Raw genomic sequence first — 115343 nt, 5'->3', positions numbered from 1 at the left:
CCTTCAGCCGCCAGAATATGCGTAGCAATGCGGTCAAGAAACCAGCGGTCGTGTGATACCACCAGTACACTGCCTGCAAATTCCAGTAATGCATCTTCCAGTGCGCGCAGGGTTTCCACGTCAAGATCATTGGAAGGTTCATCCAGTAATAATACATTACCACCAGAAATCAGGGTTTTAGCCAGATGCAACCGGCCACGTTCGCCACCAGAAAGTTTACCGACAATTTTGCTCTGGTCACTGCCTTTGAAATTGAATCTCCCCAGATAGGCACGTGCCGGAATTTCAAATTGCCCCACCTGTAAAATATCACGCCCCTCTGCAATCTCATCAAACACGTTCTTATCTTCATGCAGGCCGTGACGACTCTGGTCTACTACTGACATTTTAACAGTCTGCCCAATCTTCACCTGCCCCTGATCCGGCTGTTCCTGCCCGGTAATCAGCTTAAACAATGTGGATTTACCTGCGCCATTGGGACCGATAATGCCAACAATGGCACCCGGCGGAATTTTGAAACTCAAATCATCAATCAGTAATTTGTCGCCAAAACTTTTGCTGACATGCTCAAATTCGATCACTTCATTGCCCAGACGCTCAGCCACCGGTATGAAAATTTCCTGTGTTTCGTTGCGTTTCTGGTATTCATAATTACTCATTTCCTCAAAGCGAGCCAGACGGGCTTTTGATTTGGCCTGACGTCCGCGTGCATTCTGGCGTACCCACTCAAGCTCTTGTTTCATGGCTTTGATACGTGCAGCTTCTGCTTTTGCTTCATGTTCCAGCCGCGCTTCTTTCTGTTCCAGCCAGGAACTATAATTGCCTTTCCACGGAATACCATGGCCACGGTCTAATTCCAGAATCCATTCAGCGGCGTTATCCAGAAAATAGCGGTCGTGTGTTACGGCAACTACCGTACCGGGGAAACGAACCAGAAACTGCTCCAGCCATTCTACTGATTCAGCATCCAGATGGTTGGTAGGTTCGTCCAGCAGTAGCATGTCCGGTTTGCTTAATAACAGTTTGCATAAGGCCACACGGCGTTTTTCACCACCAGACAAATTACCGATTCGCGCATCCCAGTCTGGCAGACGTAAAGCATCAGCAGCAATTTCAAGCTGATGTTCGATATTATCGCCGGCACCAGCGGTAATGATGGCTTCCAGACGTGCCTGTTCTTCGGCCAGTGCATCAAAATCAGCATCTGGTTCGGCATAAGCGGCATAAACTTCTTCCAGTTTCTTCTGCGCACCGGCTATATCACCCAGTCCAGATTCCACTTCTTCGCGTACAGTTTTATCAGCATCTAATTGTGGTTCCTGTGGTAAGTAGCCGATTTTGATGCCACTCATTGCAATGGCTTCACCTTCAAACTCGGTATCCACCCCAGCCATGATTTTCAGTACAGTAGATTTGCCTGCACCGTTTAGTCCCAACAGACCAATTTTGGCGCCCGGAAAAAAGGATAGGGAAATATCTTTGATAATCTGTTTTTGTGGCGGCACGGTTTTACTTACGCGCAGCATTGAGTACACATATTGGCTCATAATATCTTCAGTAGATTAAATTTAGTCTATATCAGCCTTAATTGTGGCTGAAGGTTATAAATTTGATTTTAACATGCATATAACTGCTGTCACGGAATGCTTTGCGTTAAAATGCTTCCTTTTGTCTCTCTCGCCATGGCCTATGAACATCATCTCCACTCTGATAGATTTTATTTTACATATTGACCAGCACCTGCAATTTATTGTTACTCAATATGGTGTATGGATTTATGTTATTCTATTCGTTTTGATTTTTTGCGAAACTGGGTTGGTGGTTACGCCTTTTCTGCCGGGTGATTCCTTGTTATTTGCGGCTGGCGGAATAGCGGCCGTTGGCGAGATGAATGTCCATTTGATGGTGGTACTGTTGCTAGCAGCAGCAATTATTGGTGATGCGGTAAATTTCTCAGTTGGAAAGAAATTCGGTGCGCTTCTGTTTGCCAATCCACAATCTCGGCTATTCAGGCAGGTTTATCTACACAAAACGCAGGCATTTTATGCAAAACATGGTGGAAAAACCATTATTATTGCGCGTTTTGTACCAATTGTACGAACATTTGCGCCCTTTGTGGCCGGTATGAGCCATATGCATTATGGTCATTTTCTGCGTTACAACTGTATTGGTGCTATTCTCTGGGTAGTGCTGTTTTCCTATGCCGGCTATTTTTTTGGTAATCTGCCATTTATTAAGCAGAATCTTTCTCTGGCACTGGTTATAATTATTGCCATTTCTTTTTTACCGGCCATTATTGAGATTCTGCGACACAGGCAGACAGCATACAAAAACAATTAGATATTTAATTTTATTCTGCTGCTGATTTCAAAACTTACAGGCAAGATATGAGCCAGATACATCTGTTACCCGATCATTTAATTAATCAAATAGCAGCCGGAGAGGTGATTGAGCGTCCGGCCAATGCGCTTAAAGAAATTATTGAAAACAGTCTCGATGCCAGAGCCAGCCGTATTGATATTCAACTGGAAGCCGGTGGCATTAAACGCTTGTCTGTAACTGATGACGGACAGGGCATGAGCGAGACAGACATACCACTTGCCTTGCATCGCCATGCCACCAGCAAAATCAGCACACTGGAAGATCTGGAAAAGGTAGTAAGCATGGGGTTTCGCGGTGAAGGGCTGGCCAGTATTGCTTCAGTAAGCCGCTTAACTTTAACCAGCCGCACTGCTACTGCTACCCACGCTACCCAGATTTATGCAGAAGATGGTAAGCTGAGTTCCGTCAAGCCGGCAGCACACGCTTCAGGCACCACGGTAGAAGTTGTTGAACTTTTTTTCAATACACCGGCCAGACGCCAGTTTCTTAAATCACCAAGCACCGAGTTTGCTCACTGCCGTACCATGGTAGAACGTCTGGCTCTGGCACATCCTGATGTAGCTTTTGAATTACAGCACAACGGCAAGAATATATTCACGCTACCGGCACAATCCCTTTCGGAACGCTGCACCGCCATTATGGGAGCAGATTTTATCGCAGCCAGCCTAAATGTGGATGAAGCAATAAATGGCATGCGTTTACATGGTCTGATTGGCAAACCGACTTTTGCGCAAGGAAAAACCAGCCAGCAATACATTTTTGTCAATCAGCGCTTTGTACGTGACAAAATCATTTTACATGCAGTAAAACAGGCTTATAACGATGTTTTGCATCAAGCATTAACACCGGCATTTGCGCTTTTTCTTACGCTGCCGCCTACGGATGTCGATGCGAATGTGCATCCTACCAAAACCGAAGTGCGTTTCCGGCAGAGTCAGGCTGTGCACCAGTTGATTTTTCATGCTTTGAATAAATGTCTGGCCGCCACCAATGCTACTCAAACTGAATCCATTTCTCAGCCAGCCGCAGTGCTGGCAGATATCATGCACAAACAGCCAGCCAGTGTACAACAACTGTTTCCAGCACAAGAAAAGACTGGCTCAAAACAGGCACCGGCACCCTATCACCGTAGCCATACACCAGTACAGCGCAGCTTAAGTTTAAAAGAATCCCAAGCTGCCCTGAATACTTATGCCGAACTGTACAGGCCAGAAACAACATCAGCGGCAGACAAGGTTGCTACAGCTGATGCTGAAAAAATTGATAGTGAACTGGCTAACTGGGAACAGGTGCGGGGTATTTCTGCTGCGCAAGTACCGGTACAGATATCGGCAAATGAGACAAATGCGCCCCCGCTAGGCTACGCCATTGCACAGCTACTGGATATTTATATTCTGGCACAGGCTGAAGAAGCATTGATTCTGGTAGACATGCATGCCACTGCCGAGCGTGTAAATTATGAAAAGATGAAGCAACAACGCGATGCTAATGGCAAGGTGAGCAGTCAGACATTGCTGATTCCTGTTCGCTTTACTGCCAGCCATGAGGAAATTGCTTCGGTAACCGAATATGCTACCACCCTGCATGATTATGGTCTGGATATTACCATTGAAAATAATCAGCAACTGGTGGTTCATACGGTACCGGCAATGCTGGTTAAAAGTGACATTCAGCAACTGGTACAGCAGGTACTGGCTGATTTGATGACCATTGGCAGTAGTGATGTGATACGGGAACGTGAAAATCGTATTCTGTCTACTTTAGCCTGCCATGGTTCAGTACGTGCCGGGCGTAAACTGACACTACCGGAAATGAATGCTTTGCTGCGGGATATGGAACAGACTGAACGGGCAAATCAATGTAATCATGGCCGTCCTACGTGGGTAAAATTGCGTTTGCAGGATTTGGATGCACTCTTTTTACGCGGACAGTAATATTTTGCCAGTGCTTAGTGACGCTATGCTGACCAGCAGTATTTACTGACTTAACATTTATTATAAAACCCTCTTAATCAATTGATTAAGAGGGTTTTGTGATTTCATTACTGCTTAGTGAGTATTGGCAGCTTCTGGTGCTGAGGCTGCCGGCAATTCGGCATAATCAGGTTCATTCTCTGGTTCAGGTTCAATATTCCATATTTTGCCATTCAGATAAACTTTACCATTGATTAATTTAAGATGTGTTTTCACAATACCATTGGTTACCTGTATGTAACCACGTGCCTGCATGGATTTAATCGCACTATCAATCATCAGGCGGATTGTCTGATCAATATCTTCCAGAGCTTCAGCACCGCCGGCACTGGCATCCACCGTAAACAGCGCCCGTGCCTGACTGATGGCAAAATTTTCCATAATGGCCTGAGGAATAGCGAAATCCATTTCCGCTTCGGTTTTATTCAGCATCAGTCCCAGTTGCTGCATATCGGAAGCAAGCAGGCTTTTGAAACCCAAACTACCATGGATATCAATCAGTCCCTGCGGCATTTGCAGTTTAAAACTGTTGAGTTTGAGAAGTGGGTCGTGAGTAAATAAACCCAGTCCTTCATTGCGCACTGCCGCTACTATTGCTGCGCGTAGCTGCTCATTACTCAGATTCTGGCTTGATAGCTGGGTAATTTTATTATTGATTGCTACCAGACTGGCCGCATCCAGATGTTCAGCCGAGGCATCAATATCCAGCGGGCCATAAATATCATTACCATACTGCAATTTGGCAAAGCCAAATTTACCATTACTGTTAATCCATTGATCTTTTTCTTCAGTAGAGGTAGCCAGTTTCAAATCCTGAATGATAATTTTGGTAGGCATACTGTTGCCAGCCGGACTGATGAAGGCACCAATCTGTAAGTTGGTTACCAAATTAACCAGTTGATCCAGACGGATAGTATTGTCTGTGGTATCGTTCCAGGTAAAGGTAATGGCCTTGATACGCAAATCGCTGTTACCTAAAGCGAGTGAGGTTTTGCCGTGTTCAGTATGGCTATTAAGCTGCAAATCCTGATAGGAAGCACGTCCTTTGCTGGCAAGAACCATATCCAGCCCGGGGCTGACGGTATGGCTGTCATAACTGTTAAAGTCTTCAGCATAATCAATCGTTGATTCCAGCCCCTGCCAGTTGATTTTGATACCAGACAATTCTTCGTAATTGAATTTTGGTATCACAACGTGCATTTGGCCGCTGCCGCCCAGATTAATCGTATTTTCCAGTCTGACTGGTGCTTCCTGCCCGAAAAAACGCGCCAGAATCTGCTGAGCTTGCGGAGTGAAACGCAATTCGGTTTCTACATGCGCGCGTACTGGACGAATACTGCCTGCAAATAAACCATGCTGTACATGATTAACCAGCGTAATTGGCTGTTGCAGTACTGTACGCACATTATCGGGTAACTGCTGCTGCACTCCGGCAAAGAAACTTGGCTTAAAGCGTATCTGCATGGTTTCTGTAGAAGTAAACCAGCCACGTTGATAGCTTTGTTTATCAATCACTAGAAAAGGACTTTTGGCCAGTAAAGCGCGTTGCTGATCCAGACTTTGCTGAGCTTTAGCTCCTAAATAATAAGGCAAAGCCAGTGCAATAAGCAGTATAACTGCCAAAATGGCAGCGATGATTGTTACAATTCGTTTATTCATGCTCGAAATGTCTTATATATCCACATTCTGGAAGATTTGCAGGATAACACCAAACTGGCCGTTTGTCCGCCGTGTTTGCCTGTGATAACACCTTATTTCAGGGTTAAAGACAATCAGAACAGCCAGCTTAATAAAAAATATTAATTATTTAGCATCCTGCCTGTAGCCGCTGTCGCTGTTGTTCAAACAAACAGACAGTTGCAGCCATGGCTACGTTGAGTGATTCTGTTTGCCCGCTCATCGGAATAATCACGTGTCTGGATGCAGTTTGTAGTATTTTTGCACTCAAACCACTGCCTTCATTACCAAACAGCCAGCCGGCAGGCTGAGTCAGATTCAATGTATAGATACTTTTGGCCGATGTGCTTAATGCAGTAGCATACAATGGCCAGGTGTAATCTGCACACCAGGCAGCCAAATCTGTAACAGTTTGAATATTCAGATAAGCATGCGCACCCATTGCTGCACGCAATACTTTGGGTGACCAGACATCAACACTGTCTTTGCTCAGGACAATATTATCAATACCGGCAGCCAGTGCACTGCGTAAAATTGTACCCACATTGCCGGGGTCTTGCACTCGCTCTAACAGCACGACATCCTGAATCTCTGTTGCAGCGGTATTTTCTGGTAACTGTACTATTGCAACTGGCTCTCTTGAACTGACTAAATCGCTGATTTTGTCCAATAGATTATCAGCAACCAGTACCACTTTCTGCAACGGCATTTTTGCTATTAAGGCAGCTATTTCATGGTTATGTTCGCGCAGTTGCGGTACATACAGCGTTTGAATTGAATGCCCTGCCTGCATAAATGTCTGAATAAGGTGTATTCCCTCCAGAACGGCGAGCTGATGCTGACGGCGGTAATTTGATTGAGCAATTAAACGGGCTAAATGTTTAAGTTCACTATTGCTGGCAGATTGAATAATTTTATGCTTCATCCAGTAATCTGGCTTTCTGTTTGCTGTTGACTAAGAATCTGGCTGATATCTGCGATGGTAGTCAGAGTACGTAACTGAGTAAATAACTGCCCGGCTTCTGGATAGGTTAATTTTAGCATTGCCAGCCACTGCTTTAACCTTGCTACCGGATAGTTAGCATTGGCGGCAGCTTTACTGCAACAGCAGTCAAAAAAATCATTAATCCACGGCAGAATTTCTGGCCATGACAAAGAAGGAATTATTTTTCCCTGATTATAAGCGGCAATTTGTCGGGCTAAATCAGGCCGCTGAACGGCACCACGCCCCAGCATCACATCCGTACAGCCGCTGACAGAACGAATTTGCTGATAATCGGCCAGCGTGAATACATCGCCATTTGCAATAACAGGAATGCTAACAGCCTGTCTGATACGGGCAATCCATTCCCAGTGTGCAGGCGGCCGGTATCCTTCGGTTTTGGTACGCGCATGAACGGTAAGCTCTCCTGCCCCACCCTGTTCTATGGCTTGAGCACAGGCCAGTGCCAAATCTTTATTCTCATAACCCAGACGCATTTTCGCACTGAGCATGATTTCAGCAGGCAAATTCCGGCGCACAGTAGCCACTATCTGCTCTATTTTTTCAGGATACTGTAAAAGGATTGCCCCACCCTGATGCTGGTTAACAGTGGGTGCCGGACAGCCAAAATTTAAATCAATGTGCGTAGCACCCAGCTCAACCACTTTTCGGGCGTTCTGCGCCATGTTTTCAGCATGGCTGCCCAATATTTGTACTACTACGGCAGTACCAGCATGAGTCTGATTAGCATGTGCCAGTTCTGGCATGTATTTTAGCCATATGGAACGCCCATGTACGGTATGAGTAATACGGACAAATTCAGTGACACAAATATCAAAGCCGCCGATACGGGTTAACAAATCGCGCATGGGTGCATCAATCAACCCCTGCATGGGTGCCAAAAATAATCTGGGCGAATTCATTTTTGCTTGCAAACTAGCGTGACTCACACGAATAACCATTACTCAACTATAAAAAATAACGCAACCTGTTTTCATCAACAAGTTGCGTTTTCAATTATAAAATAAAAATGGTTGCGACAGGTTTAATCGCGTAATGTTTCAATCAGGTCAATCAGCAATTCAGCTTCTTCTTTCTTCAATACGGCAAATCCGTCATTCAGGCCTAAATCTTCCAGTAACATTGCGCCAGCAGGCGTTTCATGCATGGAACTGAATGCATGCTGTAATGTTTCCAGCATACCGGCATTACGGGGATGCAATAAAATCATGTGATATAAATCATTGATTTTACTTTCAATTAATAGATTCAAACGGCTCAAGGTAATTGGAGTTAGTTTATGGTAGGCAGATGACATAAACAAACCAATATCACCCTCATGCTGAATGAGTCCGCGTGCCACTGCTGGGAATGATTCACTTTTAATCCATGTAAGGTCATGTTCTTCTATGTCGACGGCTTCCATTAAGCGCAAGGCAATGAGCTTAACATCATAATTTTCCGTACACAGAATCGACATGCCTGGCTTAATGTCTTGTATTGATTTAATTTCACTTTCTGCAGCGCTGGCAATTACCATTTCATCGAAACGGTTTACTGGACGTACTACAGGCAAATAGCCTAACTCACGAATCAGTTTGGAAGCATTAAATGGATTGGCATAAATGATATCAACATTATTGTTGTCAATTTCCTGCTGTTCTTCTTCAGTGTTACTGGGCATAAACAAATGCACAGGCGCATCTATCAACCGTTGCAGACGGGTATTGAGAAAATGCCAGCCTGCATAATATTTTGGGGGAAAATCAGGTGCAATCAGAAAATTAATAGTCATGAATTACCCCGTTCCTCTTTCATTAATCCCTCATAGAGACTCTGCATTTCCAATACCTTGCTACGTGATGGCTTACGTCGCACTGAAGTATAACCCTGAACGACACCATCACGAATATTGGGAACAATAGTGGCATATACCCAATAAAAGCCACCATCCTTGCGCAGATTTTTGACATAGCCGTGCCATTTTTTACCCTGTTGCACGGTATCCCACAAATCCTTGTAAGCCACTTTCGGCATATCAGGATGACGAAGAATATAATGCTCCGCACCCATTAATTCATTACGTGACCACCCGCTCATCTGCACAAATGCATCATTAGCATGTGTAATAATACCCTTCAGATCTGTCGTTGAGGTAATCAGACAGCCATCAGGGAACTCTGTTTCTATATCAGTACAATATACGGTGCGTGTTACCCCATCGTAATGTGTCAATTCAAATGTACGATGCTCAATTTCAGGCACCTGCATTGGTGAAATCATTATGACTCCATTCTCTTGAATGTGGACAACTAGGCAAACAATACAAAAGTCGATTTTAAGTATATATTGCGCCGATTAGCAAAAGAATACAAAGTATTTAATTAATTTGTGCATAAAACTACACTTTTTGTTGATATAAATCAACAAAACCAAAATTTAATGTAAAAAATTTACTACATTAATTAATCAGATATAACATATACTGGGGTAGCTATTTAATTAAATTGTAGGCTATCTGCTTACCTTTTTTCTTGCAGAATCAGATTGATACAGACCAGCCCATTTCATGATATTGGCCACCTCAAACTCATTAAATTCATAGTACTGGCCACGTTTCAGCCTTTTAGGTAGTGCAATCGGCCCGAAGCGCACCCTAACCAAACGGCTCACAGTCAGCCCCTGACTTTCAAACAGACGTCTTACTTCACGGTTGCGGCCTTCTTTAATGATAATGTTGTACCATCTGTTGGCACCCTCGCCACCTTGTTCCCACAAATGTTGTGCTTTGGCGATACCATCCTCCAGTTCAACCCCGTTGAGCAGGCTTTGTTTTTGTTCATCACTCAGCTCACCGAGAACGCGTACAGCATATTCTCTTTCTACTTCGAAACTAGGATGCGCGAAACGGTTTACCAGTTCGCCGGAGGTGGTCAGTATCAACAAGCCACATGTATTGATATCCAGACGACCAATCGCTACCCAGCGGCTGCTGGCAGTTTGTGGCAGCCGGTCAAAGATACTGACGCGGCCCTGAGGGTCATCGCGGCTGACAATTTCACCTTCCTGTTTGTAATACACCATAATACGTGGCAAGCGATCAGGCCATTTGATGTTAATGGCCGAACCGCGCACACTAACTTCATCGTCTGGGGTAATTCTGTCTCCTAATTGAGCCACTTTACCATTAACCCGCACCATTCCCTGGCTAATCCACTGTTCCATTTCACGCCGGGAGCCCACACCTGAAGCAGCAAGTGCTTTTTGTAGGCGCACTGGTTCCATTTTTTCCAGATTGATACGCTGTTCTTTCAGTACCCGGGCACGCTGTAAAATTTCCTGATTTGGGGTACGCTGAACCAGTTTTCTGGCGCGCTGAACTTTTACTTTGGCGCCGCCCTGTACCTCAGGCTGTGAGGATGCAGAGCGTACAGTGGATTCATTTTGGCGTTTAAAAGCAAATTTAGCTTTACCGGCAGTATGTCTGCTGGCAGTAGGCTTACTGCTTTTATTGGTCACACCATCACGTATCTGGCGCTTGGTTAATTTTTTGTTGGCTTGACTCATAGTTATACTCCTAATCCGTCATCAGACGGTTCTTCTGCGGTGGTTTGAGCCACGGCAGGTTCATTTAAATCGGGTAAAACCAATTCACCCAATTCTGTTAAAGGCGGTAGCTGGCTTAAATTTTCCAGCTGTAAATCACTTAAAAAAGTAGCTGTAGTGGCCCACAAATTTGGCCGCCCCACGCTATCCCGCTGCCCGATAATCTCTATCCAGCCTCGGTCCTGTAAGGTCTGTAAAACATTGCTGGAAACTGTAACACCGCGAATAGCTTCGATATCACTGCGTGCTACCGGTTGCTGATAGGCAATTATAGCCAATGTTTCCAGTACCGCGCGCGAATAACGTGGTGTGCGCTGCACATCCAGACTGGCCAACTGCGGATAAGCTGCACTGATTACCTGAAAACGCCAACCCTCTGCACTATGTACCAGATTCAGCGCCCGTTCCTGCCAGCGCTCACGCAGTGCTGACAGTATGTCACCTAATTCTTCTGCTGATAACGGCGGCTCCCTCAAGCTTGCTAATACCTGCTCGCTTAACGCCTCACTTTGGGTCAGTAATGCAGCTTCAATCAATGCTTCGATGGAAACAGAATGATTCATGGTTATGTGTTTCAACGCTTTAAATGCTGTTTTCAATGGACTATGTAAGATTAACCTTTACGAGCTGCTTTTTTGGCTGCCCGTTCAGCTTTAAGCTGCGCTTCGTGCTGCTGTCCCTTTTTCAGCCACACTGCCCATTGATTGGGTGTTTCCAGCGTGATACGGCCAATCAGCCCGTCACGGAAATCAGTAAGCAGGCGTTCAGCAGCTTTCTGGTAATCAATGCGTCCGCCGCTTAACAGGGCACCACGTTTTCTACCAATCCAGTCCAGCCAGTTGTCATCACGCCAGTGCGGACTTTCACTCAGGTCAGCCTGATAGCGCTGCTGAAGTAAAGGCAGATAATGCCGGCGCAGATAATCCAGTAATTCCAATGCTACAATTTCTTCATCCAACGCATTACGTCCGACAGCGCCACTGGCGGCCAGATTATAACCAGCCTCCTCTACAATAATTTTTGGCCACAACATCCCGGGGGTGTCGTATAACCAGAAGTCATCGGCCAGTATCAGCCGCTGCTCAGCTTTGGTAATACCTGGCTCATTGCCTGTTTTGGCACTGCGTTTACCCAGCATACCATTAATCAGAGTAGATTTACCTACATTGGGAATGCCACAGATAAGCACTCTTAATGGGCGGTCCAAACCATGACGGTTTGGCACCAGAGTGCGGCAGGCTGCAATAATCTTACTGGCTGCCTGTTTTTCTGATGCGTCCAGTGCCAGCACGTTGGTATTGGGCTGGGAACGGTAATCGGCCAGCCATAACTCAGTACGTTCAGGATCAGCCAAATCCTGTTTATTCAGAATTTTCAGTTTGGGTTTGTCACCAGACAGTTTTGCCAGTAATGGGTTGGCACTGGAAGCCGGTAAACGGGCATCCAGTACCTCAATGACCATATCCACGCTTTTAATCCGTTCGGCAATGGCTTTTTTGGCTTTGTTCATATGCCCGGGATACCATTGAATAGCCATAAACTGTCCTTGTCTGATACACAAAACTCTTATACAAAAAACACACAGGCAGCCTAATTTCAGGCTGCCTGAATAACTCACCGTTCTTATTATACCGTTTTTTCAGAATTATTAGTTAACTCTAACTGCCGGTGCCGCACCAGTACGCAATAGGCCTTTAATTGCTGCGCTAAAGCTTCCACGATATAAACTGAACGATGCTGACCACCAGTACAGCCAATACCGATATTAACATAGCTGCGGCTTTCTTTTTCCATCTGCGGTAACCAGCGCAGCAGAAAATCGGCTAACTCTGCAATCATTTCTGCCATCACTGGCTGCTGGGAAAAAAATGTCCTGACGGGTTCATCCAGACCGCTAAAGGGACGTAAGTGAAAATCATAATAGGGATTAGGCAGAAAGCGAACATCAAAGACAAAATCCAGTCCGGCGGGCACGCCATATTTATACCCAAAAGATTCCAGCACTACGCGCATCGGAGCCACGGGCAGATGCAGCCATTGCTGAATCTGCCGGCGCAATTGCGGCACATTCAGCAAAGAGGTATCAATAACATAAGCATATCTTTGTAAAGTGGACATATATTGCTGTTCAGCAGCAACGCTTTCACTTAAGGTTTTGTGTTCCTGTGCCAGAGGATGGCTGCGGCGTGTTTCAGAAAAACGGCGAAGCAATACCGCCGCGGAAGAAGTTAAAAACAGCAAATCAACCTGATGTTTTTGAGCACGCAAGCGGGTTACCAACTCCAGCACTTCAACCGGATTAAAGCGAGAGCGTATATCCACACTGACACCTAGCTGTGCCACATCGCTGGCAGCATAGTGTTCAATCAAATCAGGTAAAAGCTTTACCGGCAGATTATCCACGCAGACAAAACCAACATCTTCCAGTAAACGCAAAGCAATAGATTTTCCGGAACCGGATAATCCACTAATCAATACTATCCTCATGATTCACAGCATCCTCTTGCAGCATGGAATTATGACGATCCAGAAATTGCTTGGTACTGTCTTTTCCCCGCATCTGTAAAATGAAATTACTGACAGCAGCTTCTACCAGTACGGCCAGATTGCGCCCAACTGCTACCGGCAAGGTAACACTGCGAATAGATACGTTCAGAATACTTTCTGTTTCACTTTTGATACTCAGGCGGTCTATTCGCTGCATATGGCTGTCATCTGCCAGTACCAGATTGATTATCAGCTGTAACTGCTTTTTTGGTCGTACGGCAGTTTCACCAAAAATTGCCCGAATATTCAACACCCCCAAGCCGCGTACTTCAAGAAAGTCTTTCAACAAGGCCGGGCAGCGCCCTTCAAGCGTTTCTGGGCCGATACGATACAGTTCCACTGCATCATCCGCCACCAGGCCATGTCCGCGCGATATCAGTTCCAGCGCCAGCTCGCTTTTTCCCAGTCCGGACTGGCCGATAATCAATACCCCGACTTCAAAAACATCCAGAAATACACCGTATTTGACTGTAGATGCAGCCAGTACCCGTTGCAGATAAATGCGTAATACATCCATCAGAAAAGGACTTTCCGTCTTGGATGTCAGCAATGGTACATTATGCGTATGGCAATAATCACGCAACATGTATGGTACAGGCAAATCATTGGCAACAATAATCAGCGACATGGTTAAATCGAATAATTCATTGAGTGTGGTTTTAATTTCACCAGCCTCAATTTTATTCAGATATTCTACTTCAGCAATCCCGATTACCTGTACCTGATTGGGATGAATGAAATTCAGGTGACCAACCAGCGCCAGCACCGGCTTATCAGCATCAATACTGATACGATTATCCGCACCAGCCGTACCAGCAGACCACGCAAGTTTCAATTTGGTCTGATTGTCATGATATAAGCGCCGTACCGATATACTGGGCATGATAATTCGTCCTTATATCTGTTCTGCTACCAGTATTTCGCGCACACTTTCGGCACTGGTTGCGGATAACAGGGCATTGCGTACTGATTTCTGTGAAAATTTTCCAGCCAGTTCTGATAACACATTCAGATGTCTGGTTGAAGCATTTTCCGGCACCAGCAACACAAATACCATACTAACCGGCTGTTCATCCGGTGCATCAAAGGAGATGGGTGTTTGCAGCCGAAAAAAAGCGCCTACGGTATCTGTCACTGCGCCAGTACGACCATGAGGAATAGCCACGCCCTTACCTAATGCTGTAGAGCCCAGCTTTTCGCGCGCAAACAGACAATTAAACACATCTTCCTGAGAAAGACCTGCCTGTTGAGACAACAAGTGGCCGGCTTCTTCGAACAGGCGTTTCTTGCTGCTTACGTTCAAATCCAGAACCACATGTGAAACCGGTAAAATATCCCCAATTAAACTCATGCTCATTTTCAATTCCTATCAAATTGCACCATTGGCTGTAACAATCCGGCTAAGGATATATTTACTGCACCGAATAATGTGCAATTTATTCAAATACAATCAAATTACAAAAAATTTTGTTACTTGCCTGCTCAATACTGCTCTCAATCTTTACGCTTTACCCAGTAAGTAATGCAGTAATAGCCCAGTAAACCAGATGAGACCGATCCGGTTATTACGTACAAACATAGTAAAGCATACTTTACGGTCACGGGTACGGATTTTCAGCCACTGCCAATACTGCAAACTGAGTACCAGCGGCAAAGCCAGCCAGTACCAGAAACTGGCATGAATCAGCCAGCCAGCCAGAATCATCAGTACATCAAAGCCTGCATGGCACAGCATAGCCGCAGTAATATCATGTTCACCGAAAGTAATCGCAGAAGTATGAATGCCAATTTTCAGATCATCTTCTTTATCTGCCATGGCATAAATGGTGTCATAAGCCAAAGTCCATAACGTATTGGCCGCCAGTAAAATCCATGCAATCAGCGGCACATGATTGCTAACAGCGGCAAACGCCATCGGAATGCCAAACGAAAATGCCAGACCAAGATATAGCTGTGGTAAGGGAAAAAAACGCTTGGTAAACGGATACGTTATGGCAAGACACAGCGCCGGAATACTCATCATCCAGGTCAGCCGGTTCATAGGTAGCAAACATAGCGCCGCCAGAGCACACAACACCACAGTTAATGTAATTGCTTCTTTTTTTGTAACTTTTTTTAACGCAAACGGTCGCTGATTGGTGCGTTCAACGGCACCATCAAAATTGCGGTCTGCATAATCATTAATCACACAACCAGCACTGCGCATTAAAAATGTACCAATAGTAAACAACAATACGAGAAGTCCGTCCGGATGGCCATCTGCGGCAATCCATAATGCCCACCAAGTTGGCCACAATAGCAGTAATGTGCCAATTGGGCGGTCTATACGCATTAGTTGCATATAAATATAGAGGCGTTCCACAAGCCGCGAGCACTTTTTGTGCTCCAATTCCCCTTCAACAGAAAATCGATTCACACCAGTCTTTCAATGTTAATGCTTGATTAAAAAACACAAAGATAGTCTGTATAACATTGCCAGAACCATCAAGATGCCACTACTATCATATAGCTGTCTGCAAACCAAACAATTGTAACATAAGCATAACAGCTCACTGTATTTTGATGCCATTATCCGAAAGAGTAAGATATGGATTTAATTTTATGGCGCCACGCCGAAGCTGAAGACAACTGCGATGATCTGGCGCGCAGATTAACAAACAAAGGCCAGCAACAGGCTAAACTCAGCGCCCAGTGGCTACAGCAACATTTGCCTGCCAACTTTCAGGTTTATTGCTCTGAAGCAGTACGGACACAGCAAACTGCAAATTATCTTAACCAGCCTTTATCTGTACATAAATTACTTAATCCAGACAACCATCCGCTCAATCTGGCTACATTTCTGCAACAGCAGCCACCAACTGCTACCCAGATATGGGTTGGTCATCAGCCGTGGATTGGCCAGTTTTGTGCCTATCTGCTCAATGGTGTGTGGTTACCACAACAATTCTGGGCGGTAAAAAAATCGGCTTTCTGGTGGTTTGATATCCGTTTTTACCAGCAGCACCATCAGGCTCGTTTAAAAGTAGCCTTGTGTCCCACTGCTTTGAAGTAAACAGCATACAAATAAGCAATTAACACGAAAGCACAGATGCTATGAATTTCTTACCAAAAAGAGTGAATGTTCGCCATTCCTGGTTTAATGAGCAGGGCTTTTTAGCCAAGCTGGCCAAAAACGCCCTGCGTCTGGGCAAACCGGTTGCCGTACAGCTATATACCTTATATCTGCTGTTTAAATCACCTGAGACACCATTACGCAGCAAAATGTTGATTCTGGGTGCATTAGTCTACTTTCTTAGCCCGATAGACCTGATTCCCGATTTTCTTGGGCCATTCGGATTCACTGATGACATAGCAGTGATTACCATGGTGTGCAGGCAATTACAGACAGTCATTACACCTGCCCTGAAAGAGCAGGCTCTGGCGGCCATTGCACGATTCTTTCCTAAATAAAACACAATAAAATATTAAGCAGAATTTGTTTTTACACCAGATAATTTTCAGCTATCTTCATTGCTGCGTCTGGTATCGCTGCATAAATTTATCGAGAAAAACAAATAGCTGCTGATTCATTGCCGTGTAATCAAACAATTGTATTTCCCGTTCAGATTGTATAAAAGGGTATGTACCTGCATGATGTAAATCAGCTCTGGAATGTGCAATCAGTGCATTGATTGCTGCTGTATTCAGCTCCAAATGACATTGAAACCCATATACCAAAGGTGCATAACGCACAATCTGCCGCGGACAACCGGCACTGTAAGCCAGAATTTGTGCCTGTGGTGTTAAGCCCGGCATATCTCCATGCCAGTGCCCTACAGTTAACTCCTTACCAAAATGCGCAATAAGTTCATCAGTTAAACCTGCTGAGGTCAGATGTATCGGGAAATAACCTATTTCCTTATTGGGACTGGTTTCTACCATTCCACCCAGCGCCTGCCCTATTAACTGCGCACCCAGACAGATACCCAATACAGCTTTACCTTTGTCAACAGCATCAGTAATCAGTTTTTGTTCTGCATTACTATCAAAATAGCTGCATTCCTTAGTTGAGGTTAAAGGTGATTGCGGGCCACCCATAATAATCAGCATATCCAGATTCACGGCAGAATCTGGCAGTTGTTCGCCAAGATACAGGCGTGAATACGAAATGTGATGCCTTCTGCTTTTTGCCCACTCTTCGCAAGCTGCCGGGGCTTCAAAATCTTCGTGAATAATAAAATGTACATGCATTCCTACTCTCCTCCGTGGATTCGAATCAGCTTTGACAAGGCAAAACTATACCGTTTTAACGACCAGATATCGAACCTAAACAGGATTTTTATTTGCACATAAGAGCAGGCAAACACAATAGCACCGTACTTTGAAAAGTACGGTGCTGCTATTTAAGCTACAGTAAAATTAATTACTTGCTAGCTTTAAATTCTTCATGATATTCACCAGCCAGTTTGTGCAGTGAAGCACCGATAGCTTTGTACTGGTATTCATTCAGATTGGCTAAAGATACACGGCCAGATGGGTGGCGAACGGCAAAACCTTTACCCGGCAACAATACTACACCAGATTCATCCGCAATTCTGAACAGTAGTTCATTCGGATTTTTGGTTTTAACAACCCACTCGGCAAATTCATCACCATATAACTGGCGAGCAGTATCTTCCATATCCACCAGAGTATAGTAATCCACGCTGTTTTCATTAAACTCGTGTTTAATACCCAATTGTTTATACATGGCAGCACTGCGATTGCGAATCAACGCCATCAGAGCATCTTTATACTGTTTCTTGGTATCCATCATTTCAGCCAGAGAAAACAGTACCATCTGTACCTGTTGTGGTGTAGACAAACCAGCGGTGTGGTTCAGCGCCACGGCACGGCTGTCTGCAACCATACGGTCGATCAGTTTCAGTTTTTCCGGTTCAGGAGTAATAGACAGATAGCGTTTGTGCAATACCTGACGTTCTTCTTCAGGCAGTTCTGCAATTTTCTTGTCCAGTACATTTTCTTTGGCCATGGCAATTACGCCCAAGCGCCAGCCAGTAGCACCGAAGTATTTGGAGAAAGAATAAACCAGAATAGTGTTGTATGGACACAGCGTGAACAGAGATTCAAAGTTCTCAGCAAATGTACCATATACGTCGTCGGTCAGAATGATCAGGTCTGGACGTTTTTTCACGATATCAGCAATAATTTGCAGACTGCGATCATCCATTTTCACTGAAGGCGGATTGGATGGGTTAACCAGATAGAATGCTTTGATTGAAGGGTCTTCCAATTTGCGCAATTCGCTTTCAGGGTACTGCCAGTCCAGTTTCGGATCAGCATTGATCAGCACTTCTTCCAGTTCATAATCGTTCAGTTCAGGGATTTCCAGATAAGGCGTGAAAATCGGTGCACCCAGAGCAATCTTGTCACCGTGACGAATCAAACCATTCTGTTTTAGTGAGCTGAAAATGTATGCCATCGCAGCAGTACCACCTTCTGTTGCAAACAGGTCGATGTCGTCATTACTCATCGTTTTGGCACCCATTTCTTCCAGAATATAGGTCTTAACGATTTCTTCAGACAGACGCAACATACGGTCTGGTACTGGATAATTACAGCCCAGGATACCTTCAGTCATTTCCAGCAGAAACTGATGCTGGTTGTAACCAAGCTGGTCACGTACATAAGACATGGCTTTGCTCAGGAAATCCACACCCGGATTGTGGCGGTTGCGACGGATAAAATCGTCAAAGCGCGCCATCAAATCATCTTTGAAAGGCATACCACCGATATTCTGATCCAGGAAAGAGAAAGAAATTTCAGACTCTTCAGTGGCAAACAGACCTAATTCAAAAAAAGCATTGCGGGGCAAAGTAGCCAGAAAATTAGGATTGCCACGACCAGCATTCAGCATCATGCGATCATTGCGGCTCTGTGCCAAGTCAATCAAATGGTTTTTCAACTCAAATGGACTTAAATTAGCATATTTTTCAAAATCATGTTTTGAAGTCATAACGGTTTCCTCAAGAAATTAAAAGCACATATCAGACAAGAGCCACAATCAATGGTCCTAACAATGTCAGGAACACATTGGCTAATGCATATGTAACGGCAAATGGAGTAGTCGGAATAGCATTACCTGCTTTATCCAGAACTTCACCAAATGCAGGATTGGCACTACGTGAACCTGATAAAGCACCAGCAAACACTGCTGCATTATCATAACGGAGCACATAGCGACCAAAGAAAATAGCCAGAATCATCGGAACCAGAGTAACCACGACACCGATTAAAAACAGAGTCAACCCATGTTCTTTAATAGTCGTAATTGCCTGTAATCCAGACTGCAAACCTACTACAGACACGAAACCAGCCAAACCAAAATCTTTCATAAACTGGGAAGCGGCAACCGGCATATTGCCAAAGGTCTGTTTGCGGGCACGTAGCCAGCCGAAGAACAAACCAGACAACAGCGCACCACCACCAGCACCCAAAGTAATCGGGATATTGCCAACACGAACCACTACCCAACCGATAATCAGGCCAAGCACAACACCCAGACCGTGATAAGCCCAGTCAGTTTTACTGTTAACAGTAATCGGCGCGCCAATAATATGAACGACACGATTAATATCACTGGTAGAACCGTAAATGGTCATCACATCGCCCAGCTTGAATTCTGTATCAGGAGTGATATCCAGCTTTTGACCGTTGCGATGCAACGCAACCAGATAGATACCGTGCTGAATTTCAAAGTCATTGTCACTCAGATGTACTTTAGAACGGATTTCAGCCATGGTTTTATTGGCATACTCAGGATTGCGGAATACCACATCCTTGGTATCAACAATCACTTCCAGACCAGGTTCTGAATCCAGCTCACGGCCAAATAAAGTGCTGACAGAAGTAACAGCTTCACGACGACCAACAATCAGAATAATGTCATCCGCTTTCAGCACAGTAGACGGCGTGCAATCGATCAGATTGCCATGACGTTTAATGCGTTCGATGGTAATACCCAGATTTTCAAGCTCTATATCCTTAATGGTTTTATGAATATCACGTTCAACCACATAGATACGGCCAACCATCTGCGTAATTGCCATCCCCTGATTGCCTTCCAGTGCCATGGCACCTTTCAGTTGCTCAGCTTCGGCAGCTACCGCATCATCGCGAATATCGCGTCCCATGACTTTTGGCAGCACATTCATACAGATAATGATTGCACCCAGTGAACCAAAGATATAAGTTACCGCATAACCAATGGCCACATTAGCCTGCAATTGCTGCAATTGGTCTGCTGGCAGCCCCATGTGTGTCAAGGCATCAGCAGCAGTACCCAGAATGGCTGACTGAGTTAAGCCACCAGCAGCCAGACCGGCAGCCAGACCTTTATCGAGATGGAACAGACGTGCCATAATCATCACCGTGATAAAACCGGTAATGGCAATGAACAGCGCCAGAAAGATTTCACGCAGGGTTTTTACGCCCAGTGAACGGAAAAACTGGGGACCACTTTCATAACCCACAGCATAAATAAATAAAGTAAACAGCAATGCTTTAAGACCAGAATCAATGTGAACATTGAGCAGACTTAAAACTACTGCCACCAACAGAGAGCCAGCAACCCCGCCGAGCTGAAACTTACCAAAGCGAAAACTGCCCAGTAAATAGCCCAGACTTAACGACAGAAACAGCAGAATAACCGGCGATTCCTGAATATTAGTCAATACCCAATTCAACATATGTCTACCTTCTCCTGAAAGAACGAAGATTAGTGTGCGCTTGTGCGATTTTAATTTTTGTCTTTATTTTCATGGGTATGAAAATAAATGATAACTTTGGTATTTTGTTAACACCAAAAGCATATAATTAAATTAAATAATCACGTTTAAGTCATATGTAAGAACAATTTCACACTTACCGCAAAAGGAGACATAAGTAACTTTTTGATTGATTTAAAAGAAAAAAGTTAAGAATGTGTTTAGAAAAATTCATTAATATACTAATGAAATTAAAAAGTAAATTATGCTATAACTATAATAATTATGAAATAACCCAATAATGTTATATTTAGCATACAAATAAAATAATCCATTTTATTTTAAATATATTTATATAGATTGCATATATTATTATTAAACTATATAAATGCATTTCGCAACATGAGCAACAACTCATAACATATTGAAATAGTAACAAGAATCTAAATTAAAAAACCGGCTATGTCTGCCTGATTCCGTGGCTATTTTACAACAGAATCCATTTTTTCCTAAAAAAAATGAAAATAAAATTAACATAAATTGCAAATTAAAAAATTTACTTCAGCATGTGGTTAACTGATTCCATTCTGCTACACAAAATTTACACAAAAATAATTGCAAACCTGCCAGCCACACCCCCACCCACAGATAACAGCCATGCAGAGAGTCGGAGCGGCAAGTGGGCGATTACCAGCAAAGAAAGCAAAAAAGCCTGAAAAAAGCTTTCAGGCTATATAAATAATGATTTTTATATAAAACTCATTGAGTAATGGCAAAAGGGTAACCACAACAGATGCACACTTATTCGGTAACCCACTTTATTTGTTTAGTCAGGCCAGATAAATCAGCGCAGCAACGGTAGCGATTCAGTATTGATAAAATTGACTACATTATTTAAATCATTTTGTGGATTATCAACCATATCAGAATTTTTGGTATCCGCTGCTGTATCAGAATCTGCATCAGATGCTTCATCATCATACAGAGTAAATGATTCCGTCTTAGGTGCTGAAGATGGCACACCAATATCTTTAATCAGCCGCTGATACTCGGGAGATTGTGTCAACAACTGTTTAGCAGCCTTGCGCAAATTATTGACCTCACTATGAGCCAAATAAAATGTAGTCGGAATATGAATTACTTTTTCTCTCAAAGGTGAAGGCGGTAAATCCAGCAAATTCACACTAATATAATAGACACGTGGCGTACTCTCACCACGGTTCTCGTTCCACCATTCAGTATATTTTTGAAACTGACGCTGCGTATCTTCCGAATACTTCTCAATCGGAATACTGGTCAACGCCCTGACTACATCTGCCGTACCCGGGACACTGGCACTACTGTCAATTTCATTTTTTCGCTGCGACTGTGCATTGACATTAATAATAATGATTTTATGAATGTTCGCCGATTCCAAACGGTCGTACAGGGTTTTATTACTATATAGTTCTGTCGTATCCAGCAGGCTGCGCAAGCCAAGATTATCAGTCAGTCCGCCATCCAGCAAGTGAATATAAGGTCGTTTCTGGCTATCCTGATACTGTTTCAGATTGGCACGGTAAACTGCGCGCGTCTGGGCACGAAACGCTGTGGTACCAGTGGCATCCGCAGTATTGGTGTCCACCATATCATTTGGCAGCTGATAGTGGCAGTTGCCGCCATTGTTATTCAGTGTTACCGGAGCAAATACCAACGGTACCGCGCTGGAAGCAGCCACTGCCCGTGCAATAGATACCTTGGTTAAATCCAGACAGAGCACATCAAAATATTCCTGAGTAAAATCCAGCCGGCTGCCCAGACTCATATCCGTGGCACTAATCACAACAAACGGCCCCTGACGTTTATTATTTAAATCGGCATAGGTAGCACCATGATATAAATGTAAATCTAGCTGCTCCTGCAACAAATCCCCGCGACCAAACTCAGGTGAAGCCAGCCGCGACCAGTTTGCCATCGAAAAAACCTGCCCGATAAGCATTTTCTGTAAATTCTGATTGAGAAAATTATGCTCAAATCTGGGAATCGTTTCTGCACCATGCAGGCCAAAATAAGTAGCCAGTACAGAACCACCAGAAATGCCATAGGCCACATCCACTGTATCCAGCAAGCTGGTTTGCCGGCCGCCTATTTTCACCTGCTGCTGTTTCAGCGTTTCAAGAACGCCATAGCCAAAGGCCGCTGCACGTGTGCCGCCACCAGAGAACATAACAATACCGATTACATCGTCACTTTTATGTGCATTATTGTTTAATAAAGCATTTTGCAGACGATAGCCCTTATTTTCATTAATATGATCAATCGTTGCCACCGGCTGATATTGCAAAGTAGCACAGGCATTCAATCCGAATACAATAATCAAAGTTAGCATCAGCCATATTGTGGATCGAGTAATACACAGCGGCATATATGGCTCCCAGATCAAAAAAAGCGTATTAAAATATTCCGTTCAATAATCAATAGTACTATTGATTATTGATTAAAGTGCCAGTGTAACATTGTCACCACTATTCAACCTTATCAGCCCTGCTTTGTAATTATATTATCAAACTATTAAATTACCGATGCAGTCCGGAAACCAAATCCGGTTGCGCGTATTGGCTATTCTGCTTCACTACCCTGCCAGCCGCCGCCAAGTGTCTTATACAGATTCACCAGATTACGCGCTTCTTCCAGCCTGCCCTGAATCTGTTTGTCAGCCAAATCCTCCGCATTCAAACGTGCACGTAAACTGCGATCCAAAGTCATATTGCCAAAGCGAAACAGTTTCTCGGCTGCACTGGCCTGACTGGCTGCCTGCGCTTGCGCCTGATGCATTAACTGGGTTTGCTGGTACAGGCTGAACTGCATCTGATAGGCATTATCTACTTCGGCCAGCGCCTGCAAAATCATATTATCATACTCGGCAATGGCTGCCTGTAGCTGTGCATCTGCTCTTTCGATATTGTGTTTAATCCGGCCGGCGGTGAATACCGGAATTGTCATACCGGCATCAAGCAAGCCACCAACATTTTTTAAATATGATGTGTTGTTATTTAAATGTATCTGGCCAGTTTGCCACAAAAAATTAAGTGAAAAGCGCGGTAGTCGATCTGCTTTAGCACTGGCCAGCCCAGCACTCATCGCTTTCACCACATTTTCCTGAGTACGGATATCCGGCCGCCGGGTAATGACATCTAATGGCAACTGCCCAGCAGGTGCAGAAGGCAAATGCTGAAAAATGTCCAGAGACGCAGGAGCAATAGTAAAGCCCTGCGGTGGCTGGCCGGTTAATACCGCGATATTGCGCTGATACACATCTGCCTGAGCCTGATAAGTGGCAATCTGTGCCTGCATACCGGCCAGTTTGGCGGCAATTTCCCTTACATCATAAGCCGTAGTCTGGCCAGCACGAAAACGGCCAACTGTATAGCGCTGCAATTCTTTGAGCGTAGCCACACTGTGTTCACCTACTTTCACACGCTGCTGCATGGCACGCATTTTCAGATAATTATCAGCAATCTCACTACTGAGCAGCATCTGAGCACCATGCCAGCGTTCTGTTTCGCTCAGACTCAGATAATGCATTTCATCAGCATCACTGCGCTTCTGGCCGAATACATCCGGTTCCCAGCTGGCAATAAAACCCGCCTGCACTGTATTGCCATGCAAGCGACTGCGATTGGCACCCAAAGGTGAACCAGTCGCCTGTAAATAATCCTTGGTATTACCGATTCCCGGCAGATCAAGGTCTTTAAGCGCATTGGCACCGTTGTAGCGGTGCAAGCCGCCACTGCTTTCTACCTCAGCCTGCGGGCTAAGATCAGACTCCGCTATAGCTGCACTGGCACGAGCTGAAAGCATATTCTCTTTCATCTTGGCCAGATTACGGTTATTTTTTAAACCCGTATTAATCAGATCATTCAATACCGGGTCTGGCCAGCTCTGCCACCAGCGGCTGATGTCTGCCGTACCGCGGGCAGTAGCATTTTGGTCAAACTGCTGTGGTACACCCACGGTGGATTTCACCTGAATATCAGTTCTGCCACAGCCTGCCATTAACCCCATAGCCAGTAATACCGGCAACCATGTTTTATTCATCACCTTACTTCCCGAAAAGCTAGTGCAACCATTATGAATGCTGCGCCAGCATGCCACGAAAGCGCGACAGAGCCAAAGCCAGAAACAGCGCACCCATGATTGTCATCATCATTATTTTCGGCCAGACAATATCCAGCCCGGCATTGCGAAACAGCACATCCTGACTAAACTGAGTAAACTGAGTTTCTGGCGAAAACCAGGTTATATACTGAAAAAAAGCCGGCATGCTCTCCAGCGGCGATTCCGAGCCTGAAAGCAAACGCATCACCACATATATCGGCAAACACAGCAAACCGAATTGCGGCATGGTTGGCGCCAGCGTTGCAAACCAGATACCCAGCGAAGCCACAGAAAACAGATAAATCAACATACCCAGACTAAACAAAAACACCGAACCATTAATCGGAATACCCAGCCAGCCCTCAATCACCAGCCAAAGCGACAGCAGAGAGGCCACCGAAATCACCGCACCATTGGCAAAAATCTTGGCCATGACAATTTCACTGGGGTGTACCGGCATTACCAGCAACTGCTCAATCGTCCCGTGCTCACGCTCACGAATTACCGCTGCACCAACCAGAATAATTGCCAGTAAAGTCAGATTCGATATCACATTCATCGTAGCGATAAACCATGAAGATTCACCATTGGGATTAAACTGGATATTCAGCACCGGAGTCACCGGCGAATATTCAGTCGCCACCGGCTGGCGCAAAAACGAGCGTGTCTGGGCATCAATTATCTGGCTTAAATAATTAAAGCCAATCCCGGCCTGAGTTACCGAAGTGGCATCAGCCAGTACCTGAATGGTAGGCGAACGCCCTGCCACCACATCACGTTCAAAATTAGCCGGAATATCCAGCACAAACACATAATCGCCCTTGTCCATAGCCGCCTCAATTTCCTCACGCTTTACCTCCACCGGCGGCTTGAAGTATGGTTCCAGCAAAGAATCACGAATCCGGTAAGACAGCACACTGTGGTCGGCATCCATTACCGCCACAGAAGCATGTCGCACTTCCGTAGAAATACTGGTGGCCACAGAATATATGGCTACAGACAATACCACCACCATCAAAGCAATCAATACCACATCGCTCAGCAGACTTTTCAGTTCTTTAATACTCAGTACCCACACATTCTTAAACCATTGCAGCATCTATACCTCCTGCTTTTTTAACAAGCAGCCGGCCAAAAATACATACACCAGACAGAATGCCAGCAATACCAGATAATAGTTAACGAAATCCAGAAAGCCCAAACCTTTAGTAAAACCGCCCAGACTGATTAACTGATACCATGCAGTGGGAAAACTCCAGCCAAACCAGTAATTCACACCAGTTAGCGTGGATAAGGGATAAAGCAGACCAGAAAAATTCAGCGCCGGAATCAGTGATAAGATAGCAGAACCAAAAATCGCGGCCACCTGTGACTTAACAAAACTGGAAATAAGTAAGCCAAAAGCAGTGGCGGCACAAATCAGCGCCAGCGCCCCCAGACTCATGGCAAAGAAACTGCCACGTACCGGTACACTCAGTACTACTACCGCCAGCCACACCAGAATCAGATAGCTGATAAAGGAAACAAACACATAGGGTATCTGCTTGCCAATCAGAAACTGCCTTACCGAAGCCGGAGAAGTATACAGATTGGTAATTGAGCCAATTTCCCGCTCGCGCACCACACCCAGCGCCGTCATCATAACCGGTATCAGCATCATTGCCATCATAATCATGCCAGGTGTTATCGCAAAAATACTTTTAAAATCCTGATTGTATACATAGCGCGGCGCAATCTGCGCATTAGGCTTGAGTGATACCGGCAAACCTTTCTGAGCCCATTCAGCCGTAGCATAGCGGTTCAATATCACCAGAATAAAACTTTTAATATTTTCCGCCATAAACGGCATGGTACCATCTACATAAAACCCCACTTCCGGCTTATCACCACGCAGCAAATCGCGACCAAAATGCGGGGGAATATCAATAACCAGTCTGGCTCGCGAAATTTTCAGCGTTTGGTCAACTTCACTGGCATCATGCAGATTACCGGTAAAGGTAAAATAGCGCGAACCGCGAAAATGTTCGATTAACGCACGGCTTTCCACCGTCTGATCACGATCCAATACCGCAAACTTTACATGCTCTACATCAAAAGACACCGACCACGCAGCCATCATCATTAAAACAACCGGCCCGAACAAAGCAAAAAACAGGCGAATTTTATCGCGCAGCAACTCCTTGCCTTCACGTACAGCAAACGTCCATACCGTCCGTAGCCAGTAAGTAAGACTATCAACATTCATTGTCTTGCCAGCAGTTTGCGCCAGTTTGGTTTCCTGAGGCGGATTCTGCTCGGCAGTTGCTGGCTGGTTATTCTGATTTTTGTCTACCGCTTCCTGCAAATAATCAATAAATGCTGTTTCCAGATCATCTGTATTCTTATTGGCACACAACTCAGCAGGCGTACCAATAGCCAGTACCCGCCCCTGATGCATAAACGATATTCGGTCGCATCGTTCTGCCTCATTCATAAAATGTGTCGATACAAAAATAGTGGTGCGATTATGCCTTGATAAATCAAGCAGATGATGCCAGAACATATCTCTGGCCACCGGGTCAACCCCTGATGTTGGTTCGTCCAGAATCAATACCTGCGGATGGTGCAGACAGGCCGCAGCCAGTTGCAAACGCTGCCGGATGCCCAAAGGCAGCTGACTGGGCTGGATATCAGCAAATTCAACCAGATCAAACTGCTGTAAAGACTGCTGAACCGAAGAGCCAATCTGCGCCGTATCCATACGATATAGCCGAGCAGACAAAACCAGATTCTGCCGTACCGTTAATTCCTCATATAAAGAAAACGACTGCGACATATATCCAATTTTCATGCGCGTCGTCATATCATCGGCATCAACTGTGTGCCCAAGCAACTGGGCAGAACCCGAGCTGGCGTCCAGCAAGCCTGTGAGCATTTTCATGGTTGTTGATTTACCGCAACCATTCGACCCCAGAAAACCGAAAATCTCACCACGCTCAATCGTAAAGCTTACATTATTTACTGCAACAAAATCCCCGAAACGCTTGGTTAAATCTTTCGCCTCAATAGCCGGTGGTGAATCCTTATCGGGTACAAACGGCGTTAGCTGTAAACTGCCGGCCTTATCCTGCTTCGACTCAGGCAGCATTTTCACATAAGCCTGTTCCAGCGTATCCGTATGCGTCTCTTCCAGAACCTGCTGCGTCGGTGCATTAACAATCAGGCGGCCATCATCCATTGCCAGCAGATATTCAAAGCGCTTGGCTTCATCAAAATAGGCAGTGGCCACAATCACCGTCATATCCGGATTTTCCTGCCGCAATTGATCAATCAACTGCCAGAACTGCCGTCGTGATAACGGATCAACCCCCGTAGTTGGCTCATCCAGAATCAGCAACTCAGGATTATGTACCAGCGCACAGCACAGGCTTAACTTCTGCTTCATCCCGCCAGACAGCTTACCAGCCGGCCGGTCGGCAAAAGGTGTCAGCCCCGTAGCCTGCAACAAACGCGCAATACGCTCATGCCGCATCGCGCCACGCAAACCAAATAAGCGCGCATGGAAATCAACATTTTCATTAACTGATAAAGTCGGATACAGATTCTGACCAAGCCCCTGTGGCATAAATGCAATACGATGACTTAGCAACTGACGGCTGTGCTTATCCGTCATGCTGTCACCAAATACCAGCACCTCGCCCTGCTGAATAATCTTTACACCAGCAATCAACGACAGCAAAGTCGATTTACCTACCCCGTCCGGTCCAATCAGACCTACCGTGGCACAGCGCCGGATTTGCAGTGACACATCGCGCAACGCCACCGTCTGCCGGTATTGATGGGACACATGGCGTAAATCAACAGCCCAGTTTTCTCCTGTCGCAGCCTGCTCTTTGGCAGTACTCTCCATCTCAGGCACCTTTGGCTGATTGTTTCATACTGGGTAGATTAACCTGCCACTGCTGCGGCCATGCCTTACTGTTATCTAAACGGATATAGCCGTTACCCGTTAAGCCGCCTTTGAGCAAACCACTGTATTGCAACGCAATCTGTGGCGGAATTTTTAGCTTGACCTTATACATCAGCTTTTGCCGCTCGTTCAGCGTTTCCACAAACTTGGGCGTAAATTGTGCATTGGAATCAATAAAATCCACTTTTGCCGGCCAGACTGCATTCATCCCGTCCAGAATAATCCGTGCTTCATCCCCAAGCTTCAGCTTACCAATAGTATCCGTGGGCAAATATACCGACAACGTCACATCAGTTGGGTCTAGCAGCGACACAACCTTATAGCCTTCGCCCAGCACATTACCGGCTTCAGCAATACGATACTCAACCCGACCGGCTTTAGGCGCCCGAATCAGCATATCGTTGTTTGCAGAAGAAGTAGCATCAATTTGCGCCTGCGCCTGTTTCACCGCAGCCTGTGCCTCAGCGCGTGCTGCCTGCGCCGCTTTAACTTTAGCAATAGCCGCATCGCGGTCAGCCAGACGCCGGCGTAATTCCGGCGAAGATACCAGCTCATCAGATCTGAGCTGGCGCGTATTATCCAGATCCATCTGCGCAACTTTATGTGCCTGTTGCTGGGCAGCAATTTCCGCTTCTGCTTTAGCCACATTTTCCTGCGCGCGCAGCTTATCCGCACGCGCAGCCGCCAGCTTGCTACTGGTCTGATCAGATGAAAGCTCAGCCAAAACCTGATTTTTGGCTACAATATCACCCTCATCCACTTTCATTTCCACTACCCGGCCAGCATATAAAGTAGCCACATCCAGCCGTTTTAACTCCATGCGACCATTGCCACCAGCAAAACCATCCGGTAAAGCAGTATGACTGCGCATATTAATCCATACCGCCAGCCCCACCAACACCAGTACCACCAACACAAACAACAGTCTTCTTATTTTCATTTATCTATTCCTGATTATTGAACTGTTTTACTGGTTTCGCATCACGAAACTCGCCGAATTTTACTCACGCAAGTTAACACATAAAATAAAGTCACATTTCATCAATAACAATAGTTTACTATCACTGTTGCACTCTTACCATAATAGCTGACACCCTAAACAGACAGGCTTAATTCTGATTCCTACCAATCGCCACTTGTCAGCATCCTGATTTTTTCTGACAATCAGAACACTGCTCTCAAGGACTTCCGACATGATTATCGTAATGCAGCGTCAGGCAACAGCAACCCAGATCAACAACGTCATCACCTTTATCCGCCAGCGCGGATTGCATGAACACATATCGCACGGCGAAGAACGTACCATTATTGGCGCAGTTGGCGACGAAAGAGTATTTGAACCACGCGAGCTTGAAGCACTCGCCGGCGTTGAAAAAGCATTGCGCATACTACAGGACTGGCGCATCATCAGCCGCGAAACTCAGCCGCAGGACACCATCATCACCGTACGCGGCCAACAATTCGGCGGCCAGCACTGTCATCGGGTAGCCAGCACCACCGGCTTACAACTTCCAGAAAACAACAACATATTTATCGACCCTTTCTACCAGACTGCCTCACCCTATACACCACCACAGCAAACAGGCACTAACGTGCTGCAACAGATTACACAGGCACATCAGGCCAATAAATCCGTCTGGTTACGTATCAGAGATGTGCGCCAGCTCGAACCTGCCTTACAGGCAGAAGCAGATATTATTTATCTGGGCGGAGAACTGATGTCCAACCGTACCCTGCTCAATGAAGTAGGTTGTCTAAATATCCCGGTAGTATTGTGCAAAGACAAACATCATCAGGTTGACGACTGGCTGATTGCTGCCGAACACATCGCCCTCAAAGGCAACCATCACCTGATGCTGGGTGAAGCCGGAACATTAAGCCTTGAACGCAATGCACCATACAGGCTCGATGTAGAAGCCATTGTTAAGGCCAGACAAATTACCCATCTACCGATTGTTGCCAACATTTCCCATCTTGCCCATGCCTATATGAACAGCGCAACACTTATGCAACTGGCGCAGGCAGCAGGCGCCCATATCATCATCTACTAACTGGACAATAAGTCTAAAATTTAATAATTAACAAAAACCTATAATTTATTCAAATTTGGACAAATTAATCAAAATAAACAGTTTAATTTGTCCAAATTAAGCATTATATTGCTCATAAATAAAAAAATTCAGCATAAAATAGATTAAAAACCCCATAAAAACAGCAATTTTCATAAAATTAGCGCTTGCTTAACATCAGCACCTGATTTATCGTAAACACTCATTTAGCTAACCCAAACCTGCTAATCCGACTATCTGACGCAGAGCCAACAGTCCATCACAATAGGTGTATTCGCGTACCCAAAATCGCTGTTTACATCTATTAAATCTTACCGGATGAAGATGCATTGGCAACGTGTCAGTCGGACTACTAGAACATAAGAGGTTGATATGCAACTTTCAGGTGCACAAATACTCGTGCAGAGTCTCAAAGCCGAGAATGTAGAATATGTTTTCGGATATCCCGGCGGAGCAGTTCTCGAAATTTACGACGCCATCTTTCAGTTAAAAAAATTTCGCCACATACTGGTCAGACACGAACAGGCCGCAGTTCACGCTGCCGATGCCTATTCACGTGCCAGTAATGGTGAAAAAATCGGCGTAGCACTGGTCACATCCGGCCCGGGTGCCACCAATGCCATTACCGGTATTGCCACCGCCAATTCCGACTCAGTACCCCTCGTGGTTATTTCCGGTCAGGTTGGCACACCCGCCATTGGTTCCGATGCGTTTCAGGAAGTAGATACCGTTGGCATTTCCCGCCCCTGCGTGAAACATAATTTTCTGGTAACACACGTCAGCGAACTGGCCGAGACCGTAAAAAAAGCATTCCAGCTTGCCCGTACCGGCCGGCCCGGAGTAGTGGTTATCGATGTGCCTAAAGATGTCACACAGGCAATGGCAAAATTCAGCTATCCACAGGAAGACATCAATATCCGCTCCTATCAGCCCGTTACCCACGGGCACACCGGCCAGATAAAAAAAGCAGCACAGGTAATGGCTGCGGCCAAACGCCCGATTATTCTGTTTGGTGGCGGCGTGATACTGGGCAATGCCAGCAATGTCCTCACTGACTTCATCCAGTCTACCGGCACACCCTGTGTATCCACCCTGATGGGATTGGGCGCATTCCCCAGCACCAATCGTCAGTTTCTGGGCATGGTAGGCATGCATGGCTGCTATGAAGGTAATCTGGCCTTGCAGAACGCAGATGTCGTACTGGCCGTGGGCGCACGCTTTGATGACCGCGTTGTCTCTGTACCAGACAAATTTACCGATGATGGCAAAAAAATCATCCATATCGATATCGACCCCTCCAGCATTGCCAAACGCGTTAAAGTAGATGTGCCGATTGTTGGCGATGTAAAAAACGTCCTTGCTGATTTACTCGCCCTGTGGCAGAAGCAGAATCTGGCTTTCAACAGCAATGCACTGGAAAGATGGTGGAAAACCATCGAAAACTGGCGCAGCTACAACAGCCTGTGGTTTGACAGCACAGGCGAATCCATCACGCCGCAACAGGTAATCCAGACATTAGCCAGACTTACCGGCAACAATGCCCTCATTACCTCAGATGTCGGCCAGCACCAGATGTTCACTGCGCAGTACTACCCGTTTCAGCGGCCGCGCCAATGGCTCAATTCCGGCGGACTGGGCACCATGGGCGTAGGCCTGCCTTATGCCATGGGTGCCAAACTGGCCAAACCAGAGGAAGACGTATTCTGTATCACCGGTGAAGGTTCCATTCAAATGAACATTCAGGAACTGTCTACCTGTTACCAGTATCGCCTGCCCATCAAAGTAATCAACCTGAATAACGGCTTTCTCGGCATGGTTCGCCAGTGGCAGGAGCTGTACTACGAAAACCGCTACTCCGAAACCTATATGGAATCACTGCCCGACTTTGTCAAACTGGCCGAAGCCTACGGCCATATCGGTATCCGGGTTGAAAAAGCAGCCGACATAGAAGGTGCCCTGAAAGAAGCCATTGCCCTGAAAGACCGGCTGGTATTCATGGACTTCATTACCGACCGTACCCAGAATGTCTACCCGATGGTAGGCAATGGCAAAGGACTGGACGAAATGGTATTACCACCGCATATGAGTGAACCCCCGACTGCCGCAGGCAGTGACCGCGAACAGAATAGCCGGAGTGCATCATGAGACACATTTTATCTATTCTGATGGAAAACCAATCTGGTGCCATGAGCCGCATCGTCGGCCTGTTTTCAGCCCGTGCCTACAACATCGATTCTCTGTCGGTATCGCCCACAGAAGACAAAACCCTGTCACGCATGACAATCGTCACCAGCGGTAACGATCTGGTCATGGAGCAGATAACCAAACAGCTAAACAAACTGATTGAAGTCATCAAGGTAATCGACCTCAATGACAGCCAATACGTCGAACGCGAATTAATGCTGGTCAAGCTGCGCGCCACCGGTAAAGACCGCGATGAAGTACTGCGTCTGGCTGATATTTTCCGCGGCCACATCATCGATGTTACTGATAAAACCTATACCGTAGAAATCACCGGCACCAGCAACAAACTTGATGCCTTTCTGGATACCGTGGGCAAAACACTGATTCTGGAAACAGTTCGCACCGGTGCAGCCGGCATAGGCCGCGGTGAGCGCATGTTACGTATTTAATCAGACACGCTGACAAAATTACCGGCTTAAAGCCATACCCGAACACCAATTATAGAATCACAGCATTAAACCAAAGGAATAACCATGCAAGTTTATTATGATAAAGACGCCGACCTGTCATTAATCAAAGGCAAAACCGTAGCCATTATTGGTTATGGCTCACAAGGTCATGCCCATGCTGCCAACCTCAAAGACTCAGGTGTAAACGTAATCGTAGGCTTACGCAAAAACGGTAACTCATGGCACAAAGCAGAAAATGCCGGCCATGACGTACGTGAAGTGGCCGAAGCCACCAAAGCGGCGGATGTAGTCATGATTCTTACCCCGGATGAATTTCAACCGGCAGTATATGTAAATGAAATTGCCCCCAACCTGAAAGACAATGCCACCCTAGCCTTTGCCCATGGCTTCAATATCCATTACAACCAGATTATTCCGGCTAAAAATCTCGACGTAGTCATGATTGCCCCCAAAGGCCCCGGTCACACCGTGCGCAGCGAATTTCTCAAAGGTGGCGGCGTACCCAGCCTGATTGCCGTACATCAGGATGCAACCGGCCGTGCCCGTGACATTGCCTTGTCCTATGCAGCAGCCAACGGCGGTACCAAAGGCGGCGTTATCCAGACTACCTTCAAAGAAGAAACCGAAACCGACCTCTTCGGCGAACAGGCCGTATTGTGCGGCGGGCTAGTTGAATTAATCAAAACCGGTTTTGAAACACTGGTAGAAGCCGGCTATGCCCCCGAAATGGCTTACTTTGAATGTCTGCACGAAATGAAATTAATCGTAGACTTAATCTACGAAGGCGGCATTGCCAACATGAACTACTCCATTTCCAACAATGCAGAATACGGTGAATACTTCACCGGCCCGCAAGTAGTAAATGAACATTCACGTCAGGCAATGCGTGAAGCATTAAAACGCATTCAAAACGGCGACTATGCCAAATCCTTTATCGTGGAAGGTGCTACCAACTACCCGTCCATGACTGCCCGTCGCCGTCAGAATGCCGAGCATCCGATTGAAGTTGTCGGTAACCAGCTACGCAGCATGATGCCATGGATTGCCAAAAACAAACTGGTTGATCAGGACAAAAACTAATTTAGCTGCCTAAGACAGCTTGTACCCAAACAAAAAGCTTGTGTATGCATTTTCATATACAAGCTTTTTTCAACCCTGAATCCAAGAAAAATTATGACTAACACACCCGCATCGCAGCCCGAATCTGCACCTCAAATCACCCAAAATTCCCCTACTAAAGTTGCCGTTGCCAGTCTGGTAGGGACAGCCGTAGAATTTTACGACTTCTACATATACGGTCTGGCCGCCGCACTGGTACTGGATACCCTGTTTTTTGCAAACAAGGATCCGGCACTTGCCGTCATGCACTCATTTCTGACCTTCGGCATCGCCTTTATCGCCCGCCCCATTGGTGCAGCACTGTTCGGCCATTTCGGCGACAAAGTCGGCCGCAAAACCACCCTGATTGCATCCTTACTGATAATGGGCATCAGCACCACCCTGATTGGCTTTCTGCCAACCTACCAACAAGCTGGCATCTTTGCACCAATTTGCTTATGCATCCTGCGCTTCTGTCAGGGGCTTGGGCTGGGTGGCGAATGGGGCGGTGCCGCCTTACTGGCTACCGAAAACGCCCCCAGAGGCAAACGCGCCCTCTTCGCCATGTTTCCACAAATCGGGCCTCCTATCGGCTTTATTACCGCCAGCCTGATATTCATTATCCTGTCCAAAAGCCTGAGCAACGAACAAATGATGGCTTGGGGCTGGCGTATTCCCTTTCTGCTGAGCATAGTGCTAGTTGGCCTTGGCATGTATGTCCGCATGTCGATTATTGAAAGCAATGCCTTTCGCAGCATGGTTGCCAAACAGAATGCAGTAAAAGTGCCGCTGGCTGATACCGTCCGTAAGCATTACAAACAGCTTATCCTTGGCTCACTGGCGGCCATGTCATGCTTTACCCTGTTTTTTCTGTCTACTGTATTTTCCCTGCAATATGCCACCACACAGCATCCATGGCAAAGCGCAGCATTATTCAACAAAATTGACTACCTATTTATCCTGATGGGTGCCATAGTATTTATGGCTTTAGGTTCGCCCGTCTCAGCATGGCTTTCCGATAAAATCGGCCGCCGTCCGATATTTTTAATCGGTGGCATCCTAACCGTAATAATCGGTTACTTCTACGGTGATTTAATCAATTGTGACAGTACTGCTGTTGCCGCCATATTTCTGTCCTTTTCTTTATTTGTTATGGGCATTCTATGGACACCACTGGCTGCCTTTTTACCGGAAATATTTCCTACCAACGTACGATATACCGGTGCAGCCATATCTTTCAGCTTCGGCGGCATTCTGGGCGGTTCACTCACACCCTTTACCGCCGCATGGCTAGTTAAAGAATACAGCTTACAGGGTACCGTGTATGTTGGCTGGTTTCTGATCGTTTCCTGCCTGCTTAGCATGCTCGCCGTCCTGCTGCTACCCGAAACCCATCGACAGGAAATTGAAAACTAAAATAGATAAAAAACCGATTAGCCCAATCGGTTTTTTATTTATTCCATCTATTCCCATCAGCTTTATTAGTAATCTGTCTCCATTGCCCATTCTTTCTGCTAAAATAGACACAAAAATACAACGTAACAGAAAACCAATATGAGCATTATCAACAATAAAAAAGCCTTTCACGATTACTTTATTGAAGAACAGATAGAAGCCGGCATCGTTCTGGAAGGCTGGGAAGTCAAAGCCATTCGTGCAGGCCGGGTGCAAATCAAGGAAAGCTATATCCAGTGGAAAAAAGGTGCCTTCTACTTAGTCGGCAGCCACATCACTGCATTGCCTACCGCCTCCGATCACGTCAAACCCGATCCGGTACGCCAGCGGAAACTTCTACTGAATCAATCTCAAATCAACAAACTGATTGGCAAAGTAGAACGCAGTGGCTATACCCTCGTCCCCGTCAACATGCATTACAGCCATGGCTATGTCAAAATCGACATGGGCTTAGCCAAAGGTAAAAAACAGCACGACAAACGCCAGAGCAGCAAAGAAAAAGACTGGAACCGTGAAAAACAACGGCTAATAAAACAGGCTCGCTAACACATGCCAAATCATAAAATATTAAAAAGGGAAATTGATATTCTTCAATTTCCCTTTTTAATAAAATTTAAATCTGATTGATAATCGCCATCCCATCCATTTGATCCATAAAATAAAAGCCATCAATAACTGCCAGAAAAGCCAAAACAAAAAAACAACTCAAAATAAATTAAAAAGTACATCATTACCTACTCATCCACCCCATACCACATTCCTGCAAATTTAACTAAACAGACACCTACTAAAATATGTTATATTTAAAACTTAAAAGTACAACATAACCATTGTTTTCAATAACAAAAAAGAGAAATTAGCGATGAAAAAAACTGCTTATCTTTTAGGGCTGCTATTATTAAGCGGCTGTATAACAATCAACGGAGATTATCGCCTTACTGCCCAAGATGAAAATGGTAAAGATTTATTACCTAAAATGAAATTGCTGGCACATGGCACCGGCATCTACACCGTTAAAAACTCCCTATGTGCATCCTTTCCCAAAGCTACTATTCGTATTTACGACCTCCGCACCAACGAAGAGCTCAAGGGTGAAAGCCCGCGCAAATGCCGCTAAATCCGACTCCATCATCAATAAAATAATAGCATTTCCTCGTCAATAATTTATTGCTAGGTTTTATTGGAAAAAATAACATTCAGCAATAGCATGAGTTATCAACCCAAAGACTTAAAAATCATGCAGTAATAGCGATGTAATTCAATAGCCCACACAAGCATTTAGCTGTTTTTTTGCCGGAGTAAATACTTTCATACCCCTGCTTTGTGGGCTAGCAATCTAATAAATAATGAAGATTTAAGCGTGCTAATATTTTTATTAGCGGCAATAAGCACATATCCACTATCTGTAATCAGTCAACTTTATCAGAACAACTAACGGACTGGACAGAGAAGTTAATACCATTAAACTCTTGCATAACATTTACACCTAAACCCATCATTAACAAAAAAGTATTTCTATATGGAATTTGGTAAAACATTAAGTTACGACTATCAGAATCGGTTTAGCAGCATCCTGAAACTTCTGACAAAAAATCGAAAAGAGAAGCTGAATAAAAACCATAAAAGTATCCACCCCACAAAACAGCAAAACCGAATAACAGCAGCCATAAAACAAATACATTAATTATTTTATCCAGATAGATAGCATATTTTTCACAATATTAGTTTTCCCCATACAGAGCACTTGCAGAAATAAAAGCAGAAAAGTGTTAAAATAACTCGCTTCATACTCAAACACCTGTCAAGAGCCTAGCATGAATCAGGATAAAATTTTAATTCTCGATTTTGGTTCACAAGTAACCCAGCTCATCGCCCGGCGCGTACGTGAAGCTCATGTTTATTGTGAATTACATTCATTCGACATGCCCATTGCCGACATCAAGGCATTCGCCCCCAAAGGCATTATCCTGTCTGGCGGCCCCAATTCAGTATACGAATCAGACTATCAGGCCGATCCAGAAATCCTTAATCTGGGTATCCCCATTCTTGGCATCTGCTATGGCATGCAATGGCTGGCACACACCATGGGTGGTGAAGTCAGCGGTGGCGACCAGCGCGAATTCGGTTATGCTCAGGTGCATACAGAAGACAGCCAGTTTACCAATGGTATTTTCGACAACCAGCCCAACACACTGGATGTATGGATGAGCCATGGCGACAAAGTAAGCAAACTGCCAGAAGGCTTCAAAAGCATTGGCCATACCCCTAGCTGCCCTTATGCCATCATCGAAAACCCGCAGAAACACTTCTATGGCGTACAGTTTCATCCCGAAGTTACCCATACCAAACAAGGGCGTGAACTAATCAACCGTTTTGTACTGGACATCTGTCAGGCCAAACCAAGCTGGACAATGCCAAACTACATCGAAGAAGCCATTACCAAAATTCGCGAGCAGGTAGGCACCGATGAAGTTATTCTGGGTCTTTCCGGTGGCGTGGATTCATCCGTAGCCGCAGCCCTGATTCACCGTGCCATCGGCGACCAGCTTACCTGCGTTTTCGTTGATCATGGCCTGTTGCGCTATCAGGAAGCGCAAATGGTTATGGACATGTTCGGCAAAAACCTTGGCGTAAACGTAATTCACGTCGATGCTTCTGTCGATTTCCTCGAAAAACTCGCCGGCGAAACCGACCCCGAACGCAAACGCAAAATCATCGGTGCCGAATTTGTCGAAGTCTTCCAGCGCGAAGCCGGCAAACGCCAAAACGCCAAATGGCTGGCACAAGGCACCATCTACCCTGATGTTATTGAAAGCGCCGGCGCCAAAACCAAAAAAGCGCATGCCATCAAAAGCCATCACAACGTGGGCGGCCTGCCGGAAACACTCAACCTGCAACTGCTGGAACCACTGCGCGACCTCTTCAAAGACGAAGTGCGCGAACTAGGCGTAGCTCTGGGACTACCACGCGACATGGTATATCGCCACCCCTTCCCCGGCCCCGGTCTGGGCGTGCGTATTCTGGGCGAAGTTAAACGCGAGTATGCCGACTTACTGCGCTGTGCCGACCACATCTTTATCGAAGAATTGCGTAATACCTGTGATGAAGATGGCCTATCCTGGTACGACAAAACCAGTCAGGCATTTGCCGTTTTCCTGCCGGTAAAATCCGTAGGCGTCATGGGAGACGGCCGCACCTACGAATACGTAGTTGCCCTGCGTGCAGTCATTACCAGCGACTTCATGACCGCCCACTGGGCACACCTGCCTTACGATTTACTCGGCCGCGTTTCCAACCGCATCATCAACGAAGTCCGCGGCATCAACCGCGTGGTTTATGATGTCAGCGGCAAACCACCTGCTACCATTGAGTGGGAATAACAGCGCACCCACCATATTAATGCAAACCAAAAAGCCTTGTTCACACAAGGCTTTTTCTTTTTCAGCATCCTCTAGCTCCAAAACCCAGCTTATTCCCGCCACCAGCAATAAAAAACACATTTTTCAGAAAAAATAACAGCAATACTTTCATACTAAATCTGATTTCCCACTACAAGCTGATTGCATCATCTATCATGTTTTCAGTAACTTATCTTCGCCATCTAAAGCCAGCATTTACTTCACGCCCCCAAGCAAATTTCAGTACATATCATCCTTAAAAAGTCATCAAACCATGCTTTTCGGGCATCAATTACCATAAAGTATAAGTATTTTACACAGAAATTTTAGCTACTTATACTTTTCAAAACAGCCTGAAAGAATCAATCAGCCAATAAAACATCCACAAAAAACATAGTAAATGCCTACACGACTCTAAAAAACGAATACCACATCAATTGCACAAACCAGATAACGGAGATTCAGCAATAATGCAGCAGCAAACCCATCAGCCACCAGCAACAGCACACTGGTCTGCCGTTTTCTCATTATTCATGGGCGTTACCAGCCTCATCAGTGCCGAATTTGTCCCGATTAGCCTGCTAACACCAATAGCCAAATCCCTGCACATCACTGAAGGCATGGCAGGGCAAACTGTTACCGCAGTAGGTATTTTTGCCGTAATAGCCAGCCTCTTCCTTTCATCAGTAGCCAAAACCACCAACAGGCGCACAGTTTTATTAATCATGTCTGCCATGTTAATAGCAGCAAATACATTAATTGCCTTTGCCCCAAACTATATTCTACTGCTTAGCGGACGTTGCATATTAGGGCTATGTGTCGGCAGTTTCTGGTCATTAGCATCCGCTGTTACCATACAACTGGTACCGGAAAAAGAAATTTCGCGCGCGCTCAGCATCGTCTACGCCGGCGTATCCGTGGCAACCATCATTTCCCTGCCATTGGCCAGTTATCTGGGTAATCTAATCGGCTGGAGAAGCATCTTCCTGCTTACCGCACTTTTAGGCCTTACCGCATTTATCTGGCAATTCCTCTCCTTACCCGCCCTACCGGCGCAAGCTGATAGCAACTTTAAACAAATGCTCTTACTCTTAAAACAGCCATGGGTAGCCACCGGAATGCTGGCCACCATATTCAGCTATGGCGGCTATCATATTTTCTTCACCTACTTAAGACCTTTTCTGCAACATACCCTTGCCCTGCCAGCTAATACCTTATCCATACTGTTACTGATTTTCGGCATCGGCAATTTTGCCGGCACCATTATCGCCGGATGGATAATGCATAAACACTTTAAACCAACCATGATAATCAGCCACATCATTTTATTTATTCTGGCCGTTACATTACTGTTCAGCCACAACAATCCGGCCACCGATTCAGCACTTATTGTTGCATGGGGTTTCATGTTTGGTTTTCTGCCTGTCGGCTGGTCGACATGGATAGCCATTACATTGGCCAACAAAGCCGAAATGATGGGCGGCCTGTCTGTCGCAGCCATACAATTTGCCATTGGCTTAGCTGCGGCCATAGGCGGCTTCATCTATGACCATCAGGGCATACCGGGAATTTTCTTAAGTTCCGCACTAATTTTTATCGCCGCACTAGTACTAATCAAAACCAGCTTTGCACTATATACCCGCACAACAGCAAAACAATTTTCATAACTTACTCTTCACCCTATTCAACAAAGAGACTTTCAAATCATGCAAAACATCTGCCTTTATCTCAAAAAGAAAATTTTCATAACCATATGTCTCAGTTTTTTCGGACTGTTTCCCCCACTATCAATTGGAGCCAATATGTCAAACAACGCAGATAACTTTTATCAAAGCAAACAAGTAACCATGCAGAAAGTCAGCTTTCTCAATCAGTATAAAATGAAAGTGACTGGCAATCTGTTTATGCCGAAAACATTAGCGGCGAACACAAAATACCCGGCTATCATTGTCGGCCATCCCATGGGCGCAGTAAAAGAACAAAGCGCCAATTTATACGCCACCAAAATGGCCGAACAGGGCTTTGTCACACTGGCAATCGACTTATCATACTGGGGTGAAAGCGAAGGACAACCACGCAACGCCGTATTGCCCGACATGTACAGCGAGGATTTCAGTGCCGCCGTCGATTTTTTAGGTACCCAGCCTTTTGTAGACCGCAACAATATAGGCGTAATCGGTATTTGTGGCAGTGGCAGTTTTGCCATCAGCGCCGCCAAAATCGACCCGCGTTTCAAAGCCATCGCCACAGTCAGCATGTACGACATGGGTGCCGCGAATCGCAATGGCCTCAATCATTCACTCACCTTGCAACAGAGAAAACAAATTCTTCAGCAAGCAGCAGAACAGCGTTACATAGAATTTACCGGCGGTAAAACTTTATATACCAGCGGTTCCATCAATAAAGGGCAAATTACCGCCAAAGACAGCCCAATCGCACATGAATTTTATGATTTTTACCGCACCGCGCGTGGCGAATTTACCCCGGCTGGCTCTCAACCTGAATTAACCACCCACCCCACTCTGACCAGCAACACTAAATTCATGAACTTCTACCCTTTCAACGACATAGAAACCATCTCTCCGCGGCCATTATTATTTATCACCGGTGATAAAGCCCATTCCAAAGAATTCAGCGAAGATGCTTACCGCCGTGCTGCCGAACCTAAAGAGCTTTACTATGTCAAAAATGCGGGACACGTTGATCTGTACGACCGCGTCAACCTGATTCCATTTGACAAACTGGTTTCATTCTTCAAGGCAAATCTGCATTAACACCACAGCATAACAAAAAAACATATCATTAATGTTTAAAAAATCTCTGCTTACCTGCACCATAAGCTTAGTTTATGAGTGCAGGTATAGCCTTGCATAAAACTAACCGCAGATTCCATCACTAAACACAAAAACTTGCCTTCAAGCGTTGTAAAAACAAAGCAGAAACCCGCGAAAATAACTGATATCTTTTCCAGACAACATTAACATCAACTTCCAGCAGCGGCTCCAGCGGCCTGAAACAGAACACACTTTCCCCGGTAGTATTAATCAGCTTGTCCAGACACAGCGCATAGCCCACCTTTTGTTCCACCAGCAACGCCGCATTAAAAATCAGATTATACGTAGCAACCACATCAAGCTTGTTATAATCCCTTTTTATCCATCTGGCCATACTGTCACTCACATACTTCTGTCTCGACATAATCAGAGGCAGGCTCCATAAATCTTCCGGCCGGATAAAATCACGCTCAGCCAGCTCATCATCCTTTCTCATCAATACGCCCCATCTATCCTTCTGCGGCAGACACAAAGATTCATAATTCTCCAGATAAGCAGGATCAATCAACACCCCGAAATCCAGTAAGCCCTTATCAATCCGCTCCGTCACATCATTAGCATTACCACTATAAATATGAATACGAATATGCGGATAATCCAACTGCATCGCCTTAATCACCTTCACTACCAGCCTTAAAGCGTCTGTTTCACCACAGCCAATATAAATATCACCACTAAGCGTTTTATCAGACTGGTGAAATTCAGCTTCAGTTTTGTTCACCAGCTCAAGAATTTCCTCAGCACGCTGGCGCAAATGCATACCTTCTTCAGTCAGCATAATTTTCCGGCTGCCACGGATAAACAGCTTACTCCCCAGCTCTTCTTCCAGCTCCATAAGCTGGCGCGACAGCGTTGGCTGAGTAATATGCAAATAATCGGCCGCAGCCGTCACACTTTCCTGTCTGGCCAGCGCCAGAAAATAGCGTAAAACCTTAATATCCACCCGTTCACCCCTCCTGACCCGACAACCAAAATATACTCTCTAAGCAGAATATCTATTTCCTTTAAACAACCCGGCATTAATTTAATATTTAACTGGCAATCAATCCTATCTATAAAAATCAGCCTGCCATAAAATATTATTGCAGCCACATCAGCTTAAAATCAAACCAGACTATCCAAACAAAATTATCCAGCAAAGCCATTGCTCATTTTCTATCAATAATTCACCAATAAAATCAGCCACTACTCTTATGCTAATAAACAAAGTCAGCATAGATAACCCACCAGCTAGATTGATTACAGCCAATATCATTACGCACATAAACCAGATTTTGAGCCAAAGCAATAAAATGCACTGATACCCCCATCCCGATACCAGCTTCAACAGCACAACTATGCGTAGACATACTACTGGCTGTCAGGCAGCAGGATTTTTCATGCTATTTTTTCTAATCATGGTGATACTGGCAGGTACTGGTACGTTTCAGGCCAGCCAACAAAATGCCTCTTTAAACTTAGCATCTTCCCTGCCCGCCGGTTTGCCTTGCAGATAGATTGCAGCAGCATAAAAACCAAACCCAAGTACGCCTAAGCACCAGATATTGATATTATCCCGTACACAGCGTACTGCTTAACTGAATCAGCAGCACCATAAACAAGCGTTTATCCTTTTACTACTGAACTTATTGGCCACTAAAATAGCCATTTCTACCAATCAGATTGCCATTTATCTGTTTGCATTCGTAGCCGCGAGTGTGATTGGCAATCTGTTAATTAATGCATAAAAATTTCAAAATAAACCACACTCTAAATCAATATAATCTTTGACAAAAAATAACCTATTACCTTAAAGTTAAATCACGTAAACATAAATCAATATCTATCTAAACGTAAATTCGAAAATGGATATTATTTCAATGATCAAATCTTTAATATTTCTATTTCCTATGAGTTGTATTCATGAATTTTTCTCATAACAATTTATTCCGTCTGAAGACGATATGAAAAAAATTGCAGAGTACTTAATCACAACCAGAAAAGAGCTTAATGATAAAAATGCCAGCCCCATGGAAAGAAAGCTGGCATTACTGACTGTACCTTATTTAAAGTATCTGGATTTAAGCCAAATAGATTTTTGGGAAGAAAATTATAGTGATGATATAGAGCTTTTATTCAATCTTTATGTTGTACAAGGAGTTCACCATAAAGGCCTCAGACGAGTTATATGGAATAAAAACGATTTAAATTATTATTATTATGATCCATTTTCACTAAAAAACAAAGCAAGAAAAATAAATTGCAGCTAAGAAGACTTATGAACAGCACAGCACGGTCAATTATTTTTATATACATTCTGCCCATATTGCTATTACTAATACTATTTATTTTGAGTTCAAGTATCGGTTCGGCAATATTTTATTATGCTTTTGGTATTATAATTGGAATCAATCTGATTTTTTTCAGCTTAATCCTGTATCGTAATCGAATTGTTATTGATGCCACTGAAAAGATCATTAATCAATATCCAGATTTAATAAAAGGATTAGATCTGGAGGAGCAGAAATAAATTAATAATAAACCATCAATTAAAATATTTAAGCCCATCACCAATAAGCCGCTCTTGTTGAGCGGCTTATTTATCATTTCAGATATTAATCCTGAAATTTTTTCTTAATCGAATCAACAGCGCCATCTATCGCATTAGAGACATCGTGAACGGCGTCTTTTACACCACCAACAGCCTTGTCTACCATACCTTCAGACTGAGTTTTAGTATCACCAACTACCTTACCAACATTTTCTTTTACTTCGCCTTTGGCTTTATCAACGAATCCATTGTCACTCATAACCATCTCCATTCTGTTTGTTTACTGTTTACAACAGCATTAAATTAAACTACTGCTAAATTCTTATCCTTCAAAAACTTATCATAGAGAGACAATCATGCGCCTGCAATGGCTAAAGCCCACTTTTGCAGCTAATTACAAATATCATTGCAAAATAAGCAAATCACACAATTAATTAACTTAAACAGATATTTATGCATATAACTACACATTAGTAATCGCCACGCTACAGTGTTTTATCTCAGGCAATATTAAACCTGCTACCTCAACAATAGTCATATACAGTTTTATTTAAGACGGTTTTTAAATATAATTATTCGTTAAATTTAAACAAGATAATTTTATTTTAGGCAGCAAACTTAAAGTTCAGTTACAAAAACCTGAAACCAGCTAAAACAGGATTAGTAATGGAAAATAATGATATTGATGCGTTGATTAAGAAACTCAGTCAAATTACACGTAATGATGGGAATGAAACATATGCAGATGCCCAATTTGAATTAGGATTGATCTACGATAATGTAAAATACAATTATGATCAGGCTGAAGCTTATTATTTAAACATCACCAGAGAAGATTGCCCTGAAGTTTATGCTAATGCCCAATTAAATTTAGGACTTCTTTTTGATGAAATAAAAGGCGATTACGATAAGGCTGAAGCCTGTTACTTAAATATCTCCAGAGAAGACAGCACTGAAATTTATGCACAAGCTCAACTTAAATTAGGACTTCTCTATACTAATAAAAAATATATAAAACACAATTATGATCAGGCTGAAGTCCATTACTCAAATATTACCAAAGAAGACAGCCCTAAGATTTATGTTAAAGCTCAATTTAAATTAGGATTTCTATATGCTGATATAAAGCACGATTATGATCAGGCTGAAGCCTGTTTCTCAAACATCACAAGAAAAGATGGTTCTGAAATCTATGCTCGTGCGCAATTATGTTTAGGACTCCTTTATGATGGAAGAAAACATGATTACGATAAGGCTAAAGTCTGTTATTCAAACATCACAAGAAAAGATGGTTCTGAAATCTATGCTCGTGCTCAATTATGTTTAGGACTTCTTTATCATGAAATAAAACACGATTATGATAAGGCTGAAGTCTGTTACTTAAATATCACCAGAGAAGACTATCTTGATAGTTTTACTACAGCTCAACTTAATTTAGGATTTTTATATACTGATATAAAACCCGACTATGCTAAAGCCGAAGCCTGTTACTCAAATATCACCAGAGAAGACCATCCTGATAATTATGCTAATGCCCAGTTTAATTTAGGATTTTTTTACTATAATAAAAAACACGATTATGATAAGGCTGAAGCCTGCTGGATAAATATCATCAGAGAGGACAGTCCTGAAGCTTATGCTCGAGCTCAATTTAATTTGGGTTTTATTTATGAGTATAAGAAAAATAATTTGGTTAAAGCCATTGAGTCTTATTCAAATATTTTAGAAAGTGACTATCAGGAAGCTTATTCTACAGCTCAGTCCCAGCTAGCTAATATTTATTTTTTTCATAAAAACGACAGCAATAAAGCCCGAGATTATTATAATAAAATCAAATATTGCAGTTCTACGTCTTATATTTATGTTTCAGCCAGAGTAATATCAGAACTAATTGATATTAATCCAAACTTTATTTTAAATAAAGAGAATTTAAAAGAATCAATTCTTGCTAATATTAAAAATATTTGTACGTTAGCAAATGATATAAAAAAAACATTATTAGTTTCTTTCAATATAGATAATTCATCAAATAATGACACAGAAGCAAAAGAGCCAGAACGGCGCGTTGCCCATTATACCAAGCCAGTAGTCTTGTTTAATCTGCTTAAAGGAAAAAATCCCAGTAAATTCCGGCTGAATATCGTAGATTTTATGAATGACCCCAGTGAAAATCAGGTATTAACCAACTGGCTGAATATCACTAATAATTCGGATAATGAGATCAAAAGTTTTTTAGCCAGTTTTTCGTTTAATCATAATTCTTTAAACCAGTTCCGTTTATACGGCAATGAAGATAATATCTTAGGTTCCGGCGTAAGTATTGCTTTTAATCAGTCATTTTTTGGATGGGATACAGAGCGTAGTATTAATAATAAAAAAATTGAAATGAAAAATAATTCTTCTTTTCCTTCATATCAATTTGATGAATTGAAAACCAACTCAGATAAAATTGAAAATAATAATGATTATAGCCTCCATTTTTTACCATTATATCGTTGCCTGTATTTTGACCCAAAAACTGAATATATGTCTCTAGCCAAACGCAATAAGCAATCGTTTTATCTGGAAATGTGCGACGAAAAAAAAGAAACTGCTGCCATAGACGATGAATGGGAAAGATATATTGATGCATTAAACGAAGAGGAAAAAATAAAAATTATTCGCAAACAGCTAAAAGAAATAAAAAAATTAATGGAAGAGCTTTTAGAAGATAAAGAATTGCAAAAGATACCCAATCTGGAGCAATTGCTTAGTTTGGCCGTATTACCCATTTCCTGTCTGATAAAACATGCCGCCTTTGAAGACGAAGACGAATGCCGCATGATTTATATTACTCATATTGGTGACGAAAATATTGTAGAACCACAGGATTACCAGTCTGCTAATAGTTTGTATGTTGAATACACTAATGTAGAAAATCATATTGATAATATTTATTTAGGCCCGCAGTGTAAATTACAGCATAAATTATGGCTGCAAAATCATTTCAAGAAAAAACAGCAAGGGAAACAAATCAGGTTGATTAAGTCTGAAATGCCGCTGCGTTAAACTACTTAAATAATTAGAGATTGATGCAAAGATTCATTTTTAGCATGCAGTAAAGGTAAGCTGCTTAGTTAAGCCATGTATAATCTAGCTTTATGAGAAAATGAATACGGGGGAATGGCTGAGCTGAGTTTCTGGCTCAGCTTGATTTCACTGATGTTTTAAGAATGCTGGATTATGCAAGAAAGTAAACAGTTAAGCAGTACAGATGATTCTGTGCAAGGTAGTGGTTGTCAGCCTGATAACAGCCCTCAGCCGAAAAGAACCTTGTCTGTGGCGCCCATGCTGGACTGGACAGACAGGCACTACCGCTATATGGCCAGACTGATTTCCAGAAACGCATGGCTGTATACGGAAATGATTAATGCCAATGCAATCATTCATGGTAATAGCGATAAATTACTGGCTTATCACCCGCAGGAGCAGCCTGTTGCCTTGCAGCTAGGCGGCAGTGACCCCGCAGCTTTGGCGCAGGCAGCAAAAATTGCCGCCGGTTATGCTTACAATGAAATCAATCTGAACTGTGGCTGCCCCAGCCCGCGGGTACAGCAAGGTGCCTTTGGTGCCTGTCTGATGCGCGAAGTTGCGCTGGTAGCGCAATGTCTGAATGCGATGCAGGATGCTGTATCCATTCCGGTAACCATCAAGCACCGTATTGGACTGGATAAAGAAACAGCCTACCAGCCGCTGGCCGATTTTGTTGGTACATTACGCGAGCAAACAGCCTGCCGTATTTTTATTGTGCATGCGCGCAATGCATGGCTGGAGGGTTTATCTCCCAAAGATAATCGTGATATTCCGCCGCTGCGTTATGATTACGTTTATCGTCTGAAACAGGAATTTCCTGATCTGGAAATTATTCTTAATGGTGGCGTTACCACCAATGAACAAATCAGCCAGCATCTGCAATATGTGGATGGTGTGATGGTTGGGCGCGAGGCTTATCATAATCCGATGCTGATGCGCAGTTGGGATGCTGAATTTTATGGCAGCAGGCAGCCTGCCGTTGAATATGAGGCGCTGGTTGAGCAGTTAATCGACTATACGCAGCAGCAACTGGCTGAGCCAGATCATTCTTTACGCCATATGGCACGGCATTATCTGGGGCTGATGCACGGGCTGCATGGTGCACGCCAGTGGCGGCGCATGTTATCCGACGCTGCATTGTTAAAAAATAACAATGCCAGCCTGATTACCGCAGCATGGCAGGCGGTGAAAAACAGCAGCATCAGCCAGTCTGTATCAATTTAAGCTACAATTGCCCTATTTTGTATTGGATAATCCGCATGCAACAGTATCTTGATTTAATGCAACACGTGCTCGACCACGGTGTAGATAAGGCAGACCGTACCGGCACCGGTACCCGCTCGGTATTCGGCTATCAGATGCGCTTTAATCTGGCTGATGGCTTTCCTGTACTCACCACCAAAAAGCTGCACTTACGCTCCATTATTTACGAATTACTGTGGTTTTTACGTGGGGATACCAATATCCGCTACTTGCATGAGCACAATGTTTCCATCTGGGATGAATGGGCTGATGCCGATGGCAATCTGGGCCCGGTATATGGTTATCAGTGGCGTAGCTGGCCTGCGCCGGATGGCCGCCATATCGACCAGATAAGCAATCTGCTGCAACAGATTAAAACCAATCCAGATAGCCGCCGCCTGATTGTTTCTGCGTGGAATCCGGCTTTAGTAGACGAAATGGCCTTGCCTCCCTGCCATGCGCTGTTTCAGTTTTATGTCGCCGAAGGCAAACTGTCGTGCCAGCTTTATCAGCGTAGTGCGGATATTTTTCTGGGCGTACCATTTAATATTGCCAGCTATGCTTTGCTGACAATGATGATTGCTCAGGTATGTGATTTAAAAGTAGGTGAATTTATTCATACACTGGGTGATGCTCATCTGTACAGCAATCACTTCGAACAGGCGAAGCTGCAATTAAGCCGCAGCCCGAAAAAGCTGCCGCAAATGCACCTTAATCCCGAGATTAAAGACCTGTTTTCTTTCCAGTTTGAAAATTTTACACTTTCTGATTATCATCCGGATGCCCATATTAAAGCCCCTGTAGCAGTATGAATAAACACAACAAAATTACCTTAGTTGCCGCATTGGCTGATAACAACTGTATCGGTGAAAACAACCGTATTCCTTGGCACGTACCTGAAGATTTTGAATTTTTTAAAAATTACACCATGGGGAAGCCCGTGGTGATGGGGCGCAAAACCTGGGAATCACTGCCGAAGAAACCGCTGCCGGGGCGGCCAAACTATGTTATCAGCCGGCAGCAAGAGCAGCAATTCAACGGGGCTATTTTGTGTCACAGTATCGAAGAGGCAATTCAGCAACTGGCGGATTGTCCGGAAATCATCATTATGGGCGGAGCGCAAATTTACGCTCAGGCGATGCCGATGGCCACAGATTTACGCTTAACCAGAATTCATGTGAGCGTTATGGGTGACACCTTTTTTCCAGTAATTGACGCCAATGAATGGCGGCAAACAGAAAGCAGCAGTCATATCAGCAGTAAAAACAATATTGCTTATGATTTGCAGCATTTTGTACGGCGCTGAGCTTCTATCTAAAGATTTTTCTTGATAGCCAATTTGCATTCAGCCTGAATACAGCAATATCTGTAACGGCAATGCTTACTGGCTAATTGCATTAATTAACTTTGCTTATGCGCCGGTGTTTTAACAACTGTAATCAGCATAGATAAACTTTGACAGTTACCCACCAATCCCCCACAATAAGCCTACACCTCATTAACCAGATTAAACATCAAAGGATACAATCATGAGTACAGTTACCCTGCAAGGTACACCCGTAGAAGTAAGCGGCCAGTTTCCACAAGCAGGCAGCACCGCACCGGCATTCAGCCTTACCGATGCCAGCCTGAATGAAGTATCACTTGCAGACTTCGCCGGCAAACGCAAAGTGCTGAATATTTTCCCCAGCGTAGATACAGGTGTTTGTGCTGCGTCAGTACGCCATTTCAATGCAGCCGCAGCCAAGCTGTCCAATACAGTTGTATTGTGTATTTCTGCTGATTTACCTTTTGCTCAGGCACGTTTTTGTGGTGCTGAAGGGCTGGATCAGGTAAAAACTTTATCTACATTCCGCCATCCTGAATTTCAGGATCAATACGGCGTTAAGCTCAGCAATGGCCCTTTGGCTGGCTTATGTGCCCGCGCTGTCATTGTGCTGGATGAAAACAATCAGGTATTACATAGCCAGCTAGTGGCTGAAATCACCACTGAGCCAGATTATGAGCAGGCATTAGCTGTGCTGTAAAACAGCCCTCTAGTACAAGCGTTCAGATATCTGAACGCTTTTTTTCTTTCCGGCTATGTTGTTGTGCTGGCAGCTTTGTTAAAATCTCTTCAGAAAAATATCAAATAACAGGAAATCACATCAATGAATCCACAACCAGTCACCACAGCGGTACAACGCCCCAAATTAACTCCTCCCAATGGCGCAAATAAGGTATTGCTACACTCATGCTGCGCCCCCTGCTCCGGTGAGGTAATGGAAGCCATGCTGGCCGCCGGTATTGATTACACCATTTATTTTTATAATCCCAACATTCATCCGAAAAAGGAATACGAAATTCGCAAGGATGAAAACAAGGCCTTTGCCGAAAAATTCAATATTCCCTTTATCGATGCTGATTATGATATGGATAATTGGTTTGAACGTGCCAAGGGTATGGAGTATGAACCTGAGCGTGGTATCCGCTGTACCATGTGCTTTGATATGCGCTTCGAACGCACTGCTTTATATGCGCATGAAAACGGCTTTCCGGTTATTACCAGTTCATTAGGTATTTCCCGCTGGAAAAATATGCAGCAGATTAACGACTGCGGCAAACGCGCAGCAGAAAAATATCCCGACCTTACTTACTGGGACTATAACTGGCGTAAAGGCGGTGGCAGCCAGCGCATGATTGAAATCAGCAAACGTGAGCAGTTTTATCAGCAAGAGTATTGCGGCTGTGCCTACTCTTTACGTGATACCAATGCATGGCGTCGTGAGCAAGGCAGAGAAACGATTAAAATCGGTACCAAATACTACGGCGTTGAAGACGAAGCATAAGCAACCAGCCTGAATATAATAGTTTACAACTGATTGCGCCAACGGCTCATCAAAAACAGTTCAGTATCAAAGCGGATTCTGGTATAAATCCGCTTTTTCTTTGGTAAAAAATGGCAGAACAGAAATGAAATTATCAGCAATCCATTGTGTTGGTGCTGATAATCAAATTTTCTATCATCGGGCAACACTGTCGATATCTCAGCCAGATAACCCAAATGACTAAACCACACTACAGCGCGCTATAGACAATATGACTGAACAGTAGCTTTTCCGGCTATGTTCTGCCATGCTTAAGCGCAGAAGCAGCAAAAAAGGATAACTATGAATCAATGGCTTTTTCTAGCAGTAGCCATACTGGCGGAAATATTTGCAACCAGTATGCTCAAGCTGAGTAATGGCTTTACCCGGCTCATGCCCAGCATCTGTTCGATTATGGGCTATATAATCTCATTCTATTGTCTGGCACAAACTCTGAAAACCATGCCAGTAGGCATTGCCTATGCGGTATGGTCTGGCGTAGGCATTGTTTGTGTCTCCGTAATAGCTTGGCTTAAATTCGGGCAAAAGCTGGATATGCCTGCCATTTTCGGTATTGGCCTGATACTGGTTGGCGTGGTGGTTATTAATCTGTTTTCCAAATCGATGACCCATTAGCAAAAAACCGTGGTTGCCCACGGTTTTTTGCTTTAACAGAATAACTGAATTACTCTGCTGATGCAGGTTTCTGCTCGTGCTGCAAACTTACTGCTCGTGCAGGCACAATCGTAGAAATTGCATGTTTATACACCATTTGTGTTACTGAAGTGTTACGCAATAACACAACATACTGGTCAAATGATTCCACCTGACCTTGTAGTTTGATACCGTTAACCAGATAAATTGATACTGGCACGTACTCTTTCCGCAGTGCATTCAAGAAAGGATCTTGTAACATTTGTCCTTTGGCGCTCATGTGGATACTCCGTTTTTTTGATTATGTTGTCGCTAAGCTGCACCCGCGTACAGCGATTAGAAAAGCGAAGTCAATGCTATCACATTACAGCGCGTTTGTTTTCTTCGAACTGACTTTATTTTTACGCTTTACCTGCTTTTTCGATTGTTTAACCTGCTCACGCTTGGCAATACGGTTACTTAGCTTAACCCGACGCAAAGGTTGCGCTGGTTTACCATCTTTTTCTTCATAGGGATTTTTATTTACATTATATTGAATACGTAAAGGTGTTCCCTGCAAATGAAATGCTTTGCGAAAGGTTTGTGTCAGATAACGGGTATAAGCATCACTGATATGTTGCAAGGCATTACCATGTATAACAATGACTGGCGGATTCATGCCTCCCTGATGGGCATAACGCATCTTGGGGCGAATCAGTCCGGCACGGGGAGGTTGCTGCCGCTCCAGCGCACTTTGTAGCACACGGGTTATTTTTGGCGTTGATAATTTAATCATTGCCGCATCGTAAGCAGCCTGAATCGAGCTGAACAGCCCGTCAATTCCTTTTTCTTTCAACGCGGAAATAAAATGGAATTTAGCAAAATCCAGAAAATACAGTTTACGCGCAATATCCCTTTTTACCTGCTGCTTGCGCTCATCACTCAGTCCATCCCATTTATTAACCGCCACCACCAGCGCACGGCCTGCCTCTAAAGCAAAGCCGGCAATGGTGGCATCCTGATCAGCTATGTCCTGCTGGGCATCCAGCACCAGCACAGCTACATTAGCGGCCTCGATTGCCTGCATTGCCTTAATCACGGAAAATTTTTCTATTGCATCATCAACCTTGCCGCGGCGGCGTACACCGGCGGTATCAATAATGGTAAACGGTTTATCACCACGCTCAAAATCAATATGAATCGAATCGCGGGTAGTACCGGCCATATCAAAAGCAATGACCCGTTCCTCGCCCAGTATGGCATTCACGAGGGTTGATTTACCCACATTCGGCCGGCCAATAACTGCAAAAACCGGATGATGGCTTTCAGCTTCCTCTTCTTTATCAGGAAATGTTTCCAGCACTGTTTCTATCAGTTCATAAACGCCGTCACCATGCGCACCAGAGATAACCACCGGTTCACCAAGACTCAGTTCATAAAATTCAGCAGCCAGAACAGGCCGGTTACCACCCTCACCTTTATTAACGGCCAGATACACCGGACGGGTACTCTGGCGCAGACGATTAGCAATAATCTGGTCTTGCGGTGTTAAACCGGTACGTCCATCTACCAGAAAAATAACCGCATCAGCCTCATCAATAGCCTGTAGCGTATGTCGAGCCATTTCATACAGGATACCGCTGTCTACTACCGGCTCAAAGCCTCCGGTATCCACCACCAGATAAGGTTTAGTCCCTACCCGGCCATGGCCATAATGACGGTCTCGAGTCAAACCGGGTAAATCAGCAACCAGTGCATCCTTGGTGCGGGTCAAACGGTTAAATAATGTTGATTTGCCTACATTCGGGCGACCAACCAGAACAATCGTTGGTTTCATATTGATTCTTTCAGATAATTTTGCCTTGCTGTAAAACAGCAACAGCCTGCCAGTGGCAAGCTCTTTCAGTACAACGATAAACCTGAAATTCCTGCCGGATTAATCTGGCCGAAATTTCAGGTTTGATTAAACAGATTAACTCAAACTACTGATTTTCATCTGAAGTACTTCACGTTGTACTGAATCTTTTGATAACAGATTTAATGCCTGCTGGTAGGCAGCAACCGCCTCGGCATTTTTCTTCTGAGCCTGTAAAATATCGCCTCTGGTTTCCAGCAAAACCGGCTTAAACTGACTGGTTACCTGTATGTCCAGTGCCTGTAAAGCATCACTATATTTACCTTGTTGTAAATAAACGGTAGCCAGCCGCTGAGCGACGATTGTTTGCAGTAAATCATCATGCTGTTTGCCTTTGACCCACTGCAAGTGACGGATTGCCTCATCATACTTGCCATCATCAAAAGCTGAACCAGCCATCATTAATGTAGCCTGAGTGGCATTCATGGTATCAGGGTATTCCTGCTGCAATTGCATCAGCGCTTTTTTACTCTCAGCTATATTATTGGCACCTGCCTGAGTCACAAATGTATTAAATACCTCCGCTGCTTTTTCATTATTGCTGCGTATATGGCTCTGATAGAGCACATAGCCCAGATAGGCAAGAGCCAGAACAACCAGAACCGCAAAAATCCAGCGCCCCCAGCGATGCCAAAAATATTTGAAATTCGCAACTTCCTGTTCATCCTGAATATGTACAACCATTATGTATTCTTCCATTGTTGGATTAACTGTAAAGCTGCGCTGGCAGCAACAGTTTGTTGTTCATGAGTACGCAGATTTTTAATAGTCAGCGTATTGGTTAACTGCTCTTCCTGTGCCACGATAACAGCAATTGCCGCACCGCTGACATCGGCTTTCTTTAATTGCGCTTTCAGGCTCTGTTCACCGCAATGCAGGTAAACATTCAGCCCTTGAGCACGCAGTAAAGCAGTATGCTGCATGGCCGCCAGACTACTGCCTTCGCCCTGATGTAAAACATACACATCAGGTGCATTGTTAACCGCAAGCTGCCCGAATTCCTGTACCAGCAATAATAAACGCTCAATACCCAGAGCAAAACCAATAGCTGGTGCAGGTTTACCGCCTAACTCTTCAATCAGCCCGTTATAACGGCCTCCCCCGCACACAGTAGCCTGCGCCCCGAGTTTATCAGTTGTCCACTCAAATACCGTCAGATTATAGTAATCCAGACCACGTACCAGACGCGGATTTTCTACATAGCTAATACCGAGGCCATCCAGCATGCTTTTCAGCGCATTATAGTGTGCCAGAGATTCGCTACCCAGATAATCTGTCAGACGTGGTGCAGCATTGGCCATTGCCTGCAAGTCAGGATTTTTGGTATCCAGTACCCGTAGTGGGTTGGTATGCATACGACGCCGGCTGTCTTCGTCCAGTATCGCTTCATGCTGTTGCAGATACGCAATCAGCGCCGTACGGTGAGCAGCCCGCTCCTGCTGATTACCCAGCGTATTCAGTTCCAGGGTCAGATGCTCACGAATACCCAGTCGCTCCCACAGATTGGCACTCATGGCAATCAGCTCGGCATCCACATCCGGCCCATTAAAGCCAAGTGCTTCAATACCTACCTGATGAAACTGGCGATAACGCCCCTTTTGTGGCCGTTCCCGCCGGAACATTGGCCCCATATACCATAATTTCTGCGGATTATTATAAAGTAAATTATGCTCAACCACTGCACGCAAACAGGATGCCGTGCCTTCCGGCCGCAAACTGAGACTTAATTTATCGTTGGAATCGGCAAAGGTATACATCTCTTTGCCAACCACATCAGTCTCTTCACCAATTGAGCGCACAAACAGGCCTGTTTGCTCCACAAGCGGTGTACGAATCTGGCTATAGCCAAAACTACGCGTCCATGCAACGACCACATCTTCAAATGCCTGCCAGAGCGCAGATGTCAGTTTGAAATCTTTCTGCGCCACTGGTAACAAATCATTCATGCCTTTAACGGCCTGGATTTTCTGACCCATATTAATTAAATTTTTATCCATATGAAACTGTACAGCGATTAATCGCCATAACAGTAATATTTATTATAAAGCTGTAATCGGAATGACTTTTGCCGTTACCCGTTTTTTACCCTGCTCACCATAATTGGTATGTATATATTCTTCCACCAATGCCAGAAATTCTTCGGCCATGTGCTCCCCTTTTAAAGTGGTTTTCCGTTCACCATCTATATATACGGGAGCCACCGGAGTTTCCCCTGTACCCGGCAAAGAAATACCGATATCAGCAAGTTTGCTTTCACCCGGGCCATTAACCACACAGCCCATAACGGCCACATTCAGATTTTCAACCCCCGGATATTGTAGCCGCCAGACTGGCATTTTCTCACGCAAATACTGCTGTATATCACGCGCCAGCTCCTGAAATACCGTACTGGTAGTACGTCCGCAGCCAGGACAGGCCGTTACCATGGGTGTAAAGGAACGCAATCCCATGGTTTGCAGAATTTCCTGAGCCACAACCACTTCCTGTGTTCGTGCGCTACCCGGTTCTGGTGTAAGTGATACCCGAATAGTATCACCTATGCCCTGCTGTAATAAAATAGCCAGAGCCGCCGTAGAAGCCACTATACCTTTACTGCCCATGCCGGCTTCCGTTAGGCCAAGATGCAATGGATACAGACAACGCGCAGCCAGATTATGATAAACCTCAATCAAATCCTGCACATTTGATACTTTGCACGACAAAATGATTCGGTTAGCCGGTAAACCCAGATCTTCAGCTTTCTGTGCTGATTCCAGTGCAGAAACAATTAATGCTTCTTTCATTACTGCTTCAGCTGGTTGTGGTGCTGATAACGCCAGATTGCTGTCCATCATGCGTTTGGCCAGTGTCTGGTCCAGAGAGCCCCAGTTTACGCCAATCCGGACAGCTTTATCATGCTCAGCTGCGGTGTGAATCATAAAGGCAAATTTTTCATCACCTTTCACACCTTTCCCCACATTACCGGGATTAATCCGGTATTTGGACAACGCACGCGCACAATCCGGATAATCCTTTAGCAGTCGATCACCATTAAAATGAAAATCCCCTACTAAAGGAACATTACAGCCCATATCATTAAGACGCTGGCGAATTTCAAATACTTTGGCAGCAGCCTGAGGTGAATTTACCGTGATCCGCACCAGCTCGGAACCGGCATCGGCCAGAGCTTTAACCTGACTGGCAGTCTGTTCAGCATCAGCAGTATCGGTATTGGTCATCGACTGCACCAGTACCGGTGCGTCAGAACCAATTACGGTATGATCAATTTTTACCTGGTGTGTTTTCCTGCGTACTCCAGCCAACGTCATTTTAATTTCCACCTACCGTTATTGCAGCAGTTCTTTTTTTATTTTGTGGGATAGCAACATCTTTGCCAGCAAACTGGATACTGGCACCCAGCGTATAACCCAGAATAACCTTATACGGTGCACCACCACTAAACTGATGTGTGCTTCCAGCGTCGACAACCTGGCTGATTAATACCTTGCCACTTTTGTCACTTACCTGTAGCCATGTTCTGTTTTCCAGTTTAATAACCAGTGCTTCTGCACCTGTTACAACAGGTTGAGAAGCTGCTGCCATGCCAGTACTAGCGCCATTAGCATGGCTGGCATTAGTACTCGCATAAGCAGCTTGCGTGTTGGTTTGTTCACTGGCTGTCATTGGTACGACACGAATATTGCTGGCAGCAACATCGCCAATAGAAGCTGCCTGTACAGATACTTCCTGACTGGATGTAGCTGTCTGTCTGGCATTTTCTGATGCGGATTTACTTTGCCACGCATACACCACAATACCAATTAAAATAACTACCAGCACAACAACCAGCCAGTGTGGAAAATGACGACGTAGCGGCCTGTCCTGAAAATCCAGCTCAGTAGATGCTACTTTATAATTATCCGAAGCTGAATGACCATTACCAGATGGAAAAATCTGTTGTAAATACTGCTTTAGCTCTTTCTCATCCAGTTCAAGCAAACGGGCATATGAACTCAGAAAACCTTTAATAAATACAGCTTCGGGCAAACCTTTATAACTGCCACTCTCCATCGCCTCAATCTGTCTGGCCGGTAATTTCAAGCGCTCAGCAACCTCTCCGACAGACAAGCCTTTCTGCTTTCGTGCCTGTGCAAGTATTGTTCCCAGAGTGACTGCGGCATTTGGGGCGGATTCGGGATTTTTGGTTTGCTCATTCATCAGAATTTTCCTGTAGAAACCTGCTCTAATTCAGCAGAATAAGGGAAATTATTACGCAGTTGAGCCTCATATTCATAGGCAGCCTGCACATTACCCAACGACCTTTCAATTCTCCAACCCAGCAATAAATCATCGGCAGATAATTTGTTTATCTGGCTTTGATACTGCCTGAACAGATAATTTGCTTCTGATGTGCTGCCTGACTGTAGATTATTACGAGCCATTTCTTTTTTTGCAGCAATAAAATTCGGGTTAGCAGCCAGCGCGCGCTCAAAATAACTATTAGCCAGCTGATATTGCCCCATGCGGCTAGTGCAAATACCTTTATTAAACTGGGCAATTTCGGGTGTAGGATACGTTGGATCTGTCAAAGCCTTATCAAAATAAGCTATTGAGGCATCAGGCTTCTTTAAAGCATCACATAAGAACCAGCCATAATTATTGTTTACTTCAGCACTATTTGGAGCTATCGACAGTGCGCGCCGAAAGCTTTCTTCGGCTTTGGCCGGTTCCTTTAAATATTGCCATATCTGCGCTCGTATCAGCCAGGCATTAAACGAACTGCTATTGCTTTTTAATGCTTCATCAATAGCCTCTACAGCCTGTCGATAATTTTGAGTTCTCATATACTCAATCGCCAGTTGAGTTTTAATTTGTGCAATTTCACGGGCTCGCTGAGCAGCAGTTGGTTTCTTATTCATGCCCTGATTCGCACAAGCAGATAATATCAGTGCAAACAATAAAGTTAATCCTATCTTTTTCATCAAATCACCCCTGTACAAGTTGCCATTTTTGCTGACGACGTGTTTTGTCTTTCACTTTTCCGGCTAGCTGACCACATGCTGCATCAATATCATCGCCACGAGTTTTTCTAACCGTAACAACAAAACCGGCTTCCTGCAATATTTCACGAAATACACGAATACGTTCATTTGTCGAACGCTCAAAACCTGAATTGGTAAATGGATTAAACGGAATCAGATTAAATTTACACGGTACATCCTTAACCAGCTCTATCAATTCGCGTGCATGCTCCGGGGCATCATTGACATCCTTGAGCATAATATACTCAAAAGTAATGAAATCGCGTGGTGCCTTAACCAGATAACGCTGACAGGCAGCCATTAGCTGGCTAAGTGGATACTTTTTATTCAATGGAATAAGCTGGTCACGCACCTTGTCATTAGATGCATGTAACGAAATGGCCAGAGCCACCGGCATCACTTCTTTCAAGCGATCCATTTGTGGCACCATGCCTGAAGTAGATACTGTTACACGACGACGCGATAGACCATAGCCATGGTCATCGAGCATGATACTCAATGCAGTTACCACGTTATCAAAATTGGCTAAAGGCTCGCCCATTCCCATCATGACTACATTGGAAATGACTCTTTCATCTTTGGGCGTTACACCAAGCGCTCTATTCGCCCACCACAACTGACCAATAATTTCTGCAGTAGTCAGATTACGGTTAAATCCCTGTCTTCCAGTAGAACAGAACAGACACTCCAATGCACAACCTATCTGTGAAGAAATACATAAAGTTCCGCGTGTATCTTCCGGAATGAAAACCGTTTCCACACCATTACCGGTGCCAACATCCAGTAACCATTTGCATGTACCATCAACAGATTTTTGCTCAAACAGTAAATCCGGCACTTTTACTTCGGCATTATCCAGTAATTTGTGACGCAAGGATTTGGCCAGATCAGTCATGTCAGAAAAGTCGGCCACGCCCCCAAGGTGCATCCAGCGCATAACTTGTCTGGCACGAAAAGGCTTTTCCCCCATCTGGGCAAAATGGGCAGTTAAACCGGGTAAATCAAAATTTAGCAAATTGGTTTTCATCAGGGTATTACAATAAAATTGGGAAAAGGCGGTAACAATTAGTATTCAGTCAAGTCATTATGCTGATAATTCAAATTTATTCAACAATTTATACAATTATTTAATTTCTACCAGACAGGCAATGCCATAATTTTTTCAATGTTTTCTCAGTTTTCTTCTTTTGTACAATGACGTTAAACAGGTACCGGCAATGATTGGGCAGGCAAGTTAAAACTTCGGTGGCATGCCAGCCATCAACCGTATTTTTTAATAAAAACTACTATTATTGCGTATATCAAAAGCTTTCTATAGTTTCAAAATCTGTTTTATATCATGATTGGTTTTCGCTGTTTTTGCCACCCAGAGCTAAAATAGAACCACTCCATTCAACTTCCCAATCAGCTTAAGTATTAAAATAGAAAATATGTGTGCCAATTTTATCAAAACTGTCACCATGTGGCTAAACTTCAGAATCTGTTTCGCCTATGCCATGCATCGCAAATAACATATTCGTCAAGATTTAAATATCGACGTACAAATTCCTGCTATACTTTTCGTTTCTCGCATTTGCATGTTAATTATAAATTAGTCCACCTGTTTTCAGGTGGACTAATTCTATAAACTTATCTACAGTCTTAGCGCGCGCATACTTCTTCAGCAGCAAAGAAATATGCAATTTCAGTAGCAGCATTTTCCAGACTGTCTGAACCATGTACTGCATTGGCATCAATTGAATCGGCAAAATCAGCGCGGATGGTACCGGCAGCAGCTTCTTTAGGATTGGTAGCACCCATCAATTCACGGTTTTTTGCCACTGCGCCTTCACCTTCCAGTACTTGAATCATCACAGGGCCACTGATCATGAAATTAACCAGATCAGCAAAAAAAGGCCGTTCCTTATGTACAGCATAAAAGCCTTCTGCTTCGGCTTTAGAAAGATGTTTCATTTTAGCAGCAATAATTTTCAAACCATTGCTTTCAAAGCGGCTATAAATCTGTCCGATAACATTTTTAGCCACGGCATCCGGTTTAACAATAGATAATGTGCGTTCGATAGTCATATTTTTTCCATTATGTTAAATATATTAAATTTTTGCGTACAGACACAAAAATTTATCACAAAAACAGATTTAGTTATTTTAACAAAATTCAGCTTTATTTAATATCTTTTCCTGTATCCGTAGTATCTTTATCCAGTGTCAGATGCGGCAAGGTTAAATATTCTTCCGAACCCATTTCGGTAAGACGGCTGGCTGTACGGGTAAACTCATTTGCAAAATCACCATCGGTATAAATAGCATCTATGGCTACTTCACAACTGGCACAAAGCTTGATACGGTAATCATACAGTACATCAATCAGCCACGTAAGGCGACGTGCTTCTGCCATTTGGCCAGAACCCATTTTAGGTATATCAGACAAAATTAATACGCGAAACTGTTTTGCCAGCTCCAGATAGTCATTCTGCGAACGCGGCCCACAACATAAGGTATTAAAGTCAAACCAGATTGTTGTTTCAGAAATGGCTTTATATGCCAGCTTCCGTCCCAGGATTTCAATTTCTCCCCCTGCTATCTGCTGCTGACCATTAATATTGTGAAACAGTTGCCCAAGCTTTACCTCACTGGCTGCATCTGCCGGAATGTAAAATACATCTGCTGGCTTGAGTGTACGCATACGATAGTCTTCCCCACCATCCACATTCAAAATAGTCAATTCTTTTTCAATTAATGCAATAGTAGGTAAAAAACTGGAACGATTCTGACCTTGGGGATAAAGCTCGCATGGTGCGTAATTCGATGTAGCTACCATAACCACACCCTGCTCGAATAGACCGTCCAGTAATCTTCCCAGTATCATGGCATCAGCAATATCGCTGACGTGGAATTCATCAAAACACAATACTCTAACTTCACGTGCAATGTCCTGAGCCACTGCATTTAATGGATTGGCCTGACTATGATGATCTTTCAAGCGTTGTTGTACTTCTGCCATAAATGCATGGAAATGCACTCTGCGTTTGCGTCGGTAGGGTAAGCAGCCAAAAAACACATCCATTAAAAAACTTTTGCCACGCCCGACTCCTCCATACATATATAAACCTTTGGGCGCGCGTGGTGAACGTAAACTGCGCCCTAAAAAGCGGTTACGCTTACGCTTGAACATCATCAACTCAGCCCAAAGCCTGTCGAGCTCTTTAATTGCTCGCAGCTGGGCAGCATCATGAATAAACCCGGGTTGCTGTTCTGCAATCTGATACCAGGTCAGGGGACTTTGATTATTAAATTCGGGAGCAACGAAGACGGGTGTGGTCATATTATAGAATTTCTTCTGGAAATTAAAATTGTATATGGCAAAAGTTAAAAGACGTAACCTTAGCACACCCACTAAACATTCGACCACCCTAAAATAAAAATACGCCGCAGAAACTGCGGCGTTAACGTTTATCTCAAATAAAAACAGTATTATTTATTCGCAGACTGTAGCGCATTGTCAACGCGTTCGCGTAACTCCTTGCCAGGCTTGAAGTGCGGCACATATTTTTCTGGTACCGATACTTTTTCACCTGTTTTAGGGTTACGGCCAATACGGGCTGGGCGATGATTCAGATCAAAGCTACCAAATCCGCGAATTTCGATTCGCTGGCCTCTAGCTAAAGCACGAGTCATAGTATCAACGAGAATCTTGATACTTTGCTCAACATCCTTGGCATTTAATACAGTACTACTATTATTAGTAGTATATAACTCCGCCAAGCGAATCATTAACTCCGACTTCGTCATAACCGCTTATTCGCTTTCACCAGATAATTTTGCTTTTAACAAGTCACCCAGGCTAGTAGTACCAGCAGAGGCATTGTTAGCTGATAATGAACGCAAGGCAGCACTGTTTTCCTGTGCATCTTTAGCTTTGATAGACAGGTTGATACTGCGATTTTTGCGATCTACGGTAGTAATCACTGCTTCAACATCATCGCCTTCTTTCAAGGCATTGCGAATGTCTTCAACACGATCATTTGAAACTTCAGATGCACGCAGATAGCCTTCAACATCATCAGCCAATGCAATAACAGCACCTTTAGCATCCAGTGATTTTACTTTACCGGTTACGATGCTGCCCTTGTCATTTACGCTGACATAATTGCTGAACGGATCACCAGCCAACTGTTTCACGCCAAGAGAAATACGTTCCTTGTCAACATCGATGGCCAGAACTACGGCTTCAACTTCCTCACCTTTCTTGAACTGACGTACAGCTTCTTCGCCACCATCAGTCCATGACAGGTCAGACAGGTGAACCAGACCATCAATACCGCCAGGCAAGCCTACAAACACACCAAAATCAGTAATGGATTTCACCACACCTTTGATTTTGTCGCCTTTTTCATGGTTGGATTCGAATTCCTGCCATGGATTAGCCTGACACTGTTTCATGCCCAGAGAGATGCGACGACGATCCTCATCAATTTCCAGAATCATCACTTCTACTTCATCACCCATCTGAACTACTTTGCTTGGATGAACATTCTTGTTAGTCCAGTCCATTTCAGAAACGTGCACCAGACCTTCGATGCCCTGTTCGATTTCCACAAATGCACCGTAGTCAGTCAGATTGGTTACTTTACCAAACAGACGGGTACCTTGCGGATAACGACGAGCCAGACCATTCCATGGATCTTCACCCAATTGTTTCAGACCCAGAGAAACACGGCTGCGTTCCTGATCGAATTTCAATACTTTGGCTTCTACTTCCTGGCCAACTTCCAGTACTTCACTTGGATGTTTAACACGACGCCAAGCCAGATCGGTAATGTGCAGCAAACCATCAATACCGCCCAGATCAACGAATGCACCGTAATCGGTAATGTTTTTCACAATACCTTTCACCACTGAACCTTCTTTCAGGTTTTCCAGCAATGCTTTACGTTCTTCGCCCAAAGTTTCTTCCAGTACGGCACGGCGAGAAACCACAACGTTGTTACGACGTTTGTCCAGCTTGATTACCTTGAATTCAATTTCCTTGCCTTCAAAGTGAGAAGTGTCTTTAACCGGACGCACATCTACCAGCGAACCAGGCAGGAATGCGCGGATGCTGTTAATCATGACGGTCAGGCCGCCTTTGACTTTACCATTGATCACGCCAGACAGAATTTCACCATTTTCCATGGCTTCTTCCAGCTTGATCCAGTCAGCCGCACGTTTGGCTTTTTCACGTGACAGTTTGGTTTCACCAAAACCATTTTCCACAGATTCAATAGTTACAGTGACAAAATCGCCAACTTTAACTTCAATCTCGCCCGCTGCATTTTTGAATTCGCTCACCTCAATCAGAGATTCTGATTTCAGACCGGCATTCACAGTGACGAAATTATTGTCTATGGCAACAACTTCTGCGGTGATGACTTCGCCGGGATTCATCTCTTGCAAGGTGAAACTTTCTTCCAGCAACTGGGCAAAATTTTCCATAGTCATATATTTATGTTCTCAAACAAGTATCGTCAGGGGATACGAAAGTTAGTTAATCAAAGCCGGCACACCCTGACTGTGCCAGCAATACTCCTGACTGCGGCTGATGCAGGCTACAACCACATCAGCACTAAAAATCATGCAAAACAATTACTTAGGACAAGGTTCGTATACTAGCAAATGTGCAAACACACTGAACGCCTGTACAAAAGACCAGAATTGTAACCTATTTTTAGATTTTTCGATACCAATCAAGTACTTTTTCTACACTTTCTTTAATACTAAGCGAAGAAGTATCGAGAATCATGGCATCACCGGCCGGTTTGAGGGGGGCAACAGCACGGGAGCGGTCGGCCTGATCCCGTTTTTCAATATCAGTAAGTATCTGCTGATAGTCTGGTCCATCAGTAGCTATTCCCAATTGTAAGGCACGCCGTTGTGCCCGTATCTGTGCACTGGCAGTAAGAAATATCTTGAGTTCGGCCTGCGGAAACACTACTGAAGCCATATCCCGCCCGTCAGCCACCAGTCCTCGGGGCGTTAAAAAATCCCGCTGGCGTTGTAGCAGCGCAGTGCGCACCGCCGGCAAAGCAGCAATAGCCGATGCACCCATACCAATTCTTTCAGTGCGAATTGCTGCCGTTACATCCACGTTATCCAGTAAAATGGAATCTGTCCTGAAAACCACAGGCAATTTGTACGCAAGTGCAGCAAGTTCCTGCTCATTTTGCCAGCCAATATTCTGCTGGCAGGCATACAGTGCTGTTAATCGATAAAGTGCACCGGAATCCAGATAATCTCTGTCCAGAATAGCTGCTACCTGCGCGGCCACAGTCCCCTTCCCGGATGCACTGGGGCCATCAATAGCAATTACTTTCAATCGCGGCTTAAATTGCGTCGCAACCATATCCTTACCTTTTTTCACAAAAGTTTTTTACGCATCGTACTGAATTTGAATCAGCATTTATAACTGTCTGACACCATTAAATTTCTATACCGAACAATCTAATCTAACCATAAGCAGCCGCACTGTTTGCTACTATTTTGTTTCAGTAAAAAATTAACAAGCCATCAGGCTTACTTTCAATACCTGATGGCTGAATTTCCTTTTTATCAAATACAATAAATTATTGTACCTCAACCTGCTTTAATGATCTTTTCATCTGAACAATTGTTCGCCATTGCAACACTACTGATACAGTAAATAAAGCCAACATAAAGGGACACTCATATAACTCTTCCAGCATATCATCATAAACAGGATTGTACAGAATAAAATGTGAAATCCAGCGACCACGCTCTACTGCATCGGCCAACAAAAAGCCAGCAGCGGCGAGCAGGAAATTCCATGCAGGAAAAGGTTGATGATAGTAATATTCGATGCCAGCACGCAAGCGCGGCCACAGTAACATTAATATTAGCCCAAGAATCAGCACTGCCGCGATACCATGATACACCACATGCGGATAACCAGAAAAAATTTGCCTGCCCCAGTTTTGATCACGCCCCAGCAATACCAGCCACCACAATGATGCCCATAGCCAGAATGCTCTTTCTTTGCCAATTAATCCGCTGCATAAAGTTGATAACAGGGTAAACAAAAAGCAAAATAACAAAAAAAAGGTTTGCCCCTGTTCCACAAATGATACCCAAGCAGGATTAATTTGCAATTTCTGTACAAAGGGCACACACAGTAGCATTAATAACCATACCGTACTGAATTTAGACCAGTGCCAGTCTAGGTTTATTTTCATAGTTATTACATTAAGATATTAATATATTTACTATTATACTTAATATAACCAGTGATTACCTGATTTATATATAAGCTTCACTTGTACATTTTCCTGTTAATACTTGCCCAAATGCAGATATATATACATATCCTGTAACACAATTAACTGATAAACTTCCAGCCAAATCTTCCAAAATTACCCAATACCAGCATGAATACCCTGCATTTAAAAGCCAGTACCTGTCATTCTGCCAGCATCAATCTGCCTGGTTCCAAAAGCATCAGCAATCGTATCCTGCTTCTGGCCGCTCTGGCAGAGAATATCTGTGAAATTCATAATTTACTTGATTCAGATGATACCCAATACATGCTGAAAGCGTTAAAAACCCTGGGCATAAAAATTGAACAGTTGCCTGCTGATAGTGAAAACTCAGGCTTACATCTCAGAGTATACGGGTGTAAAGGTAAATTTCCACAACAGCAGGCAGACTTGTTTCTTGGTAATGCAGGAACTGCATTCAGACCTTTAACAGCAGTGCTGGCGATATTAGGGGGTGAATATTATTTACACGGCGTGGCGCGTATGCATGAGCGCCCCATTGGTGATCTCGTTGATGCACTGCAAACAGCAGGTGCAACAATCGAATATAAGGAACAGATCGGTTTCCCACCTTTACAAATCCATCATGCCCGCCAGAACACAAATTATCATATTAGCGTTAAAGGTAATGTATCCAGCCAGTTTTTAACCGCCTTACTGATGGCTCTACCGCTAACCGGAAAAGCCTACACTATTGATGTCTGTGGTGAATTAATATCCAAACCTTACATTGCCATTACCTTAAAGCTGCTTGAGCAATTCGGCATTCAGATTAGTCACAAAGATTTTCAGACATTCCAACTCCCTGCCGGGCAGCACTATCATGCACCAGCACAAATTTATGTTGAAGGTGATGCCTCCAGTGCTTCATACTTCCTTGCTGCGGGGCTGATATCAGGTAAACCTGTCCGTATTAATGGCATTGACGCAAACAGCATTCAGGGGGATATTGCCTTTGCACACGAGCTGGAAAAAATTGGTGCACAAATATTCTGGGGTGAACAGTTTATTGAAATATCACGTTCCTCAAATCAGAATATACTGCCCTTTGATATTGATGCCAATCATATTCCAGATGCCGCCATGACTCTGGCTATCGTGGCTCTGGCCAGCAAAGGCACTTGTCATATTCGTAATATTGCCAGCTGGCGCGTTAAAGAAACTGATCGCATCAGCGCCATGACTGCCGAATTACGCAAACTTGGTGCTCATGTGATGGCCACAGAGGACAGTATCAGCATTACCCCTCCAGCAAAATTGCAGGCCGACGTTCACATCAGTACTTATGACGATCACAGAATGGCCATGTGTTTTTCGCTTGTCAGCCTGCTTGGCACCTCTATCTATATAGATGATCCACAATGTGTCAATAAAACCTTTCCCGAATACTTCAAGGTTTTTGCCAGCATGTGCACACCTGTTTAAAATTCAGAATTTTACCCAGTCTGTTTTCTATTTACTCTGGCCTAAAGCCATTATTGATATAATTTGTTTTTTTATTTAGCCATGCTACAAACAGACCAACTTTCTGGTGCACAGCCACAGCGTGTCATCAGCCCACAAACCGCTTCAGCACAGGAAGAACAGCTGGAGCGTGCTTTGCGCCCCCGGGCGCTGACAGACTATATTGGCCAGCACAAAGCCAAGGAACAACTTTCCATCTTCATTCAAGCCGCAAAAATACGGCATGAAGCTTTGGATCATACATTATTATTTGGCCCGCCCGGTCTGGGCAAGACCACTCTGGCTCATATCATTGCTCATGAACTTGGCGTCAATTTGCGCCAGACATCCGGGCCGGTACTGGAACGGGCTGGTGATCTGGCGGCACTACTTACCAATCTTGAGCCACATGACGTACTCTTCATAGACGAAATTCACCGCCTTAACCCAGTGGTAGAAGAAATACTGTATCCGGCACTGGAAGATTACCAGCTAGACATTATGATTGGCGAAGGCCCCGCTGCACGCTCAGTTAAAATTGACCTGCCGCCCTTTACTCTGGTTGGCGCTACCACACGCGCAGGCATGCTCACCAACCCTTTACGCGACCGCTTCGGCATAATTTCACGTCTGGAATTCTATAACAACACTGATTTAACCACTATCGTTGCTCGTTCTGCCCAGCTACTACAACTACAGATTGACAACACTGGTGCTGCTGAAATTGCCAGACGCAGCCGCGGTACACCACGCATTGCCAATCGCCTGTTACGACGTGTACGAGATTATGCTGAAGTAAAACACCAGGGCCAGATAAATGCCGAAATAGCAGATGCAGCACTAAAAATGCTAGACATCGATCAATCCGGACTGGATGTCATGGACTGCAAATATCTGGAAGCAATTCTATATAAATTTTCAGGTGGACCAGTTGGTCTGGACAACATTGCCGCAGCGATAGGCGAATCAACCGATACCATAGAAGACGTTATCGAACCTTACTTAATTCAACAGGGTTTTTTACAGCGAACACCACGAGGACGCATGGCTACAGAAGTAAGCTACAGCCATTTTGGCTTGCCTGTTCCCAGTAATAAAGTTTAATTAACATCTGTAAAAACTGGCTATATCTTTAGTTCAACATTAAAAATATTCTACAGTTTAATTGATTAAATGAATAAATAAGGAAAAACTTATGACCTCAAAACAGATAGATGCCAGCATATTTAAAGCATATGATATCCGTGGCATTGTAGATGTTTCACTAAACAAAGATACAGCTGAGCTGATTGGCCGTGCGATTGCCACCATAGCCATCAGTAAAGGTGTTAACCAGATTGCAATTGGCCGCGACGGCCGTCTTTCTGGCCCGATACTGGCAGCTAGTCTGATGCAGGGTATTACTGCCTGCGGAATTAATGTCATCGACGTAGGCATGGTTGCGACACCAATGTTATATTTTGCAGCTATCGAACATTGTCAGGGTAGCGGCATCATGATTACCGGCAGCCATAATCCGCCCGATTACAATGGTTTTAAAATGATGCTGGCTGGCATTACTCTGGCTGGTGACGATATTCAAGCATTACGCAAAATGATTGAATCCGGCCAACTAGCCGCCCCTGCTGAACATAGCGGGAATATTGTTCCCTTACCTATTGCCTCTGAATATATCAACTATATAGCCAGTCACGTTCAGCTCAAACGGCCGATGAAGATTGTGATAGATGCAGGAAACGGAGTAGCCGGCGCTTACGCCGGAGATTTATATCGTGCTCTGGGCTGTGAAGTAACAGAATTGTTTTGTGAAGTAGATGGCAATTTTCCCAACCATCATCCTGACCCAGCTAAACCGGCCAATCTACAGGATTTGATTCAGGCTCTGCGTAACAGTGATGCAGAAATCGGTATGGCTTTCGATGGCGATGGCGATCGTCTGGGCGTAGTAACCAAAGATGGCCAGATTATCTACCCTGATCGCCAGCTAATGCTGTTTGCAGCCGATGTACTGGCACGCAATCCAAACGCAAAAGTGATCTATGATGTTAAATCCACCCGATTACTGAAACCCTGGATTGAACAGCATGGCGGCGAAGCCATCATGAGTAAAACCGGTCACAGCTTTATCAAAGCCGCAATCAGGGAGCATGGAGCATTACTGGCTGGCGAAATGAGTGGTCACGTATTTTTTAAAGAACGCTGGTTAGGTTTTGATGATGGTCTATATGCCGGCGCACGTTTACTGGAGATTTTGTCTGCCAGCGATAATCCTTCTGCGGTTTTAAATGATTTGCCTGAAGGTATATCCACACCTGAACTCAATATCGCTGTGCCAGCAGGAAAATCAGGACACGAAATTATCGCCAGTCTGGCACAAACTGCACAGTTTGATAATGAAATTGAGCGTATCACCATCGATGGCCTGAGAGTAGAATTTAAAGACGGATTTGGGCTAATGCGCGCCTCCAATACGACGCCAGTGCTGGTATTGCGCTTCGAGGCAGACAACCAGCAGGCTTTAGACAATATCATAGCTCAATTCAAAGCAGTGATTTCCCAAAACTCGGATTTAAGCTGGAGCGAAACGTGGTAAATAAATAATCATCGGATACTCTGTCTGATTTGCTCTAAAAAACAAAACGGCTACTTAAAGTAGCCGTTTAATTAATTTCGAAATTGGCCAGAAAACCAGTTTATACAATTTAAGCTTTAGCTTTACTGCCGGTTTCGCGTACAAATATTGTCATGATAAAAGCCAGAACCAGACCACCAACAAAAATAAGATCAGCAGTCTGGAAAACCTTCAGACTTAACTGGCCACCTTCTGCGCTGGTTAAGTGAGCAATCAGCATACTGAACAGATTTGTCATTATCGCACTGATCACAAACACGAAAAAGTTAATCACACCTGTAGCAGTACCTTTAACCTCATCAGGATTAACTTCTTTAATCATGGTGTAAGGAATCATTGCCGCGCCAGAAGCAACACCTAATAGCAAACCCATTATATAAGGTGGCATGGTATTAGGCAGATAGACAATAATACCACCGGTAATAACCATAGCAATAATACTACCCATAACAACAGGTTTACGACGACCAATCACATCTGATAAATAGCCCAGAATGGGACAGCCAATCACCCAACCCAGTGGAACCATGGCCAGACGTAAAGCAGCATTCTCAGTGACACCTAAACCTTCCTGCAAAAACTGATTACCCCAGGCAATATTACCAACATTAGTAGGCATAAACATCATGGCACCAATGAAAGCGCAGATATAGGACTGCGGATTTTTCAGTACCACAAGATAAGGATGGCTCAAACCGGTCCAGTCGATTTTACCTTCGCGCGTGCGGGGGGTAATGATTACAGAAGCAAAAAACACCACACCCAGAACACCGGCAGCAACCATCCAGAACATTTGCCAGGTCATCACCTGATTTTTAATAATCGGTGATACAACAGCCTGCCCCATGAAACCACCGAGCATACCGAAACATTGTGTCATGCCAACCGCAGTAGCCAGCCATTTTTTGGGGAAACCACGTGTAGCCAGAAACACGGCACTGGTAAAGGCCAACCCAGAACCGGCACCTTGCAAGAAACGGCCAGATTGAGCGGTAATAACCGTACCGGAGCAAAACAGAATACAGCCAGCAGCTACCAGAATAATACCTAATGATGCAGTGAAACGTGGCCCGATACGATCCAGCAGCACGCCCGACACCAATGCAAAGAAAGCATAAGAATAAAAATACAGACCTATGATTCCAGCCATTTCAACTTTGGAAATCCTCAAAGTAGCTATCATTTCGGTCTGCATAATACTTGGTGCAGAACGCAATGCATATTGAACAAAATAGAAAATAGCGCAGATAAGCCAAGCAATTACAAATGTTTTATTTAACATGCTGGCTTGATCACCACCGGGAGGAGATACTGACACCTTGGATTTATGATTCATAGCGTACTCGCTTTCATTTAATTCCGAATGAAATTTCACAAAATCATTCTAACAAAACCCACGATACGTGCACAATAAAGTTAATCCTAATTCCAGATTAGATACAATACACTCAAATTACATTATTTTAAACAATAAAATTAAATATTAATTCAATTTTAGTGTTATGATAAAAGATGTGTTGTCTTCAAAATACCAAAACAATAAAATACGCTCTCTAATTTTTACAAAAAAACTATATTGGTGTGATTATTGAATTTCAGTTTACAATATATTTACACATAATAGAGAACTTATAATATCACTGCAAATGATGCTGATTATTAATTATTCTGAATAACGATGATTTCGTTTACATTCTGGATTTACACCCTAAAGAATTAATCCGGCAAAATATTATTGATTCTGTTAATAATTACTGTGCTGAAATCTGGCTTATGAAAGATTATAAAAACAGCCAGATATAAATTCCTGAGTTACTTCGATTTATTCTGCATACTGATATTATGCATAGAAATGTAGAAAATCTGTTTAGCAAACAGAAACAATACTAGAAACTGGCATAGACTGGGGCTTAACCATTGATATCAAATAAAATACTTCCAAAAACAATAATATCGCAAAGTACATAAACATCAGTGCAAACATCGCCATTAAATACAGATATCGGCAACATATGAAATTATGTCCTCATAAAAGACAGAATAAGTAGCAAGCCTTTTATTGAGCCTGTATTTATCCCTGTCAGCCAGAGGACACAAATAAAATTGAAAACTAATAATTATATTGAAGCATTAATAAACGCTTCCAGTTGGCTTTTATTTAAGATTCCAACCTTTATAGCCACACTGACACCATCTTTAAAAATCATCAGCGTAGGTATATTTCGAACATTAAATTTGGCCGGAGTTTCCTGATTTTCATCAACATTAAGCTTAACAATTTTCAGTTTGCCCTGATAAGCTGAAGCCAAATCATCCAGAATTGGCGCAATCATTTTACAAGGACCACACCAAGGAGCCCAGAAATCCAGCAATACTGGTGTATCCGCCTGTAAAACTTCCTGCTCAAAGTTGCCATCGCCTATATGAACAATTAAATCACTACTCATTATGATTTCCTTTTATTATCGGTTGTATATATAAAATATAGCCAAATAGCCATTAATGCAATAGAAGTATCCAAAACTAAATTGCTGCATAATATACAGCACCATAAAAAATTAGCTGTTACTGGCTATATAAATTACCTAAAAAATTTCTTTATATCATATCAAAAGTTAACCTGACTTAATGCGTTAGACAAATCCGCTTTTAAGTCAGCAGCATGTTCCAGTCCGATAGCTAAACGGATTAGGCCAGGCTGGATACCGGCATCAAGCTTGGCCTCCGGAGCCATCCGGCCATGCGTGGTTGTCCATGGATGGGTAACCGTAGATTTCACATCACCAAGATTAGCAGTTTTACTAAAGAGTGTTAATGTATCAATTACCTGCCATGCAGCCTGTTGCCCCCCTTTAACCTCAAAGGCCACCACAATACCGCCACCCTGCTGCTGCTTGTGTACCAGCGCTTTCTGCGGGTGGTTAGTCATGCCTGTATAGTGCACGGCAACAACCTGCGGCTGAGTAGAAAGAAACTGCGCCACTTCCAGTGCATTGGCACACTGCTTTTCCATACGAATATATAAGGTTTCCACACCGCTCAACAGCACCCATGCATTAAATGGAGACAATACCTCGCCAGTGGTGCGTACATGTAGAAAAATTTCATTAATTAAGGCTGCGCTACCACAGATAACACCTCCCATCACCCGCCCATGGCCATCAATTGCCTTGGTCGCAGACTGCACAGATAAATCAGCCCCCAGAGATAACGGCTGCTGCAGCGCCGGTGACAGAAGGCTGTTATCCACTACCAGCAAAGCCTGATGGCGATGTGCCATTTCTGCCAACCCGGCAATGTCAGCCAGTTCATTCAGCGGATTGGATGGCGTTTCCACAAACAGCATTCTGGTATTGGGCCGGATAGCAGCCTGCCATTCGGCCATATCAGTCTGACTAACCAGCGTTACCTCAATTCCGAATCTGGGTAATATATTATTCAGTAAGCCAATAGTGGTACCAAACAGGCTTTTACTGGCCACCAGATGGTCACCAGCTTTTAATAAAGCCAGAAAAACAGCGTTGATTGCGGCCATACCGGTGGAAGTAGCCAATCCTGCCTCACCCTGCTCCAGTTGTGCCACTCGTGCCTGAAAAGCCGCTACAGTAGGATTGTTGGTGCGCGTATAGGTATAACCCTGAGTTGAACCGGCAAACAGAGCAGCACCAGCTTCCGCACTATCAAACATAAAGCTGCTGGTTAAAAACAATGCAGAATTATGTTCATTGTACGAGGTTTGTTCCTTAGCACCCCGGATTGCAATGGTTTCCGGATGCAGTTGTAAAGTAGACATGATTGTTTAATTTATCTATAAATATGAGTAAAGAATTGTGCCGCTTTTTTTATGATTATGCAAATAACCAGCTTATCTAAAATTCAGAATATAGTATTCTTTAATATCAAACCCCATACATACGCAAACAGCTATCCATGCCAAGCATATCGTTTTGCCCTGATCTTAATCAGGGCACAGACCGTACACGCACAAGAGCAATAGCCAAACATTAAGGAAAAAAAATGTATTTTGTGATATCACCCGCCAAAAAACTCAATGAAACAGTAGAAATTACTACCAAGCAGTACACACAGCCACAATTACTGCCACAGGCACGGCAGCTAATGCCATTATTACAACAACTGGCTCCGCATGAAATTGCTACCTTAATGAGTATCTCCGATAAGCTCGCCTTGCAGAATACTGAACGCTATCATCACTGGCAGCCACCATTTACCCCGGATAATGCCAAGCAGGCTGTCTATCTTTTCAATGGTGATGTTTATGAAGGGCTGGATGCAGGCCATTTATCAGAAGCGGGATTAACCTACTTACAGCAACATCTGGCGATTCTTTCCGGCTTATACGGTGTACTCAAGCCACTGGATTTGATTCAGCCTTATCGTCTGGAGATGGGCACCAAACTTGCTAATCCTTACGGCAAGGATTTATATGCATTCTGGGGCAATATTATTACCAGTACCATTGAGCAAAATATGCAGGCAGTACAGGATCAGGTGTTAATCAACCTCGCCTCACAGGAGTATTTCAAAGCGATAAAGCCCTCAAAGCTTTCTGCTCCAGTGATTACCCCCGTGTTCAAAGACCAAAAAAATGGCGAATATAAAATTATCAGCTTTTATGCCAAACGTGCACGTGGTTTATTCATGCGCTATGCAGCCGAGAAGCAGTTAACTGAGCCAGAAGAGTTAAAAGGTTTCGATTACGAAGGCTATTATTATGATAAAGCCTCATCCAGCGACAAACAGTTGGTATTCCTGCGTGATGAAAACGCCCATCATTAAAATTTAATCAAAAATAAAATGAATGATTTAGCCAAAAAAGTCCACTTTACCTAAATAAAATACTTGGCAAAGGCGCATTTATCGTCTAATATGCGCATCTTCAAAGACGGAAGCGTGGCAGAGCGGTTTAATGCAACGGTCTTGAAAACCGTCGTGGGTTGATAGCCCACCGTGAGTTCGAATCTCACCGCTTCCGCCAAAACATTATTATTTAAACACTTTTATTAGTGTTTAAAATCTAAAAAATCACCTGAATAACCATTATTTAGGTGATTTTTTATTTAAATCTGTGCGGCCTTTTATTAGGTATTTCAAGACTAAGTTATATCTTAATACAAGATACATGACCAAAGTACTTACCCTTTCCAAGCAAAATCGGCGCAACAAACAAACTATACAAACACTCCGGTGAAAGTATCTAACACATTTATTGCCCTCAAATAAGAAGTAGTAGCGTGTAAGCTATAAACATTTAAGTGATAATAAAACAGATATAGTTAAATAATCAGAGATAAGATTTATAGAATTACGTAATACATATTGCTAATGATTTTTAGAAAAACTGGTTATTTCAGCCATTATTGATTGTTTCTACATATATTCTTTGCTAAATATCATTTACCTGCGCAGTATGCAAAGAATGAGAACAGCTCACATCATTAAATACAAATCTCGAATTAGATCTTCTTAAAAAAATTATAAAATTTAAACCAATTAAATTTTTCCGCTATACCTACATGTAAAATATATTCAAATAAAAGTTTTAATATTTATGAATAATAATTATCATTAAAATATCAATAATGGGCAATAAATCATGATAAAGCCTATTTCAAACGTTATATTAAAACCTTTACCACCCGATAAAAATGGCAATATCTTTTCCCATGTCGAAATAGATGGTGTTCATCATAATATTTCTGTGTCTGGTGCTTTTCTGGAAGCAGCGTTTAGTTATCAGGATAAATATATTCTCATATTCGTAACATTAGATGGTGGTTGCTTTGAAGAATTACTACATATATATTTGCTGGATCCATATCGTGATAAAGTAATTGATTATGCCATTATCGGTAATTTATATAGTTTTACCTATGGTGATATGTCCAGTATTCAAATAAAAGCAGATAACACTATTTTCTTTAAATTTATTACTGCACATGGATGGTTACTTACCCTTTTTAAACAACCTGCAAGAACTTTCCCGATTTCATTTAAAGCACTTTTTGTAACTCAACGTCCATTTTCATTTAAACGCTATTTTTCGATTACAGAAATTAAAGCATAGCCATACCATTTTAGAATTACTAATTTCACGAAAGAAGATATTTTGGCAAATACTGTTCCTCAATATAATCCCATCATGCCGGAAAGCAGGAGGCAAACACCAGCGTGATTTGAATGGTTTGCTAATACTCATTAGATTTGCCACTATCACACCCCTATTGAGTTTCTGTCTACCTTTGCTGCTGAAATTCCATGTTGCGTGTTTTTATCTAGCATGGAAATATGAATTTCAGTAGCGTAAATGCTTTTTCAATTCGAGCAGCTTTTGACAATTGGTGATTAACTCTTTGTTATCGGGCGTACGTATGATTTGCCCTTCAAGGAATTCACGGCGCTTATTATATTCTTCGGTTTTTATGGCTATCTCAGTTGAGCATACAAAGCCAAAACTAATTTCACGCCGTTAAAAAGACTGGGTTTTAAAGAATTTATCTAACTGCTTTCGGTATGAATATAAAATAGGGATATTATAGGTTTGCAGCAGGTAATAAATTTTTTAAATACTAATAATCCGGAATAAAAAATTTTTTTACGGCAAGTTTTTATCAGAAATCAAGTGGAAAAATTGCCCAAATTTTAATCACTATAAGATTGGTTTGATTCACCTTGTTTTTTTATAGTTATCCACAGATATACTCACAAAATTTGTGAAATTCTGCCAACCATTCTTAGCTGATATTTCACTATTAATCCGATACTACCAGCCATTTATATCTATAATTTTATTAATTTTTCTGTAAAAACATGATATGACGCAAAATCAGCCAAATTTGAAGAATTAATAAAATTGCCTGATTTATTCTGTGTCTTTTGCTGTGTGGAATTTTTGCATTGGTTTCCAGCAAAATTGAATTGCTAATTTAGCAGAGTAAGGAAATTATTTTTATACTTTGTACAGCTATTATACTACCTATTGTATTTTGTTTATTGATAATTAAATAAATCAGTCATATAAAGTGATTCTGATATTTACATACTGCCCAAATTCAAATATTTTAATTTAAAAACAATAATTTATATATAAAATGGATTTTTAGCAATATTAGCCCTTGACATTAATTTTCTAATACCAATATTTCTATCAATGAAAATTTAAATAAAGGAAATTAGATGCGATTCGATAAGCTTACCGCAAAGTTTCAGCAGGCATTACAGGATGCACAAAGTCTTGCGCTTGGACAAGATGCTGGCTATCTTGAGGCAGTTTTCGTGTTGAAAGCCTTATTTGATGATACCGATAGTGGCAGTGCAGCCCTGCTAACACAAGCTGGTGTGAATGTAGCACAGGTGAAACAGCAAATTGAAGCCACTATCGGCGGCTTGCCCAAGGTTTCCGGTCAGGGCGGAGAAATTCTGCCCAGTACAGAGTTGCAGCATATTTTAAATCTGATGGATAAAGCTGCTACTAAGCGTAATGATGCTTATATTGCCAGTGAGTTATTCCTGCTGGCTGCCGTCCAGGAAAATGGGCAGTGTGGCCGCATTTTGAAACAGGCTGGCGCTACTGAAGATAAATTAAATATAGCCATTGATGCTGTTCGTGGAGGAGCAAGTGTGGATAATCCAAACGCAGAAGACCAACGTGAAGCACTGAAAAAGTATACAACCGACCTGACTGAAAAAGCCCGCGCCGGCAAGCTGGATCCAGTGATTGGACGTGATGATGAAATCCGGCGTACGATTCTGGTACTGGAACGGCGCACCAAAAACAATCCGGTGCTGATTGGCGAGCCCGGTGTCGGTAAAACGGCCATTGTTGAAGGTTTGGCACAGCGGATTGTTAATAATGAAGTTCCCGACTCCCTGCGCAATAAACGTTTACTGATGCTTGATCTGGCCAGCCTGATTGCTGGTGCCAAATTCCGTGGCGAGTTTGAAGAGCGCCTGAAAGCTGTGCTGAACGATTTGTCTAAGGATGAAGGCAATACGATTATCTTTATTGATGAGATTCATACGCTGGTAGGCGCAGGTAAGGCTGACGGCGCCATGGATGCCGGTAATATGCTCAAACCAGCACTGGCACGTGGTGAATTGCACTGTATCGGTGCCACGACACTGGATGAATATCGTCAGTATATTGAAAAAGACCCTGCTCTGGAGCGGCGTTTTCAGAAGGTGTTGGTAAAAGAACCTACTGTAGAAGACACCATTGCGATTTTACGTGGCTTGCAGGAACGCTATGAAATTTATCATGGCGTGGAAATTACCGACCCTGCAATTGTGGCCGCAGCAGAATTATCTAATCGCTATATTACCGACCGCTTTCTGCCGGACAAGGCAATTGATTTAATTGATGAGGCTGCTTCGCTGATTAAAGTTGAAAGCCAGTCTATGCCGGAAAGCATGGATAAACTTAAACGCCGCGAAATCCAGCTCGAAATCGAACGCGCTTCTCTGATTAAAGAAAATGATGAAGCGAGTAAAAAGCGCCTGGCTTTGCTGGATGAGGAGCTGGATAATGTTAAACGCGAATTTTCCAATCTGGATGAAATCTGGAAAGCGGAGCGTGCCAAAGCTCAGGGTAGCGTAACCATTAAAGAGCAGATTGACCAGCTCAAAATTAAGATGGATGCACTCAAACGTGATGGTAAATGGGAAGAAGTAGCCAAGCTACAATATGAAGAGTTGCCACGACTGGAAGCACAATTGCAGGCAGCAGACAGTGGCCGGCAGGATAATCAGCCTAACAAGCTGTTGCGTACAAAAGTAGGTTCGGAAGAAATTGCTGAAATTGTTTCGCGCATGACCGGTATTCCGGTATCAAAAATGATGGCCGGTGAACGGGAAAAGCTGCTGAAAATCGAGGAAGTACTGCATGAGCGTGTGGTTGGACAGGATGAAGCAGTTCGGGCAGTAGCTGATGCCATTCGCCGCTCACGCTCCGGTCTGGCAGACCCGAACAAACCTTATGGCAGCTTTCTGTTTCTCGGCCCAACGGGTGTCGGCAAAACGGAACTCTGCAAAACACTGGCAAGCTTTCTGTTCGACAGTGAAACCCATCTGATTCGGGTGGATATGTCCGAATATATGGAAAAACATTCCGTAGCACGTTTGATTGGTGCGCCTCCCGGCTATGTCGGGTATGAGGAAGGCGGCTTTCTGACTGAACAGGTACGGCGTAATCCATATAGTGTGGTCTTGCTGGATGAAGTGGAAAAAGCCCATCCGGATGTTTTCAATATTCTGTTGCAGGTACTGGACGATGGTCGTCTGACTGATGGTCAGGGAAGAACGGTGGATTTCAAAAACACGGTTATTGTGATGACATCCAATATCGGCAGTCAGGAAATCCAGAAGATGGTGAGTGATGATTATGAAGCCATCAAGGCGGTGGTGATGGAAGAAGTCAAACAATACTTCCGTCCTGAACTGATTAACCGTATTGATGAGGTGGTGGTATTCCATAGTCTCAATCAGTCAAATATTCGCGCTATTGCCAATATCCAGTTGGCTAGCCTGCGTCAGCGTCTGGAAAAAATGGATTTGCATTTGCAAGTTGATGACGCTGCTCTGGATGTACTGGCTAAAGTAGGCTTTGACCCAGTTTATGGCGCCCGCCCTTTGAAACGTGCTATTCAGACGGAAATTGAAAACCCATTGGCTAAAGAGTTACTTGCAGGCGATTATGCGCCAGACAGCACTATTATGTTAACTGCTCAGGATGGTATTCTGACTTTCGCCTGATAAAGGAAAAAGAAACCTGCACAAATGCAGGTTTCTTTTTAACTGTAAATCGGCTTTAGTTTTAGTTTGCGCTGCTACAAATCAATTCAATATAGCCGTCAGCATGGAAATTACCACTTCACGCTAAAGCCATCACTTTATAACACGGCTACTGATGTTGTTCCCACAACAGGTTTGAGCAATCAGGACAGCATGTGGGCATCAGGTATTTACCGACAGATTATCATGGTTAATCAGGCACAGAAACTGGTTATCGTGCAATGGTCAATCTGGCCAAAAGCGGAACCATCCATGCTGGAACAACTGCCGGAAGCTTCACTGATGTTTAATGCTATTGCCAACAAACTGGCTTCATAACTGCTATTATTCAGCTTAATGCACTCTGCACCAGATAACTGTCAGGCAGTTTCTGGTGCTTTTTTATTCACCACATAACTTAATGGCAAATACTGATTATGGCAGAAGAGATTGAACGCAAATTTCTGGTAAAAGGCAATGGCTGGCGGGGCTTGGCACCTGCGATACATTTTTGCCAAGGCTATCTGTCCACCATCAAGGAGCGCACGGTACGTATTCGCATCTGTGGCACTCAAGCTTGGCTAACCATCAAAAGTACTAATCGGGGCATTACGCGCACCGAATTTGAATACCCAATACCCGCTGAAGACGCTCGGCATATGCTCAGTGATATGGCCGAACAGCCAATAATTGAGAAATACCGTTATCGCATACCATTGAATGGTCTGGTGTGGGAAGTTGATGAATTTTTAGGTGCTAATCAGGGGCTGATTGTGGCTGAGGTCGAATTGAATCATGCTAATCAGCAAATTGTCTTACCAGACTGGATTGGACAGGAAGTATCGGATGACCCACGCTATTACAATAGCAATCTGGTCAGTCTGCCGTTTACCTTATGGTAAATACCCAAGATTCCATAATGTGCAACAAGCTGACCAGACAGGCAACAATTTATACTTCGCCCAATAACTGTTCTCGAGTTAGCAGGAACACAAAACCATCACCGCCACTGGTGGACATCCACGTAAATGGTAGCTCGGGAAATGCCTGCTCCAGCACTTCGCGGTTATGGCCGATTTCAACCAGTAATACACCATGCGGATTCAGATATTTGGCTGCCTGCTGGATAATCTGTCTGGTAGCATCCAGCCCATCAACCCCACTGCCTAGCGACAGCTCCGGTTCATGCAGGTATTCATCTGGTAATTGCGCAACAGATTCAGCATCTACATAAGGAGGATTAGATACGATTAAATCATAGGTAGTATCGATACCTGTAAATAAATCGGTGTGAATCAGATTAATGCGTTCCTGCAAACCATAGGACTCAATATTGATACCAGCCACTTCAAGTGCATCAAGGCTGATATCAACAGCGTCAATTAGCGCATCCGGATAACAGTGTGCCAACTGGATAGCCAGCGCACCACTGCCTGTACACAAATCCAGCGCCCTGTGTACCAGCTCGTCATATTCAATCCACGGCTGAAGCGGTTCGCCCAAAAGCTCATAAATGAATGAACGCGGCACAATTACCCGCTCATCCACATAAAATTCATATTCCCCCTGCCAGGCCTGATTGGTCAGATAGGCAACCGGAATCCGCTCGCTGATACGGCGCTGTACCAGTTGCAGCAAGGCTGATTTTTCTGTTTCCAGCAGGCGCGCATCTAAAAATGGTTCCAGTGTATCCAGCGGTAAATGTAAGGTATGCAGAATCAGATAGGCTGCTTCATCATAGGCACTATCATTACCATGGCCATAAAACAGCCCTGCTTCTTCAAACTGGCTTACAGTAAAGCGTAAAAAATCACGTACACTATGCAATTGCTGCGCTGCTGCTTCAAATGCAGAAAATAAACCCTTATAAGACGGTGTTTTGCGACTGTTTTCCATTCCGCAAATATCCCTAAATAGCTCTAAAAAAGCTATTGTAAATCAAATACCGATTTTTTTCTGCGGAATAGCTTTATTTATCTATCATTGTAAATTAGGCTTGATTTGAAGCATCATTACTCAGTTGTTGCGATCTCCGCAACAACTGAATTTACATCCCTTTCACGTAAGTCCAAAAACGGGCGCACGCAAATACATTTCAACCGTTGTGATCTTCACAACGGTTGATTCTTTGCTTACACGCTTTACTGAATAGCATTTACTAGCGCGCTATGCCGCCTTGCGCAGTCGTTATACTTCCCTACTACCCCAACTGCCCACGGCAAAATGTCTGCGCCTGTAGCCCCGTTTAACGGGCTTAATGCAGGGCATGGCTCTGTAAGGTTAGCTGGAATACTAGCGACTGCTGATTGCTTCGTTGATGATGCGCACCCCTGAAGCATCCAAACACACATTAGTGTACACAGGAACTTTAACAATCTTTGTAACTTGTGTTTGTCGTTCATCTTGTTTTACCTCACTCTTCGCTTTCTGTTTCTCATATTCTTGGCTGGCTTTGTTAGCCGCCTCCTGTTGTTTGGCCAGAGCTGCCTGATACTGGTGCCGAACTTCTTCCGCACCCTTGCTATAGCCTTTCTGGTACTGTTTGCTGCCGTAGCTAAGCACTGCAAATAGCACCATCAAAACAAGCAAAGCCCAAGCGCCTACTGCTGGGTAATTAATGTTTTTCATTACAACACCTCAAAGTGTGGTAAATCTTTGGTTTTCTGCCAGTTGCCGCCCCAATTGATTTTTACACCCAATTCTGCCGCTGCCTGTTTCATAGCTGCCGCAATAGCTTCGAATTTTTTAGGGTCAGAATCTTTCATATTTATTGGATAAGGGTAAATATCAACAGCGCGGCCGGTTGCATGTTTGCTGGCCAATGGCGTGCTAACCCATGTAACCTTTTTTTCGTTGGGTCGAGCGTATTTAGGGTCAATGCCTTTTTTGATGCACTCACTGGCCGTACGGCCTTTGCCATAATTGATTGAACATTGTTCTTTACTGCGTTTACCCTCAACAACAGTAAAATCCTGCGTAGAAATCTGAATAGCTCGCTCAACCACCTTAACCAGATTAGGATTAACACCCTGTAGATTGTTTAAAGAACGTTTGCCTAATTTGTACATATCAAAACCTTTCATGCATAAAAAAAGCAGCCGAAATGGCTGCCTCGTCGTTTGTTATAAAAATCACCACCATTTAATCGCGCTGATCATTTCAGGCAGTCGCCATGCCAAAATGAGCAACAGTAGAATCAGTGCTGCCGTCCACATCGTTTTACGCAACTCTTTAGGTGTAAAATTAATAGTTTCCATAAGAATTCCTAGATACTTAAACGTAAATAGTTTATCATTGGCTATGTTGTTTAAAGCCTCGTTTGAATAACGAATGCCCCCAAGGAGTGCGAATCCTTGAGGGCAATTTTTTTGTGTTAAAAAAGCCAGCACTAGGCTGGCTTGAATCTGTAACAGATTAAAATTATTTAGATTTGGATTTAATGGCTTTCCCTGTTATGAATATAGTTACGATAGCAACTAGAGAAGCTCCCATTATTGATGCACCTAGTGCTGGCGAACCAGTCCATATAAGCAGGAAAGATAATATGAAAAACAATAAAACTGTTACGAAAGCAATCCACTGTCCTCTTTGTTGCAGTTGAAGAGATTTATTTATGTAATTGATATCGCATTCTGTCTTATGCCGGTCTAATTCAATCCTTGCCGACTGCTCCCTTTCGACACTCTGCATTATCCGATCCGCGCCATTAGGTATAAGCTGATTATAGATAGTCAAATCTTCAGGACTGGGAAGTGGCCCTGAATGAAATCTAGCAATTATCTTACTTACAAGTTGAGGATTTTCTTCCAGTTTATCAAGTATATCCAACTCCTCTGGTTGACATATCTCTTTCTCAGTATTTTGAGATTGAGGGCATGGCGCCTTTGTTTCTTCGCTATCACGACGTTGATTATCGTTCATTATCTTTGTCTTTAATTTTTCTTATAGCCTGCTGAAAATCACCACCAATTTTTTTCATATCCCCTCGGAGAGCCAAAACATCCAGAATCTGACCATTTTCAATAGATGCTTGAAAAGGCAATTTACTTATTGTGTTCTGAGGAAATAAATCAAAGGCGGAACTCATTCCGACAATAAAAGGTTTACTTATTACCTTCATATCCGTCTCCATACTTAGTTACATGGATTTTATTATTTTTTTCAATTTAAATAATGAGCACCAAGTTTACTTACCTCGGCAATATTATTCAGTTACTTCCATTCAGGTATGTTAATCATTACCATCCCACCCATCATGATAAATACGTTTCATGAGTGCCTTTTAAGTTAGTTTGTTTAAAATGTTTACTAATAGTTACTTTTAATTATGGCATATAATATTAAGAAATCAAGTTTTTTATCTAAAAGACCTAATAAAATAGTACCTTACTACAAATTAGTTATCAGCTGGCTTGAATTTGATACATAATCAAATAATAAATTTGTAGCTTTTAATCGCACTATAGGCTGAAAGCTACTGCGGGCGTCTATTTATCGCTGTAATGTCCTTTGCATTGGATAATCTGACAACGATTATCGACTATTCTGTAGACAAGTCTGTTTTTGTCATCTATACGTCTACTCCAAAAGCCTGACAGGTTTTCTTTAAGGGCTTCTGGCTTGCCTAGACCCTCAAAAGGGTTACGAGCTATATCATTCAAAAGTGTATTAATTTTTTTTACAGTCTTACGATCTTGGGTTTGCCAATATGTATATTCCACCCAGCTTTGCGGTGTGAAGTCAAAATTCATTCTGCAATTCGTCCAGTGTTTTGCTAACCACCTCGCCCGCGTTGAGTTGCGCAATAGAAACTTTTAATGCTTCCTGATTTTTGGGACTATAAAACGGATCTAAGTCGGGTCGGAATGGAAAACCTCTGTCATTAACCATTTGTTTTAAAAAAACTCTAACAGCGGTCGTTAAATCCATACCCAAATCATTAGCAATCTGCTGCGCCTCGTCTCTCAATTTATCATCTATGCGAATTTGTAAATTTGCCATATACAATACCTTTTAAAATCATTGTCTGTTCATTTATATTTCATTACTACTGTAATGATGTTTTAAAAATTTTGCAATAGAAATGAATGTGAAACAAAGTTTTGCTGTTGTAGTTTCCAATCCCATCCTAGAAATCTAATCTTAAAATTTGCTCTGTGTTTCAGATTAAGCCAGCACTAGGCTGGCTTGAAACGGTTACATAATGATAAAGGGAACGCAACAGGCACCCTATTTCTGCCTGTCGTCTGTATCACCAATCATCTTCTCTGCCCTGTTACAAACCGCATTAATCAGCTTTTGTGCCATCTTTGGTGCTGTGGCCTTGAATGCATCCAGTAGAGACGTGGAAGCCATACCGGCAAATACACCAGCACCTGCAAATAGCCACGGGTGGTTCTGCGTGAAGAAATATTCCGTTAATGCTGCCGCAAAAACCATGCCTATAGCGATGAACGTAACAGTTAGTACTGTCCCATAGCGTCTGTAATCAGACACCACCAGCGCGCCCAGAAAGCCGCCAGCAAGGGCAAAGCAATTGGCTAGTGTGAAAGCCTCGTCCATCATTCACCGCCTTTTTTGTCTTCTACCCGTTTGGTGTGTTTGATTAGATTCCTGCCGGCAAGGGCGCAGATGATGGCAATAATGGGATAGGTGGTCATGCCTGTAGACAAAGGCGGGTATGCTGCGATAAATGCCCCGGATATAACAACCCAGATTAATGCCGACCAGATCAGGAAACAGCCAGACAGGATATTGCTGCGGCTGGAATGAAAAAAGGCAGCAAATAGCTGCCCTGCTGCCACAATTACCAGGATGGCCACGAATATTTTAGGGTGAAGATGCAGGAATTTTTCGTATAAATCCTCTTTAATCATCTCTTCACCATGCAGTGCAAATACAAGCGCAAACCCCAGCATAGCAAACCCGCTTAGCACTTCAATTATTCGTGTGCCGGTACCAAATAACCAATCTTGGAATTTATCCGGTAAAAAGCGTAAATCAAGCAACCAGTGTAACCATTTAAATGCTTTAAGCATGATGTATTTACTCCAAATAAAAAAGCTGCCCGAAGGCAGCTTGTGTAACTCAAAATAACTACTTGTTCCATTTAATATCAGGTTTGCGTTTATTTGCAGCACAATCCTTTAAAAATAAATTGATAAGCGATTGATAAGGCAATCCCGTTTCTTCGGCCAATTCTTTAAAGTAGCTGATACTTTCTTCATCTATCCGAATCGTAATCGTCTTCTTTAATTGGCTGGCATAAGGATTTGGCTTAGCATTACTAAAATCGTATTCTTTTTTCATAGATATTCCTCATACTGTTTGCGCTCGTGTTTGGTAGCAGTCCTGGCAGAAATAAGGCGAATACTATCACCGCGTTCACAATGAATCACTACAAGAACACGTAGGTTTTCACTCATTCCTAACAATACAAATCGGTCTTCACTTTCAGAATGCTCAGGGTCGGAAATGATTAAACCATGCTCATCCCAAAACACGGTAATAGCTTCTTCAAAAGAAACGCCATGTTTTTGCAGATTAAGCTTAGCTTTTTCATTATTCCATTCAAATCCATCAATCACTTTTCCTCCGTTTGCTATTTGTAAATATATTATATTTACTTTAGCAGTACCAAGCAATATACTCTATTCAAGCCAGTATTAAACATCCGTTGTTGTCGTAATCGTGCTGTTGGTGGCAAGGCCACGGCAGGCATCCATAAAGTCGTTACGTAAGTCATAGGACTTATTAGTCACCCTCATATATATTGGTATAGCATTACCTCCCTGCAACTGTGTGCCCAGCTCAACACCAGCACCACCCACAGCGCTATCCAACCCTGCCTGCGTCAGTGATAACTTGATATCAGTATGCCTGTATGCTTCGCCCAGTACGGTAAACCGTGCACTGCCGGAAGCACCCGAGCCGCCGTTATCTATCCACCATCTCGGCTCTTCGCTACCAGTTCTGCCCTGAGTAGTACACCGGTAAATATAGCCATTGGGGCGGCTTGGCTCAATTATGTTGTTCCAGTAGTAAAACTTGTTAGGCTCCCATTTTTTTATCAGGTCAACCGGCCTGAGTATGATTTGTGCATCAGTTTGCGACCTTAATACTTCGTCACTCTGGTTGCTGCCAAAATACAGCACTGTATCAAGAATGCCGGTGCCGTTAAATACAAGGCGGATATCGGCCGGCTTTTGCATTTTTTTATCTGCATACAACATAAAAGCCATTTTAATCCTCACTATTCATACAAAAAGTGCCCGGCTTGAGTGGGTCTTGATCACCGGAACCGCCAATGTCACCATTATTACCACCATTTTCACCTGTTCCGTTACCACCATTGCCGCCCGTCCCGCCTGGCGGGTTATTGCTGCCATTGCCGCCGCTATCTCCGCCGCCGGGGCTTACCTCTTTTGTCTCCGTGTAAATTTCAGCCAGCACTCCGCCGCTTGGCTTGTCTATATAAATCACGCCCTGATCATCATTATCATTGTACACGTCCAGTATGGTGTCAAATTCATCACCGGATAAAGCATTGCTATAGACTTTGGCTTGTGCCACACCGCCGTTAAAAGGTGTTATGTCCTCTTCGTCTTCATACCACACCCATGTATCAGTGTTAAAGTTAAATAGCCAGAAATAGCTGAACTCTTTCAGTGGCACAATGTTTAATTTATGATAAGTGAACTTATGATAAACGCCGGCCAGCCCGAAGCCGTCGCTACTGCTGAAATTCAGCCCGATGCTGCTCCAGCGGTCGTTATTATTCAGGTATAAGCCTGTTTGGTTTTTTGTTACGTCATTATCTTTGGCATTGCGCTTGCGATAGTATGTGACAATCTGTAAATCCTGAATAGCAATAATCAGTAATTCGTCTCGTCCATAATCCCCCTCTTCGCCATACAGCACACATAAAATCAGGGGAAAGCCAGCAAATCGCCCCGGCTTAATGCGTATGGTTAGCGCATTACCATACAGAATTGATTCGGAAGAACTGATTAATGCGCTGCTGCCTGGCCTGTTCTCGGCTGTTTTATAGCTATTCAGCAATAAGCCCTCATCGCTGCCGTGAATCGGGTTGATCGCCCCCTTTGCTATTTCGGTATTCTGTGGCATGACATAGCGGCCACTGATTTCGTCCCGCCATTCGGTATTGCTTTGATACTGTGCACGCCCAAAGGGGAATGATGCAGTCGGATAAGGCGCAATCTTGCCCAGTGGCCGGACATAACACCAGCCGTTATGCTTATAAACTTTTAGTAACATGCCCATTGTTTAGCCTTTTAATAGTGTTGCGTTTGCAAAAGCCGGCAATTGGTCTACGCTATCAATACCCTTTAATTCCAGTAACATTTCATCGCCATCATGCATATGTGCAAAAACGACGGGATAACCCGCCGTTTCGTCGCCATCTTCCGCCGCTGGCAATATCTGCGTGCTGCCGTTGTGTGCATCTATGGTCAAGATGTTTCCGTCGTCAATTTCCCATCTGTCGTTAACATAGGTTATTTGACTGGGCTGAAAGCTCTGTGCTGTAGGTGCGCATAAAATCCGCGTCCCCGCCGGCCATGCAGCTGGTGCTGTCTCTTCCATACCGGCACGGCAGATTCTCAGGCTTTGGTTATACTGGTTATAAACGTCTATCAGCTCATATTCAGCCGCATCAGCACTTTGCAGTGTCAGCCGCATGTAATGTTGTCCGCGGCTCCTCGGTATGGCCTGTAAAAGTAAGTCCGTGGATTCTTCATCAAGGATTAGCTTGGCATCTTTTTTGTTTAATGCCAGCTCTTCGACTAGGGTGGTACTAAAGTTGTTTTTATAGCATCTCATTATTGTCACCTTTTTCTTTGGTTGCCAGTGTGTAATCGCCGTGCATGATCTTCCACGTTTTACCCGCTGCCGCGCTGTGCAGTAAAAAACCGCCGTCGGTTAAGGTGATGCTGTAGAGGTTTTCGTCTTCATCCTTGAGGTTTAAACCGCTTAAATCTTTCAGGTTGTCGGGCAGTAGCTCCGGAGCAACGGGGTGCGACGGGTCAAATTTGCTTGTTTTCGGGTTAAATCTCAGGTCAATAATGGCACTATCCGGGAAGATGTCCACGCTCCATAATCGGGTAACGCCTTTTTCAGACAGGGTGATGAAAGGGACATTCATGTCTTCGCCGGTCTCGTTACCATCTTCATCGTATTTATTCCGATAGTAAAAGGTTACATCCTGTTCAAAGTACTGTTGTACACCGACTGAGTAGTCAAACGAATGGATGAAATGGTCAGCAAATTTAACGTTGGCCACATTATCCGCGGTGATTTCTTCATCCCGGGTAATACCTGCGCTTTGCAGGGCATAATCTTTAATCAGGCTAACGCCGTATACCAGATCATCTGCAAATTTCCAGCGCGATTCATACACTCTGTAATTATCCGCCGGCAATCCCCAGTAGGCCTGTCTGGCGTCTAATGTCCAGTTATGTGCTGAGCCGTATAGAAACGGTTTTGCGGGTGTTTTCCATGTGTAAACCATCTCCCCGTCTTCGGGAATTTTTTTGCCCGCATAGCGTTCGGTATCTTTAATGAGGCCAATCAGTTTAGGGAAATTCATTTCCTCCGCTATCAGGCTGTTTTTTTGCTGATAGGCGGCATATACCTCTAACATGGTATCGCGATTATATTTACTGCCCTCGTTGAGGTGAACACAGACAAAATCAAAAATCTGTTTAACTGCTTTTTTGTATTCGTCGCGGTTTGTTTTAAGCAGGTTTGCTTTTATCGGGATAGTCGTATAAAACGCTTCTGCATTTAATGCGTTGGTTTTCAGTATTTTATAGATTACATCTTTAAGCGTATCGGTATTTGCCCGTGTAGGGCTAATTTGCAATTCCCTACCAGACAGCGGTATGCTTAATACATCCAGCCCCACCGGCCACCACCGGTTCGCAAAGAAGTCATTATCATGGTCAAACCCTGTGCCTATTAAGACGGCTTCATGCTTATTTTTAAGCTGCAATTTGTACCATACGTAATCGCTGAAACGTTCTACGTCGCTGTTTTCGCAAATCGTGGCACTGGGGTCAAGAAATATGCGCACCTGCCGGCCGGTGTTTGCTTCAAATAAGCCATCAATCGCACGGGCGCTGGCAATGGATGGTTGGCCGTTGCTGTTGAAGTGCAATAAGGCGTATTTGTCCAGACAGGTATTGCTTTTGGGCATATCACCGCCATAAGGTATGTTGGATACCCCTGTGGCGCCGCGCAGTCGCGGGCGGTTGGGAGTGCGCTCATATCTGGGGCGGACGTTACCAAACAGTTTGCGGAAATCTTCTGCTAGGCTCATGTTCATTACTCATTTTTTATGACAGGTTAACTGTGGAAATGGCTCATTGTGTGGTATGGCCAGATTAAACGTTTTATCGGCGGCATTAATGTCCAGTGTGTCGGTGCTCTTTTCTTCTATGTCCGGCGTCTGTACTCTGAATGCAAGGCCGCGTTTCATTTTGATGCCTTTAAAGGTGTAACCGGTTTCTTTTCGTACATAGCCATTACATTCATAGAGTTTGAATTTTGGCTTGCCGGTAATGATGGAATTGCCTTTGTCCTTTTCTTCCTCTTCTTTCTTTTCGTCCTCATCTTTGTCCGCATTCGGGTCTTGCTCAATCACGTCAACGCCATAAGGGACGATATAGTCGTTTAATATGAATTCCTGCTGAAACGTTTCACAGGGCAGTTGTGGCCGCTCGCGTGGTGGCTCTACTTCGCTGAATGTCTGTGTGCGGCTGCCGGGATTCATGAAGAATTTACCGGTTAGGGTAGTTTTGCCGCGCTTGCTGGTAAAATCCCAGCTATGGCTGTAGGCCGCTATTTTGACGTCGGCATTACACCGTTTTGTGTCCACATGTACGGTATGGGTCAGGCTGGCAAACGGTAAAAACTTGCAATCCATGGTTATGCTGTTCTGTCGGTGGCTTTCCAGCATTCGGGTATAGCCTATCTGCACGGCAACCCGATAGCCGTTGGCAAATTCTCCGGGGATAACATTGTCGATATTGGTGGTATAGTCGCCATTTAACTGCTTTACCCCTTTTGGCCTTTTGTAATGCTTTTCACTGCCCCAGTTTCTGGCCATTTTGTCATCATCACTTTCATGGTTGATGCTGTAGGTAACTTTTTCCTTTTTTTCGCCATGGATGGCAATGGATTCCTGATTCTGTAAGACAATGATGTACTTTTCATCAATTGCCTGTTTCCAGCGGCGCATTGCTTTCCATGAAGCAGCCAGCGCGTATAAATTGCTGTCGCTGCCGATTGGAATCTGCACTACATTGACAATATCGTGGCCGTTTTCGTCCTTTTCGCCTGTTGGCTCGTAATCGTATTTGTAATCGGCTGCTTTCCATATCACACCGTTATACACGCCCGGGGGCGGCGTGCCTTTAACCCACCATTCTCCGGTTGTCCAGCCACCGCCATTTGCCGCACTCTGGACATCGGCCAGTTTCGGGGCGGGTCCCTCTGCGGCCACTCGTATGATGTAATCAAAATCACTCATAAAGCTAAGATAGCGGTAACTAAAGCTGATTTCTCTGTGAATCAGGCGGTCAAACTGGTGGTGTAATTCGATTTCAACCCGGTTGACGATGGAAACGGCACTGCTCATCTCTAAGGCCATATTGGCTTCGTAAACATCGCAAGCGCTCAGTGTCCAGTCAGCCACTGGTTTAGGCAGCCAAGACGTCAGATGCGCCTGCTCTCGGGCATCAAAATCAAATGAAGCCGGTATGGTGCTTAACCGGTCGGTGAGCTGCGCGTTTTTGGTCTCATAATTCTGCTCTTCACCAAAAATCGACGCTGCCCAGTAGCCAATGCCGTGAATGGTGTCAATGCTTAATTTTTCGACTGATTTACTGCGGTCTTTGGTGGCGTTGAGAATGCGCAGACGGCCTGAATAATCTATTTTGGGCATATCTATAACGCCGGAGAATATCGGGTACAGATATTTATCGGTCTGCGCGTAAATAGCGATTTGCCGGTTATAGTACTGGTATATATCAATTGCGCCGCATGGCTCCCGCAGGTACAGGCTGGCCGTGGCCGATTCACCCTCGGCAAAATGTACTTCACAGGTGCGCACTACGTTGCACAGTTCAACACCGGCCACAAATATCCTGATAGCGTATTTCTCACCATCAAAGCCCTGTGCATATCTGGCGCGCATAAAGCGGTTGGGTGCGGGGTTTAGTACCTGCTGGCCAAGCTGTAGCAGTTCGTTGTCACATACCGGATTGACTACTTGCGCTATATTCAGCAAGTCGCCGCCGCTGTCTGTTTTCTGGTAAACATGGCAGGTAAGGGTTATTAAATCTTCGCTTTGCTCTATGGCGCGTACGGTACAGCCGATGCGGATTAATTCGATGCCGTCGCTGGTTGCTGCCTGCGCTGTATCGCCGCTATCGGTAGCCAGCAGGGTTGTGTTGAGTAAAGACGAACCTAACATGTTTTACTTTCTGTTTATGCCGTTGTTTCGGTGATGGTGGCATTAAGCCTGATGCTGATGCACGGGTCGGAGCGGTCGCTGCGAACGCTGTTACTGGTATTGGTGACGCGGATATACACCGGTATGGACTTGCCACCCTGTAGCTGTGTGCCAAGTTCCAGCGCAGCGCCGGCATTTGCCGTATCCAGTCCGGCATACGTCAGGGCTAGCTGAACATCTGCGGGCTGGAATTTCGCCCCCAGATTGATAAATGTTGTACTGCCTGAACTGCATTTGCTGCCGCGCTCTGCCCGCCATGCCGGCTCACTGCTGCCGGTCTGGGCATTGTCCAGACACTGATACATGCAGCCATTGGATACAATCGGCTCAATAATGTTGCCAAAGCTGTACACGTGGTTTGGCTCCCATTTTTTCAGGCGGCTGGCCGGTACCAGCATGATTTGCGGGTCTGATTTTGGTTTCAGTACTTCATTGGGGTACGGGCTTCCAAAAAACAGCTTGAACTCATTTTTACCGGCGCCGTTAAAATCCAGTTGATAGGGGTTGCTCGCTTCCATTGTCATCTGGGCATCGGTATACAACATAAAGGGCATGGTTAAACCTCATTAAAAAACCGGCCATCTGGCCGGGGTTATCGCAAATCACGGGCAACGCTGTGTAGCGTATTCTTGAGCATTTGCTTGAATTCATTGGCACCATTGGGTGCATCAAAAAGTGCTTTTAAAGTTACGTTCTTGTCGCCGTTGCTGATTTCCACCTTGATGGCCTCCATCACTTTAATCATGTCGTCGATATCTTTGGCTGCACCTTTGCCTGAGCCAAAGCCGGCTGGTGCCATCGGGGCAGACATTAGGTTAACATCAGGTGCAGATGGCCGGCGGCCGCTGATAGCGGAAATACCGCCCATGCTCTGTTCTTCTTCCCGCTTCTTTTTCCAGTAGGCATCTTCCCGGTCGCGGTACTCTTTACTGAAGATACTAATCGGCTTGTCCTTACCTGCGTGGCTGCCGTTTTTTAACTCTTCCGCCGCCTCGGATAAATCCTGCGCCGCCGCTTTGGTATCTTTTTGCGCTTCATCGAATGATTTAATCTGCTTAAGCATGGCCTCGGCATAACGTAACTGCTCCGGCGTCGCGCCATTCTTACGCATACCGTATAGCTGCCGCTGAATGGAATCCATACCCAATGTTTCAACCTGTTCTTTTAAACCCTCCAGTGTGGCCATAACAGATTTTTGTTTCTGTATCTGCTCAGTTAACGCATTAACCGCCTGTGCCTGTCGTATCTGTTCATCGGTGGCATGTGTCAGCCCCAGCCGGAATGCAATCAGGCCGTTTTTACCGCCAATCAGCTCTGCCCTTGCCTCCTGTGCCTGCTGTACCATGTCTTTCAGGGTCTGCTGGTTCTGCAACTGCTCCCGGTAAAGCTTGCTTTGCGCCATGGCCTGCTTGGCCTGTTCTATCTGCGCGCTGGTGGCATTTTTGGTGGATAGCTGAAACAGGGTTAGCCCCTCTTTACCACCATCTAATTCCGCCTTGGCCTCATCGGCACTTTTACCCAGCGCTTGCAGGGTATCAGATACCGAATTGATGTTATCTATCTGCTTTTGCAGACTTTCGTTAGCCAGTAAAGATTGGGTGTACTCTTTTAACTCAGCATCTTTACCTTTTAACTGGCCGGTACTTGCTTTGGCCACCTCGGCGGCAACCTTTGCCGACATGCCGCCAGCCATTAACTCTTTCTGCTTTTCCAGCAGCGCATTGCTTTGCGTTTGCGAATCTATTAATGCCTTAAAAGCTTCATCAACCTTTTTTACACCCGCCGCCGCAGCCTGTTCTTTTTCCTCCGCAGTTTCAAATAGGGGCACGTTTCCGCCATAGGCGTTTATTTCCTTAGCATATTCATTACTTTGTTTGCGAAACTGTTCAAACTTATAAAGACGCTCTTCAATAGCCTTTGCGGATTTGGAATCGGGCTTTAAATTAAGAAGTGTAATTACAGCCTTGCTTGCCTGTTCCGCTGTTAATTCACCGCTTTTTAAAGCTTCCTCTATCTTCTTAATCTCAGGCGTTGCTGCCATCAATTGAAACTCTGTTACATCTCCTTTATGAAATAGGCTGCTCCTAACATCTACTGATTCCCTAACCAGCCCATCAGCTAGTTTGTTTTTTTGCTTAATAGCCTCATAATAGTTTTTTTCCGCCTCATTTCTCAGATGCGTTTTTTCTGTTGTATCTGCGGCGGCGTATTTTTCTTTTAGCTCTTCTATAGTCCCTATTTGTGCCCGGAGGGAATTGGTGGCCACATCGGTCGCTTTACTGATTTCGTAATAAGTAAATGCTGCCGTGGCCAAACCGGCAACCAAGCCAATCCAGCCACCTTTGGCCATGCCGGCAACACTGCCGACTGCGCTTGCTGCTCCTGCCGCCCCTGTGGTACCTGTGGCGGCACTGCTCGCCTTGGCTGTCGCCAGAAATTTAGCTGCGGCCGCCTCTTTCAGCATGGCCGCGGTGGATTTTTCCGATGCGGCAATTTCGGCGTATTTGCGGATAATCACCGCCGCAATGGATGCGGCATATTTGCCGGTATAGACGGCAGCCACGGTACCGACAACCTTTGCAACCGTCCCCAGATGATTACCCAGCCATTCCATCATCTCGCCGGCTTTGCGGCTGGTACCGGTGGTTTCATCCAGCGCGCCAACAAAGGACATCACTTTGTTTTTAAGGGTGGTGGCAGACTGGCTAATGGTCTTGACCATCTTGCTAAATTGCGCATCAACGACTGGCGCCTGCTTTAATATGGCATTGGCTATAGCCTCGGATGTCAGCTTACCGGCAGCAGCCAGTGCACGCAATTGCCCGACTGTTGTCCCTAATCCTTTGGCTATTGTCTGCGCCAGCCCCGGTGCCTGTTCCAGTACGGAATTTAATTCCTCACCGCGCAACGTGCCTGAGGCAAACGCCTGTGATAACTGCACCAGTGCCGCCGCCTGTGATTCAGCCGAGCCGCCACCGATTACCATGGCTTTATTGATGGTATCGGTTAGTTTCAGCAGCTTGCTGCCACTGATTCCGGTCTGGTTCTGCGCCGTGACCAGCTTGTTATACAGTTCGGCCACGGTACTCAATGACTGGCCGGTGTTGTTGGCACTGGCCATTAACTGGCTGCGTACCTGCATTAATTCGGTAGTGGAATCAATCACCAGCTTCAAACGGTTGTTTACCGTTGTCCATTCATCCGCCATACCGGATAACTGTTTCATGCTGCCAATGCCCAGCATGGCCACGGCCAGATGCTTTGCTTTAACCAAGGCCGTATCCAGCTTGGCATTAAATTCATTCAGGCCTTTAACATCAATATCCCCTATCTTGACTGCAACCGGAGGCACTGCATCCATCTTTGCCGCCGTTGGTGTGGCCGCTTTGGTTGGCTCTGGTGCCGCCGGCCGCGCTTTTCTCATGGCCGCAAGGGCGGCTTCTTCTGCCCTGAGTTCCCGCATACTGATTGTGGCCAGTGACAGCAATTCATTTTGCTTGCCAAAGTCCAACAGATATTTATTTAAACCGGCAGAATTATTCTCGTACTCGCCACTGACCTTTTTTAATTCTTCCTTGTACTTGCGTACGGATACGGCAGTCTGTTTGAATGCGTCTACCTGTTCCATGGTGACGCCCAGATTTAACAGGGTTTGGGCTCTGGTGGCGATGACTGCATCGGTCAGGCCGTTAACACTGCGGGCAGACGCCTGATAGGCGCGTGTCAGTGCCTGTGATGCTTTTTTTGCCTGCTCTTCCGTGCTGCGTATGCCGGAAATAAATCCGCGCGCGTCGATACCCACGCCTATGGTTAAATCTTCAGACATATCTATACCTTTACTACCATTTATCTAACGGGCAATGTAATCCCCAGATTTTTGCTTTGGGCTTGATAAAACAGCCACACCGCGAACATCGGTCAAGAATGTGCACCGGTTCCCCGGGTGGTGTACCTGCTACCCAGCGGTTGATTTCCGCGCATGTCGCACAAATGGCTTGTTTGCGCTCATAGTTGCTACTGCTGTCGCGCTGCGCCTGTGCGCCCTGATTACAATCACATCCCATACAACGCCCGATAGAAAACAGCGGCACTTGGCCGCTGTGTTAGTCGAGTGAATCCAGAAACGCGTCAACTTCATCTGCATCATCGTCACCACCTGAATCCGCAACATACTGACTGTCGGTTTCATCATCCGCCAGATCAGGCAATAACAGGTCTTGCAATTGAATCTCATCATTGCCGGCCGCCCGTGCTGTGACTAGGGTGTTATAGGCCAGATACTGCTCAATACGCCATTGCGGGAAGCCGAAGCGGTTGTAATAATTCAGATAGCGGTTAAATTCGCTTACCGGCCAGCCGTCAATTTCTCTGGCCGGGATATGCAACAGCAAAGACAGCTCAATTATGAATTTTTCGCGTCTTGTAACTGCTTTTTTAACCCTGCATCTCCGTTAATCAGGAAGAAATGATCCTGTACGGCCGCCAGTACTTTGCTGGGCAGGTCAGCCAGAAACTCCAAATCTTCGCGGCTATCCGGGTAAAACATGGGATTGCCATCCTGGTCGACAATCATCAGCGCTTTTTCACGCACGCCGTTTAAACCATCATCGTAGCTGCTTTCAAATTCGCTGCAACGCTGAAAAAAATCGGTCATTTCGCGCACATTGAACATCTTGACATGCAGATGGCCATCGTACGGGGCAATATCTGGTACGGCACTGATTACTGCCTTGCGCATATACTGGCGGGCGGCATTGACAAAGGCTTCTTTTGTGTCTACGGTATTGGTCATCTTATTTTGCTCCTGTTGTCATATCTAACTTACGGCTGCGGCCATTAATTTGCAGTTCGATAGAAAACTGCCATTTATCGCCACTTTTGCCATCCCAGTCCAGGCTGGTGATTTTTACCTGATAACCGCGCATATACTTGCTGCCTTTTGGTCGAAAGGTAAAAAATATGGTCTCCAGCTCCTCGGCCATCTCTTCCAGAAAATCCTGAACTTCTTTGTCTGGCGCCCACAATCCGGACAGGCTAATGGTGCCCGGCTCTTTTTCCAGCTCAGTGACAGCACCCTCATCGCAGTTAGTGGTTGCATCGATTGCTTTGGTCTTGATAGCAGCTATCTTGATACTGGTGGCATCACAAAAGCTGTATCTTTTCACGGTGGTAAATTTAGCATCGGTCACTGTGCCGATATCTTCCCCGTCCAGCGTCATCACGGCAAAAGTGTCTGCATTGCTTACGCTTACAAGGTAATAACCGTTAATCGCGCTACTTTCTGCACTTTCCACCCAGATTACATCACCGGTTTTCAGGCCGTGCGCTACCGCGGTGGCAATTGCCGGTTTGGTATTGGATAAGTTTTCGATTGCCTGAGTTGGCACATCTGGTAAGTCATAAAAACTGGTGCTACAAGTAAAGCTCATGCCGCGCTTAGTCCGGCGATGGTTGCGAGCTGGTGCTTTTGCCATAACAAAACTCCATAAAAAAAGCCACGGATAACCGTGGCCTGAATAAAAAACAATTGTCAGTTAAACAATCAGATAATCAAAGGTTGCCTGATATTTCTTTCTGTCAATATCGTAAGAAAAGAATGGTGCTGTTTTAAGCAGGCAAGCGATTTCGTCGCTATCCTGTATCGTATCCATCACCTGCTGCACACATTGCGCGCGTTCCTGCGCCGTGCTGGCATAAATATCCACCTGCACCCGCGGGTTGAAACTCTGGTAACAGTTTGTCGCCTCCACTTGCCCGGAAACAAGCACATAGCGCATGGCTGGCCACATAGCCGGGTCTGTGGCGCTGTTCTGCACCGGTATTAGGTCTGGATAAACACGCCCACCGCACAAGTCCTTTATGATGCTGTAAAAAATAGCTATTTCTTCCATTCTTTCTGCACCTCTTCCAGCATTATTTTGGTTGCTTCCTTTTTAGCCTCCCCGCGCTTATTGTCATAGGCTGTACGCATAAACGGGTGTGGCTGCGGCATGTTAATACCGTATTCCACAAAGGTGGCAATCTGTTTTGCTCCTTTGGGAATTTCCTTGGAATTGGATACGGTAACAATATGCTTGGAAGCCAGCCCGTGCCGTTCCGAGGCAGGGATGCGCTTCATGATGATGCTGCGCCCGACGTGGCCGGGCTGCACTACTGTACAGGTTTTGCCGCCCTTGCCGTCACTGTTGTAAACCCGGTAAGGTTTTGGTGCCTTGTAGGCATTGTTTTTTGCCTCGTCCCGGATAATGGCTGCACCTTTGCCGGTGGCTTTTTTGGCAATGTCTTCCTGAACGCTCTTACTAAGTCGCCTTAGCCTTTTCTGCAACCGCTCCAGCCCGTTAACCTTAAAGTTGAATGCCATTTTTAACCCTCGTTCATGCCCGTGGTACAGGGTAAATTAATTACTTCAGGGTGAATCGAATCCGGTAATACTGCCTGAATATTGAAAATACTGCCTTTGTACATAATCCGGTATTCAGGGGTAATGTTGGCTGTCAGTTTGCTTGTGCGCACCTGTATCGACACGGTACAACTTGCCGAATCCAGCCCGTTTTTAACAAATTCACGGCCAGACAGATAGGACATGTTTGCCCATACCTTGCCGACATCAACCCAGTTTTTTTCAATATCTCCCAGACTGCCCTTGCTGATTTCCGGGCGTTGAATCAATACCCGTTTATCCAGTTTTCCTGCCGCAATACTCATACATCCCCCCACATAATCCGGTACGGCTGCAATAAAAACCCGACACCAAAAGGCAGCCATGCGGCATTCATTGCAGAAACCGCCTCACGGTTTTTATACCAGTTGGCGGTTAGTAGTAACATTGCCATGTCGACTGCGGAGTTGTACAACATGCCGGTCGGGTCTGTATCCGGCACTTCATTTTCGTACCAGTTGCGTCCGGTGAACTGTTTTACTGTTTCCTGCGCCGCTGCTAGATAAATTCTAAGCAAATCATCTTCGCTATCGTCATCAATCCGGCAATTATTACGAATATCTTCAATACTAATCATAATCGCCCTCAGCCGCCCCGTAAGGGGCGGAATAAACGGTTTTGGTTTGTTTAGGAATTCGGCGGCGTAGGTGGCGCAGGCTGAACACCCTGCAATTTACCCGTTACAAATGCATCTTTCCGGTAAATAGCCAGTGCCAGCCGCTCCTCGCACAATATGGTTACCATATTGCGAATAAAATCATCCTCGTTATTAAAGGCGATATTAATACCCATATCCCACCGGTCAAAGATTTGTGCCCCCATTTTGAAAGCACCAGTCAGAAACTCTCCTTGTTTCATAGACGGCGTGGCAACAACTGGCTGCCCCCATAATGTCGGGATTGCCTGCCCCTGCGGATTACCGATGACATAGCGGCCAATGTCATCCTTGGCCATTTCAATTTCTGCCCATTGCACCGGGTTAAGTACATGGCCGGTAGCACTGTAGCCAGACAACACCACCTGCAGCATGGCCAGACGTAACTGGTCAATAATGGTAAAGTCCTTAACGTTACTTTCATTTTGAAACTTTGTAGCGTTAGGTATCAGGCCAGCTATCTGCGCGCCACCACCAGTGCCATTTAATAGCTGCTGCTCTTCCTTGAGTTTCAGGCCGTACCGCAGGCGGCCATCAATCATAGACTGCAAGCCGGACGCGTCACTTAATATCTGTCTGGTTGCTTTAAGCCAGTGGGCAATAGTTACAACCGGCACCGTTTCCTGCACATAGTTTAAATGTGATTCAGGCTTTATCTGTCCCTCAGGTACTACATCAGCTTTATTCTCAAAAAATTCTTCTCTGGGTACGATTATCATGTCGCTATCGGTATTACCCGGCGTAAGCAAATCACGCACCATTAATCGCTGCTCTGGCAAGGTGACAGTACTAACAACGTGCGGCTGTACTAATGCACCGGCGCTGTAACCCATGTTGTCTGAACCACCCAACTCTTTAGTATTAATAGGAATGCGCAGCTTGTCGCCTTGTGATATGTTGGCGCAGTTTTTAAACTGTTCAGACTTAACCACCATACTCCCCAAAGTCTGCTTGCCCTGCGGGGTGACAGGATTGCGCGCCTGCGCCTGTTCCATATCCAGCACTTGCAACTTCAGGCCATTAACTTCGGTCAGCAGCTTGTCAACATCGTTTTTAAGTTCTTCGGTAACTTTGTCACCTTTCGCAAGCTTGCCTTTAAGCTCCTCGCCAAGTCCCTTGACTTCGTCAACGGCCTTATTAACCGCTTCCTGCTTTTCTTTCAGCACTTTAGCCAGTTCACCTGCTTTGATTTCATCTGCATCAGCCATCTAGTTAGCTCCTAAAATTCGTATAACTTCGTCTATTTCAGACACGTGGTTGGTTGGTGTTGTCTTTTGTGACAACGAAAAAAAACCGCTGTCGTGAATGACAGCGGCCTGCTTTGCATTAAATCCGTTTTGTATTAACAGCGCTTTGAACTGTTCAGATGAGGGTAAGCCATAATCATACTTGACATAGTCCACCCTAGCTTCTGGATTAGCTGGAAAAATAACGACGGATATTTCATATAGTTTTACTTCTATCAATTTGCTGGTATCTGTTTCCCGGTCGTATTCCCGTCGCATGACTCTATAACCAATAGACAGGCCATCAATCGCCTTGGCCTGCAATAATGCATGCGTTTCCCGCGCTTTTTCTATCTGGTCGATCAGCAATTTACCCTCGACATACAGCCCTCGTTCATCTTCAACCAGTTTGGTATAACAGCCAATAGGCGCATTCCAGTCATGATTGAATAACACTGGTGGCATTCGGTCGCGGGCTTTCCATTCCGCCAACGAATTTGCGAACGCTCCCGGCATTACTATGTCACCATAAGAATCTACATTGCCACTTATAGAACCGTAACCCGAAAAAAAACCGTCTTCTTTGACGGATTTAATTTCAAGCGGCATATCAAGACGTTTTGTCTGCATCATTCTTGCCTCTTTAATGTTTCATTTGCTGCATGATTCAACGTACCCATATTTAACTGCACGGTTAATTCGTCCCCGCCCTCCACGGCCGGCAAGTCTTCAAGGTCGCGCACATGATTGCGTGAATAAATCCCGTTCTGCACCATTGAGGTATAAAAGCTGGCGCGGTTGGCGGGTGAAGCGCGCAATAGCCCCTCGGTATTAAATTTGGGCGTATAAATCTTGCGCTCCGCCGGGCTTAACAGTTTGCGCGTAATCGTCTGCTCAATCCGCGCCAGCTTCGGCACCATTACAAATGCCTGAAAACTAAGCACCGTGTTTTCGTAACTGGATGCCCAGCTAGACGATTTACTGGTATGGCCAATTAATTGCGGTGGTACCGAAAAACAGCGGCAGATTTCCTCAATGCCAAACAGGCGTGATTCAAGCAGTTGTGCATCAATCGGGCTTAATGACGGCGACCGATTTACAAGGTCAAAACCACCTTCAAGTATTGGTGTTTTCCCTGCGGCACTTGCCTCTGAAAACTCTTGCAGCCATTTGCGGGTTTTCTTACGCTGCTCTTCATTCAATACCGGCGCCCCGCCTTGCCCTGTACCTCTGTATACAAGTACATCGCGCCCTTTGAAGCGATTCTTGTAATCGTGTGCCGTAGTATCGTTGGCTTCCATTTGCAAGCCCAGGATTTCCGCGCCATAAGAGAGCGGCGAAAGCCCGGTTATTCCGTCCATGGTGAAATCTTTCAGATGAAAGACATCCCGGTCGGGCAGTTTTCGCGTTCCGTCCCTTTCATTGTATTCATACACTACCGCACCCGTTTGCAGGCGGGTTATTTTCATTCTGGCCGCATCAAGCACTTCCAGCGATATAATCCGCTCGCCTTTGCGTTTGATTTCAGCAAACGCATTGCCATATATGTCTATTGAAGTCATCAATGCCTGCCAGAATTCGCATGGATTCATGTCGGCATTGGGCGCATAGCGAAAGATGTCATACAAGGGGTGCTCAGTAGCAATGTTTTTATCCGCAGTTCGCAAGGCAAAAGGCAGGGTGGACACCAGTCCGGAGCGTAAATTAATACATGCCCACACAGCCGAAAGCTTTAACGCTTTTTCTGGCGTCACCATGACACCACTAACCGACGATGCGCTGTCAATTGCCGCAAAGCTCTCGCCTTTGCCTAGCTTTAACTGCGGCCTGAAAGCATTCAGAATGCGGCGAAAAAAGCCAGTATCCTGTAAATCAGCCATTGTTTAACCTATTATGTAATTGTCCAGAAAAGAATCAAGGCCGCCGTTATATCGTGATGTCGGATTGGTCGCCATCACGGCCACGGCATCAAACAGCGCCATCAGGCTGTCAATCTTGGCAAAACCTGCGTACTGTTTGGTTACCTGAATACCGTTGCCCGACTGGATAACGCGGGCGTTACCAACATTCCAGTTCATCAGTGGCTGATTAGCGTGCCACATATTTCTGCTGGCCAAAGCGCGCTCCGTGGCTTTAATCGTACCTGTCATTTTGAAGCCTTGCGATATCGCTTTAAACAGGCCATCAGCAGGGGAAGCGTAGCCACTGGCAACAAATTTATTATGGATAGTTTGTAAAACCGGTTCCATGCCATAGCGGTCAACCGCTATAGAGTGCAACAAACCCGTTTCGCCGACTTTCAAACATATCTCAGCCACTTCTTTCAGGTCATCGCCTACATTTTGGCAAAAGGTCATGTCACCGTCTTTCACAAAACTATCCAGTTGGGGCAGGATATCCTTGCGATTATTCAGCACCGGCGGGTTTGCCCATGCATAACACCATGAAAGCCAGCGCTGCGTGTCTTTTTCCCGCCCAACTACAGCCAATCCAAACAGGTCATCATTACCACCGCCGTCAAGCCCTATTACCACCACCTCGCTGCGTTCTAGCAGCGTATCTAGCGTCAGCGTATCATCCGTCTGCGCCAGCCAGTAATCTGCACCACTCCAGCGGTCTGAGCGTAAATTTAACCCGACTTCCTTGTTTAAGTGCTTGGCCTCAAACTCAATAAGCGTTTCTTCGCCTTTTAGTTCGGCCTGTCGATACTCACTAATCAAAAAAGCCTCGTCTACTGAGTAGCCAAGGCTTGGATTGGTTATATAGAAGTTTTCAGGCTTCTTATACGCTCCCGACTTAATAAGCGCAGCCGGAAACTCATACAAAACCGGCAAATAAGTCTTATCAACAAGTTCTTTACCCTCTGCCGTCTTGCCATCCCGTACCGAACGCGCATACTCCAGTTCCGTTTTAAACACACCAGCAGGCGGCTCTCGGGATTGCGTGGACAAAATAATTAAAAAGCCATCCACTTTAGACATCAGGCCGCCGGTGGCTTCTTTAATTATGGATTCCGCATTCGCCATCGCGCCAAATAAATGATGCTCATCAATCAAAACAAAGGCGGCTTTCAGGCCACCTGCTGTTTTATCGTCCGCGGCCACAACTTTCAAGGTTGATTTGGTAGCTAAATGCGTTATCGTCCTTGTATGCTTGGAAATACTGTATTTGTCCTGCATTTCCGGGTCAAACTCAATCATACCCGCCGCAGGTTTAAACGAATTATCAGCCACTTCTTTCGTTGGTGCCAGAATGATAGCCTCAGCTAAATTACGCTCATTCAGTTCAAGGGCGGTTATCATAATTCCGGCAGCAATGGTTGATTTAGCGTTTTTCTTGCTAATCAGCAGAAAGAACTTTTTGATTAGTCTGCGCTGCGTATCTGGATCAAGCGCGCCAAAAATCGCACCAACAAAATCAAATACCCACTGCGGCATTACATCACGCATTCTTGGCAATCCGGTCATGTCGGGCACTATCAGATCACCAAATACCTCAATCGCAATCTCTGCCACGATAGGAAATAGCGGCTCACTGGGCACCAATGACTGCCGGTTAACAATCCGCTCTTCCCAGTCAGGGCAGGCTGTCACCCAATCAGCCATTTACTTCACCTGTTTCAAACCTTTCTGCTCTAGCCGCGCAGACAGTCCGCCAGCGCGTGATTTTTCAATGGCCACATCTCTGGCCGCCTCTTTCTTGCCGGTCTCACCAATACGCCCATGCTTATAAGGCATCAGGGTTTTAGCGGCATCAATCCGCAGCTTGTGCGGCCAGCTGTCATCATTCATTACCATCACCAAAAACTGCAAAGGGTCATCACTGGGCGGTGATACAGACTTAACAGGATTAACAGGATTAACATCCGTGTTAACATCATTGTTAACAATTTTGTTAATATTTTTGTTAAGTCTGTTTTGCTGCTTTTTCAGCTCCTCAATGTGTGCTAAAACGGCCTGATTTTTCATTAAACGACATGCGGCAGCGGCTGCACCATTCCTGCTGTAACCCGCATTAACACAGGCTTCCGTCTGATTTATCCCCGCGGCCACGCTAAGTGCGAATAATTCCTGTTTAGCATTAAGTGACATAGCAAATTGCCTATTTTTTGAGCAGATTTTGTTAATTAACAGGTGTTTTCAGGCCATTTTTTTTATAAATGAGGGAGCGCGCGGTGTCGGCGGCGATAGTAACCCAACTTTACTACCACCCCTGCCTATTTTTTAAGCAGTCTAAAAATAATAATAATTGCCTATTTTTTAAGCAATCCAGAAATAATAATAAATAGTCACTCAGTGTTACTATTCCACATAAGAATATAAACCAAAGCGATAATATAACGTGACTATCTTCATACGTAATAATCTAACCGGCTACATCCATCACTCAGTAGATTTACCATCCACGCTTGTATCGCTGCCGCAGTTCTTTGGTGGTTTTATGCTTATGACAATCCGCGCATAGCACTTGCAAATTACTATCATCATTACTGCCACCTAACTCCAATGGAATGATATGGTCAACCTGTAAGCTGCCACCAATGCAACCGCAGGATCGGCATCGAAAACCATCCCGTGCCAATACCCGCTTCTTTATTTCCTGCCATTGATAGCCTCGTATGCGTTTTGTAGCCCCCGGTTTATCCCTGAGTACCGTGGCAGATGAACTGTTAAACTCAGGTAGGCTACTTTTAAGCGTGGGTATCTTCATGGCTTCGTGTCAGTAGGTAGTGAATCTTATGGGCTGCGCTATAGCTTTGCAGTACTTCGGCTAGCGTTGCTTCAAGGCCATCTTTATCAATAACGGATTTAAACCAGCCACCATGCCTAATCACGCACGGATATCCGCCCTGTGATGGCTCAATATCTACTAGCGTCTTGCGTCCTCTAGCTTTACTTTTACTTCGCTTTATCGCAATCACTTTTAAATCAGATGGATTACAGTAAGGCCGTCTGCCAACCTCTAACACCAACTTGCCCTTGCTGGCAGTATGTACCTCTTCGCGAAACCGGGTAAGCACGGCATCAATTTCTGCCGCCTCTTTTTTCTTATTTCTGACAAATTCAAGGCCGTTGTAATACGCCTGTGCAAAATCTACAGGGTTACTCATATCCCAACTCCAATAAAAAAGCCCACGCGCGCATGCGTGGACTTGTCTTAATTCAATCTATTAAATCTCAATAACAAACACAAAAACTTATAAAATATTGCAAATAACTTATATTTATCTTATAATTTACTTATGAATAGGATAATCTACCAACCCAAAGCTATTAAGCAACTTAGCAAAATCCCTACACATAAAATTATTAGGGATAAGATTGCAAATCTTTCCAACATGCCCAATTGCCTAAATGTTAAGAAGCTTAATAATCACCAGTATGATTACAGACTAAGAGTTGGTAATTATCGGGTGTTGTTTAATTATGATGGCGATATTAGCATCGTCTCCATTGAAGAGGTGAAAAAACGCGATGACCGCACTTATTAATTATCAGATTATAAATAATCGATTTGGTAATCCTGAATATGTCCTAGTTCCTTATGATAAATACTTGCAGTTAACCAGCTCGTCTAAAATTAATCTTACCGATGGCGTACCTAGTGAAGTGGTAGATTTATTGTTCGACAAACAATACTCACCTGCTCGGGCATGGCGTGAGTACTTGCAACTTACACAAGAAGAATGTGCTACAAAATTAGGCATAACTCAACCAGCTTATTCACAACTGGAATCATCAAAAAAACCACGTAAAGCCACAAGAATTAAATTGGCTACCGCATTGGGTATTCATGAAGGTCAACTAGACTTACTTGCATAATAAAAAAAACCCGCCAGGGAGATGGCGGGCGGAGTAGTAAAGTTTATCAACTTAAAAGGAGAAAATGTTAATGCCTTTCTTGTGGGTGCAGCAAAGCTGCCACCGGCATTAAAAGGAAAAAAACAGATTAGTGATTAGAAATATACTAAATATTCAAGTCATGTGCAAGGGTGAATTAAAAAAATATTTATCAAAATTTTCACAATGTTGCATATATGCCCAAAACAGCATTAATGCCCTTTCTACCTGTTCAGCCCATGCACACCTATTAACCATAGCACGATGGCGTGCAGTGATTGAACGGCGCTTAAAGTAGTGACTCTTGCGCCCATACTCAATACCAAGCACATTAAACGCCTCGCGATTGTTTTGTGCCAATAACGACAACGCACCTCTTACCAATGCAAATACCTCAGGCTTGTAGTGCACACCATCAAAAGCATATTCCCTGATAACTTTCTCTTTCCCGTAGCGCCATTCAGCACTCAGACAATGCCCTTGCCTCTTCCGATCAGCCATAGTTCGCTCATACGCAGCCAGCACATCCGCAGCAGTGTCTATCTCAATCTTACTAATCATCAAATATACCCTTTAACTCTTCGCTCTTTCCTAAACTTGACATCATCATCGCACGTGTTGTGACTTAAAAACCCGCCGAACTCTTTCACCTGTAATCATGCTAATGGCTTCCCTTTCTCGCTCATGGTATTGGCAGCTTTCACGGTCAAAAAACAGATTAACCATCGGTTGGTAACCCGAATCGCGTTGTTTTTGACAAATAAGCTTGGCATCCGGGTCTGTCCCGTAACCTGTAGCATCACTATTCCTCCACACAACCAAAACATTATCAGCAAGATCAGTAATCCCCGCCGACCCCCTGACATCATGCTTGTTGGGAGGCTTGGATTCATCGCCGTTATCAGGCTTGCGAGGGTGAGCAACAAGATGGATATGTATATTGTTTTGGGATTTAAAATCCCGCAGCATTTCCGCTATCTTTTTCTGCCTGTCCACATCACTCTCAGCCACCCCCAGCATCATCAAGCTATCAATAACAAAATGACGGCAGTTATATCGTTGCTTGGCATATTTAAATACATTGAGCATCCTTTCCAGACTGGCGGCGCCATTAACGTCATATATCCACAGCCCGCCAGATTCATTGCCATTGTCTTCCGTGCAACGCTCACCATTGATATTCATCCCCCCAGATAGCAAATTTAATGCCTCTGTTAAATCCGCAATATCAGGGCGCTGCTTTCCACATACCTGCCTAACCATGCGATTTAATACCTTGTAGGGCTTCATCTCCCCGGAAAACAAACAAATGCGTTCTTTCTGCCTCAGTATCATTTCACACATGCAATACCCCAATAACTGGCTTTTGCCGTGCCCACTGTAACCAGTCCATACCGTCAACTGATCCATGCCAAACTTAAAATCTTTCATCCCAGCAAATGGCGTAGTATTACCTGCGGCAGTCTCAAGTAATCCATTAAAATCCTGAAACAAAATGTCCGCGTACTCAATGGCGTTTTTTAAATCTTCCGGTTTTTTGTACTTGGCACTGACTATGGCATCCAGTACAGCAGCTTCACTAGCCTTACACAGGCACTCATTAGCATCTTTAAAATCACCCCAATCCACCAACTTGCACCGGTGTTCACCAAGCCGTTGCAAAACCTCCACCGTGGCCAACTGTCCCGGGTCATCATTATCCAAGGCCAGATAAATCACCCTAAACTGCTGCAACCGCTCCCAGTCGTATTCAATCCACTCCAGATTTTTAGCGCCACTAGGCATGGACAGCGCCTTTACCCCAGACTGAAAAACGCTCAAGGCATCAATTTCACCCTCAGTAATCACAACCTTATCGTCATCAGGCGTGATTACCTGCCACCCAAACAAACATGGCTCACAGTTTGATTCTTGTCGCCAGCGGTTTTTCTCCTCACCCTTACGCCGTGGTGTCAGGTACTTGATGTTATAAATAACCCCCTCAACCATTAACGGGAAAGCAATTTCCCTGTCATGATTGGCCACATTGTAGGCTTTAAGCGTGCTGCCATTAATGCGCCGCCTGTTAAAATAACCATCCTCTTGCGGCTGAATCACCGCCCCCAAGCGTACAGACGGGCGCGTAAATGATTTTTTACTGGCAACTGAGAACTTGGGAGAAAACTCAACCCCCAGCCACTTACAGGCATCCTTAAGCGCATCAACAAAGCTTAATCTCCTACAGGCTGCCCACAAATCCAGCAAATCGCCACCTTTGTCCTGATCACTGAAATCTTTCCAGACACCAGCCTTACTGCCGGATAAATGCACCTTTAGCGATTGCCCTTCCTCGCCATTAATCGAGCCACAGCACCACTCATTGCCATTTTTCCTGCCATTGGGGAGCAGATACTCAGACACACTCAACGCCTTATCTGCCAGCAATTGAGACACCTCCCTAGCATCCATAATCAGCCTCATTCCACAGACGCACAGTTTCCATAAACAACTCATCAGCACTTGAGCTATTGCCTACCTCTTCCCATTTCGGCGCTTTCCATTCGCCAGTTGTTCCGAGAACAGAAACAAACACCTTGCGTCCGCCAACATCTACCCCATACACCCGCAGATTCGGTTTTACCTCCACATAGCGCGCATTAGTACAATCCCATTCATTCCGGCGTTTATTGGCACTCATTCTGCCAGCACTGCTAGTTGACCATGTTAAAACCCAGTTGCGCCATGTAGCTTCCCAGTTGCGTTTAGTAGGGGCTTTAGCATTGCCAGATAGCCAGTAATTCACAAACTTCTCAATCTCAATCTCCAGCGCATTCCCAACAAGCCCTTTAGCTGCCGCGTAATCCAGATATTTATCAGGCATTACCCAGTTTTCACACCAGCCACATTTCTTATGCAGCCCTATTGGCGCATACTCAACACCATCAGCATTATCATCATTCGATTCTGGCTGTTCACCATCTGGGACTAACTCAAAATCCTCAGAATCACTAGTGCGCTCTATCTCTGTATAATTCTCTGAATAATTCTTTGTATAAATCTCTTCTTTATACGAACTGTCACATGTCGCAACTCCCGAGTGTTGACATGTCGCAACTCCCGAATTGTCACATGTCACCATTCCCGAACTGCGACATGTCGTCATTCGGGAAATGTCATATTTTGCACCTCGGCTAATGCGACCAAGCACACCAGTAAATACACGATATTTAGGTTTGTCAGCTTTATCAGCATCAAAACACTCAGCCGCCTTTTTAATCGCAGCCTCATCAACCAGATAATAAGTTCTATGCTCAAGCTTCTTAATCTTGCGCCGGATATAGCCAAGGCTTTCCAGCAGCTTAATAGACTTACGTACCGCATATTCACTTAAATCCAGTTCACTAGCCAATTCCTTAACAGACTTATAAAAACCCTTTGCCGTACTGGTACAGTACTGCCACCAATAGTGCAATTGGTTTAAAACCAGCCCGGCCTTAATATCGCCCTTACATATACGTTTCAGACGTGGATTGTAGGCACATGTAACATCCCCGATAATATCGCCTATTTTTAAAGAGTTATCATTGACAAGATTTGCTACTGAAGTCATAATTACACCTGTAGTTAACTGTAGTTATTTAAAGAATTGAACGACTGCCAAACAGCCGTTTTCCGAAAGCCCAGTCCCGTGGGCTTTTTTTTATTGTTATTCATCTCAGCCCCATCTCCTCTTCCAACGCCTCAACAACCTCAATCGGGCGGTTTCGGTATATTTCATTTAGCACATCCAACAACCGATGCGCCTCCTCTTTCCTGCCGGCGCGAATCAGCTCCTTGAGCTGGCACCATTCATCATTGAATTTAAAATCAACCTCAGATTGACCATCTTGCAGATAGATTTGAGTTGCTTTAGTTGTCATCATATTCATCCTCCAGTTCTGGCCAGTGTTTTTTGTAATCTAATGGCCTCAGGTCTTTTCTTGTTACAGCACCATTTGTCACTAGTTGCATCAACGAACATTTATAAGGTGGAACTGGTTTTCTTCCTGATTTCCATAACGAAATATTAGAAGGATGATCTTTAATTGCATCCGCTAATCGCTTAGCTTCTCCTCTAGGCTTGGATTCCAGATAAGATTTCAAATCCATTTAATTACCTTTTTAAAAATATATTTCCTATTAGATAATTTTATTTTATCTAATTTGTTATCTATTGGCAATTGTGTCTTTTATTTCGTTTAAGGTAAATTATTATCTAATTGATAATTTGATGAACAATATGAAACTTACATCAGAAATTAGACTTGAAAACCTGAATTTATTAGTTAAAGAGGCAGGGGGCGTAACAGAGCTAGCAAAAAAGGCTGGATATAAACAGCCAAGCTACTTGTATCAAATAATTAACCGCACACCTGTCCAGAATGGGAAAGCAAAAAATATAGGTTCTATAATGGCATCCAAACTAGAAGAAGCAATGAACAAGCCAAAAGGTTGGATGAGCCAAGAACATCGGAAAAAAACCAAACCCAATGCTGTTTATTTAGGCACTATGGAGCCTTGGGACAATTCAACGCCTATAAGGGAAGATGAAGTGGAAGTTCCGTTTTATAAAGAAATATGTTTATCAGCGGGCAATGGATTTTCTGATGATATTGAAGATTACAACGGATATAGACTGAGATTTGCGCGTTCTACATTAAAAAAACATAGCATTAACCCAGAATATGTTGTGTGTGTCACCGCAGATGGTGACAGCATGGAGCCTGTTATTCCAGATGGCACAACTATTGGAATTAATAAAGGAGATAAATTCATAAAAGATGGCAAAATTTACGCCATAAATCATGATGGGTTACTTCGTGTGAAGATTTTAAAAAAACGACCAGGCAATAAAGTATTAATTCAAAGTTTTAATTCATTGGAATATGGCGACGAAGAAGTAAATATGGAAGACATCAATGTTATAGGACGTGTTTTTTGGTGGTCTGTTCTAGATTAGAAGAATATTGATTTTATAGATATTTAATCTTAAGGATGAACTTATGACTAAATCTGTGAAAAAACGCCCTTTAACATCAGAGGAGTTACTCGAAGCTAAAAAACTAAATGAAATTTACAAGGCAAAGAAAAAAGAATTGAATTTAAATCAATTGAAAGTTGGTGATCTAATGAATATTAGCCAAGGTGCCGTAAACCATTATCTAAACGGGATAAATGCACTCAATTATGAATCTGCTTCACAATTCGCGAAAATTCTTCAAGTCCCTGTTTCCGATTTCAGCCCTCGTTTGGCAAAAAAAATACAAACTCTAGTTCCAAGAGATTTTGCCAGCAATGTCGGCGCTAAAGGAAATTACCTTTTATGGGACGATGATAATCCTCTACCAGAAGATGAGTACGTGCTTGTCAATTATTATAAAGATGTGCGTCTTGCCGCGGGAGACGGGTCATATGATTGCACCGACTATAATGACTTTAAAATTGCGTTTCCACGTAATGCATTGAGGAAATGTGGTGTCTCGCCAAACAAGGCAGTTTGCATGACAATTAAGGGGGATTCCATGGAGCCAGTACTGCCAGATGGCGCTATCGTGGGTGTCAACTTAGACAGAAAAAGAATAATAAATAATGAGATTTATGCATTCAGGCATTCCAATGTTCTCCGCATAAAACAATTATCATGGAACAAGGATAACACTATCAACATCCATAGTTTCAACTCATCCAGAAAGGATGAGACAGCATATTCAGAAGAGATGGAAATTATTGGACATGTCTTTACGTGGTCGGTAATTAGATATATTCCTTGAATGTAATTAGTAATGTTATAGGGCGCTTTTTTGTGGCCTGTTCCGGTTTAAAAAGGAGAATATCGTGCAACATTTTGAACATCTGCATCAAACGGGATTTCTATCTAAAGGATTACATAATCATTATTGCAATTAACTTTAAAGTGAACTATGATTATAAAAACTCTATACGCCGGCGAAAAGAATATTGTAGCTTTAGCTAAAAGTTGCGATTCTAAAGCAGATATTGAAGTTGAGTTAGAAGTTGAATCTAAACGAAATAGCGCAATCAAAGGTTTTGATGTTTTGTTTCGAAGGTATTGCTCTGGTAATAGATTAACAGTAGAAATGTTCCACGAAGCGGGAGAATATAAAGCTCAACGCTTTTATGAGTTTCGTAAAGGTAGGGCAAGAGTTTACTGTGTAATGGATCCTAAAGACGGCTCAATTATGTTACTAACACATTTATTATGTTCGAAATCCACGAACCAAACAAAGACCTCAGACTTGGCTAAAGCATATAAAATACTAACACAATATCATAAAATACTAACACAATATCAAATTACAAAGATAGAAAGATAGAAAGATAGAAAGATAGAAAGATATGAAAATACAAATAAAGCAAATTGATCACGAATATGTAGCTGAAGAGCAAAAAATTGATTTTGCCCTGTTGCTGGCTGAACTGCTATCAGAAAAAGGTATTACAAAAGCTCAGTTAGCAGAAGCTACCGGTAAACAAAAATCGTACATTACCCGTATTATGGGCGGTAACGCTAACCTAACTATTGAGACTATGGCTCGCCTTTTAGCCGCGGTTGGCGAAGAGCTTAAAATCACATCTAAGCGTTCTTTTTGGGATGATTGCATTTGTATAGGCATATATTCTGAACCGCGAAAAACTAATGAAACTCTAATTAAAATTTCATTAAATAATGTAGAAAAAATGCAAAGCCAAGACCTAGATAATTGGCGGGATTTTCAAATTAAATCTTACCTAAACAATCAAGAGATAATTAGCCATGGATGAAATATTAGTTCGTTTCAAATCATATAATTTGATTTCAAATACACAAAATTTCAATAAACCAAAAATAATTAACTCTTCTGAAATAACGGAAAAGGTAATATTTTCCTTTAATGAAATGGGCGTTAATGAAGAAGAGTTTGAAATAGCAATTACAGCAAGCTATAAATATACTCGCCTAATTGAGGGAAAAGAAGTTATCAATATAAAATCTGTTTTCGTATTCCATTTTGATATTGAGATACCAAATTTCAAGCATACATTTGATAATGCTCAAAAATACTTAAACGATAACGAACGTATTTTCTTCCCCCGATTTCAAAACTTGATTAATACGATATTAGGTAGTGAAGTACAAAAAACTTTAATAAATTTTGGAATTAAATCTCATGTCCCTATTTTAGAGTTACATCTTCAAAATAAAACATAATACGAATATCTTTATTGTCGGGCCGCCCTAGCGTAGTTTTGTTATAAATGCTAAGCCATAACTGAAGTTGTGGCTTTTTTGTTTTCTGTATCTAATAAAATCTCCAATAAAAATAAATATAAATATATTTTAGATACAATAAGATAACATTTTTTCTTATCTTTTATATCATTTTTTATTGCTTATTTATTATCTATTAGATAATATAAACCCATCGAAGTTAAACAACTTCACCGCATCGGCTCAGGGCAGCGGAATATAAAAGCCCGAGGCAAGTTAAGGAGCTTGCTGGCAAGCCGTTAAGCCCTCGCGGGCGGCCAGAACAAAACCAGTAAGCCGGTAACGCTTACAGACAGACTGTAAATACCCCATAGTTAGTACAAAACTGACGTAGAAAATCATGCTGCTTGTTTTAGTGTTTTATACTCAATCGGCGTCATATTATTTAGTGCTTCATGAGGTCTTTCGGTGTTATAAATGGTTA

At 44.1% G+C, this 115343-nt stretch carries 117 protein-coding genes and 1 tRNA gene (1 of these 118 running past the window's edge); 38 read left to right on the top strand and 80 right to left on the bottom strand.

The window, feature by feature from the left end; genetic code table 11:
* Positions 1-1550, bottom strand: the 5' portion of a protein-coding gene (gene ettA / locus GYX26_RS07445; protein WP_174828747.1) for an energy-dependent translational throttle protein EttA. 121 nt of this gene lie to the left of the window's left edge; only the first 1550 of its 1671 coding nucleotides appear in the window; the start codon lies at positions 1548-1550; its stop codon lies off the left edge, out of view.
* Between the two features lie 145 nt (positions 1551-1695).
* On the opposite strand from ettA, the gene GYX26_RS07440 reads away from it, so the two are divergent.
* Both GYX26_RS07440 and mutL read left to right on the top strand, forming a co-directional pair.
* On the top strand, positions 1696-2340 hold the full coding sequence (locus GYX26_RS07440; RefSeq protein ID WP_174828746.1) for a DedA family protein: 645 nt from the start codon (positions 1696-1698) through the stop codon (positions 2338-2340).
* 47 nt (positions 2341-2387) lie between these two features.
* Positions 2388-4316: a DNA mismatch repair endonuclease MutL gene (mutL, locus tag GYX26_RS07435; RefSeq protein WP_174828729.1), complete on the top strand. Its 1929-nt coding sequence runs from the start codon at positions 2388-2390 to the stop codon at positions 4314-4316.
* 114 nt (positions 4317-4430) lie between these two features.
* On the opposite strand, the gene GYX26_RS07430 is transcribed toward mutL, so the two are convergent.
* From GYX26_RS07430 to ubiA, 12 genes are all read right to left on the bottom strand, one after another.
* The gene (locus GYX26_RS07430; RefSeq protein WP_174828728.1) at positions 4431-6014 is read right to left on the bottom strand and encodes a YdgA family protein; all 1584 of its coding nucleotides are present in this window, start codon (positions 6012-6014) and stop codon (positions 4431-4433) included.
* Positions 6015-6162: 148 nt separating this feature from the next.
* Complete coding sequence (locus tag GYX26_RS07425; RefSeq protein WP_174828727.1) at positions 6163-6957, bottom strand: RNA methyltransferase; 795 nt, start codon at positions 6955-6957, stop codon at positions 6163-6165.
* On the bottom strand, positions 6954-7937 hold the full coding sequence (locus GYX26_RS07420; protein WP_174828726.1) for a tRNA-dihydrouridine synthase: 984 nt from the start codon (positions 7935-7937) through the stop codon (positions 6954-6956). The genes GYX26_RS07425 and GYX26_RS07420 overlap by 4 nt, the downstream gene beginning before the upstream one ends.
* A gap of 122 nt (positions 7938-8059) precedes the next feature.
* Positions 8060-8809 (bottom strand): PhnD/SsuA/transferrin family substrate-binding protein, encoded by a 750-nt coding sequence (locus GYX26_RS07415; protein WP_174828725.1) that lies wholly within the window; start codon positions 8807-8809, stop codon positions 8060-8062.
* Positions 8806-9297, bottom strand: coding sequence for a PAS domain-containing protein (locus tag GYX26_RS07410; protein ID WP_238791249.1), 492 nt, complete (start codon positions 9295-9297; stop codon positions 8806-8808). The genes GYX26_RS07415 and GYX26_RS07410 overlap by 4 nt, the downstream gene beginning before the upstream one ends.
* A 231-nt stretch (positions 9298-9528) precedes the next feature.
* Positions 9529-10581, bottom strand: coding sequence for a pseudouridine synthase (locus GYX26_RS07405; protein WP_174828724.1), 1053 nt, complete (start codon positions 10579-10581; stop codon positions 9529-9531).
* 2 nt (positions 10582-10583) lie between these two features.
* On the bottom strand, positions 10584-11183 hold the full coding sequence (locus GYX26_RS07400) for an SMC-Scp complex subunit ScpB (protein ID WP_174828723.1): 600 nt from the start codon (positions 11181-11183) through the stop codon (positions 10584-10586).
* A gap of 50 nt (positions 11184-11233) precedes the next feature.
* Entirely contained in the window at positions 11234-12157 is a 924-nt protein-coding gene (gene ylqF, locus GYX26_RS07395) for a ribosome biogenesis GTPase YlqF (RefSeq protein ID WP_100113270.1), read from the bottom strand.
* Positions 12158-12246: 89 nt separating this feature from the next.
* Positions 12247-13107, bottom strand: coding sequence for an RNase adapter RapZ (gene rapZ, locus GYX26_RS07390; protein ID WP_174828722.1), 861 nt, complete (start codon positions 13105-13107; stop codon positions 12247-12249).
* The gene (gene hprK, locus GYX26_RS07385) at positions 13088-14050 is read right to left on the bottom strand and encodes an HPr(Ser) kinase/phosphatase (protein WP_100089478.1); all 963 of its coding nucleotides are present in this window, start codon (positions 14048-14050) and stop codon (positions 13088-13090) included. The genes rapZ and hprK overlap by 20 nt, the downstream gene beginning before the upstream one ends.
* A 12-nt stretch (positions 14051-14062) precedes the next feature.
* On the bottom strand, positions 14063-14518 hold the full coding sequence (ptsN, locus tag GYX26_RS07380; RefSeq protein ID WP_174828744.1) for a PTS IIA-like nitrogen regulatory protein PtsN: 456 nt from the start codon (positions 14516-14518) through the stop codon (positions 14063-14065).
* 150 nt (positions 14519-14668) lie between these two features.
* Entirely contained in the window at positions 14669-15508 is an 840-nt protein-coding gene (ubiA, locus tag GYX26_RS07375) for a 4-hydroxybenzoate octaprenyltransferase (protein WP_174828743.1), read from the bottom strand.
* Positions 15509-15754: 246 nt separating this feature from the next.
* On the opposite strand from ubiA, the gene GYX26_RS07370 reads away from it, so the two are divergent.
* Complete coding sequence (locus GYX26_RS07370) at positions 15755-16219, top strand: histidine phosphatase family protein (protein ID WP_174828721.1); 465 nt, start codon at positions 15755-15757, stop codon at positions 16217-16219.
* Positions 16220-16260: 41 nt separating this feature from the next.
* Positions 16261-16617 carry a YkvA family protein gene (locus GYX26_RS07365; RefSeq protein ID WP_174828720.1) on the top strand — a complete coding sequence of 119 codons (357 nt, stop codon included), beginning with the start codon at positions 16261-16263 and terminating at the stop codon, positions 16615-16617.
* A 57-nt stretch (positions 16618-16674) separates the two neighbouring features.
* Here the strand turns inward: GYX26_RS07365 and GYX26_RS07360 are convergent, their stop codons facing one another.
* The 8 genes from GYX26_RS07360 to GYX26_RS07325 form a co-directional block, all read right to left on the bottom strand.
* A complete protein-coding gene (locus GYX26_RS07360; RefSeq protein WP_174828719.1) occupies positions 16675-17397 on the bottom strand; it encodes a gamma-glutamyl-gamma-aminobutyrate hydrolase family protein in 723 nt (240 codons plus the stop codon).
* Positions 17398-17569: 172 nt separating this feature from the next.
* A complete protein-coding gene (locus GYX26_RS07355; RefSeq protein WP_100089473.1) occupies positions 17570-19162 on the bottom strand; it encodes a bifunctional aspartate transaminase/aspartate 4-decarboxylase in 1593 nt (530 codons plus the stop codon).
* 31 nt (positions 19163-19193) lie between these two features.
* Positions 19194-20894 carry an aspartate-alanine antiporter gene (gene aspT / locus GYX26_RS07350; RefSeq protein WP_100089472.1) on the bottom strand — a complete coding sequence of 567 codons (1701 nt, stop codon included), beginning with the start codon at positions 20892-20894 and terminating at the stop codon, positions 19194-19196.
* A gap of 862 nt (positions 20895-21756) precedes the next feature.
* Entirely contained in the window at positions 21757-23316 is a 1560-nt protein-coding gene (locus tag GYX26_RS07345) for a patatin-like phospholipase family protein (RefSeq protein ID WP_174828718.1), read from the bottom strand.
* Positions 23317-23510: 194 nt separating this feature from the next.
* Positions 23511-24989, bottom strand: coding sequence for an efflux transporter outer membrane subunit (locus tag GYX26_RS07340; RefSeq protein ID WP_174828717.1), 1479 nt, complete (start codon positions 24987-24989; stop codon positions 23511-23513).
* A 31-nt stretch (positions 24990-25020) separates the two neighbouring features.
* Complete coding sequence (locus GYX26_RS07335) at positions 25021-26148, bottom strand: ABC transporter permease (RefSeq protein ID WP_174828716.1); 1128 nt, start codon at positions 26146-26148, stop codon at positions 25021-25023.
* Positions 26149-28938 (bottom strand): ribosome-associated ATPase/putative transporter RbbA, encoded by a 2790-nt coding sequence (gene rbbA, locus GYX26_RS07330; RefSeq protein WP_174828715.1) that lies wholly within the window; start codon positions 28936-28938, stop codon positions 26149-26151.
* A gap of 1 nt (position 28939) precedes the next feature.
* The gene (locus GYX26_RS07325; RefSeq protein ID WP_174828714.1) at positions 28940-29938 is read right to left on the bottom strand and encodes an HlyD family secretion protein; all 999 of its coding nucleotides are present in this window, start codon (positions 29936-29938) and stop codon (positions 28940-28942) included.
* A 253-nt stretch (positions 29939-30191) separates the two neighbouring features.
* On the opposite strand from GYX26_RS07325, the gene GYX26_RS07320 reads away from it, so the two are divergent.
* From GYX26_RS07320 to GYX26_RS07275, 10 genes are all read left to right on the top strand, one after another.
* Positions 30192-31049 (top strand): chorismate mutase, encoded by an 858-nt coding sequence (locus tag GYX26_RS07320; RefSeq protein ID WP_174828713.1) that lies wholly within the window; start codon positions 30192-30194, stop codon positions 31047-31049.
* A 390-nt stretch (positions 31050-31439) separates the two neighbouring features.
* On the top strand, positions 31440-33212 hold the full coding sequence (gene ilvB, locus GYX26_RS07315; RefSeq protein WP_174828712.1) for a biosynthetic-type acetolactate synthase large subunit: 1773 nt from the start codon (positions 31440-31442) through the stop codon (positions 33210-33212).
* Positions 33209-33700 (top strand): acetolactate synthase small subunit, encoded by a 492-nt coding sequence (ilvN, locus tag GYX26_RS07310; RefSeq protein WP_100089735.1) that lies wholly within the window; start codon positions 33209-33211, stop codon positions 33698-33700. Before ilvB ends, ilvN begins: the two co-directional genes overlap by 4 nt.
* A gap of 84 nt (positions 33701-33784) precedes the next feature.
* Complete coding sequence (ilvC, locus tag GYX26_RS07305; protein ID WP_174828711.1) at positions 33785-34801, top strand: ketol-acid reductoisomerase; 1017 nt, start codon at positions 33785-33787, stop codon at positions 34799-34801.
* Positions 34802-34894: 93 nt separating this feature from the next.
* On the top strand, positions 34895-36235 hold the full coding sequence (locus GYX26_RS07300; protein ID WP_100112918.1) for an MFS transporter: 1341 nt from the start codon (positions 34895-34897) through the stop codon (positions 36233-36235).
* A 138-nt stretch (positions 36236-36373) separates the two neighbouring features.
* A complete protein-coding gene (gene smpB / locus GYX26_RS07295) occupies positions 36374-36820 on the top strand; it encodes an SsrA-binding protein SmpB (RefSeq protein WP_100089732.1) in 447 nt (148 codons plus the stop codon).
* Between the two features lie 316 nt (positions 36821-37136).
* Positions 37137-37391 carry a hypothetical protein gene (locus tag GYX26_RS07290; RefSeq protein WP_100089731.1) on the top strand — a complete coding sequence of 85 codons (255 nt, stop codon included), beginning with the start codon at positions 37137-37139 and terminating at the stop codon, positions 37389-37391.
* 697 nt (positions 37392-38088) lie between these two features.
* The gene (guaA, locus tag GYX26_RS07285; protein WP_174828710.1) at positions 38089-39654 is read left to right on the top strand and encodes a glutamine-hydrolyzing GMP synthase; all 1566 of its coding nucleotides are present in this window, start codon (positions 38089-38091) and stop codon (positions 39652-39654) included.
* Positions 39655-40142: 488 nt separating this feature from the next.
* Positions 40143-41339 carry an MFS transporter gene (locus tag GYX26_RS07280; protein WP_174828709.1) on the top strand — a complete coding sequence of 399 codons (1197 nt, stop codon included), beginning with the start codon at positions 40143-40145 and terminating at the stop codon, positions 41337-41339.
* A 135-nt stretch (positions 41340-41474) separates the two neighbouring features.
* Positions 41475-42446, top strand: coding sequence for an alpha/beta hydrolase (locus GYX26_RS07275; RefSeq protein WP_202984296.1), 972 nt, complete (start codon positions 41475-41477; stop codon positions 42444-42446).
* A gap of 121 nt (positions 42447-42567) precedes the next feature.
* On the opposite strand, the gene GYX26_RS07270 is transcribed toward GYX26_RS07275, so the two are convergent.
* Together GYX26_RS07270 and GYX26_RS07265 are read right to left on the bottom strand one after the other, a co-directional pair.
* A complete protein-coding gene (locus tag GYX26_RS07270) occupies positions 42568-43449 on the bottom strand; it encodes a LysR family transcriptional regulator (protein ID WP_174828707.1) in 882 nt (293 codons plus the stop codon).
* Between the two features lie 253 nt (positions 43450-43702).
* Positions 43703-43855: a hypothetical protein gene (locus tag GYX26_RS07265; protein WP_174828706.1), complete on the bottom strand. Its 153-nt coding sequence runs from the start codon at positions 43853-43855 to the stop codon at positions 43703-43705.
* A 594-nt stretch (positions 43856-44449) separates the two neighbouring features.
* Here GYX26_RS07265 and GYX26_RS07260 point away from each other — a divergent pair.
* Entirely contained in the window at positions 44450-44755 is a 306-nt protein-coding gene (locus GYX26_RS07260) for a hypothetical protein (protein WP_174828705.1), read from the top strand.
* 345 nt (positions 44756-45100) lie between these two features.
* On the opposite strand, the gene GYX26_RS07255 is transcribed toward GYX26_RS07260, so the two are convergent.
* Positions 45101-45295 (bottom strand): CsbD family protein, encoded by a 195-nt coding sequence (locus tag GYX26_RS07255; RefSeq protein ID WP_100089724.1) that lies wholly within the window; start codon positions 45293-45295, stop codon positions 45101-45103.
* A gap of 407 nt (positions 45296-45702) precedes the next feature.
* Between GYX26_RS07255 and GYX26_RS07250 the strand changes: the two genes are divergently transcribed.
* From GYX26_RS07250 to GYX26_RS07220, 7 genes are all read left to right on the top strand, one after another.
* Positions 45703-48084: a sel1 repeat family protein gene (locus GYX26_RS07250; protein WP_174828704.1), complete on the top strand. Its 2382-nt coding sequence runs from the start codon at positions 45703-45705 to the stop codon at positions 48082-48084.
* A 174-nt stretch (positions 48085-48258) separates the two neighbouring features.
* Positions 48259-49332 carry a tRNA dihydrouridine(20/20a) synthase DusA gene (gene dusA / locus GYX26_RS07245; protein WP_174828703.1) on the top strand — a complete coding sequence of 358 codons (1074 nt, stop codon included), beginning with the start codon at positions 48259-48261 and terminating at the stop codon, positions 49330-49332.
* A gap of 35 nt (positions 49333-49367) precedes the next feature.
* A complete protein-coding gene (locus GYX26_RS07240; RefSeq protein ID WP_174828702.1) occupies positions 49368-50162 on the top strand; it encodes a thymidylate synthase in 795 nt (264 codons plus the stop codon).
* Positions 50159-50656, top strand: a complete 498-nt coding sequence (locus GYX26_RS07235) for a dihydrofolate reductase (protein ID WP_174828701.1) — start codon at positions 50159-50161, stop codon at positions 50654-50656. Before GYX26_RS07240 ends, GYX26_RS07235 begins: the two co-directional genes overlap by 4 nt.
* Before the next feature lie 223 nt (positions 50657-50879).
* Complete coding sequence (gene tpx / locus GYX26_RS07230) at positions 50880-51377, top strand: thiol peroxidase (protein ID WP_174828700.1); 498 nt, start codon at positions 50880-50882, stop codon at positions 51375-51377.
* Between the two features lie 123 nt (positions 51378-51500).
* Positions 51501-52178: an epoxyqueuosine reductase QueH gene (locus tag GYX26_RS07225; protein ID WP_174828699.1), complete on the top strand. Its 678-nt coding sequence runs from the start codon at positions 51501-51503 to the stop codon at positions 52176-52178.
* Between the two features lie 321 nt (positions 52179-52499).
* Positions 52500-52832, top strand: coding sequence for a multidrug efflux SMR transporter (locus GYX26_RS07220; protein WP_100089716.1), 333 nt, complete (start codon positions 52500-52502; stop codon positions 52830-52832).
* A gap of 49 nt (positions 52833-52881) precedes the next feature.
* Here GYX26_RS07220 and hfq read toward each other — a convergent pair whose 3' ends face one another.
* The 14 genes from hfq to GYX26_RS07150 all read right to left on the bottom strand — a co-directional run bounded on the left by hfq (position 52882) and on the right by GYX26_RS07150 (position 66991).
* A complete protein-coding gene (gene hfq / locus GYX26_RS07215) occupies positions 52882-53130 on the bottom strand; it encodes an RNA chaperone Hfq (RefSeq protein WP_100089715.1) in 249 nt (82 codons plus the stop codon).
* Positions 53131-53214: 84 nt separating this feature from the next.
* Positions 53215-54666: a ribosome biogenesis GTPase Der gene (der, locus tag GYX26_RS07210; protein WP_174828698.1), complete on the bottom strand. Its 1452-nt coding sequence runs from the start codon at positions 54664-54666 to the stop codon at positions 53215-53217.
* 135 nt (positions 54667-54801) lie between these two features.
* A complete protein-coding gene (locus GYX26_RS07205; RefSeq protein ID WP_174828697.1) occupies positions 54802-55428 on the bottom strand; it encodes a tetratricopeptide repeat protein in 627 nt (208 codons plus the stop codon).
* Positions 55428-56720: a histidine--tRNA ligase gene (hisS, locus tag GYX26_RS07200; protein ID WP_174828696.1), complete on the bottom strand. Its 1293-nt coding sequence runs from the start codon at positions 56718-56720 to the stop codon at positions 55428-55430. Before hisS ends, GYX26_RS07205 begins: the two co-directional genes overlap by 1 nt.
* 63 nt (positions 56721-56783) lie before the next feature.
* Positions 56784-58052 (bottom strand): flavodoxin-dependent (E)-4-hydroxy-3-methylbut-2-enyl-diphosphate synthase, encoded by a 1269-nt coding sequence (gene ispG, locus GYX26_RS07195; protein ID WP_174828695.1) that lies wholly within the window; start codon positions 58050-58052, stop codon positions 56784-56786.
* A gap of 1 nt (position 58053) precedes the next feature.
* Entirely contained in the window at positions 58054-58941 is an 888-nt protein-coding gene (locus tag GYX26_RS07190; RefSeq protein ID WP_174828694.1) for a RodZ domain-containing protein, read from the bottom strand.
* On the bottom strand, positions 58941-59705 hold the full coding sequence (pilW, locus tag GYX26_RS07185; RefSeq protein ID WP_174828693.1) for a type IV pilus biogenesis/stability protein PilW: 765 nt from the start codon (positions 59703-59705) through the stop codon (positions 58941-58943). Before pilW ends, GYX26_RS07190 begins: the two co-directional genes overlap by 1 nt.
* A 4-nt stretch (positions 59706-59709) precedes the next feature.
* A complete protein-coding gene (rlmN, locus tag GYX26_RS07180; RefSeq protein ID WP_100112935.1) occupies positions 59710-60792 on the bottom strand; it encodes a 23S rRNA (adenine(2503)-C(2))-methyltransferase RlmN in 1083 nt (360 codons plus the stop codon).
* 614 nt (positions 60793-61406) lie between these two features.
* The gene (gene ndk, locus GYX26_RS07175; protein WP_100089709.1) at positions 61407-61832 is read right to left on the bottom strand and encodes a nucleoside-diphosphate kinase; all 426 of its coding nucleotides are present in this window, start codon (positions 61830-61832) and stop codon (positions 61407-61409) included.
* Positions 61833-61926: 94 nt separating this feature from the next.
* On the bottom strand, positions 61927-63087 hold the full coding sequence (zapE, locus tag GYX26_RS07170) for a cell division protein ZapE (RefSeq protein ID WP_174828692.1): 1161 nt from the start codon (positions 63085-63087) through the stop codon (positions 61927-61929).
* Positions 63088-63236: 149 nt separating this feature from the next.
* Positions 63237-63554, bottom strand: a complete 318-nt coding sequence (locus GYX26_RS07165; RefSeq protein ID WP_174828691.1) for an integration host factor subunit beta — start codon at positions 63552-63554, stop codon at positions 63237-63239.
* A gap of 6 nt (positions 63555-63560) precedes the next feature.
* On the bottom strand, positions 63561-65243 hold the full coding sequence (rpsA, locus tag GYX26_RS07160) for a 30S ribosomal protein S1 (protein ID WP_100137625.1): 1683 nt from the start codon (positions 65241-65243) through the stop codon (positions 63561-63563).
* A 226-nt stretch (positions 65244-65469) separates the two neighbouring features.
* Complete coding sequence (gene cmk, locus GYX26_RS07155) at positions 65470-66144, bottom strand: (d)CMP kinase (RefSeq protein WP_174828690.1); 675 nt, start codon at positions 66142-66144, stop codon at positions 65470-65472.
* A 220-nt stretch (positions 66145-66364) separates the two neighbouring features.
* Positions 66365-66991, bottom strand: coding sequence for a nitric oxide reductase (locus tag GYX26_RS07150; RefSeq protein WP_174828689.1), 627 nt, complete (start codon positions 66989-66991; stop codon positions 66365-66367).
* A 192-nt stretch (positions 66992-67183) separates the two neighbouring features.
* Here GYX26_RS07150 and aroA point away from each other — a divergent pair, with 192 nt between their 5' ends.
* The 3 genes from aroA (at position 67184) to GYX26_RS07135 (ending at position 71108) form a co-directional block, all read left to right on the top strand.
* Positions 67184-68497, top strand: coding sequence for a 3-phosphoshikimate 1-carboxyvinyltransferase (aroA, locus tag GYX26_RS07145; RefSeq protein ID WP_174828688.1), 1314 nt, complete (start codon positions 67184-67186; stop codon positions 68495-68497).
* 81 nt (positions 68498-68578) lie between these two features.
* Positions 68579-69619: a Holliday junction branch migration DNA helicase RuvB gene (gene ruvB, locus GYX26_RS07140; protein WP_174828742.1), complete on the top strand. Its 1041-nt coding sequence runs from the start codon at positions 68579-68581 to the stop codon at positions 69617-69619.
* Between the two features lie 91 nt (positions 69620-69710).
* Positions 69711-71108 carry a phosphomannomutase/phosphoglucomutase gene (locus GYX26_RS07135; RefSeq protein WP_174828687.1) on the top strand — a complete coding sequence of 466 codons (1398 nt, stop codon included), beginning with the start codon at positions 69711-69713 and terminating at the stop codon, positions 71106-71108.
* 109 nt (positions 71109-71217) lie between these two features.
* Here the strand turns inward: GYX26_RS07135 and GYX26_RS07130 are convergent, their stop codons facing one another.
* The 3 genes from GYX26_RS07130 to GYX26_RS07120 form a co-directional block, all read right to left on the bottom strand.
* Positions 71218-72483 carry an MFS transporter gene (locus GYX26_RS07130; protein ID WP_202984295.1) on the bottom strand — a complete coding sequence of 422 codons (1266 nt, stop codon included), beginning with the start codon at positions 72481-72483 and terminating at the stop codon, positions 71218-71220.
* A 781-nt stretch (positions 72484-73264) separates the two neighbouring features.
* Positions 73265-73594 carry a thioredoxin TrxA gene (trxA, locus tag GYX26_RS07125; protein ID WP_174828686.1) on the bottom strand — a complete coding sequence of 110 codons (330 nt, stop codon included), beginning with the start codon at positions 73592-73594 and terminating at the stop codon, positions 73265-73267.
* Positions 73595-73755: 161 nt separating this feature from the next.
* Positions 73756-74940, bottom strand: a complete 1185-nt coding sequence (locus GYX26_RS07120; RefSeq protein ID WP_174828685.1) for an O-succinylhomoserine sulfhydrylase — start codon at positions 74938-74940, stop codon at positions 73756-73758.
* A 224-nt stretch (positions 74941-75164) separates the two neighbouring features.
* Between GYX26_RS07120 and yaaA the strand changes: the two genes are divergently transcribed.
* From yaaA to GYX26_RS07090, 6 genes are all read left to right on the top strand, one after another.
* A complete protein-coding gene (yaaA, locus tag GYX26_RS07115) occupies positions 75165-75947 on the top strand; it encodes a peroxide stress protein YaaA (protein WP_174828684.1) in 783 nt (260 codons plus the stop codon).
* Between the two features lie 108 nt (positions 75948-76055).
* Positions 76056-76146 (top strand) — tRNA-Ser (locus GYX26_RS07110).
* A 618-nt stretch (positions 76147-76764) separates the two neighbouring features.
* On the top strand, positions 76765-77235 hold the full coding sequence (locus GYX26_RS07105) for a hypothetical protein (protein WP_174828683.1): 471 nt from the start codon (positions 76765-76767) through the stop codon (positions 77233-77235).
* A 1109-nt stretch (positions 77236-78344) separates the two neighbouring features.
* Positions 78345-80918, top strand: a complete 2574-nt coding sequence (gene clpB / locus GYX26_RS07100; protein WP_174828682.1) for an ATP-dependent chaperone ClpB — start codon at positions 78345-78347, stop codon at positions 80916-80918.
* 192 nt (positions 80919-81110) lie between these two features.
* Positions 81111-81275: a hypothetical protein gene (locus tag GYX26_RS11420; RefSeq protein ID WP_238791248.1), complete on the top strand. Its 165-nt coding sequence runs from the start codon at positions 81111-81113 to the stop codon at positions 81273-81275.
* A gap of 98 nt (positions 81276-81373) precedes the next feature.
* Entirely contained in the window at positions 81374-81838 is a 465-nt protein-coding gene (locus tag GYX26_RS07090) for a CYTH domain-containing protein (RefSeq protein ID WP_100089871.1), read from the top strand.
* A gap of 49 nt (positions 81839-81887) precedes the next feature.
* Here GYX26_RS07090 and prmB read toward each other — a convergent pair whose 3' ends face one another.
* From prmB to GYX26_RS06925, 34 genes are all read right to left on the bottom strand, one after another.
* Positions 81888-82832, bottom strand: coding sequence for a 50S ribosomal protein L3 N(5)-glutamine methyltransferase (gene prmB, locus GYX26_RS07085; protein WP_174828680.1), 945 nt, complete (start codon positions 82830-82832; stop codon positions 81888-81890).
* A gap of 396 nt (positions 82833-83228) precedes the next feature.
* The gene (locus tag GYX26_RS07080; RefSeq protein WP_174828679.1) at positions 83229-83564 is read right to left on the bottom strand and encodes a hypothetical protein; all 336 of its coding nucleotides are present in this window, start codon (positions 83562-83564) and stop codon (positions 83229-83231) included.
* Positions 83564-84004: a M15 family metallopeptidase gene (locus GYX26_RS07075; RefSeq protein ID WP_202984294.1), complete on the bottom strand. Its 441-nt coding sequence runs from the start codon at positions 84002-84004 to the stop codon at positions 83564-83566. Before GYX26_RS07075 ends, GYX26_RS07080 begins: the two co-directional genes overlap by 1 nt.
* Positions 84005-84067: 63 nt before the next feature.
* On the bottom strand, positions 84068-84193 hold the full coding sequence (locus GYX26_RS11550; RefSeq protein ID WP_255453853.1) for a hypothetical protein: 126 nt from the start codon (positions 84191-84193) through the stop codon (positions 84068-84070).
* 163 nt (positions 84194-84356) lie between these two features.
* Entirely contained in the window at positions 84357-84857 is a 501-nt protein-coding gene (locus GYX26_RS07070) for a DUF2335 domain-containing protein (RefSeq protein WP_174828678.1), read from the bottom strand.
* Positions 84847-85056 (bottom strand): hypothetical protein, encoded by a 210-nt coding sequence (locus tag GYX26_RS07065; protein WP_174828677.1) that lies wholly within the window; start codon positions 85054-85056, stop codon positions 84847-84849. Before GYX26_RS07065 ends, GYX26_RS07070 begins: the two co-directional genes overlap by 11 nt.
* A gap of 367 nt (positions 85057-85423) precedes the next feature.
* Positions 85424-85687, bottom strand: coding sequence for a Txe/YoeB family addiction module toxin (locus GYX26_RS07060; RefSeq protein ID WP_174828676.1), 264 nt, complete (start codon positions 85685-85687; stop codon positions 85424-85426).
* Positions 85677-85937, bottom strand: a complete 261-nt coding sequence (locus tag GYX26_RS07055; protein WP_100089862.1) for a type II toxin-antitoxin system RelB/DinJ family antitoxin — start codon at positions 85935-85937, stop codon at positions 85677-85679. Before GYX26_RS07055 ends, GYX26_RS07060 begins: the two co-directional genes overlap by 11 nt.
* Before the next feature lie 228 nt (positions 85938-86165).
* Complete coding sequence (locus GYX26_RS07050) at positions 86166-86498, bottom strand: hypothetical protein (protein WP_174828675.1); 333 nt, start codon at positions 86496-86498, stop codon at positions 86166-86168.
* Entirely contained in the window at positions 86498-86974 is a 477-nt protein-coding gene (locus GYX26_RS07045) for a hypothetical protein (RefSeq protein WP_174828674.1), read from the bottom strand. Before GYX26_RS07045 ends, GYX26_RS07050 begins: the two co-directional genes overlap by 1 nt.
* Positions 86975-87032: 58 nt before the next feature.
* Positions 87033-87245 (bottom strand): CopG family antitoxin, encoded by a 213-nt coding sequence (locus tag GYX26_RS07040; protein ID WP_100137642.1) that lies wholly within the window; start codon positions 87243-87245, stop codon positions 87033-87035.
* Entirely contained in the window at positions 87242-87580 is a 339-nt protein-coding gene (locus GYX26_RS07035) for a BrnT family toxin (protein WP_194240711.1), read from the bottom strand. Before GYX26_RS07035 ends, GYX26_RS07040 begins: the two co-directional genes overlap by 4 nt.
* A gap of 21 nt (positions 87581-87601) precedes the next feature.
* Entirely contained in the window at positions 87602-88177 is a 576-nt protein-coding gene (locus tag GYX26_RS07030) for a hypothetical protein (RefSeq protein WP_174828673.1), read from the bottom strand.
* Between the two features lies 1 nt (position 88178).
* Entirely contained in the window at positions 88179-89219 is a 1041-nt protein-coding gene (locus GYX26_RS07025) for a hypothetical protein (RefSeq protein WP_174828672.1), read from the bottom strand.
* A 3-nt stretch (positions 89220-89222) separates the two neighbouring features.
* Positions 89223-89777, bottom strand: a complete 555-nt coding sequence (locus GYX26_RS07020; RefSeq protein WP_174828671.1) for a hypothetical protein — start codon at positions 89775-89777, stop codon at positions 89223-89225.
* Complete coding sequence (locus GYX26_RS07015) at positions 89764-91275, bottom strand: hypothetical protein (protein ID WP_174828670.1); 1512 nt, start codon at positions 91273-91275, stop codon at positions 89764-89766. The genes GYX26_RS07020 and GYX26_RS07015 overlap by 14 nt, the downstream gene beginning before the upstream one ends.
* Before the next feature lie 9 nt (positions 91276-91284).
* Positions 91285-93432, bottom strand: coding sequence for a hypothetical protein (locus GYX26_RS07010; RefSeq protein ID WP_174828669.1), 2148 nt, complete (start codon positions 93430-93432; stop codon positions 91285-91287).
* Between the two features lie 14 nt (positions 93433-93446).
* The gene (locus GYX26_RS07005; RefSeq protein WP_174828668.1) at positions 93447-94025 is read right to left on the bottom strand and encodes a hypothetical protein; all 579 of its coding nucleotides are present in this window, start codon (positions 94023-94025) and stop codon (positions 93447-93449) included.
* Between the two features lie 38 nt (positions 94026-94063).
* Positions 94064-97297 (bottom strand): tape measure protein, encoded by a 3234-nt coding sequence (locus tag GYX26_RS07000; protein ID WP_174828667.1) that lies wholly within the window; start codon positions 97295-97297, stop codon positions 94064-94066.
* Between the two features lie 13 nt (positions 97298-97310).
* On the bottom strand, positions 97311-97535 hold the full coding sequence (locus tag GYX26_RS06995; RefSeq protein ID WP_174828666.1) for a hypothetical protein: 225 nt from the start codon (positions 97533-97535) through the stop codon (positions 97311-97313).
* Positions 97536-97574: 39 nt separating this feature from the next.
* Positions 97575-97862 carry a hypothetical protein gene (locus GYX26_RS06990; RefSeq protein ID WP_174828665.1) on the bottom strand — a complete coding sequence of 96 codons (288 nt, stop codon included), beginning with the start codon at positions 97860-97862 and terminating at the stop codon, positions 97575-97577.
* 11 nt (positions 97863-97873) lie between these two features.
* Positions 97874-98263, bottom strand: a complete 390-nt coding sequence (locus tag GYX26_RS06985) for a hypothetical protein (protein ID WP_174828664.1) — start codon at positions 98261-98263, stop codon at positions 97874-97876.
* Position 98264: 1 nt separating this feature from the next.
* On the bottom strand, positions 98265-98945 hold the full coding sequence (locus tag GYX26_RS06980) for a phage tail tube protein (RefSeq protein ID WP_174828663.1): 681 nt from the start codon (positions 98943-98945) through the stop codon (positions 98265-98267).
* A 60-nt stretch (positions 98946-99005) separates the two neighbouring features.
* A complete protein-coding gene (locus GYX26_RS06975; protein ID WP_174828662.1) occupies positions 99006-99362 on the bottom strand; it encodes a hypothetical protein in 357 nt (118 codons plus the stop codon).
* Positions 99350-99832, bottom strand: a complete 483-nt coding sequence (locus tag GYX26_RS06970; protein WP_174828661.1) for an HK97-gp10 family putative phage morphogenesis protein — start codon at positions 99830-99832, stop codon at positions 99350-99352. Before GYX26_RS06970 ends, GYX26_RS06975 begins: the two co-directional genes overlap by 13 nt.
* 2 nt (positions 99833-99834) lie before the next feature.
* Positions 99835-100176, bottom strand: coding sequence for a phage head closure protein (locus GYX26_RS06965; protein ID WP_174828660.1), 342 nt, complete (start codon positions 100174-100176; stop codon positions 99835-99837).
* On the bottom strand, positions 100173-100487 hold the full coding sequence (locus GYX26_RS06960) for a head-tail connector protein (protein WP_174828659.1): 315 nt from the start codon (positions 100485-100487) through the stop codon (positions 100173-100175). Before GYX26_RS06960 ends, GYX26_RS06965 begins: the two co-directional genes overlap by 4 nt.
* Positions 100488-100537: 50 nt before the next feature.
* Positions 100538-101773, bottom strand: coding sequence for a phage major capsid protein (locus GYX26_RS06955; protein ID WP_174828658.1), 1236 nt, complete (start codon positions 101771-101773; stop codon positions 100538-100540).
* A complete protein-coding gene (locus tag GYX26_RS06950; protein ID WP_174828657.1) occupies positions 101774-102424 on the bottom strand; it encodes an HK97 family phage prohead protease in 651 nt (216 codons plus the stop codon).
* Complete coding sequence (locus GYX26_RS06945; protein WP_174828656.1) at positions 102421-103671, bottom strand: phage portal protein; 1251 nt, start codon at positions 103669-103671, stop codon at positions 102421-102423. Before GYX26_RS06945 ends, GYX26_RS06950 begins: the two co-directional genes overlap by 4 nt.
* A gap of 3 nt (positions 103672-103674) precedes the next feature.
* Positions 103675-105396 (bottom strand): terminase large subunit, encoded by a 1722-nt coding sequence (locus GYX26_RS06940; protein ID WP_174828655.1) that lies wholly within the window; start codon positions 105394-105396, stop codon positions 103675-103677.
* Positions 105397-105882: a terminase small subunit gene (locus tag GYX26_RS06935; RefSeq protein WP_174828654.1), complete on the bottom strand. Its 486-nt coding sequence runs from the start codon at positions 105880-105882 to the stop codon at positions 105397-105399.
* 304 nt (positions 105883-106186) lie between these two features.
* Positions 106187-106501: an HNH endonuclease gene (locus tag GYX26_RS06930; RefSeq protein WP_174828653.1), complete on the bottom strand. Its 315-nt coding sequence runs from the start codon at positions 106499-106501 to the stop codon at positions 106187-106189.
* Entirely contained in the window at positions 106482-106901 is a 420-nt protein-coding gene (locus tag GYX26_RS06925) for a hypothetical protein (RefSeq protein WP_174828652.1), read from the bottom strand. The genes GYX26_RS06930 and GYX26_RS06925 overlap by 20 nt, the downstream gene beginning before the upstream one ends.
* A 132-nt stretch (positions 106902-107033) precedes the next feature.
* On the opposite strand from GYX26_RS06925, the gene GYX26_RS11705 reads away from it, so the two are divergent.
* Positions 107034-107282, top strand: a complete 249-nt coding sequence (locus GYX26_RS11705; RefSeq protein ID WP_100089779.1) for a type II toxin-antitoxin system RelE/ParE family toxin — start codon at positions 107034-107036, stop codon at positions 107280-107282.
* Positions 107266-107613: a helix-turn-helix domain-containing protein gene (locus GYX26_RS06920; protein ID WP_100089778.1), complete on the top strand. Its 348-nt coding sequence runs from the start codon at positions 107266-107268 to the stop codon at positions 107611-107613. The genes GYX26_RS11705 and GYX26_RS06920 overlap by 17 nt, the downstream gene beginning before the upstream one ends.
* A gap of 153 nt (positions 107614-107766) precedes the next feature.
* On the opposite strand, the gene GYX26_RS06915 is transcribed toward GYX26_RS06920, so the two are convergent.
* From GYX26_RS06915 to GYX26_RS06895, 5 genes are all read right to left on the bottom strand, one after another.
* Positions 107767-108192: a hypothetical protein gene (locus GYX26_RS06915; protein WP_174828651.1), complete on the bottom strand. Its 426-nt coding sequence runs from the start codon at positions 108190-108192 to the stop codon at positions 107767-107769.
* 45 nt (positions 108193-108237) lie between these two features.
* On the bottom strand, positions 108238-110079 hold the full coding sequence (locus tag GYX26_RS06910; protein WP_174828650.1) for a DnaB-like helicase C-terminal domain-containing protein: 1842 nt from the start codon (positions 110077-110079) through the stop codon (positions 108238-108240).
* Positions 110069-111220, bottom strand: coding sequence for a winged helix-turn-helix domain-containing protein (locus GYX26_RS06905; protein ID WP_174828649.1), 1152 nt, complete (start codon positions 111218-111220; stop codon positions 110069-110071). Before GYX26_RS06905 ends, GYX26_RS06910 begins: the two co-directional genes overlap by 11 nt.
* Before the next feature lie 100 nt (positions 111221-111320).
* Positions 111321-111533, bottom strand: coding sequence for a hypothetical protein (locus tag GYX26_RS06900; RefSeq protein ID WP_174828648.1), 213 nt, complete (start codon positions 111531-111533; stop codon positions 111321-111323).
* Positions 111520-111759: a YdaS family helix-turn-helix protein gene (locus GYX26_RS06895; protein ID WP_174828647.1), complete on the bottom strand. Its 240-nt coding sequence runs from the start codon at positions 111757-111759 to the stop codon at positions 111520-111522. The genes GYX26_RS06900 and GYX26_RS06895 overlap by 14 nt, the downstream gene beginning before the upstream one ends.
* Before the next feature lie 121 nt (positions 111760-111880).
* Between GYX26_RS06895 and GYX26_RS06890 the strand changes: the two genes are divergently transcribed.
* The 5 genes from GYX26_RS06890 (at position 111881) to GYX26_RS06870 (ending at position 114859) form a co-directional block, all read left to right on the top strand.
* The gene (locus GYX26_RS06890; protein ID WP_238791247.1) at positions 111881-112609 is read left to right on the top strand and encodes a helix-turn-helix transcriptional regulator; all 729 of its coding nucleotides are present in this window, start codon (positions 111881-111883) and stop codon (positions 112607-112609) included.
* Between the two features lie 43 nt (positions 112610-112652).
* Positions 112653-113420, top strand: coding sequence for a S24 family peptidase (locus GYX26_RS06885; protein WP_174828646.1), 768 nt, complete (start codon positions 112653-112655; stop codon positions 113418-113420).
* Between the two features lie 150 nt (positions 113421-113570).
* Positions 113571-113984, top strand: coding sequence for a hypothetical protein (locus GYX26_RS06880; protein ID WP_174828645.1), 414 nt, complete (start codon positions 113571-113573; stop codon positions 113982-113984).
* A gap of 22 nt (positions 113985-114006) precedes the next feature.
* Positions 114007-114432 (top strand): helix-turn-helix domain-containing protein, encoded by a 426-nt coding sequence (locus GYX26_RS06875; RefSeq protein ID WP_174828644.1) that lies wholly within the window; start codon positions 114007-114009, stop codon positions 114430-114432.
* Positions 114425-114859, top strand: a complete 435-nt coding sequence (locus tag GYX26_RS06870; RefSeq protein WP_174828643.1) for a hypothetical protein — start codon at positions 114425-114427, stop codon at positions 114857-114859. Before GYX26_RS06875 ends, GYX26_RS06870 begins: the two co-directional genes overlap by 8 nt.
* Positions 114860-115343: the final 484 nt, after the last annotated feature.

This window comes from Snodgrassella sp. ESL0253, from assembly GCF_013344965.1.
In the GTDB taxonomy this organism is placed as follows: Bacteria; Pseudomonadota; Gammaproteobacteria; order Burkholderiales; family Neisseriaceae; genus Snodgrassella; species Snodgrassella alvi_B.
The sequence above is the reverse complement of the archived record's forward strand: the minus strand, read 5'-3'. Positions and strand labels throughout refer to the sequence as shown.

Excerpts from the sequence above, each read along its gene's own strand:
- GYX26_RS07370 (WP_174828721.1), top strand. The coding sequence starts at position 15,755 with ATGGATTTAATTTTATGGCGCCACGCCGAAGCTGAAGACAACTGCGAT.
- GYX26_RS07020 (WP_174828671.1), bottom strand. The coding sequence starts at position 89,777 with ATGAGATGCTATAAAAACAACTTTAGTACCACCCTAGTCGAAGAGCTG.
- GYX26_RS06955 (WP_174828658.1), bottom strand. The coding sequence starts at position 101,773 with ATGGCTGATGCAGATGAAATCAAAGCAGGTGAACTGGCTAAAGTGCTG.
- rpsA (WP_100137625.1), bottom strand. The coding sequence starts at position 65,243 with ATGACTATGGAAAATTTTGCCCAGTTGCTGGAAGAAAGTTTCACCTTG.
- GYX26_RS07320 (WP_174828713.1), top strand. The coding sequence starts at position 30,192 with ATGATTATCGTAATGCAGCGTCAGGCAACAGCAACCCAGATCAACAAC.
- GYX26_RS07225 (WP_174828699.1), top strand. The coding sequence starts at position 51,501 with ATGAATCCACAACCAGTCACCACAGCGGTACAACGCCCCAAATTAACT.
- GYX26_RS07070 (WP_174828678.1), bottom strand. The coding sequence starts at position 84,857 with ATGAACGATAATCAACGTCGTGATAGCGAAGAAACAAAGGCGCCATGC.
- GYX26_RS07400 (WP_174828723.1), bottom strand. The coding sequence starts at position 11,183 with ATGAATCATTCTGTTTCCATCGAAGCATTGATTGAAGCTGCATTACTG.
- GYX26_RS11705 (WP_100089779.1), top strand. The coding sequence starts at position 107,034 with ATGAATAGGATAATCTACCAACCCAAAGCTATTAAGCAACTTAGCAAA.
- GYX26_RS07290 (WP_100089731.1), top strand. The coding sequence starts at position 37,137 with ATGAAAAAAACTGCTTATCTTTTAGGGCTGCTATTATTAAGCGGCTGT.
- GYX26_RS07265 (WP_174828706.1), bottom strand. The coding sequence starts at position 43,855 with ATGTCTACGCATAGTTGTGCTGTTGAAGCTGGTATCGGGATGGGGGTA.
- GYX26_RS07060 (WP_174828676.1), bottom strand. The coding sequence starts at position 85,687 with ATGAATTTTGACTTCACACCGCAAAGCTGGGTGGAATATACATATTGG.
- dusA (WP_174828703.1), top strand. The coding sequence starts at position 48,259 with ATGCAAGAAAGTAAACAGTTAAGCAGTACAGATGATTCTGTGCAAGGT.
- GYX26_RS07000 (WP_174828667.1), bottom strand. The coding sequence starts at position 97,297 with ATGTCTGAAGATTTAACCATAGGCGTGGGTATCGACGCGCGCGGATTT.
- GYX26_RS07325 (WP_174828714.1), bottom strand. The coding sequence starts at position 29,938 with ATGAAAATAAGAAGACTGTTGTTTGTGTTGGTGGTACTGGTGTTGGTG.
- GYX26_RS07120 (WP_174828685.1), bottom strand. The coding sequence starts at position 74,940 with ATGTCTACTTTACAACTGCATCCGGAAACCATTGCAATCCGGGGTGCT.
- GYX26_RS07190 (WP_174828694.1), bottom strand. The coding sequence starts at position 58,941 with ATGAATGAGCAAACCAAAAATCCCGAATCCGCCCCAAATGCCGCAGTC.
- GYX26_RS06890 (WP_238791247.1), top strand. The coding sequence starts at position 111,881 with ATGAACAATATGAAACTTACATCAGAAATTAGACTTGAAAACCTGAAT.
- GYX26_RS06870 (WP_174828643.1), top strand. The coding sequence starts at position 114,425 with ATGGATGAAATATTAGTTCGTTTCAAATCATATAATTTGATTTCAAAT.
- GYX26_RS07050 (WP_174828675.1), bottom strand. The coding sequence starts at position 86,498 with ATGGACGAGGCTTTCACACTAGCCAATTGCTTTGCCCTTGCTGGCGGC.
- ilvC (WP_174828711.1), top strand. The coding sequence starts at position 33,785 with ATGCAAGTTTATTATGATAAAGACGCCGACCTGTCATTAATCAAAGGC.
- GYX26_RS06885 (WP_174828646.1), top strand. The coding sequence starts at position 112,653 with ATGACTAAATCTGTGAAAAAACGCCCTTTAACATCAGAGGAGTTACTC.
- GYX26_RS06875 (WP_174828644.1), top strand. The coding sequence starts at position 114,007 with ATGAAAATACAAATAAAGCAAATTGATCACGAATATGTAGCTGAAGAG.
- GYX26_RS07240 (WP_174828702.1), top strand. The coding sequence starts at position 49,368 with ATGCAACAGTATCTTGATTTAATGCAACACGTGCTCGACCACGGTGTA.
- prmB (WP_174828680.1), bottom strand. The coding sequence starts at position 82,832 with ATGGAAAACAGTCGCAAAACACCGTCTTATAAGGGTTTATTTTCTGCA.
- rbbA (WP_174828715.1), bottom strand. The coding sequence starts at position 28,938 with ATGGAGAGTACTGCCAAAGAGCAGGCTGCGACAGGAGAAAACTGGGCT.
- smpB (WP_100089732.1), top strand. The coding sequence starts at position 36,374 with ATGAGCATTATCAACAATAAAAAAGCCTTTCACGATTACTTTATTGAA.
- aspT (WP_100089472.1), bottom strand. The coding sequence starts at position 20,894 with ATGTTGAATTGGGTATTGACTAATATTCAGGAATCGCCGGTTATTCTG.
- GYX26_RS07005 (WP_174828668.1), bottom strand. The coding sequence starts at position 94,025 with ATGCCCTTTATGTTGTATACCGATGCCCAGATGACAATGGAAGCGAGC.
- guaA (WP_174828710.1), top strand. The coding sequence starts at position 38,089 with ATGAATCAGGATAAAATTTTAATTCTCGATTTTGGTTCACAAGTAACC.
- GYX26_RS07055 (WP_100089862.1), bottom strand. The coding sequence starts at position 85,937 with ATGGCAAATTTACAAATTCGCATAGATGATAAATTGAGAGACGAGGCG.
- GYX26_RS07430 (WP_174828728.1), bottom strand. The coding sequence starts at position 6,014 with ATGAATAAACGAATTGTAACAATCATCGCTGCCATTTTGGCAGTTATA.
- GYX26_RS06960 (WP_174828659.1), bottom strand. The coding sequence starts at position 100,487 with ATGATTAGTATTGAAGATATTCGTAATAATTGCCGGATTGATGACGAT.
- cmk (WP_174828690.1), bottom strand. The coding sequence starts at position 66,144 with ATGGTTGCGACGCAATTTAAGCCGCGATTGAAAGTAATTGCTATTGAT.
- GYX26_RS07300 (WP_100112918.1), top strand. The coding sequence starts at position 34,895 with ATGACTAACACACCCGCATCGCAGCCCGAATCTGCACCTCAAATCACC.
- tpx (WP_174828700.1), top strand. The coding sequence starts at position 50,880 with ATGAGTACAGTTACCCTGCAAGGTACACCCGTAGAAGTAAGCGGCCAG.
- GYX26_RS06895 (WP_174828647.1), bottom strand. The coding sequence starts at position 111,759 with ATGGATTTGAAATCTTATCTGGAATCCAAGCCTAGAGGAGAAGCTAAG.
- GYX26_RS06965 (WP_174828660.1), bottom strand. The coding sequence starts at position 100,176 with ATGAGTATTGCGGCAGGAAAACTGGATAAACGGGTATTGATTCAACGC.
- yaaA (WP_174828684.1), top strand. The coding sequence starts at position 75,165 with ATGTATTTTGTGATATCACCCGCCAAAAAACTCAATGAAACAGTAGAA.
- GYX26_RS06970 (WP_174828661.1), bottom strand. The coding sequence starts at position 99,832 with ATGGCATTCAACTTTAAGGTTAACGGGCTGGAGCGGTTGCAGAAAAGG.
- ispG (WP_174828695.1), bottom strand. The coding sequence starts at position 58,052 with ATGACGTTGGCTGGAGTACGCAGGAAAACACACCAGGTAAAAATTGAT.
- GYX26_RS06995 (WP_174828666.1), bottom strand. The coding sequence starts at position 97,535 with ATGGGATGTGATTGTAATCAGGGCGCACAGGCGCAGCGCGACAGCAGT.
- GYX26_RS07090 (WP_100089871.1), top strand. The coding sequence starts at position 81,374 with ATGGCAGAAGAGATTGAACGCAAATTTCTGGTAAAAGGCAATGGCTGG.
- GYX26_RS07205 (WP_174828697.1), bottom strand. The coding sequence starts at position 55,428 with ATGGTTGTACATATTCAGGATGAACAGGAAGTTGCGAATTTCAAATAT.
- GYX26_RS07365 (WP_174828720.1), top strand. The coding sequence starts at position 16,261 with ATGAATTTCTTACCAAAAAGAGTGAATGTTCGCCATTCCTGGTTTAAT.
- GYX26_RS06950 (WP_174828657.1), bottom strand. The coding sequence starts at position 102,424 with ATGATGCAGACAAAACGTCTTGATATGCCGCTTGAAATTAAATCCGTC.
- hisS (WP_174828696.1), bottom strand. The coding sequence starts at position 56,720 with ATGGGTCAGAAAATCCAGGCCGTTAAAGGCATGAATGATTTGTTACCA.
- trxA (WP_174828686.1), bottom strand. The coding sequence starts at position 73,594 with ATGAGTAGTGATTTAATTGTTCATATAGGCGATGGCAACTTTGAGCAG.
- GYX26_RS07280 (WP_174828709.1), top strand. The coding sequence starts at position 40,143 with ATGCAGCAGCAAACCCATCAGCCACCAGCAACAGCACACTGGTCTGCC.
- GYX26_RS11550 (WP_255453853.1), bottom strand. The coding sequence starts at position 84,193 with ATGGAAACTATTAATTTTACACCTAAAGAGTTGCGTAAAACGATGTGG.
- GYX26_RS06980 (WP_174828663.1), bottom strand. The coding sequence starts at position 98,945 with ATGGCAAAAGCACCAGCTCGCAACCATCGCCGGACTAAGCGCGGCATG.
- ptsN (WP_174828744.1), bottom strand. The coding sequence starts at position 14,518 with ATGAGTTTAATTGGGGATATTTTACCGGTTTCACATGTGGTTCTGGAT.
- GYX26_RS07030 (WP_174828673.1), bottom strand. The coding sequence starts at position 88,177 with ATGGCTTTTATGTTGTATGCAGATAAAAAAATGCAAAAGCCGGCCGAT.
- hfq (WP_100089715.1), bottom strand. The coding sequence starts at position 53,130 with ATGAGCGCCAAAGGACAAATGTTACAAGATCCTTTCTTGAATGCACTG.
- GYX26_RS07255 (WP_100089724.1), bottom strand. The coding sequence starts at position 45,295 with ATGAGTGACAATGGATTCGTTGATAAAGCCAAAGGCGAAGTAAAAGAA.
- GYX26_RS06935 (WP_174828654.1), bottom strand. The coding sequence starts at position 105,882 with ATGTCACTTAATGCTAAACAGGAATTATTCGCACTTAGCGTGGCCGCG.
- GYX26_RS07075 (WP_202984294.1), bottom strand. The coding sequence starts at position 84,004 with ATGTACAAATTAGGCAAACGTTCTTTAAACAATCTACAGGGTGTTAAT.
- GYX26_RS06925 (WP_174828652.1), bottom strand. The coding sequence starts at position 106,901 with ATGAGTAACCCTGTAGATTTTGCACAGGCGTATTACAACGGCCTTGAA.
- GYX26_RS07250 (WP_174828704.1), top strand. The coding sequence starts at position 45,703 with ATGGAAAATAATGATATTGATGCGTTGATTAAGAAACTCAGTCAAATT.
- GYX26_RS06900 (WP_174828648.1), bottom strand. The coding sequence starts at position 111,533 with ATGATGACAACTAAAGCAACTCAAATCTATCTGCAAGATGGTCAATCT.
- GYX26_RS07340 (WP_174828717.1), bottom strand. The coding sequence starts at position 24,989 with ATGAATAAAACATGGTTGCCGGTATTACTGGCTATGGGGTTAATGGCA.
- GYX26_RS07025 (WP_174828672.1), bottom strand. The coding sequence starts at position 89,219 with ATGGGCATGTTACTAAAAGTTTATAAGCATAACGGCTGGTGTTATGTC.
- GYX26_RS06910 (WP_174828650.1), bottom strand. The coding sequence starts at position 110,079 with ATGGATGCTAGGGAGGTGTCTCAATTGCTGGCAGATAAGGCGTTGAGT.
- GYX26_RS07220 (WP_100089716.1), top strand. The coding sequence starts at position 52,500 with ATGAATCAATGGCTTTTTCTAGCAGTAGCCATACTGGCGGAAATATTT.
- zapE (WP_174828692.1), bottom strand. The coding sequence starts at position 63,087 with ATGACCACACCCGTCTTCGTTGCTCCCGAATTTAATAATCAAAGTCCC.
- rapZ (WP_174828722.1), bottom strand. The coding sequence starts at position 13,107 with ATGAGGATAGTATTGATTAGTGGATTATCCGGTTCCGGAAAATCTATT.
- GYX26_RS06915 (WP_174828651.1), bottom strand. The coding sequence starts at position 108,192 with ATGATTAGTAAGATTGAGATAGACACTGCTGCGGATGTGCTGGCTGCG.
- ylqF (WP_100113270.1), bottom strand. The coding sequence starts at position 12,157 with ATGGCTATTCAATGGTATCCCGGGCATATGAACAAAGCCAAAAAAGCC.
- GYX26_RS07425 (WP_174828727.1), bottom strand. The coding sequence starts at position 6,957 with ATGAAGCATAAAATTATTCAATCTGCCAGCAATAGTGAACTTAAACAT.
- GYX26_RS11420 (WP_238791248.1), top strand. The coding sequence starts at position 81,111 with ATGTGGGCATCAGGTATTTACCGACAGATTATCATGGTTAATCAGGCA.
- GYX26_RS06905 (WP_174828649.1), bottom strand. The coding sequence starts at position 111,220 with ATGACTTCAGTAGCAAATCTTGTCAATGATAACTCTTTAAAAATAGGC.
- GYX26_RS07040 (WP_100137642.1), bottom strand. The coding sequence starts at position 87,245 with ATGAAAAAAGAATACGATTTTAGTAATGCTAAGCCAAATCCTTATGCC.
- GYX26_RS07260 (WP_174828705.1), top strand. The coding sequence starts at position 44,450 with ATGAAAAAAATTGCAGAGTACTTAATCACAACCAGAAAAGAGCTTAAT.
- GYX26_RS07275 (WP_202984296.1), top strand. The coding sequence starts at position 41,475 with ATGTCAAACAACGCAGATAACTTTTATCAAAGCAAACAAGTAACCATG.
- GYX26_RS06930 (WP_174828653.1), bottom strand. The coding sequence starts at position 106,501 with ATGAAGATACCCACGCTTAAAAGTAGCCTACCTGAGTTTAACAGTTCA.
- hprK (WP_100089478.1), bottom strand. The coding sequence starts at position 14,050 with ATGCCCAGTATATCGGTACGGCGCTTATATCATGACAATCAGACCAAA.
- pilW (WP_174828693.1), bottom strand. The coding sequence starts at position 59,705 with ATGAAAAAGATAGGATTAACTTTATTGTTTGCACTGATATTATCTGCT.
- ubiA (WP_174828743.1), bottom strand. The coding sequence starts at position 15,508 with ATGCAACTAATGCGTATAGACCGCCCAATTGGCACATTACTGCTATTG.
- GYX26_RS07150 (WP_174828689.1), bottom strand. The coding sequence starts at position 66,991 with ATGAAAATAAACCTAGACTGGCACTGGTCTAAATTCAGTACGGTATGG.
- GYX26_RS07420 (WP_174828726.1), bottom strand. The coding sequence starts at position 7,937 with ATGAATTCGCCCAGATTATTTTTGGCACCCATGCAGGGGTTGATTGAT.
- GYX26_RS07135 (WP_174828687.1), top strand. The coding sequence starts at position 69,711 with ATGACCTCAAAACAGATAGATGCCAGCATATTTAAAGCATATGATATC.
- ruvB (WP_174828742.1), top strand. The coding sequence starts at position 68,579 with ATGCTACAAACAGACCAACTTTCTGGTGCACAGCCACAGCGTGTCATC.
- rlmN (WP_100112935.1), bottom strand. The coding sequence starts at position 60,792 with ATGAAAACCAATTTGCTAAATTTTGATTTACCCGGTTTAACTGCCCAT.
- GYX26_RS07415 (WP_174828725.1), bottom strand. The coding sequence starts at position 8,809 with ATGACTATTAATTTTCTGATTGCACCTGATTTTCCCCCAAAATATTAT.
- GYX26_RS06920 (WP_100089778.1), top strand. The coding sequence starts at position 107,266 with ATGACCGCACTTATTAATTATCAGATTATAAATAATCGATTTGGTAAT.
- GYX26_RS07065 (WP_174828677.1), bottom strand. The coding sequence starts at position 85,056 with ATGAAGGTAATAAGTAAACCTTTTATTGTCGGAATGAGTTCCGCCTTT.
- ilvN (WP_100089735.1), top strand. The coding sequence starts at position 33,209 with ATGAGACACATTTTATCTATTCTGATGGAAAACCAATCTGGTGCCATG.
- GYX26_RS07105 (WP_174828683.1), top strand. The coding sequence starts at position 76,765 with ATGATAAAGCCTATTTCAAACGTTATATTAAAACCTTTACCACCCGAT.
- GYX26_RS07165 (WP_174828691.1), bottom strand. The coding sequence starts at position 63,554 with ATGACGAAGTCGGAGTTAATGATTCGCTTGGCGGAGTTATATACTACT.
- clpB (WP_174828682.1), top strand. The coding sequence starts at position 78,345 with ATGCGATTCGATAAGCTTACCGCAAAGTTTCAGCAGGCATTACAGGAT.
- GYX26_RS07235 (WP_174828701.1), top strand. The coding sequence starts at position 50,159 with ATGAATAAACACAACAAAATTACCTTAGTTGCCGCATTGGCTGATAAC.
- GYX26_RS07360 (WP_174828719.1), bottom strand. The coding sequence starts at position 17,397 with ATGCATGTACATTTTATTATTCACGAAGATTTTGAAGCCCCGGCAGCT.
- ilvB (WP_174828712.1), top strand. The coding sequence starts at position 31,440 with ATGCAACTTTCAGGTGCACAAATACTCGTGCAGAGTCTCAAAGCCGAG.
- GYX26_RS07010 (WP_174828669.1), bottom strand. The coding sequence starts at position 93,432 with ATGTTAGGTTCGTCTTTACTCAACACAACCCTGCTGGCTACCGATAGC.
- GYX26_RS06880 (WP_174828645.1), top strand. The coding sequence starts at position 113,571 with ATGATTATAAAAACTCTATACGCCGGCGAAAAGAATATTGTAGCTTTA.
- GYX26_RS07345 (WP_174828718.1), bottom strand. The coding sequence starts at position 23,316 with ATGCCGCTGTGTATTACTCGATCCACAATATGGCTGATGCTAACTTTG.
- GYX26_RS07405 (WP_174828724.1), bottom strand. The coding sequence starts at position 10,581 with ATGAGTCAAGCCAACAAAAAATTAACCAAGCGCCAGATACGTGATGGT.
- GYX26_RS07045 (WP_174828674.1), bottom strand. The coding sequence starts at position 86,974 with ATGCTTAAAGCATTTAAATGGTTACACTGGTTGCTTGATTTACGCTTT.
- GYX26_RS07080 (WP_174828679.1), bottom strand. The coding sequence starts at position 83,564 with ATGAAAAACATTAATTACCCAGCAGTAGGCGCTTGGGCTTTGCTTGTT.
- aroA (WP_174828688.1), top strand. The coding sequence starts at position 67,184 with ATGAATACCCTGCATTTAAAAGCCAGTACCTGTCATTCTGCCAGCATC.
- der (WP_174828698.1), bottom strand. The coding sequence starts at position 54,666 with ATGAAACCAACGATTGTTCTGGTTGGTCGCCCGAATGTAGGCAAATCA.
- GYX26_RS06945 (WP_174828656.1), bottom strand. The coding sequence starts at position 103,671 with ATGGCTGATTTACAGGATACTGGCTTTTTTCGCCGCATTCTGAATGCT.
- GYX26_RS07335 (WP_174828716.1), bottom strand. The coding sequence starts at position 26,148 with ATGCTGCAATGGTTTAAGAATGTGTGGGTACTGAGTATTAAAGAACTG.
- mutL (WP_174828729.1), top strand. The coding sequence starts at position 2,388 with ATGAGCCAGATACATCTGTTACCCGATCATTTAATTAATCAAATAGCA.
- GYX26_RS06940 (WP_174828655.1), bottom strand. The coding sequence starts at position 105,396 with ATGGCTGATTGGGTGACAGCCTGCCCTGACTGGGAAGAGCGGATTGTT.
- GYX26_RS06975 (WP_174828662.1), bottom strand. The coding sequence starts at position 99,362 with ATGGAAGAAATAGCTATTTTTTACAGCATCATAAAGGACTTGTGCGGT.
- GYX26_RS06985 (WP_174828664.1), bottom strand. The coding sequence starts at position 98,263 with ATGACCAATACCGTAGACACAAAAGAAGCCTTTGTCAATGCCGCCCGC.
- GYX26_RS07410 (WP_238791249.1), bottom strand. The coding sequence starts at position 9,297 with ATGATTTCACCAATGCAGGTGCCTGAAATTGAGCATCGTACATTTGAA.
- GYX26_RS07355 (WP_100089473.1), bottom strand. The coding sequence starts at position 19,162 with ATGACTTCAAAACATGATTTTGAAAAATATGCTAATTTAAGTCCATTT.
- GYX26_RS07015 (WP_174828670.1), bottom strand. The coding sequence starts at position 91,275 with ATGAGCCTAGCAGAAGATTTCCGCAAACTGTTTGGTAACGTCCGCCCC.
- ndk (WP_100089709.1), bottom strand. The coding sequence starts at position 61,832 with ATGACTATCGAACGCACATTATCTATTGTTAAACCGGATGCCGTGGCT.
- GYX26_RS07130 (WP_202984295.1), bottom strand. The coding sequence starts at position 72,483 with ATGAATCATAAATCCAAGGTGTCAGTATCTCCTCCCGGTGGTGATCAA.